The sequence below is a fragment of the Haemophilus paracuniculus genome (assembly GCF_002015115.1).
GTDB classification, from domain to species: domain Bacteria; phylum Pseudomonadota; class Gammaproteobacteria; order Enterobacterales; family Pasteurellaceae; genus Haemophilus_E; species Haemophilus_E paracuniculus.
Window position 1 is genome coordinate 56,208 of the sequence record NZ_MUYA01000003.1, and the last position, 85,355, is coordinate 141,562.

Sequence of the window (85,355 nt, forward strand, 5' to 3'; positions counted from 1 at the left end):
TGAGCTTTGTGCCGAGCGTAGAAGATGTGATCGAACAAGCTCAAGCACAAGCGGCCAGTTCCGAGCAAAATTCTGCACCGCAAGCGAACGCCGAGGGGCAATTTGAAGCGACTTTCACCATTCAAAACGAACACGGCTTACACGCTCGTCCAAGTGCGGTGCTGGTCAATGAAGTGAAAAAATATAACGCCACCATTGTGGTGCAAAATCTCGACCGCAACAGCGAATTAGTCAGTGCGAAAAGTTTGATGAAAATCGTGGCGTTAGGCGTGACCAAAGGCACTCGCTTGCGTTTTGTGGCGACAGGCGATGAAGCGGAAAAAGCCCTCGCAGGCATCGGCGAAGCGATCGCCGCAGGCTTAGGCGAAGCGGCTGGTTCGCACGATTAAGGGGGCAAAATGAGTTTACGCATTGCAACTGTAACCCTTAACCCTGCGTTGGATTTGGTCGGGCGTTTGGCTCGGATTGAAATTGGCGAAGTGAACACGGTGGAAACCCTCGGGCTTTACCCCGCGGGCAAAGGGATCAACGTGGCGAAAGTGCTTGCCGATCTCGGCACGAAATTGACCGTTACGGGCTTTTTGGGCGAAGAAAATCAGGGGGATTTTGTCCGTTCGTTCGAGCAAAACGGCTTGACCGACCAATTCCAACGAATTGAGGGCAAAACCCGCATCAACGTGAAAATTACCGAAACCGAAGCGGACGTAACCGATCTCAACTTCTTAGGCTTTGAAATCGCCCCCCAAGCGTGGGCGGATTTCGTGGCACAATCGGCACAATGGCACAATCAATTTGACCTTGTGGCGGTATGCGGATCATTGCCGAGAGGGGTATCGCCACAACAGTTCGCCGACTGGCTACAATCCTTGCACAATCAAGGCTTGAAAGTGGTGTTAGACAGCAGTAATCAAGCCCTCACTTACGGCTTAAAAGCTCAGCCGTGGTTGGTAAAACCGAATCGCCGCGAGCTAGAAGTATGGGCAAACCGACCGCTTGCTACCCTCGATGAAGTGATCGCCGCCGCCCAAGAATTACGTTCGCAAGGGATCGAAAACGTGATCATCTCAATGGGCGAACAAGGCTCAATTTGGCTCAACAGCGAAGGCGTTACCCAAGCCCAACCGCCCCGTTGCGAAAACGTGGTTAGCACCGTAGGGGCAGGCGACTCAATGGTGGCAGGCTTAATCTACGGCTTATCCCAAGGCTGGGACAAAACCCAAACCCTCGCTTTCGCCAGTGCCACCTCCGCCCTCGCCGTATCCCAAAGCAATGTCGGCATTAGTGATCGACAGGTGTTAGAGGATATTGAGGCAAGAGTGAAAATTACGGCACTTTAATTTGCCCTCTCCCTCCGAAAATCCTACGGATTTTCTCCTCCCTCTCCCACGAGTGGGAGAGGGGTTTAAATTTAGGGCAAGACAAAAAACTCTCTCCCACTTGTGGGAGAGAGACAGCGATAAATACGTTCAGTATTTATCGCAGAGAGAGGGAACAAGCGGTGTGATTTCCGCAGATTTTTGCAATGTACACCCCTCTTTGAAAAAGAGGGGCAGGGGGAGATTTTAGCGATCTTAAATCTCGTACGAGCGTGATTTGAGCTGACAAATCTCCCCTAACCCCTCTTTACTAAAGAGGGGAACTGAACTAGCAAGGGGTAGGATTTTTGAAAATTTCCCCATTTCAAAAAATAATTTTATCAACTCAAACAGGAACTCAATATGAACATTTCCTTTGTATTTCCTTCTCAACTCGGAAAGGCGAAATCTTTCTTAGTGAATGAAGTGCTATCCGCTGCGGCGAAACAGCAGGGGCATAGAGTGGTGTCTGTCGAGCAGGCAGATTTTGTGGTGCTTTTTGATGAGCAAGTGCCAGCCAATGTGGTGGGTAAGAAAGGGGCGACCCTTTCCCTCGAACAGGCGTTCGCTCAGCCTGAAAATGCGATTGAACAAGCGGTGCGTTCTTCGCAAATTTTTGCACAGGCAACCACCCCAGCGGTGGCGGCTGGCGGTGTGAAAAATATCGTGGCGGTTACCGCTTGTCCGACTGGGGTGGCTCACACCTTTATGTCGGCAGAGGCGATTGAAAATTACGCCAAAGCCCAAGGCTGGAACGTGAAAGTCGAGACCCGCGGTCAAGTGGGGGCGGGCAATCCGATTTCGGCGGAAGAAATTGCGGTGGCGGATTTAGTGTTCGTGGCGGCGGATATTGATGTCGATTTAGACAAATTCAAAGGCAAGCCGATGTATCGCACCTCAACGGGTTTGGCGTTGAAGAAAACCGCCCAAGAATTTGAAAAAGCCTTTGCGGAAGCGAAAATCTATCAAGGCGGGGCGACCACCGCCCAAGCGGAAAGTGCGACCACCGAGAAAAAAGGTGTGTACAAACATTTGATGACAGGCGTATCCCATATGTTACCACTCGTGGTTGCAGGGGGCTTGTTGATCGCCGTTTCCTTTATGTTTGGGATTGAAGCCTTTAAAAATCCGAACATCGCAGGCGGTTTGCCAACGGCGTTAATGGACATCGGCGGTGGTGCGGCATTTAAATTGATGATTGCGGTGTTCGCAGGTTATGTGGCGTTCTCGATTGCCGACCGCCCTGGGCTTGCCGTCGGTTTAATCGGCGGTATGCTCGCCACCACCGCAGGGGCGGGGATTTTGGGCGGTATCGTGGCAGGTTTCCTCGCAGGTTATGTGGTGAAATTCCTGAACGACATCATTAAATTACCCCCAAGCCTGACCTCGTTAAAACCAATCTTGATCCTACCGCTATTAGGCTCGGCGATTGTCGGTTTGGCGATGATCTACCTGATCAACCCACCAGTGAAAGGCTTAATGGATAGCCTTGTAAACTGGCTCAACTCAATGGGGCAGACCAACGCAATTATTTTAGGCGTGATTTTAGGGGCGATGATGTGTGCCGATATGGGGGGGCCGATCAACAAAGCGGCTTATACGTTCGGCGTGGGCTTGATCGCTTCGCAACAATACACTCCAATGGCGGCGGTAATGGCGGCAGGTATGGTTCCCCCAATTGGTATGACGATTGCGACCTTACTCGCTCGCCGTAAATTCACCACCAACCAACAAGACGCAGGCAAAGCCTCGTTCGTGTTGGGCTTGTGCTTTATTTCGGAAGGGGCGTTGCCATTCGTGGCAGCTGACCCAGTGCGTGTGATCGCCAGCTCAATCATCGGCGGTGCAACCGCAGGGGCAATCTCAATGAGCCTCGGCATCACCCTACAAGCCCCACACGGTGGTTTATTCGTGATCCCATTCGTTTCACAACCGTTAATGTACCTCGCGGCAATCGCCATCGGCTCAGTGGTAACGGGCGTGATTTATGCGGTAATCAAACAAAAAGCGGAATAATCCTGCGGTAATTTCCACAAAAAACCTCTCAGAGTTGAGAGGTTTTTTATTTCTCGGGAGAATTTTAAAAATTTTGTCAAAAGACACTGCCTTGATTTTAGCCCTTATTCACTTGTTCTGCCGTTGGCTTTCTTCGCTTGCCGATATTTTTGGTGTCTTTATGGCGGATTTTCACTTTTTTCTTTTCCGCCTCTTTTTTGTCGGCTTTTTTCTGTTTAATGCGAGCCTTTTGCTTTTTGGTTACGCTGTTGTTTTCGCCGTCTTTCGGGGCTTTGGTGCGGGGTTCTAAGCCTTCGATAATACGGGCTTTTAGAGCTTCGTCCGTGTAGCGTTTGATTTTGCCGAGTAGCTTGTAATCGTGAGCTTCCACCAACGACACCGCCGAACCTTTTTTGCCCGCACGGGCGGTGCGTCCGATACGGTGCAGGTAGGTGTCGGCACTGTATGGTAGGTCAAAGTTGATCACAAAATCCACATCGTCCACATCAATCCCCCTCGCTGCCACATCGGTGGCAACTAGCACGTTCACCATGCCCTCTTTGAGGCGAGTAATCGCTTGATTGCGTTGGGTTTGTGCCATTTCGCCCTCTAAATAAGTGGAACGAATGCCCCTTTTGCGTAGGGTTTCGCTCAATTCACGCACGCTTTCACGGCGGCGGACAAACACAATCGCCCGCTCAATTTCAAATTCGCTGACTAAGCGAGCCAATAATTTGGTTTTATGTTCAAGGCTGTCGGCGTGGTAGTACCATTGTTGGATTTTCTTGCGTTCACGGCGGCTTGGTTCGGCATCGACCTGCACTGGGTCATTGAGCAAGCGGTCGGCAAAATCGGCTAATAATTCGCCCTCTAAGGTGGCGGAAAAGAGCCAAGTGTGCTTACGCCAGCGAGTTTCGGCGGCGATTTTTTCGGCGGTCTGCCCGAAGCCCATTTGCAACATTCGATCCGCTTCGTCAAAAATCAAAATTTCCACCGCACGGCAGTCAAAATTTTCCTCTTGAATATATTGCAACAAACGCCCCGGCGTGGCGACCACCAGATCTTGATTGCTGTTAAACACCTCGCCGTGATTTTGGTAGGCAACGCCCCCCGTAATGGTGGCAATGCTCAGTTTAGTAAATTGGGCGAGCTGTTCCGCCTGTTCCGCCACCTGCATTGCCAATTCACGGGTTGGGGTTAAAATCAAAATGCGTGGTGCGCCCGGTTTACGGCGAGGGTAGTCGAGCAAATGCTGAATCGCAGGCAACAAAAAGGCGGCGGTTTTACCCGTGCCAGTCGGGGCTGAACCGAGCAAATCACGCCCTTCCATTGCAACGGGAATGGTCTGTTGCTGAATGGCGGTCGGGCGTTGATAGCCCTTGTGGGCTAAGGCTTTCAGTAATTCGGGGCTTAAATCTAAATCTTCAAAGGTTGGGATTTGGCTCATTGTTGTTCTCAAATGTAGTTATGATTTGGCTAAAATAAAATCGACCGCCATTTTGGAATGTAAGGTGGCGGTGTCGAAAAAAGGCAGTTCGCAATCGGCTTGTTGAATCAGTAAGCCGATTTCGGTGCAACCTAAAATCACCCCCTCTGCCCCCTGCTGTTGCAAGCTGCGAATGGTGTCGAGGTAAAAGGCTTTCGATTGCGGGCGAAATTCGCCAACGCATAATTCTTCAAAAATAATGCGGTGGATCTCTTGTTGAACGCTTTCGGCTGGCACAAGGGGCGTAATGCCACGAGCCTGCAAACCGTTTCGGTAAAAATCGTCCGACATCGTAAACGCCGTGCCGAGCAGGGCGACTTGGTGTAAATGTTGAGCTTTAATGCTGTCGGCGGTAATGTCTAAAATATGTAAAAACGGCACGGAAATCGCTTGCTGGATTTGGTCTGCCACCTTGTGCATTGTGTTGGTAGCAAGCAAAATGCCTTCCGCCCCGATTTGTTCTAACTTACGGGCGTAATCAGCTAATAATTCGCCTGCTTTGTGCCATTCGCCCTGTTTTTGATATTGCACAATCTGTTCAAAATTGACACTCGCCAGCAGTAACGGGGCGGAAAAATTGCCGCCACATTGTTGGTTAATTTGGCGGTTAATTTCGTTGTAATAGGTGGCGGTGCTTTCGGGGGACATTCCGCCTAAAATGCCGAGGGTTTTCATTCTGTTTCCTATAAATAAAACGCCATTACCACCGCATTTTCCCGTTTGCCGTCTGGGGTGGGGTAGTAATTTTTGCGGACGGTAACCTCGTTAAAGCCGAGAGCTTGGTAAAGGCGTTGGGCGGTGTGGTTGCTTTGTCGCACTTCTAGCCACAGGGTTTGCACGGCGTTTTCCGCGAGTTGCGAAATTAACGCCGAAAGTAACCGCTTGCCAATGCCTTGCCCTTGAAAATCGGGATCGACCGCAATGTTGAATAAGGTCGCTTCGTCTAGCACCATCTGGCAAATGGCGAACGCCACGATCTTGCCGTTTTCGCTATATTTGAGGTTGAGATAACGCTCGCCTTGATTGTTGAGCAACGTGCCTTTGGTCCACGGTACAAGGTGAGCGGCTTGTTCAATTTCAAACAGGCGATCAAAATCCGCAGGCTCAATCGGGCTAATCATTCGTTTTCCTCAAAATGGTGGCAAAATGGTTGCATTTGTTGCCAAAGTTGGCGTTTTTGGCTGGATTTTGCGAGATCTTGCCAACTTTGATGATGCCAAATGGTGTGATCGGCAAATTTTTGGCGGAATCTCACCGCTTGATCTTCGCCCATAATCAGCCAAAAAATCGGTTGATGATCAAAATGTAGTCGCAACGACTGTTCCAAATCGCCATAAAAATAGTAGTTCGGTTGCAGTTGCAAGGTGCGTAAAATATCTTGAAACAGACCGCTTGTTTGGCGATTTTCCTCGCTCACCACCACCAATTTCACCTGCGGATCAAGCCGAATTTGGGCATCGCCTTTCAGCACTTGCGGTTTGGCAAGCACCCATTGCGGAATGTTCATTTCGTGTAGCAATAAATCTCGGCGGTTCATTTTTGAAATAGACAAGGGCAGTCGGACAATAGATAATAAGCCCCAAATTATCCATTATCCCTCGTAAATTCGCAATGATGAAATTAGAAAGTGAAGTTTTGGCACGCCATTTGCCCCTGTTCGCCAACAAATCGGTGCTGTTATTTGGCGATGTGCGAGACCATTTCGCCGCCGAAATCCGCCCGCTGGCAAAAAGTGTCGCGGTGTTTAGCAGTTATTTTGATGTAGCACGTTTCGATCCAACCATTGAATTTGGCATTGATTGCCACCTATCCGCCGATCTCGGAGTCTTTTATTGGACAAAAAACAAACAAGAGTGCCAATATCAACTGCTGCAATGGCTTTCAGAAGCCTCAATCGGGCAGGAATTGTTGGTGATCGGCGAAAATCGTGCAGGGGTGCGTTCAGTGGAAAAAATGCTCGAACCCTTTGGCGAGATCGGCAAAATCGACTCGGCGCGCCGTTGTGGGCTTTACCATTTCAAATTGGATCAAGTGCCAGCGTTCGATCGCCAAAAATTCTGGAAATCCTACCGCTTGCAAAGCCTCAATGTGTTCGCCCTGCCTGCGGTGTTCAGCTCGGCGGAACTGGACGGCGGCACGCAGTTGCTACTTTCCACGTTCCACAAGGAAGATCGCCTAAACGGAAAAGTGCTGGATCTCGGCTGCGGGGCGGGCGTGATCGGGGCGAGCCTCAAACAGCAATTTCCGCAGATTGAGATCACGATGTCCGACATTCACGCAATGGCGATTGAATCTAGCCGCTGCACCCTTGTGGAAAATCAACTCTCGGGCAGAGTGGTGGCGAGTGATGTGTTTTCGCACATTGACGAACGTTTTGACCTGATCGTCTCAAATCCCCCGTTCCACGACGGCATCGACACCGCCTACCGAGCGGTGCAAGAGCTGATCACCCAAGCCAAAAATCACCTCAACCGCGGCGGCGAATTACGCCTTGTCGCCAACGCTTTCCTACCTTACCCCGATCTACTCGACCAAGCCTTTGGCTCGCACAAAGTGCTGGCGAAGTCGAGTAAGTTTAAGGTTTATTCGGTAAAAGTTTGATTCAGCAAGGGGGCGGATTTTTAAAAATTTCCCCAACCAAAACACTAATAACAAAAATGCTGAATTAGCTTCCGTAGCAAATCCCTTGTCGGTTCGATAAATTGGCTATCTAAAAACTCATCGGGTTGGTGGGCTTGTTCGATTGAGCCAGGTCCTAGCACGAGGGTAGGGCAGAGTTGTTGAATAAAGGGGGCTTCGGTGCAGTAATTGACCGCTTCGCATTTTTCGCCGAGCAGTTTTTCCACCACTTGCACCACTTGGGCGGAATGTTCGCATTCGTAACCTGGGATACCCTCGTGCAAGGCTCGGATTTCGATCCGATCCCCATACTGCTCGATCAGCGGTCGCAGATGTTGATGCACCAATTCGTTCAGAGCATTGAGATCTAAATTCGGCAGCGGTCGTAGATCAAACTGCAATTCGCAACAGGCACAAATGCGGTTGATCGCATCGCCGCCGTGGATATTGCCGAAATTCATTGTGGGATAAGGTACTTGGAACAGCTCGTTGTGATATTTTTCCCGCAATAGATCCCGCATTTTCATCAGCTCGCTGGTGGCGTGGTGCATTACTTCAATCGCATTGATCCCACGGTCGGGATCGCTCGAATGCCCGCTTTTTCCCGTGATTCGCACCGCTTGTCCGATATGCCCTTTGTGGGCTCGGATTGGTTGTAGCGAAGTCGGCTCGCCGATAATCGCACAATCGGGGCGAATGTGGGTGTGTTGGGCGAAGGTTCTCGCCCCGAGCATTGTGGTTTCTTCATCGGCGGTGGCGAGAATGCGTAACGGCTTGCGTAAATTTTTCAGATCAAGCTGGCTGACCACATCCACGATAAAGGCGAAAAAGCCTTTCATATCCGCTGTGCCTAAGCCGTAGAATTTGCCGTTTTTTTCCGTGAGTTGAAACGGGTCGAATGTCCATTTGCCTTCGTCAAACGGCACGGTGTCCGTGTGCCCTGCCAATAATAAACCGCCTTTGCCCTCGCCGTATGTGGCGAGTAGGTTATATTTCTCTCGGCTTCCCTCGACTTTGATGATCTCTGTTTTAAAGCCATAATCGGCTAACCAACTGGCGAGAAGATCGATTAACGGCTTGTTGGATAAATCTTCACTCGCCACAAGGCTGCTAATGGTTGGCATTGCAATCAGTTGGCGGTAACGTTCGGTAAATTGCATTGTTCCCCCTTATAGTGGCAGCGGTTTGCGTTGGGCAATCGCAAAGCCTGCCAAAATTTCCCAAATCATAATGGTATAAATGCTGATTCGTTCTAACATCGGGCTAAATTCGCTTTGCCAAAAGAGGGTCGTGATCACGCTAACAAAGCCGATAAAGCCTGCGATTAAGCTATATTTTTTGAAGTAGGCGAGTTTTGGATTTTTCAGCTCTAAGCCCGTAATTAGCAGGGTTAAGTTGCCGAATAAAAAGGTCAAACTTGCCCCCATACTTTGCAATCCGCCTGCGGTAAATTTGCCCCCTTTTGAGGTGGCGATTAGCATACAGCCCACCGAGAAGAACAAGGCGAATAACAAGCCGAACAAGCGGTATTTTCGGTCGGAAATATGGGAAATCCCCAAGGCATAAAGGAAGAAAAACAGTAAGGATTGAAACACAAATTGCGAATTCATTACCAACCAAAGGGGCGAGAGGGTAATCTCTTTTTCCTCAATCACTGTGCCGACTGGGGTTAATAATTCTAAGGTGGAATGGCGGAAGTAGGCGGTTAATCCCGCCTCGCTAAAACTGGCGGTAATCAATTCGCCAAACAGATAATAGACCCCTAAAAAAGAGGCAAGCACCGCCAAACATTTGAGGAACAACGCACAACTTTTGCGAAAGCAAGGGTGCATTAAAAAAGGATAAACGGCAACGCCGAACGAACCGTCTTTAAAATAGGTATGCACTTTGTGCGAAATTTCCGCCGCTTTATTCAGTAGGCGAGTAATTTGTGGATGATTGACCAGATTTTTAGCCCATTGCATATTGATCTTCTTATGATGAAAAGCGAAAAAGGTAAGAGATTAAGGAGCATAATTTACCACAAAAAGCGGCGGCGTGAATAATCAAATTTTTTAGGCAACATCGCCGTTGCAAGCGGTCAGATTCCCTAAAATTTTTCTTATTTTGTTGGCTTTTAGCTTTCATCTTCGCCGATGTTCTACTAAAATATCGCCATTCTTTTCCCGATCATCAACCTTGAATGAAACTCAACATTCCAACCTACCTCACACTGTTTCGAGTGGTGCTGATTCCGCTGTTTGTGATTGCTTTTTACCTGCCCGTCAGCTACGCCCCCGAAATTACCACGTTGATTTTTTTTATTGCCTGCATTACCGACCTGTTTGACGGCTTTCTCGCCCGAAAATTAAACCAAACCACCCGCTTGGGGGCGTTTTTAGACCCCGTGGCAGACAAAGTATTAGTGGCGATTGCGTTGGTGTGTGTGGTGGAATATTACCACGTCTGGTGGATCACCATTCCCGCAGGGATTATGATTTCCCGCGAAATCATCATTTCCGCCCTGCGTGAATGGATGGCAGAACTCGGCGAACGTGCCAGCGTAGCGGTATCCATTTGGGGAAAAGTCAAAACCACCGCCCAAATGCTTGCCCTCGGAGGCTTGCTCTGGCGACAAAGTTTCGCAATGGAAGTGCTTGCCTTTATCCTACTCTATGTCGCCGCCATTTTAACCCTGTGGTCAATGTTCCAATACCTCAAAGCCTCGAAGCAGAGTTTGCTGAAACCTTAAATCTTCGTTCTAATCGGGGCATAATTGTTCAACATTTTAGTGAAAATGCTCGAACAATTTCCCCGTCATTTTGCGTTGAGCGATTTCGTTAATTTCAAGAACGATTTGTACTGTTTGAGCTTGCGAAGCAAGCGAGTTTACAAATCGTTCGTAGAAATTAGAAATCGGCGAAACAAAAGCAAAATGTTCGGGGTCGCCTTTCTTTTGGTTACTTTTCTTTGGCGAAGCAAAGAAAAGTAACAATCTTAAACAAGCGGTAAGATCTTAAATTTTTTTTATAAAACAAAATATGACCACCACCTTCGATCCCAAATCCTTCCTCGCCGATGTTCCCCACCTACCAGGTGTGTACCGAATGTACGACAGCAAAGGCACGATTATTTATGTCGGCAAGGCGAAAGATTTGAAAAAACGGCTGTCGAGTTATTTTCGTAGCCAGTTGGCGAGCCGTAAAACGGAAGCCTTGGTCGCCCATATCGCCCATATTGAAACCACTATCACTCACTCGGAAACTGAGGCGTTACTGCTCGAACATAACTACATCAAGGAAAATCAGCCGAAATATAACGTGCTGTTGCGTGATGATAAATCTTATCCCTATATTCTGCTGACCAAACATCAACACCCTCGCATTGTCAGTTTTCGTGGCTCGAAAAAGGTAGCGGGCGAGTATTTCGGTCCTTACCCCAACGCAGGGGCGGTGCGGGAAACCTTGAATTTGTTGCAAAAATTGTTCCCGATTCGCCAATGTGAGGATAGCTACTACAAAAACCGCTCTCGCCCCTGTTTGCAATATCAAATCGGGCGTTGCCTCGCCCCTTGCATTGAGGGCTATTGCACGCAGGCGGAATACGATCAGCAGGTGCAATTTGCCCGACTTTTCTTGCAGGGCAAGGATCAGCAGGTGATCGAGCATTTGATCCAAAAAATGGAAAACGCCGCCGAAAATCTGGATTTTGAGGGGGCGGCTCGCTTTCGGGATCAGATACAAGCGGTGCGATCCGTGCAAGAAAAGCAGTTTGTTTCCAACGAGCGGCTGGACGATCTCGACATCATTTCCATTGCCTATCAACACGGCATTGCTTGTGTGCATATTCTGTTTGTACGACACGGCAAGGTACTGGGCAACCGCAGCTATTTCCCGAAAGTGCCGAACAATACCGATTTAACCGAGCTTGCCGATACCTTCGTGGGGCAATTTTATTTGCAGATGAACCAACATCGCACCGTGCCGAATCAAATTGTGATCGACCAACCGTTGAGCGAAGCGGTGGCTTTGGCACAATTATTGAGTGAACAGGCAGGGCATAAAGTTACTATTCAAGACAAGGTGCGAGGCGAAAAAAGCCGTTATCTCGCCCTTGCCAAAACCAACGCGGAAGTGGCACTCGCCCTGCAACTCAAACAAGAGAGCCAAATTCAGGCACGCTATCAAGCCTTGCAAGAACTGTTGCAACTGCCTGAAATCAAGCGAATGGAATGTTTTGACATCAGCCACACAATGGGCAATCAAACGGTGGCGTCCTGCGTGGTGTTCGACCAAAACGGCATTTTGAAATCCGATTACCGCCGTTTCAACATTGAGGGCATTACGGGCGGCGATGATTATGCGGCAATGGAACAGGCGTTGCTGAAACGCTACGACAAACCGCTTCCGCCCGAAAAAATCCCCGACATCATTTTTATTGACGGTGGCAAAGGGCAGTTAAACCGAGCGTTGGCGACCTTTGAAAATTTGAAGGTGGAATGGGACAAACGCAAGCCGTTGCTGATTGGCGTGGCGAAAGGGGTGAAACGCAAGGCAGGGCTGGAAACCTTGATTATCAGCAAGTGGGATAAAGAAATTCACCTACCGCCCGACAATCTGGCGTTGCATTTGATCCAACAAATTCGAGACGAAGCCCACAACCACGCGATTACAGGACACCGCAAAAAACGCCAAAAAGCCTTTACCGAAAGCGGTTTAGAAGCGATTGCAGGCGTGGGGGCAAAACGCCGCCAAGCCCTGCTCAAATACCTCGGCGGAATGCAAGGGGTCAAATCCGCCACCCTCGAAGAAATCCAATCCGTCCCGGGTATTTCCAAAGCACTGGCGGAAGTGATTTTTGATACCTTGCAGAATGAGTAGAGAAATTTTCAAAATCCCACCCCTTGCAATGATCGCTAACCTTCCACTCGGTTAATCAAAAACTGGGTCAGTAACGGCACGGGTCTGCCCGTTGCACCTTTTGTCACACCCGATTTCCACGCTGTGCCTGCGATGTCGAGGTGTGCCCAGTGGTATTTTTTGGTGAAGTTTGACAGGAATTGCCCTGCGGTGATTGCACCGCCCAAACGTCCGCCGATGTTGGCGAGGTCGGCGAAGTTGGATTTGAGCTGTTCTTGATATTCCTCGCCGAGGGGTAATCGCCACGCTTTGTCGTCCGCTTGTTCAGCGGCGTTGAGTAGCTCGTGGGCGAGTGGGTTGTGGGTGGACATCAATCCGCTGTTGTGCGAGCCGAGGGCGATCATACAAGCCCCCGTGAGGGTGGCGATATCGATCACCAATTCTGGCTCAAAGCGTTCCACATAGGTTAAGGTGTCGCAGAGTACCAAACGCCCCTCGGCGTCGGTGTTCAACACTTCCACGGTCAAGCCCGACATTGTGGTCAGAATATCGCCAGGGCGGTAAGCGTTGCCGTCCGCCATATTTTCGCAACCAGCCAACACGCCGATTACATTGAGCGGTAAATTCATTTCGGCAATCGCTTTCATCGTGCCGTAAACAGACGCCGCACCGCCCATATCGTATTTCATTTCGTCCATACTCTCGGCAGGTTTGATCGAGATCCCGCCCGAATCGAAGGTTAGCCCCTTGCCGACCAACACAATCGGTTTGGCATTTTTGTCGGGGTGATTTTTGTATTCGATAATCGACATAAACGCCTCGTTGTGGCTGCCACGCGAGACGGCAAGATAGGCGTTCATTCCCTCTTTCGCCATTATTTTTTCATCAATAATGGTCGTTTTGATCGTGCTGTACTCTTTTGCCAAACCTTTGGCAAGTTCGGCAAGATAGGCGGGGTTGCACACATTTGGCGGGCAGTTCGCCACATTTTTGGCGAAATTCACGCCACAAGCCACCGCTTTGCCCTGCTCAACGGCTCGTTCCGCTTCGGCAAGTTCTTTGCGATTTGCCACGTTGAACACCATTTTTTTCAGCTCACGGCGAACTTCGGGCTTAATGCTTTTGAAATCGTTGTAGGCGTAAAGGCTTTCGTGGATCGCCTCAATCGCAAAACGCACGTTCCAGTAGGTTGAACGCCCTTTGACGTGCAATTCGGTCAAGAAACTGACCGCTTCCATTGAGCCAGTTTCCTGCAACACTTGCACCGATTTTTGGATAATTTGCTTATATTGACGCTCGTTCAGCTCACGCTCTTTACCACAGCCGACCAGTAAAACGCGATCCGCCAACACATTCGGCACGCTATGCAATAGCAAGGTTTGCCCTGCTTTGCCCTCTAAGTATCCCCGTCTTAACAAGCCACTCAAATAGCCCTCGCTCAGTTGGTCGAGTTGCTCGGCAGCGGCGGATAAACGGCGGCTTTCATACACGCCCACCACCACGCACGCGGTGCGTTGTTTTTCAACGCTACCATTTTTTACACTAAATTCCATAATTCCTCTCGTGATTTTTTGGGTTGAAAAGGGTATCATTACGCTTTTTGCAAGCGGTCGGATTTGACAAAATTTCCGCAAAACCCACCGCTTGCAAGCCTGCTAAAACTACCCCCTTGCACAAAAATTGCAAGTGATAAATTGTAAAAATGAGAATTTTATCGTGATTTTAAGTCGTTATCTCACCAAAGAGATCTTTAAGAGCCAAATTGCTATACTTTTCATTCTGTTAATGATCTTCTTTTTTCAACAATTAGTGCGAGTGTTGAGTTCTGCCGTGAGCGGCAAAGTGCCGACCGATTTGGTGGTTAGCCTGCTCGGGCTGGGAATGCCCGCCCTCTCGCAACTGATTTTGCCGATTTCCCTTTATTTTGCTCTGGTGCTGACCTTAGGGCGATTCTATGCGGAAAGTGAAATTACCGTAATGCGAGCCTGCGGTGTGGGGCAACGTTTATTAGTGAAAGTAGCGTTGTTTTTGTCGATCTTTACCACCGCCCTTGCGGTTTACAATGCCTTTTGGCTAACCCCGTGGGCAACCAATAAACAGAGCGAAATGCTTGCGGAAGCCAAAGCCAATCCCCGTTTTAGTGCGTTGAGTGCAGGTCAATTTATGACCGCAGGGGGCTATGTGCTGTTTATTGATAACATCACGAATAACAAAATTAACGATATTTTCGTGTTCCAGCCGACTCAACAGAAGAAAAATCGCCCGTCCGTGGTGGTTGCTGAATCGGGCGAATTGCAAGGCTTACCGAATGGTGATCAACTGCTCACCCTTGAAAATAGCACCCGCTACGAGGGCACGCCAAAAACGGCGGACTTCCGAATTTCCCGCTTCGACACCTACACCGCCTATTTGGGCTATCAAGATGCAAACTCGGACGAAAAATTAGTGCAACGTGCCGATTTCAACACCCTCTGGAAAGATAATTCCAAAGAGGCAAAAGCGGAATTTCAGTGGCGATTAGCCTTGATTTTCGCCGTGCCGTTACTCGCTTTAATCGCCGTGCCATTAAGTAGCGTAAACCCTCGTCAGGGGCGATTTGGCAAAATCGTGCCAGCGATTTTGGTCGGCTTAATTTACTTTTTATTGCAAAGTTCCCTCAAATCTTCGGGGGCTTCGGGCAAAATCGACCCAACCCTGCTAATGCCGTTGGTGTCGGTGGGCTTTTTGTTGCTCGGTATTTTGTTGAACTCTTGGGATAGCAAATGGATGTCGAAATTGCGTTATGCGTTTTCAAGTAAAAAGGCGGTAGCATAAGATGAATGTTTTAGAGCGTTATATTAGTCGCACCATTTTAGCCTCAATTATGATGACCCTGCTTTTCCTGATCGGAATGGGCGGGATCATAAAATTTATTGAGGAATTTCGTGATGTGGGCGTGGGGAAATATGACGGCTTGCACGCCGCTTACTACACCCTTTTAACCATTCCGAAAGATATTGAAACCTTTTTCCCGATTGCCGCACTGATCGGCTCACTGTTGGGCTTAGGGCAACTCGCCAGCCGTAGCGAATTGGTGGTAATGCAGGCTTCGGGTTTTTCCCGTTTTCGGATCGGGTTAGCGGTAATGAAAACCGCCATTCCGCTGGTGATTTTAACAATGGTAATGGGCGAATGGGGCGTGCCGCAAACGGAACAATTTGCTCGTAATATGCGTTCAATCGCCCAAAGCGGTGGCTCAATGCTTGCCACCAAAGGCGGCTTTTGGGCGAAAGACGGCAATCAATTCGTTTACATCAACCGTATCAATAACGAACGGAATTTGAGTAATGTGTTGATTTACCAATTTGATCAACGTGAGTTGAAATCAATGTTACAGGCCAAAAGTGCCACCTTTGATAACAACCAATGGACGTTAAAAGGCGTGGAAAAAGCGGTGATTAGCCCTGAAAAAATCGAACAACGCAAAGAAAAAGATCAGAAATGGCAAACCAGCCTTACCCCGAGCAAATTGGGGGTCGTTTCCCTCAAACCAGAATCCCTTTCGATTTCGGGCTTGGCGGATTATGTCGGCTTTTTGAAAGATACGGGGCAGGATTCCAAGCGGTTTGAAATTACCTTTTGGCGGAAACTTTTCCAACCGATCTCAATGGCGGTAATGATGTTATTGGCGATCTCGTTTATTTTCGGGCCACTACGCAGTTCCACCACGGGGGCGAAAATTGTGATCGGCATTATGGCGGGCTTTGCGTTCTATGTGGCGGACATCGTATTCGGCAACATTAGCCTAATTGTGTCGTGGCTGCCTGTGCCAGTCGGGGCATTGATTCCAAGTTTCATCTGCCTTGCGATTGTCTGGTGGCTACTCGCCAAAAAACGAGATTAAGATGATTAGCCGAGCCGAATTATTGGATTACGCCCGCCAACAATATGGCGTAGAACCCGATTATCCGTGGCAAAAATTTCCCGATTATGCGGTGTTACGCCACTCAAACAAGGGCAGAAAGTGGTTCTGCCTGATTGCCACCATTCCTGCCGAAAAACTCGGGCTTTCCCCCGATCTCGGCAGGATTGAAATCGCCAATTTCAAAGGCGAACCCGACTTAATCGGCAACCTACGCCAAGACGAAGGCATTTTCCCCGCCTACCATATGAACAAAGAGCATTGGTTTACCCTCAAACTCGACAGCCCATTCCCCGCCGAACAGGTTTACGCCCTAATGGATTGGAGCTATCGGCTGACGGCATAACAAGGGGTAGGATTTTACGAAATTTAAAAGAAAGGATGCCAGCGTGGCGTCCCTACGTAGGGTCGCGATGCTCGCGACCCCATACATTTGATGAAATAAGCACATTTTCCCATAGCCCAAACAAGGAAACCCAACCCAATGACCCAACCCCGTTTTGTACATCTTCGCACCCATAGTGATTTCTCGATGATTGACGGTTTGGCGAAAGTCAAACCTTTGGTAAAAGCCTGCGTGCAGAATAATATGGTCGCAATGGCTCTGACGGATTTCAGCAACTTTTGCGGTTTGGTGCGGTTTTACGGCGAGGCGTTGGGGTCGGGCGTGAAGCCGATTATCGGGGCGGATATTTTGGTGCGAGCCGAGCCGAACAGCGAAGATCGCTTTGAGCTGACCTTGCTCGCCAAAAATAACAAGGGCTATCACAACATTACCCTTTTACTTTCAAGGGCTTACCAGCAGGGCTATGTGGATTTGCCTGTGGTCGAAAAGGAGTGGCTGGCGGAACTGAACGAGGGGATTATCGTGCTGTCGGGCGGTCGCAATGGCGATGTCGGGCGAGCCTTACTCAAAGAAAATCAAGCCGAGGCGGAACAATGCCTTGCCTTTTATCAACAACATTTTGCCGACCATTTTTACCTTTCCCTTTGTCGCACAGGGCGACCTGACGAAGAAACTTACATCAAACAAGCGGTGGCTTTCGCTCAAAAATTTGCCTTGCCGTTGGTGGCGGTCAATGATGTGGTCTTTTTGCAGGCGGACGATTTTGACGCCCACGAAATTCGGGTGGCAATCCACGACAGTTATACCTTAGACGATCCCAAACGCCCAAAAAAATACTCGCCGCAACAATACTTCCGTAGCGAGGCAGAAATGTGCGAGCTGTTCGCTGACTTGCCGAATGCGATTGAAAACACCCTCGAAATCGCCAAGCGTTGTAATGTAACTATCCGCTTGGGCAAAAACTTCCTACCGAAATTCCCGACAGGGGATTTATCAGAGAGAGATTTCCTCGTCAAAAAATCAAAAGAGGGGCTGGAAGAACGACTCGAATTTCTGTTCCCCGATCCCGAAGAACGCCAAAGCAAGCGGTCGGTTTACGATGAGCGTTTGCAAGTTGAGTTGGACGTGATCAACCAAATGGGCTTCCCTGGCTACTTCCTAATCGTAATGGAATTTATCCAGTGGTCGAAAGATAACGATATTCCCGTCGGGCCGGGGCGTGGCTCGGGGGCGGGTTCGTTGGTGGCTTACGCCTTGAAAATTACCGATGTTGATCCCCTTAAATTTGATCTGCTCTTTGAGCGTTTCCTTAATCCTGAACGGGTGTCGATGCCCGATTTTGACGTGGATTTCTGTATGGACGGGCGAGATCGGGTGATCGAACACGTTGCCGAAACCTACGGTCGTCAGGCGGTGTCGCAGATTATTACCTTCGGTACAATGGCAGCAAAAGCGGCAATTAAGGACGTGGCTCGTGCCTTGGGACATTCTTACAGCTTTGGCGACCGCTTGTCGAAGCTCGTGCCATCAGCCCCAGGGACGACCTTAGATGATGCCTTTGAAGCCGAACCAAAATTACAAGAATTGTATGACAGCGATGAAGATGTACAAGGCGTAATTGATATGGCTCGCAAGCTGGAAGGGGTTACCCGTAATGCAGGTAAACACGCAGGGGGCGTGGTAATATCCCCGACAACAATTACCGATTTTGCCCCACTCTATTGCGACAGCGAAGGCTTGCACCCCGTTACCCACTTCGACAAAAACGACATCGAACAAGCAGGGTTAATCAAATTCGACTTCTTGGGCTTGCGGACGCTCACGATCATCAAATGGGCGTTGGAAATGATCAACGCTCGCCTCGCCAAAGAGGGCAAGGAAGCAGTGCGGATCGAGAGCATTCCGTTAGATGATCCGACCGCTTTCGCCCTGTTGCTCAAAGCTCAAACCACCGCCGTGTTCCAGCTGGAATCAACGGGGATGAAAAAGCTGATTATTGATCTACAACCTAATAACTTTGATGAAATCATTGCGTTAGTGGCATTATATCGCCCTGGTCCGAGAGATGCTGGAATGATTGATAACTTTGTTGCCCGTAAACACGGTAGAGAACCTGTTTCTTACCCTGATGTTCAATATCAGCACGAATGGTTAAAGCCGATTTTAGAAGCAACTTACGGCATTATTGTTTACCAAGAACAGGTAATGCAGATTGCCCAAGCTCTGGCGGGCTACACCCTCGGTGGGGCGGATGAATTACGCCGTGCGATGGGTAAGAAAAAGCCCGAAGAAATGGCAAAACATCGTTCAATATTTGAACAAGGGGCGGTTAAAAAAGGGGTGGATGGCGAGTTGGCGATGAAAATTTTCGACCTCGTGGAAAAATTCGCAGGCTACGGCTTTAATAAATCCCACTCAGTAGCCTATGCGTTGGTTGCTTACCAAACACTATGGCTCAAAGCCCACTACCCTGCGGAATTTATGGCGGCGGTAATGACCTCGGAACTGGACAACACCGATAAAATTGTGGGCTTTTATGATGAATGTCTCAATATGGGCTTAACCGTTGTGCCGCCTGATGTAAATACAGGTAAATACCATTTTAGCGTGAATGATAAAGGTGAGATCGTTTACGGCTTAGGGGCGATCAAAGGGGTGGGCGAAGGCCCTGTTGAGGCGTTGCTTTCCGCTCGTGCAAGGGGTGGGATTTTCAAAGATTTATTCGATCTTACCGCTCGGGTCGATATTAAGAAAATCAACCGTCGCACCTTTGAGGCGTTAATTAAGTCAGGGGCGTTCGACAAACTTGGGCCACACCGTGCCGCCCTAATGAAAAATTTGGAAGATGCCCTCAAAGCCTCGGATCAGCACAACAAAATGGAAGAATTGGGGCAAAGCGATATGTTCGGCTTGCTGACCGAAACCCCCGAAGAAGTGCAACAAGCCTACGCCAATACGCCGAAATGGACGGAACAGGTGGGGTTAGAGGGCGAAAAAGAGACCCTCGGGCTTTATTTGAGTGGACACCCCGTTGGGCGTTATCTCAAAGAGTTAAACCATTACGCTTCAACCCGATTGAGTGAATTAGAACCTTTACCGAAAGGGAAAACGATCACGGTGGCTGGACAGGTGATGTCTTATCGAGTGGTTCCCACTAAACAAGGTACTAATCTCGGCATTGCCACCATTGATGATCGCTCGGGTGAGAAGGAAATCACCCTCTTTTCCGAAGCATTGGAAAAATATGGCGGTCTAATACAGACCGATGACATTATTATCGTTACAGTCTCGGTATGGGAAGATAAGTTTAGAGGTGGCTTAAAAATAGCTGCGAAAGAGCTAATGACCCTCGACCAAGCTCGTAGCCAATATGCGAAAAGTTTGGCGTTAGCGATCAGCCAAGATCAACTCACGCCAACCTTTATCAAGCAACTCAAAGAGATCATCGCCCCCCACAAAGACGGCACGATCCCACTGCATTTCTACTACCAAAGCCCCGCAGGACGAGCCTTGCTCAAAGGCGGTATCGAGTGGCGGATTACCCCAAATGACGCAATGATCGACCAGCTCAAAAATATGCTCGGGGAAAATTCGGTGGAATTGGAATTTGAGTAAAAAAATCCCTTGACCCTGTTTTACCTACATAATAGTAGGATTTTGTTGAGATATGACCGCTATTAAAAAATTGATGAGTAATGAGAGATTTTCAGTAGTTATGCCTCGCATAAAATGGGTGAATAGGTTTTCCTGAGAATGTTTTGAGGGTATTTTTCTTATCAAGTAAAGTGAGGGTAGTATATTACGATTCTCCGTATTATATTTATCCCTCCCCCTTTCCTTTATTTACAGAACTTTTACTTTTCACCCTTTACCGATTTTGGAAAATCGGTAAAATGAACGACCGTTCATTAAGCTGAGGAACATTATGATGAATAGGGCAAATGAGCCGAAAAATCCCGTGGCTTTGCGGATTTTAACGGCTGCCGAGGTGTTAATGGCAAAGGACGGTGTGCAAAATCTTTCCACCCATAAAATCGCCAAGGCGGCAGGAATGTCGGTGGGGACGATTTATTTGCACTTTAAAGATAAAGAGGATTTGCTCGATCAGTTGGTCTATTTTCTGTTTGATCGCTTTCATCAGCATATCGTGCAATTTGATGATCCTGCGTTGCCGTTGTTTGAGCGATACCGTAAATTGTGGTGGGGCTATTGGCAATTTTTGCAGGAAAATCCTGATATGGTGATGAGTATACATCAGTATGAATCTTTGCCTCGTTTTCACGAGATGTTGAAATGCTGTTTTAACGAGAAAAATTTGGTGTTTAATCAACTTTTTCAGCAAGCAACGGAACAGAAACTGATTGCGGATTTACCAAATGCGGTGCTTTTTTCGCTCACGATTAAAGTGGCGTTGAATTTGGCTTATTTGCAGATTATTGAGCAAATGCACTATGCCGATGCTATTTTAGAAGAAACCATTCTTCGCACTTGGAAAGCTATTTCAATTTAACTTTATAGGAGAAACTATGACAACCGAAACCGAAGTAAAAAAACCTTCGTTTTGCAAGCGGTTTGCTTTGTGGTTGATATTATTGTTGGTCGCTGCCGTGTTTGCGGCGGTGGTTGGCTTTAATATGTTTATCGCCCAGAAGAAAGCCGAGGCGGCATTAAATATGCCTGAAAATGTGAGTTTGGTAACGGTAATGCAAGTCGGTTCAAGTGAATGGACACCCGTTATCGAAGCCGTGGGAACGGTTCGCCCAAATCAAGGGGCGATGTTAAGTTCGCAAATGACTGGCACGGTCAGCCGTGTGTTGGTGCAATCGGGCGATTATGTGAAAAAAGGTCAGTTGCTGGTTGAGTTGGATAGTGCGGTAGAGCGTGCTAACCTCGGCGTTTATGAAGCCCAACTGCCTGCGGCGTTAGCCAATTTGAACCGCTATAAAAATCTTGTGGGTTCAAACAGTGCCTCAAAAGCGGAATTGGATGCGGCGCAATCCACATATAGCCAATTAGTGGCAAACATTGATGCGGTGAAAGCGAGTATCAATCGCCGTCAAATTTATTCGCCTTTTGAGGGTGTGGCGGGGATTGTGAAAGTGAACGTGGGCGAATTTATCAACGTTGGCACGGAAATCGTGCGTGTGGAAGATGCCAGCCGTATGAAAGTGAGTTTCACTTTGCCACAAACGGACATTGAGCGTGTGCGTATCGGTCAAAAAGTAACAGTTACTGCCGATGCCATTTCAGGCGAAACCTTTGAAGCTCGCATTTCGGCGATTGATCCTGCGGTGAATAAAACCAATGGTTTGGTTTCATTAGAAGCCAGCGTAGCAGGGCGTAGCAAGCTCAAATCAGGTATGTTTACCCGTTTACGCATTGCGTTGCCAACGGAAACCAGCCAAGTGGTTGTGCCACAAATTGCGGTTACTTACTCAATGTATGGCGAAACGGCTTATGTGTTGCAACCGCTTTCCGATGAAGATCAAGCGAAGCTAAAAGAGCAAGGCAAAGATGTGGCGAAAATGTACCGTGTGAAACAAGTGGAAGTGAAAACCGCTGATCGCCAAGGCATTTACGCTCAATTAGTGTCAGGTGTGAATGTGGGCGACACTATCGTTACCAGCGGTTTCCAACGTTTGCGTAACAATGCGTTAGTGCAAGTGGTGGATAAAGAACCTGCGGGAATGACCCAACCCGCCAAAGAAACCCGCTTATAATTGAGGTGATTGATGTTTACCGATATTTTTATTAAGCGACCCGTTTTAGCGATTAGTATTAGTATCGTGATTGTGATTTTGGGCTTGCAGGCAATGTTTAAGTTGCAAGTGCGTGAATACCCGAAAATGACCAACACGATCATTACGGTTTCGACCACCTATGCGGGGGCGGATGCTCAAACGATGCAGGCGTTCGTTACCTCAAAGTTGGAAGAATCGATCGCCCAAGCGAATAACATTGACTACATTAAATCGGATAGTGCGCCGAGTTCAAGCACGATCACGGTGAAAATGAAGCTCAATACTGACCCTGGGATTGCGGTGGCGGATGTTACCTCAAAAGTAAATGCGGTGCGTTCGGCATTGCCTTCGGGGATTGATGATCCGTCAATCAGTGCCTCAACAGGTTCAATGGAAGCGATTGTATTTATCCGCTTCGCCTCAAAAGAACTTTCCGCCCCACAAATCACCGACTACATTGAGCGTGTGATCAAACCACAGCTCTTTACCGTGCCAGGTGTATCGAAAGTGAATAACTTCGGTGGTGCGGAATTTGGTTTACGCATTTGGCTCGATCCCGACAAAATGGCGGGCTTAGGTTTATCTGCCCCAGAGGTTAATTCAGCCCTTGCGGCAAATAACGTGCAAACCGCCGCAGGTAATGCGAACGGCTATTACACCGCTTACCGTAACAAAGTGGAAACCTCAACCAACAGCGTTAAAGCGTTGGAAGATTTGGTGATCAAAACCACCTCAGACGGTCAGCAAATCAAACTCAGAGATATTGCCAAAGTTGAACTCGACAAAGCGAGCGATAACTACCGTGGGATCGTAAACGGTGCGGACGCAGTGGTGCTGGCGATTGAAGCGGCGAGTACTGCCAACTCACTCGATGTGGCGGCGAATATCTACCCGAAATTTGAAGAAATTAAGCAGAATCTACCCGCTTCCATTGAAGCCGAGATTATGTATGACAAAACCATTGCGATTAACAGCTCGATTAAAGAGGTGGTAAAAACCATTGCGGAAGCGGTGGTAATCGTATTGGTGGTGATCATTATGTTCCTCGGCTCATTCCGTGCAATGGTGATTCCAATTATCACGATCCCAATTTCTTTGATCGGCGTGTTAATGGTGTTGCAAGGTTTCGGCTTTACGATCAACCTCTTGACTCTACTCGGCTTGATTCTTGCGATCGGCTTGGTGGTGGACGATGCGATCGTGGTGCTTGAAAACGTGGATCGCCATATCAAAGAGGGCGAAACCCCATTCCGTGCGGCGATTATCGGGACGCGTGAAATTGCCGTGCCAGTTATCGCAATGACCATTACCCTTATGGCAGTTTACTCGCCAATGGCATTGATGACAGGGATCACAGGCTCACTATTTAAAGAGTTCTCGCTCACCCTTGCAGGGGCGGTGTTTATTTCAGGGATTGCGGCATTAACGCTCTCGCCGATGATGTCGAGCAAAATCTTGAAGAAAACCGACAAACCATCTTGGTTAGAAAGACGCGTAGAATCCACCCTACACTGGATCACCGAACTTTACGCCAAACTGTTAGGCGTGGTAATGGCAAGCCGTGTGGCGGTGTTATTATTCGCTATCGCTGTTTTTGCGACTTTACCGATGTTATTTAACGCCCTTTCAAGCGAAACCGCCCCAACGGAAGACCGTGGGATCGTAATGGGAATGGCAACCACCCCAGCCAACACCAACCTTGACTATGTGCAAGAGGTGCTAACCCCTGTGGCGAAAGAGATCAACAAATTGCCTGAGGTAAAAGCGACCCAAATTATGCCTGGGATTCCATCGGCAAACGGTGCCTTTATGCTTGTGCCGTTAGTGGATTGGAACGAGCGTAGCCGTTCCCAAAAAGAGATGATGGCGGAAGTGAACAAAATCGGTGCAGGCGTTACCGAAGCCTCAATTATGGGCTTTGCTTTCCCAGAAATTTCCACAGGGGAAAGTGGCTTGCCATTTTCATTCGTGATTACCACGGCGAACGATTACACCCAGCTCGCCCAGGTGGCAAGTGAGTTCTTAGTGGAAGCCCAAAAATCGGGGCAATTCTTCTTTAACCAGCTTGACCTCAAATTTGACACCGCCTCAATGACGATCAAAATCGACCGTGATAAATTGGGGGCTTACGGCGTAACCGCCCAGCAAATTAGTGCCACCCTTGGTAGTTATTTATCGGGTGCGACCCTTGCCCGTGTTGATATTGATAGCCGTGCTTATCAAATTGTGTCGCAGGTGGAACGCAAAAATCGCCTGAATCCACAAGATCTCACCAAGTATTTTGTGAAAGCGAGCGATGGTTCGTCCGTGCCACTTAGCACTTTCATCACAATGGAACTGAAAGCCCAGCCAAAATCGTTACCGAAGCTCAACCAGCTTAATGCGGCAACGATTTCAGGGGTGCTTGCAGGTTCAATGGGCGATGCGGTGAAATGGGCGGAAGCCAAAGCCGCCGAGATTTTGCCAACGGGTTATTATTACGACTTTATGAGCGAATCTCGCCAATACAAACAAGAGGGCAACGCCTTAGCGATGACGTTCTTGCTTGCGGTGATTATGATTTACCTCGTATTAGCGATTCAGTTTGAATCGTGGCGTGATCCGCTGGTTATTTTGGTTTCCGTACCGCTTGCAATCAGTGGGGCGTTATTGGTGCTGAATATTCTCAGCCTACCGATGATCGCCAAAGATGGCTCAACCCTCAACATCTACTCACAGGTGGGTTTAATCACCCTCGTGGGCTTGATTACCAAACACGGTATCTTGATGTGTGAGGTGGCGAAAGAAGAGCAGTTGCACCACGGCAGATCCCGCTTTGACGCGATCTTCTACGCAGCGAAAATCCGCTTGCGTCCGATCCTAATGACGACCGCTGCGATGATCGCAGGTTTGATCCCGCTACTTTACGCAACGGGTGCGGGTGCAGTAATGCGTTTCAGTATTGGTATCGTGATCGTGGCAGGCTTGGCAATCGGCACAATCTTCACCTTGTTCGTATTGCCAGTGATCTACACCTTCCTCGCCAGCGAACACAAACCGCTACCAGAGTTTGATGAAAACCAACCAAAAGCCGTTGATCATCAAACCCCAACCGAAAGCAACCAGCACGCTTAACCTAAAAAATCCCCACTGCTATGTGGGGATTTTTATTTACAAGGGGTGAGATTACGAAAATTTTCTAATCTCACCCCTTGCTAATCAATCCTATTTTCGAGTCCGATTCCACAAATCCGCATACTTCACAAAGGTAGAATGGCTGGAAAGTACGGCTAATAGAAAACCCTGTTTGCCGTCCAAAAAGCCTGCTTTGAGTAGATACATTTTGACGAAACAGCCGAGGGCGTGGCTGATGCCGTCAAACAGGCTGGCGGTTTTGCCGGCGTTCTGTTTTTGGATCGCCCACGCTTTGGCGTAGTTGGCGGATTTTACCAAATAGTGATGAATATCTTTGTAGGTAAAATGCAACAAGTCGCCCTGTAATTTTTCGACTTTTGCCGTTTTCGGGAAGTGGACTTTTTCGTGCACCAATTCATCGCCATATTGAGCTAATTCGGTCGGGTAGAGGCGAACCACATAGTCGGGATACCAACCCGAATGGCGGATTTGTCGCCCAAAGACTTCGCTTAATCGCCCGATTTGGTAAACGCTATTTTTTTCTGATTTTCCCACCGCTTGTTTGATCGATTGAGCCAGTTCTGGCGTTACTCGTTCGTCTGCGTCAAGCCATAGCACATAATCGCTGGTAACATATTGTTGAGCCAGTTGGCGTTGTTTGCCGAAACCTTGCCAGTCGAGATTTTCATAAAATTTTGCCCCGAAACTGAGGGCGATTTGTTTGGTGTTGTCGGTGCTGCCGCTGTCTAAAATCACAATTTCATCGACCAAATCTTTGACCGAATTTAAACATTCCGCTAAATCTTGGGCTTCATTTTTGACAATCATCGCAAGGCTGAGGGTTGGCATAACATTTCCTTTTAAAATTTGGGTTAGGCTCGCTATTTTACTTTAAAAAAGGGCGGGTTTGTGTTATTTTCTCGCCCGATTTATTTTCTTATTTTTATTGACAAGGTAATTTTATTTCAATGAGTTTAACAACAAAACAAAGACAATTTTTAAAAGGTTTGGCACATCATTTAAGCCCAGTAGTAATGCTAGGTGGCAACGGTTTAACCGAAGGGGTGTTGGCGGAAATTGATAACGCCCTCGACCACCACGAGTTGATTAAAGTGAAAATCGCAGGGGCGGATCGTGAAACGAAACAGCTGATTATTGATGCGATTGTGCGTGAAACCAATGCCGAGCAGGTGCAAACCATCGGGCATATTTTGGTGCTTTATCGTCAAAGCGATGAGAAAAAAATCGCTTTACCAAGAGCCACAAAATCAATTTAATTTGATACGTCCCCCTTTTGGGGATTCTTTTTAACCGTGAATTTTATGGGGTTTTAACGTGATTACACGACTCTCTTTTTATACTTTTTTGATGTTACTGGTGCCGATTGGGGCGTGGTTAGTCGGCTGGCAATGGACGGGCGATGAAAATATCATTGTGCCGTCAGTGGATTATCCGCTCTATTTCTTAACGGAAACGGGTTCTGTGCCTTACGCATTGATTACCTGCGTGCTGTTGATGTTATGGTTAATGTGGCTGGCTCGCAAACGTTATTCGTGGTTGTTGGTCGGGGCGATTTGTGCAGGGTCGGTGCTTGGCACGCAAGTGATTAAGCAAGTGGCAAAAACAGGTTTTGCCGAACCTCGCCCGTTCGTTACCCAAATGATGGGCGAGCAATCCGAGCAGTTTTATGAGTTGCCGCGTAGTGAGCGTGCCGTGTTGGTCAAAGAGTATTACAAAGATAGCCCTTATCCGCTGTTCGCCCAACATCGTGCCGATCAAACAGGCTATTCGTTCCCGTCTGGACACGCAATGTTCTCGGTTTCTTGGTTGCTTGTTTTCGGCGGATTATTGCTCGGATTGCGTGGACAAGCGGTGGTTTTCGCCCAAATTTTTGTGGTAATTTGGTCGGCGTTGATGATGATTAGCCGTTTACGCTTGGGAATGCACTATCCAGTCGATCTCTTTACTAGCACCTTAATCACCTTAGTTTTCCATATTGTGTTATTTGTCTGGATCGTGCCTTATTTAGAAACGTGGAAATTCTTCCAAAAACGAGGTAACTAAAATGGCGTTATTATATGGTTTGGATATTGGCGGAACGAAAATCGAACTCGCCGCCTTTAATGAAAATTTGGAAAAATTATATAGCGAACGTGTTCCCACCCCGCAAACCAGCTATGAAGATTGGCTGTTTACTATTGAAAAATTGGTGCGTGATGCGGATCAGAAATTCGGCGAACAAGGCTCGGTGGGCTTAGGTTTACCAGGGTTTGTAAACCGTGAAACGGGGCTTGCTGAAATTACCAACATTCGCGTAGCGGATAATAAGCCGATTTTAAAAGATTTGACCGAACGCCTAGGGCGTGAAGTGCGTGCCGAAAACGATGCGAACTGTTTTGCGTTATCGGAAGCGTGGGACGAAAATAACCGCCAATTCAAAACGGTGTTAGGCTTGATTATCGGCACGGGCTTTGGGGGCGGTTTAGTGTTTGACGGCAAAATCCATTCGGGCAAAATCGGAATGGCGGGCGAAGTGGGGCATTTACAGCTCAATTATCACGCTTTGAAATTGCTCGGCTGGGATAACGCCCCGATTTATGAATGTGGTTGCGGTAATCGTGCTTGCTTGGATACTTACATTTCTGGGCGAGGCTTTGAAATGCTTTATCGTGATTTGGTGGGCGAGGCGTTATCGGCGAAGCAGATCATTGAACAATTCTACGCAAATGAGCCGAAAACGGTGGCATTTGTCGAGAAATATATCGAATTGATGGCGATCAGCATCGGCAATTTAATCACAGTGTTAGATCCCGATATGATCGTGTTTGGCGGTGGTTTGTCGAATTTCGATCATATTTATGAGGCATTACCGAAAGCGTTACCACCGCATTTAATGCGAACCGCCAAAGTGCCTGTGTTCAAAAAAGCCTTTTATGGCGATTCTGGCGGCACGCGTGGTGCAGCCGCTCTATTTTTGAAATAAATTTAAATGGACAATCTTGTATTGTCCATTTTGCTATAAAGGACGAAAAAATGCTAAAAATTACCCCCATTCCCGCTCGTTCGGATAATTATATTTGGCTGATTGAGCAAGGCTCGCAAGCAATGGTAGTTGATCCTTCCCTTGCTGAACCCGTTTTGAACGCATTAGCCGAAAAATCGCTGGATCTTACTGCGATCCTTTTAACCCACAACCACGCTGATCATACGGACGGCGTGGCGGAAATTGTGGCGAACTATCCGAATTTGCTGATCTACGGTTCAAGCGAGGTGGCGGAATTTGCCAATCATATTGTGCAAAAAGGCACTACATTTGCGTGGTTAGATCACCAAATTGAGGTGTTAAAAACCGCAGGGCATACCGCTGAACATATCAGTTATTTGGTTGATGAGCGTTATCTGTTTTGTGGCGATGCGTTGTTTTCCGCAGGCTGCGGTAGGGTTTTTACGGGGGATTATCAAGCTCAATTTGATGCCTTACAGCAATTCAATGCCCTTACTGATGAGGTGGTGGCTTTCCCCGCTCACGAATATACCCTCTCAAATTTGAAATTTGCCCAAGCCGTTTTGCCCGACAATCGGCAGGTTGCCGAGCATTTACAGCAGGTTGAGCAGTTACGCTCGCAAAATTTACCGACTTTGCCAACCACGATTGGCTTAGAAAAGCAGATCAACCCGTTTTTACAAGCGGTCAGTTTGGACGAATTTATTGCTCTACGTCAGCATAAAGATCGCTTTTGATGAAAACAGCCTAAACTTTGCTAAATGATGCGGGTCTGAATGGGGTGTTATTCCTCTTTTCCGCTTATTCCACAAAAGCGGAAGCTATGGTATAGTTACGCCTATTTTTCATCACGATAAACCAAATTAGAGCGAGTATTTTAGTGAACTTTGATCCAACCCAAATGCCCCAGCACGTTGCCATTATTATGGACGGTAACGGACGTTGGGCGAAACAGCAGGGAAAATTGCGTGTGTTTGGACACCAAAATGGGGTCAAAGCCGTGCGTGCTGCCGTCAGTTTTGCAGCCAAACACGGCATTAAAGTGCTAACTTTATATGCGTTCAGTAGCGAGAATTGGCGGCGTCCAGAGCAGGAAGTGTCGGCATTGATGTCGCTTTTTATGCGAGCCTTAGATTCAGAGGTGAAAAAACTGCATAAAAATAACATTCGCTTGCAAATTTTGGGGGATAAATCCCGTTTTAGTGAAAGTTTGCAGCAGCGAATTGCACAATCAGAGGCTTTAACCGCTCAAAATACGGGGTTGATTTTAAATATTGCGGCGAATTACGGCGGCGATTGGGATATTCTACAAGCCACCAAACAGATCGCCGAAAAGGTTCAGCAAGGTCAGTTAAGTCTCGATCAAATCAGCCTTGATTGCTTTCAACGCCATTTATCCACGGGGGATCAGCCCCAAGTGGATCTGCTAATCCGCACCAGTGGCGAACAACGCATTAGCAATTTTTTACTTTGGCAAATCGCTTATGCCGAGCTTTTTTTCAGCCCCGTGTTGTGGCCTGATTTTAATGACGAAGTTTTTGGTGAAGCGATTGTGGCTTATCAGCAACGTGATCGCCGTTTTGGTGGTTGCTAATCTAATAACAAAAATAGGACGGAAAAATGCTTAAACAACGAGTTCTTTCTGCAATCGTAATGGTTTTGGTAGCGTTATTGGCACTCTTTTGGTTGCCACCGTTGCCGTTCACCCTCGTATTGGGGGCGATTATCGTACTGGCGATGTGGGAATGGGCTCAATTTGTTGGCTTTAAACGACCGCTTGCACGGGCGATTGTGGCTTTTGTTACGGTCTGTTTGCTGATTTTCCCGATTATGGTCAATACGGATTACATTCAAGCGGGGCGTTTTTTGACTAGCGAAACCATACCATTGCTGTTTGTCGGCTGTATTTGGTGGCTGGTGGCGTTAGCCTTGGTGGTAACTTATCCGAACAGTGCGAATAAATGGGCGGGTTCGGTTAGTGCGAAATTTATTTTTGGTTTTTGCACCCTTGTTCCGTTTTTCATTGCGACTCTTGCCTTGCGTTTTCATCAATACGCGTTAAATCCTTATCAAGGCACTTATTTATTGCTCTACGTCTTTTTATTGGTGTGGGGGGCGGACTCGGGGGCTTATTTCTTTGGGCGAGCCTTTGGCAAACGCAAACTTGCCCCGAAAGTCTCACCAGGCAAATCGTGGGAAGGGGCTATCGGCGGTTTGCTCACTTCTGGCGTAATTGCGGTACTCTTTTTAACCCTCGCACCTGCCAATGTGTTTGGGCGAGAAATGGCAACCACGCCGTTTATCCTTGTTTCAATGGCAACGGTGGCGATTTCCGTGTTGGGCGATTTAGCCGAAAGTATGTTTAAACGCCAAGCGGGAATTAAAGATAGCAGTAACCTGATTCCAGGACACGGTGGCGTGCTTGATCGTATCGACAGCCTCACCGCTGCCGTGCCATTTTTTGCGACTTTCTTTTTCTTCGTATTGTAAAAGTATTATAAAAAATGACCTCAATTATCGCCTTTTTCATTCTGATCTGCGTCCTCGTTTTCGTGCACGAATACGGGCATTTCTGGGCGGCGCGTAAATGTGGCGTGAAAGTCATTCGTTTTTCCATCGGTTTCGGCAAAGTGCTGTTTCGCCGCACCGATAAACACGGCACAGAATTTGCTTTTTCGCTGATTCCGCTCGGTGGCTATGTGCAGATGTGGAATGGCGAGACGGATATTTCTGCCCCTGCCGACCAAGCCCTTAATCGCAAATCGGTGTTGCAGCGTATTTTTATCGTATTAGCAGGGCCAGTGGCGAATTTTCTATTTGCGATTGTGGCGTATTGGGCGATTTTTGTCGCTGGCGTGCCAACAGTTAAACCAGTGATCGGGCAGGTGTTGCCAAATTCCATTTCAGCCCAAGCAAAACTCGTGCCAGAGTTACAAATTCAGCGAGTGGCAGGGCAGAGCGTGCGAGATTGGGAAGAAGTTTCCCTTGCATTGGTGGCGAATGTTGGCAGTAAAGCGGTGGAAGTGGAAGGATCGTTGATCGATGAAGATCGCCCACAACGCTTTCAATTAGATCTTTCCCAATGGGACATTGACGGCACCAAAGAAAGTCCGCTGACCAGTTTAGGTATCCGCCCGCAAGCGGGTAGAATTGAGCCAAAAATTGCGAAAGTGGTGGAAAATTCCCCTGCTCAAAAAGCAGGGATCAACGAGGGGGATCTGATTTTAGCGATCAACGATCAACCTTTCGATTGGCAATATCTACTGGAAGCGGTGAAAGAGGGCAAATCTCTCTCTTTAACGGTGCAACAACAAAATGGACAGCAAACCCTTTCGCTTACCCCTGAAAAATCAGAAAAAACGGGGCGTTATTTGATTGGGCTTTCGCCAACTTACCAACCCCTTGCAGACAAATACCGAACCGAAATCAAATACGGTGCGTTTGAAGCGATTGGCAAGAGCGTTGAAAAAGTTGGGGCGTTAATTAAAACCATTTTGCAGTTTGTGGGGAATTTACTCACGGGCGATTTGTCTTTAAAGAATATGGGCGGCCCGATCTCAATGGCGAAAGGGGCAGGGGCGACCGCTGAAATTGGCGTGATCTATTATCTTAGCTTTATGGCGTTGATTAGTGTCAATCTTGGCGTGATGAACCTATTCCCGATTTTGCCGTTAGATGGTGGGCGTTTATTATTGTTGATCGGCGAAGGCATTTGGCGTAAACCCTTGCCAGAAAAAGTGGAAATGCGTTTCCAACAACTGGGGATTGCGTTTGTGCTAGGTTTAATGGTGTTTGCCTTTATCAACGATATTATCCATTTTTAAATCCGCTGATTGGCTGTGCAAGCGGTTAGTTTGGCGTTAATTTTTGTAAATCATAGGATCTTTTCAATGAAAAAATTGTTACTTTCCTCTCTTTTGTTGGCAAATGGTGTGGCAATGGCTGCACCTTTTGTGGTGAAAGATATTCGTGTTGATGGTGTGCAACCAGCAACGGGTGCGGGCATTATTTCGAGCTTGCCGATTAAAGTCGGTCAAAAAGCGACCGATAGTGATGTGGCAAGAGTGGTGCAACAGCTTTATTTCCAAAATCGTTTTAACGATGTGCGTGCGACCCGTGAGGGCAACACCCTTGTGATTAAAGTGGTTGAGTTTCCTGTTATCAATAGTGTCAAAATCGAAGGTAACAAAGCGATTCCAAACGATGCCTTAGAGCAAAATTTGCAAGCGAATTTGATCAGCAAAGGCGAAATCTATAACGCCGAGCGTCTTGATGCGTTCCAAAAAGGGTTGGAAGATCACTACCGCTCAATGGGTCGTTATAACGCCAAAGTCAATAAAGAAGTTACCAAAGCGGAAAATGGTCAAATCAACGTGCAATTAAACGTTGAGGAAGGCGATGTTGCTTACGTTAAAACCATCAATTTTGAAGGTAACAATGCGTTCAGCTCAAAAGAATTAACCAAACAGCTTGATATTCAGCCTGATGTTTCTTGGTGGAATATTTTCCAAAGCAGTAAATTTGAGCAACAGCCGTATAACAAAGATTTAGACAATATCCGTGATTTCTATATGAATCGTGGTTATGCGAAATTTGCGTTGGAAGATACCAAAGTCGATTTCAGCGAAGACAAAAAAGACGTGGCTTTAACCTATAAAATCAACGAAGGCGAGCAATACAATATCAGCGAAGTGCGTATTGTGGGTAACACCGCCAAGTTTGATAAAGAGTTAAATGCGTTATTAAAAGACATTAAACCAGGTCAATTATTCCGCAAAGATGAATTACTCAAAGTGGAAGAAGGCATTAAGCAAGTGCTGGGCGACAACGGCTACGGTGCGGCGAAAGTCGATTTAATGCCAACCTTTGATGAAGCCAACAAAACCGTGCGTTTAAACTTTGTGGTGGACGCAGGGCAACGCATTTATGTGCGTAAAATCCGTTTTGAGGGCAACAGCGTAACCGCCGACTCAACCCTACGCCGTGAAATGCGTCAGCAGGAAGGGGCTTGGTTATCAACAGGGGCTGCCTCATTGGGTAAAGCGCGTTTAGAGCGTACAGGCTTCTACGAAAGCGTTGATATGTCAATGCCGAACGTGCCAAACGTAAACGACCAAGTTGATCTCGTGTACAAAATCAGAGAGCGTAACACGGGGAGTATTAACTTCGGTATCGGTTATGGTACAGAAAGCGGTTTCAGCTACCAAGCAGGGATCAAACAAGACAACTTCTTAGGTATGGGTTCAACCATTAGCCTAAGCGGAACTCGCAACGACTACGGTACGAGCGTAAACTTAGGCTACACCGAACCGTATTTCACCAAAGACGGGGTAAGTTTGGGCGGAAACGTATTCTATGAAGATTACGATAACTCAAACAGCGATTCACTTTCTCGTTATCAACGCCGTACCTACGGGGCGAACGGCACACTCGGTTTCCCTGTTGATGAAAACAACTCATACTATCTCGGTTTAGGCGTGGTGCGTGATAGCTTAAAAGGCGTACAACGTGAATTTACCCGTGAGAAATATGTGAACTCAATGAAGTTCAAAAATGCGATCATTGACGGTCAAGAGTATTACGGCAAAATGAAGTCCACCGACTTTGAATTTTCATTCGGTTGGAACTACGACACCTTAAACCGTGGTTACTTCCCAACTGAGGGAACGGCGGCAAGCCTCGGCGGTAAAATTACCGTACCAGGTTCGGATAACAAATACTACCGTTTAAGTGCCGATTTCAGAAAATATATCCCACTTAACCGTGAACACAAATGGGTGATCTTAACCAAAGCAGGGCTTTCTTACACCAACGGTTTCGGCGGTAAAGAAGTGCCGTTCTATCAACTGTTTACCGCAGGTGGAATCGGTTCACTGCGTGGTTTTAGCTATGGTGCAATCGGGCCGAAAGCGGTTTACTACAACAAAGATTCAAAAACATTTAGCAACGCAAGCTACGATGTTATCGGTGGTAACGCAATGGCAACCGCCAGCCTTGAATTGATTACCCCAACCCCATTTGTGAGCGAAAAATACCAAAACAACGTCAGAACCTCGTTGTTTGTGGACGCCGCAAGTGTATGGAACACCAAATGGAAACAAAGCACAGTGGTTGGCTACAACGGCAACAATCAGCCTGTAACAATGGCGAACTTAGGTCTTGAAAACTTCAAAGACTACAAAAAAGTGCGTGCCTCAGCAGGTGTGGCGTTCCAATGGCAATCGCCAATCGGGCCTTTGGCGTTCTCTTATGCGAAGCCACTTCGCAAATATAAAGGCGATGACATTGAGCAATTCCAATTCAGCATTGGTAGCTCGTTCTAACATTTAACCCTTGCAAGCGGTCGGATTTGAAAAATTTTCCACAATCCCACCGCTTGCAATCTGATTTACAGAGGATTTTCAGATGAAAAAATTATTTAAAGTAGCCGCATTAACCACCGCTTTCGCCCTCGCTGGCTTTGCTAATGCGAACGACAAAATCGGCTTCGTTGATGCCCCTTATTTAATGCAAAACCACCCGCTTGCGATTGATGCGGCAGCGAAATTTGAAAAATTTGCCAAAGCGAACGATCAATTCACTGGCGAAGAAAAAAAATTGGCGGAAGAAGATAAAAAACTCGCCCAAGAAAGCCAAGGTTTAGCCGCAGAGCGTAACAAATTAGAAGCGGATGCGAAAAAATTAAAAGCAGAGCAAGATGCCGTTGAAGCCTCATTGAAGAAAAAAGTGGCAGCGTTAGAGAAAGATGCACCACGTTTACGTTCAAAAGAGATCCAAGCTCGCCAAAATGCGATCAACGCAGAAGCTCAGGCTTTCCAAAAGAAAGTAGCCGCATTGCAAAGTCGTGAAGCGGAATTTGCGAAAAAAGGTCAAGCATTCCAGAAAAAAGGGGAAGTTTTCCAGAAAAAAGTTCAAGAATTCCAAGCGAAAATTAACAAAGCACAAAAAGATGCGGGCGGTTATGATCCAGTTGCGGTGAACAAACAAGTGGTGGACGAAATCAATGCAGCGATTAAAGAAGTTGCCGAGGCAAAAGGCTACACCCTTGTGTTCCCACCAAGTGTGGCACTTTATGCCAAAGATGAATCGGCGGACATTACCGAAACTGTCTTAAAATCTTTACAAGACAAATTTAAAGCGGGTGCTTCTGCACCAAAAGCAGAGCAAAAAGCCCCTGAAAAAGCAGAAGAAAAACCTGCTGACAATGCAGAAAAATCTGACGCACCAAAAGCCGAAGACGTTAAACCAGAAGAAGCGAAAAAATAATGGCGAATTTCCGTTTAATGGATTTAGCGGGGCAGATCGGCGGTACTCTTAGGGGTAACGCCGATTTGGCTATTTCTAGTATCGCTGCCTTAGAAAAAGCAAAATCCGATCAAATTACTTTTATTTCCAATCCGAAATATCGCTCGCAACTTGCCATAAGCGAAGCGGGGGCGATTATTGTCAGCGAATCGGATATCGAATTTTGTAACGCACAGCAAAACCTGATCGTGGTGCAAAATCCTTATCTTGCCTACGCTCTGTTGGCTCAATATATGGATTCCACCCCAAAACCTGCCGAGCAAATTGCCCCCTCTGCGGTGGTTTCCCCTGAGGCGAAATTAGGCAACAACGTTTCGATTGGGGCGAATGCCGTGATCGAAAGTGGGGTAGAGTTGGGCGATGATGTGGTCATCGGTGCAGGTTGCTTTGTCGGCAAAAATAGCAAGATTGGGGCGAGAACCAAACTTTGGGCGAACGTGTCCGTTTATCATAATGTGCAAATCGGCACGGATTGTTTAATTCAATCTTCGGCAGTGATCGGCAGCGATGGTTTCGGTTACGCCAACGACAAAGGACAATGGATCAAAATCCCACAAACAGGCGGTGTGATTATCGGCAACCGCGTTGAAATTGGGGCTTGCACCTGTATTGACCGAGGGGCGTTAGATCCAACGGTGATCGAAGATAATGTGATTATTGATAACCTCTGCCAAATTGCCCACAACGTTCACATCGGCTTCGGCACGGCGGTGGCGGGCGGCGTGATTATGGCGGGTAGCCTTAAAGTGGGGCGTTTCTGCCAAATCGGTGGGGCAAGTGTTATCAATGGACATATGGAAATCTGCGATGGGGCGATCATCACAGGAATGGGAATGGTGATGCGACCAATCACCGAAAAAGGCATCTATTCTTCGGGGATTCCATTACAACCAAACAAAGAGTGGCGTAAAACCGCCGCCCTCACAATGAACATTGATAAAATCAACGAGCGTCTCAAAGCCGTTGAAAAACGTTTAAGCGAATGATTTTAGGAGTTTGAAATGACGATTGAAGTGCAAGAAAATCGAGAGCCAAGAATTATTGAAGTTACCGAAATTATGCAAATGTTGCCCCACCGCTATCCGTTTTTATTAGTGGATCGTGTGGTGGATTTTGAAGAAGGCAAATGGTTGCGTGCGGTGAAAAATATCAGCGTAAACGAGCCTTGTTTCACGGGGCATTTCCCTGCCGCCCCAATCTTCCCAGGGGTGCTAATTTTAGAAGCAATGGCACAAGCCACGGGGGTGTTGGCGATCAAAAGCTACGGCAAACTTAACGAGGGCGAACTTTACTATTTTGCCTCAATCGACAATGCCCGTTTTAAACGCCCTGTCGTACCAGGGGATCAACTTGTACTTGAAGTCGAATTTATTAAAGAACGCCGTGGGATCACCCTTTTCACGGGCAAAGCCTATGTGGACGGCAAAATTGTCTGCGAAGCAGACTTAATGTGTGCTCGCAAATAAAAGAGACAACAAAAGGAGAAATGCGATGAGATTGATTGACTCTACCGCAAAAATCAGCCCGCTTGCTGTGGTTGAAGAAGGGGCGGAAATCGGTGCTGGTGTGGAAATTGGGGCGTTTTCCGTGATTGGAAAACACGTCAAAATTGGGGCGAAAACCAAAATCTATTCCCACGTTGTGATCAATGGGCATACGGAAATCGGCGAGCAAAACGAGATTTTTCAATTTGCGAGTATCGGCGAAGTGAATCAAGATCTCAAATATGCAGGCGAGCCGACCAAAACCATTATCGGCAACCGCAACCGTATCCGTGAAAGCGTTACCATTCATCGTGGCACGGTGCAGGGCGGCGGCATTACCCGTGTCGGTGATGATAACCTGTTTATGATCAACAGCCACATCGCCCACGACTGCCAAATCGGCAACCGTTGCATTATCGCCAATAACGGCACGCTGGCAGGACACGTTACCCTTGATGATTTTGTGATTGTGGGCGGAATGTCCGCCATTCATCAATTTGTTGTGATTGGCTCGCACGTGATGCTGGGCGGTGGCTCAATGGTCAGCCAAGATGTGCCGCCTTATGTAATGGCACAAGGCAACCACGCTCGCCCGTTTGGAATGAATATCGAGGGGCTAAAACGCCGTGGCTTTGATAAATCCACAATGCACGCTATTCGCAAAGTGTACAAATTGATTTACAGCAGCGACAAAACCCTCGAAGAAGTGATGCCAGAAATCCGAGAAATGGCGGAAACTGAACCAGCGGTGGGGTTATTCCTCTCATTCTTTGAGCGTTCAACCCGAGGCATTATTCGTTAAGCTATACAAGCGGTCGGATTTCCAAAATTTCCCGAAATCTGACCGCTTGTTTTTTATTTTATAAGGAAAGACAAATGAAAAAGTTGATGACCTTTGCCATTCTCTGCTTTTCTGCGGTGGCGGTGGCGAGAAATCCGTTTTTATCCCCTGAATTTCAAAACTTGTTAGAGCAAGCCGAGGCGGACAACGCCGAAATGCAGTTTGAAGTGGGCAAACGCTACTATATGGGCGAGGGTGTGCCAAGCGACAAGCCACAAGGGATCAGTTGGTTAGAAAAATCGGCGGCCGCAGGTTACATTCCCGCTCAACGGGCGTTGGGGATTTTGTTCCTTGACGGGGACGGCACGAGCGTGCCAGCCAATGCAACCAAAGGCTTAGAGTGGCTGACCAAAGCGGCAGAGAAAAACGACCTCAATGCAATGACCTTGCTCATCGCCCTTTACAAAGAGGGCAAACTCGTGCCACAAGATTACGCCAAAGCGATCAGTTGGGCGGAAAAAGGGGCGGTGCTGGGCGACCGTGATGCTCAATATTATCTCGGCACGTTCTACCATTTCGGCTTAGGCAAAGAGAAAGATATTAGCCTCGCCGCCAAACTTTACACCCAAGCGGCAAACCAAGGGCATTTGGAAGCTTTGAACAACATCGGGGCGATGTATTTTGGTGGGATCGGCGTGGATAAAAACCAAGTGCTAGGCTACACTTACTGGCTATTAGCGAAAAGCCTCGGCAGCCCCCACGCGGAACGCAATTTACAAGCCAAAGCGGGCGAGCTTTCTGATCAAGAGAAAGCCAAAGCGGAAAATGCCGTCCGCCGTTTGGTGGCTCAAATGAATGGCGAGCCAGAGCCGCAAGCTCAACCGCAACGGAGATCCAAAAAATCGAAAAAGAAATAATGATAAAAAAGGACGCTGAATTGCGTCCTTTCTTTTTCCTCTAAAATTTAGGCGAATCGCACCGCTTGCGTTGCCAGCTCGCGGGCGAGTTTGTCGATATGCAACACATCATCAATTTGGCAGATTGCAATAGGGGCGATATTTTCCACCACCGAGCGATTGATCTGTTCAATCTCCGTAAAGCGAATTTGCCCGTTGAGGAACGCCTCGACCGCCACCTCATTCGCTGCATTCATTGCGGTGGTGGCATATTGCCCCTCGGCGAAAGCGTCAATCGCTAACTTCAAATTCGGGTAGCGTGCGAAATCAGGCTCAATAAAAGTCAATTCTTTGAGCTGGAAAAAATCCAGTGGGGCAACGCCCGCGTTAATTCGAGCTGGGTACGCCATTGTATGAGCAATCGGGGTTCGCATATCGGGATTCCCCATTTGGGCGATCACCGAACCGTCAATATAACGCACCATTGAATGAATGATCGATTGAGGGTGGATAATAATTTCCATTTCGTCCGCCGAGGCGTTGAACAGCCAGCGAGCCTCAATATATTCCAAGCCCTTGTTCATCATTGTGGCGGAATCCACCGAAATTTTTCGCCCCATTGACCAGTTCGGGTGAGCCACCGCCTGCTCAGGCGTGATCGAGCCAAATTCCGCCAAAGGTTTGGTGCGGAACGGGCCACCCGACCCCATTAGCACGATTTTTTGGATCCCTAAATCCGCAAGGGGGCAGAAACCGACCTGCTGTTGAGCCTCTGGCGGTAGCGATTGGAAAATCGCATTATGTTCGCTGTCCACGGGCAACAATTTCGCCCCCGATTTTTTCGCTTCATCAATAAAAATCTGACCGCAAGTTACCAGCGACTCTTTATTCGCCAAAAGCACCCGCTTGCCAGCCTGCACCGCCGCAAGGGTCGGCAACAAGCCTGCCGCCCCGACAATAGCCGCCATTACCATATCCACTTCGGGGTGAGCAGCAAGATCGCAAATCGCCTTTTGCCCTGCCACCACTTCGGTAGCGATTTGCCGTTGTTTCAGCTGCTCGGCGAGTTGTTGAGCCGCAGGTGCATCATCAAGAGCGGCAAATTGTGGACGGAATTTTTCGCACTGTTCCACCATCTTCGCCACATTTTTACCCCCTACCAGAGCGAAAACTTGATATTGTTCGGGATTTTGTTCCACCACCGAAAGGGTACTGACCCCGATTGAGCCAGTTGAGCCGAGAATTGTGAGTTTTTTCATCTTTTATTCCTGTGAATTTTTAGAAATCCTACCCCTTGCTATTCTTCTCTTAACGCCTGAGAGAAACTTTGCAACCCTTGCGAATTGCTGGATTTTGCCATTGCTTGCAGGGCTTGGGTGGGGGCGTGTAGTAGGCTGTTGGTGAGTTTGTAGCTCAACTCTTGTAGCACTTTTTCGCTCTCTTGCCCTTGCTGAATGGCTTGGATTGCCTTGGTGAGTAAATCAAGGCGAGTCTGTTCCGCTTGTTGGCGGTAGCGTTTGATCAGGTCGCTGGATTGCAACTGTTTTAGCCATTCAAAAAAGGCTTTGCACTCTTGCTCGACAATCTGTTTCGCTTGTTCCGCCGCTTGTTGGCGTTGTTCAAGATTGCGTTGAATGATGTTTTGCAAATCATCAACGCTGTATGCATAAACGCTGTCTAATTCGCCCACTTTTTCATCAATATCACGCGGCACGGCAATATCAATCAGTAGCATTGGGTCAAAGTGGCGTTGCTTTTGAGCCTCTTTCACCATTGCTTGACTAATCAACAGATCAGGGCTGCCCGTTGAGCTAATTACCACGTCCGCTTGGTTCAAGCCTACCTGCAACGCACTCAGCGACAGAATTTGCATCGGCGTGTTTAGCCGTTCGGCAAGATCTTCCGCCCGTTGAGCGGTGCGGTTGGCGATCATAATGTTCTTCGCCCCGTGCTGTACCAAATAGCGAGCCACCAGCTCAATGGTTTCGCCTGCCCCTACGAGCAAAAAGCGTAATTTGCCGAAATTGTCAAAAATTTGGCGAGCCAATCCGCACGCAGCGTAAGCCACAGACACCGCACTATTGCCGATTTCCGTTTCAGAACGCACCCGTTTTGCGGTGGCAAAGGTGCGTTGGAACAGGCGAGAAAGTTTGGTCGAAATCGAAAGATTTTGCGATTGATAGAATTCTTCTGCGTCTTGGTAGGCTTGTTTTACCTGCCCCAAAATTTGCGGTTCGCCCAAAATCAACGAATCCAATCCGCACGCCACCTGCATTAAATGGCGAGCTGCCTCAAAATTCTGTTTGAAATAGAGGCATTGGCGAAGTTCCGTTTGGTCGAGCTGATGAATTTCGGCAAACCATTGAAAACAGCGTTCCCGCCACGCTAAATTTTCGGGGTGATCCTCTTGGGGGGGAATTTGCGACTGATGAAAATAGAGTTCGGTGCGGTTGCAAGTGGACAAAATCACCACGCTTTCAGCCAGTTGCTGCTGTTGAATTTGCGAAAAGGCTAATTGACGCTTGTTTTCCACAAACGCCACTTTTTCCCGCAAACCGACTGACGCCGTTTTATGATTGATGCCTAACGCTAAAATTGTCATCTTGCCCACACAAAAAGAAAACAGTGAAAAATCACTGTTAAAAAAGGGTTACATTTTAATGAAATCAAGGAATAGGTGCAAATAAATTGGCAAAATATGTTTATTTGGCATTATTCCCCGATTTCAGCATCGCCATCAAATTCGCCACGTTGTTGGAAACTTTTTCTTGTTTTTGGGTTTCAGTAAGTTGCGGTTTGTCGCGTTCCCATTGTAGATCGTCTTGGGGTAATTCGAGCAAAAAGCGGCTGGGTTCGGGTTTGATGATTTCGCCGTATTGTCGCCGTTCTTTGCAGAGCGAGAACGTGAGGGTTTGTTGGGCGCGGGTAATGCCCACATAGGCGAGACGGCGTTCTTCTTCCACGTTGTCTTCGTCAAGGCTGGTTTGGTGGGGCAAAATCCCTTCTTCCATTCCGATCAAAAAAACGTGGGGAAATTCCAGCCCTTTTGAGGCGTGTAGGGTCATCAGTTGTACCTGATCGCTCTCGTCATCGTCTTCGCCCCGTTCGAGCATATCTCGCAAAGTGAGGCGATTAACCACTTGCACCAAACTCATCGGGGCTTCAATTTCATCGCCCTCTAACATTCCTTCCACCCACTCAAATAGGGTTTGCACGTTGCGGCTCTGCATTTCCGCCGCTTTCGGGGTGGTGGCGGTTTCGTAGAGATACGCCTCATATTGGATCTTCGCCAACATTGCTTGAATTGCATCTTTTGGCTCGGATCGCACCGCTTGATCGCTCAATTCCACAATCCAACGCCCGAAATCTTGCAGGGCTTGATAAGGTTTGGGCGTGAGGCGTTGAATCAGCTCAAAATCAAAAATCGCTTCAAACAGGCTAACCTGCTTTTCATTCGCCAACTGCCCTAATTTTTCGAGAGTCGCCGCCCCGATTTCTCGTTTGGGGGTATTGACGATCCGCAAAAATGCCGCGTCATCATCTTGATTCACCAGCAACCGTAAATAAGACATCATATCCTTGATTTCCGCCCGTGAGAAAAAGGACGTGCCGCCCGAAATTTTGTAGGGAATACGGTTTTGCATTAGCAATTTTTCCAGCAGGCGAGATTGGTGGTTGCTGCGGTATAAAATCGCATAATCTTTATATTTGGTTTTGTGGGAAAAACGGTGGGCAATCAGCTCGCCGACAATCCGTTCCGCCTCGTGTTCTTCGTTTTTCGCTTCAATCACATTCAACTTTTCGCCCTCGCCCAGTTGCGAGAACAGCCGTTTTTGGAAGATGTGATCGTTGTTGTCGATCAGAATGTTGGCACAATGCAAAATCCGCTGGCTAGAACGGTAGTTTTGTTCCAATTTAATCACGTTCAAATGGGGAAAATCGGTGCGTAGCCGCTGCATATTTTCGGGCTTCGCCCCCCGCCACGAGTAGATCGACTGATCATCATCGCCCACCACGGTAAAATTCGCCGCCGATCCCACGATCAACTTAATCAACTCGTATTGGCTAGTGTTGGTGTCTTGATATTCATCGACCAACAAATAACGAATTTTCGCCTGCCAACGAGCCAAAGCTTCCCCATTTTGGCGGAACAGCAACACGGGCAACATAATCAAATCGTCAAAATCCAACGCATTGTAGGCTTTGAGCTGATTTTGATATTGCAAATAAAAGTGGGAAAACACCCGCTCGCGATCATCTCGCACACGGCTCACCACCATTTCAGGCGAGAGCAGATCGTTCTTCCAGCGAGAAATGGTGGAAATCAAAGCTTTGAGCAGATCTTTATCTTCCGTTACATTTTCAGGCAATAGGTGTTTGAGCAGGGCAAGCTGATCGTGTTCGTCAAACAGCGTCATTCCCGCCTTGTAGCCGAGGGTTTTATGCTCTCGTTTCAAAATTTCAAAGCCGAGAGTGTGAAAGGTGGAAATGGTTAGCCCCTTGCTATTTTCCTTGCCAATCGAATGGGCGACCCGCTCTCGCATTTCGCGAGCGGCTTTGTTGGTAAAAGTAACGGCGGCGATCTGCTTCGGCGAGTAGCCACAATGGGCAATCAAATGGGCGATTTTGTTGATAATCACCCGAGTTTTGCCCGATCCAGCCCCTGCTAAAACAAGGCACGCCCCCTCGGCATATTCCACCGCTTGTTGTTGTTGTGGGTTGAGTTTCATTCTTTGATTTTTCGCTAAAATTGACGGATTGCAAGCGGTAGGATTTTAAGGATTTTTTGGGAATTGTCGATACGCAATCGTGGATTTGTTACGCTATTGTTAGCCGTTGGTTATTGGCGTTATAAGAAAATTTTTCCAATTTATTGCATAAAAAATAAACGTTGATCTAGATCATTTCGACTGCATTTCAAGGGCGAAAATGAAGTCAATTTGGGTAATAATTTCATCAGATAAATTATTTCAAATTAAGAGGAAGTCCTTATGGCAAACAATCCAAAAAATGCACAACCCTATGATGCACAAGCCGAAGTGAATCAACTGGTTGAGAACGGTTTAAAAGCGTTGGAAAAATTCCGCGAGCTAAACCAAGAGCAGGTCGATTACATTGTGGCGAAAGCCTCAGTCGCCGCCCTTGATAAACACGGTGTATTAGCGTTACACGCCGTGGAAGAAACGGGGCGTGGTGTGTTTGAAGACAAAGCCACCAAAAACCTGTTTGCGTGCGAATATGTGGTAAACAATATGCGTCATCTCAAAACTGCTGGTGTGATTAGCGAAGATGATGTAACAGGCATTACCGAAATTGCCGATCCCGTTGGCGTGATTTGTGGCATTACCCCAACCACCAACCCAACTTCAACCACCATTTTCAAAGCGTTAATCGCCCTCAAAACCCGCAACCCGATTGTGTTTGCGTTCCACCCGTCTGCTCAACAATGTTCTGCCCACGCGGCGCAAATCGTGTATGAAGCAGCGGTCGCCGCAGGCGCGCCAGAACATTGTGTACAATGGATTCAAACTCCGTCAATGGAAGGCACATCGGCGTTAATGAAACATTCAGGCATCGCCACCATTCTTGCTACGGGCGGTAACGCAATGGTTGAGGCGGCTTACTCTTGCGGTAAACCCGCCCTTGGCGTAGGGGCAGGAAACGTGCCAGCCTATGTGGAAAAAACTGCCAACGTGAAACAAGCGGTTTACGATATTGTAATGTCGAAATCTTTCGATAACGGGATGATTTGTGCCTCTGAACAGGCGGCGATTGTGGATAAAGAAATCTACGCCGAGTTTGTGAAAGAGATGCAATCTTACGGCGTTTATCTCGTTAATAAAAAAGAGAAAGCCTTGCTCGAAAAATATATTTTCGGGGTGGATAAAGCCGACAAAGCAAGCTGTTCTGGGGCAAAACTCAATTCAGCGGTGGTGGGTAAACCTGCGGCGTGGATTGCCGAACAAGCGGGCTTTTCTGTGCCAGCCAAAACCAACATTTTATTAGCCGAATGTAGCGAAGTGGGCGAAGCCGAACCTCTTACCCGAGAAAAACTCTCGCCAGTGCTTGCCTTGCTTAAATCAGATTCAACCGAAAATGGTCTCGCCCTTGCCGAAGCAATGGTCAATTTCCACGGCTTAGGACATTCCGCGGCGATTCACACCCAAAATAAAGATCTCGCCAAAGAATTTGGCGAACGTGTCAAAGCCATTCGTGTGATTTGGAACTCTCCGTCAACCTTTGGTGGTATCGGCGATGTGTATAATTCTTTCTTACCGTCCTTGACCTTAGGTTGTGGCTCTTACGGTAAAAACTCAGTCGGCAACAACGTGAGTGCCGTGAATTTAATCAACATCAAACGTGTGGGCAGACGGAGAAATAATATGCAATGGTTTAAAGTGCCATCAAAAATCTACTTTGAGCGTGATTCGATTCAATATCTAAAATCAATGCACGATGTGCATAAAGTGATGATTGTAACCGACCGCTCAATGGTGGATCTCGGCTTTGTGGATCGCATTACCGACCAACTTCGCCAACGCCGTAACAAAGTGATGATTCAACTCTTTACCGATGTTGAGCCAAACCCAAGTTTACAAACGGTGGAAAGAGGCACAGAGCTAATGCGTAGCTTCCAGCCTGATACCATTATCGCCCTCGGCGGTGGCTCGCCAATGGACGCGGCGAAAATTATGTGGTTATTCTATGAACAGCCAGAAGTGGATTTCCGTGATTTGGTGCAGAAATTTATGGACATTCGCAAACGTGCGTTCAAATTCCCACAATTAGGTCGCAAAGCGAAATTTGTCGGTATTCCAACCACTTCGGGTACGGGTTCAGAAGTCACGCCATTTGCCGTAATTACAGACGGCGATATTAAGTACCCGCTTGCGGACTACTCACTTACCCCAACGGTGGCGATTGTTGATCCCGCCCTTGTTATGAGCGTGCCAGCTCACGTTGCGGCGGATACGGGCTTAGACGTTTTAACCCACGCCACTGAGGCTTACACCTCAATCTTGGCAAACGACTACACGGACGGTTTAGCCCTACAAGCGATCAAATTAGTGTTTGAAAACCTTGAAAAATCAGTGAAAGAGTTCGATGAAGTGGCTCGCGAAAAAATGCACAACGCCTCAACAATGGCGGGAATGGCATTCGCCAATGCATTCTTAGGCATCTGCCACTCAATGGCTCACAAAATCGGCGGCAAATTCCACACCGTACACGGTCGCACCAATGCGATTTTGCTACCGCACGTCATTCGCTATAACGGCACTCGCCCAACCAAAGTGGCAACGTGGCCGAAATACAATCACTATGTGGCGGATGTTCGCTTCCAAGATATCGCCCGTACCTTAGGCTTACCTGCCTCAACCCCAGCGGAAGCGGTGGAATCTTACGCGAAAGCAGTACACGATCTCGCCGTGCGTTGTGGGGTGAAAATGTCCCTGCGTGATCAAGGTGTCGATGAACAAGCCTTCCTCGCTGCCCGCCGCGAACTCGCCCTACACGCCTTTGAAGACCAATGCACCCCTGCCAACCCACGCTTGGCAATGGTGGAAGATATGGAAGAGATTATGACAAAAGCCTATTATGGGAAATAATTTCTTTTAAAATCAAAGGGATAAAAATTTAACCAAGTGTAAAATATCTATTTTGTGCCTATATAGCAACGTGCTGTATAGGCATTTTTATATTGAATATAAAAAACCGCCATTTTAGGCGGTTTATATTAAAATTCATCTGTACTAATTATCATACTCTGATGAAATTTCTGCTTGTAATTTATCCAGTTGCTTGATAAATTCTTTACATTGTTTAGATTGTTTTGCTTTACATTCTACATAAAGTTTTTCACAAGCTCTACCCGCCTTAGTTGCACTAGCATCTTGCCCCATTGCTTCTATGCAGTAATTTGCTGTTTTCTTACTTGGTTTAAGAGGTTGTTTTGCTTCACTTGCAAAAGTAGTAGAAGTAAACAACGTTAATAAAGTAACGAATGGAATTAAAGTTTTCATTTTTAAATCCTCAATAATACAGTAAATAATAATTAGAATCCTCTTAATAATTCATAGTCAAAATTAGTATTAATAGGCTTGTTCTTATTACATTCAACATCAGCCAATTGTTTACCATTTTTTAATACAAGAACACCTGATGACTATCCATCAGAATCCCCCCTAATAGCACTAGATGTATAAATAACATAAGAATACTTTCCATTTACCATTTCTAATGATGTATTTGTATATCCAGTACCAATAGAATGCTGACTTTGCTCACGCCCTATAATTTGTGAAATAGGGTTTTTAAAAGTAAGTTCTTTGGTATTTGAACCTACTTTACCAAAAGAATAAATATAATCATTGCCTGATTTCAAAACTGAAATCATCTTATTATTTTTAGTAATACAAGAAAAAACAGTGTCTGCTGCACTCGCAATTGACGGCATCACTAAAAAAGATGCTAAAATAAGTTGTTTAATTTTCATAAAATCATACTCCTAAATTTATTTTGCAGGGGGGATATGTGTTATATCTGTCAAGATATAACACACCCCAGTATACTGGGGTGCCTTGCACAACGATAAGGTGGTTAAAAATTAAACCCACTAGCAAAACGTCCTAAATAACAATTCCTAGCATTTTTGTGTTCTTCCTTGCTTGTGTTTTTACTCAACTATCTCAAAATAATCCTTAAATTACTTTCTAAGGATAAGTTATCTTTTCTTAAACCACCCGCTTGTTTATTTAATCAGCGAGTAATGCCAATCGTAAAACAATACTTTCGCCGTTTTGTAATGGGCGGTCGATACTTCCCGTTTCAAGGCAAATCATCTGTTGGTAGTCATTAGGGGTCATATCGCTCATTGCTTTATGCCACGGATTCCATAACACCAAATTACTCGCCCCTTGCTGTTCAAGCATAATTTGGCGTTTTAAACTGTCATCCACAATGCGGTTTTGCTTGTGTGAGGGTGGGATCGAATAGACACAATCAATATGCTGATCAATTTTTCGTGATGAAGGATAATTTTCTTGCTGTTGCGTAACACAGTTCAAACCCTGCTGAGGTAAATGGGTTACTTCCACTTGATGAATATCGCCCACTCTAAAATAGCTATGTAGCACCGCTTGTGCCAGCTTTTCGCCATAATGGGTGAAAGTTAATTCACAATCTTGCGTAAAATTGATTTCTAATTGGGCTTGTCGTTGATTTTGCTGATTAAGATAATGAAATTGCAACCAGACACTATTTTCGTTCACTTTATAATCATTTAATGCCCATAAATCAAGGCGTGCGGTGCCGTGAGCGGGTTGCTGAATACCGCCAAACCAAGGATAGCAAAGGGGAATACCACCACGAATTGCGGTGCCTCGTTGAAAAGAGGCGATGTTGCTCAGCCATAATATATCGTGCTTGGCTTTTTGGGGCTTCCAACTTAATAATTGTGCCCCCTGCAAAGCAATTTTTGCCTCGCCCACGGAATGTTTAATGACTAATACAGGAATGTCATTATAGTGAAATAAATTCAGCTCTGGGGTGAGAGATTTAATATGAGTAATTTTTAGCATAGTGGTTAATAAAAAGATTGCCCTGTTCGGATTTGTTGGCTCATTTTTTTCATATCGTTAGAAGTATGTTGATAAAAATAACGATAAGAAGCACACAAATAATTATGTTTAAACGATTCATTTGGCAATTTAACAATACGATGTTTGGGGCAACCGCCATAGCATAATGTTTTAAATTCACATTGTAGGCAAGTTTGCGTTAATTGGTTAAATTTTGCATTACCAAATTTTTTTTGTGAGGAAGAAAGTACTAATTCTGTTAAAGATTGCTGATTTAAATTACCTAGCTGATAATCGGGATAAACAAAATGATCGCAACTATACACATCACCATTGGCTTCCACCACCAGCGATTTTCCGCAAGTAGGCTGATGCACACAACTGCTAGACGGATACCCTAGCCATTGCCCTAATAAATTATCAAATTCCAAGACAAAAATACGCCCAATATCTTGCTTTTTCCACTCATTAAAAACATCAATTAAAAATCGCCCGTATCCTTCGGGTGGTACGGAAAATGGTTGCATTTCCGTCTCGCTCTTCTGTTCAACAATAGGAATAAACTGCATAAAAGTAGAACCCAGCTCTTTCAATGCAAGGTAAGTTTGTTTGCCTTTTTGCCAATTTTGATCATTGATGACCGTCAGTGTATTGAAATCCACCTGATACTGCTTTAACAGTTCAAGGGATTTTAGCACCCGTTCAAAGGTGGGTTGCCCTTGTTGGGTAATTCGATAACGATTATGCACGGCGCTTAGCCCGTCAATGGATAGCCCAATCAAAAATTGGTGCTGTTTAAAAAATTCGACCCACTGCCGATTTAATGCGATCCCATTGGTTTGAAAAGCATTGGTGATAGTTTTGCCATTAGCAAAAATTTGTTGAAAACGTACCGCTTGTTTAAAAAAATCTAAGCCTAATAAGGTCGGTTCGCCCCCTTGCCACGCAAATTCCACCCGATTTTCTGAATGTGATTCAATATAATTTTTGATATAATTTTTTAAGGTGTCCAACGACATAAAAGGCGTTTGTTTGCCAAAATGTTGTTCTTTTTCCAAATAAAAACAGTACTCACACTGAATATTACAATGAAAACTACTTGCTTTTGCCATTAAATGAAAAGAAGTTTTAGCGTTGGAAAATGACATTTTTATTCCTTAAAAAACAATATCACTCTTTTTTTCTTTGTCGTGGTAAAACATCATTAAATAAATGATTCTGTTTTAATTTTTTACTCATCCGAATGGCGGTTTCTGTTTCACAACCTGCATATTCGGCAATTTCTCGATAAGTCCAATTATAATGGGGGAAGTTGGTGGTTAAAAAATGTAAACTATCCGCAATACGATCGAGGGTATTTAAATACGCACTTTTCGCCAATCGTTCTTCCGCATCTTTTAATTCGTTTGCCAATGTTTGCATTAGCATTTTATTAAACACCACATTTTGATCCCAAAATTTATCAAGATTATCGGGGCGAATTTGAATAATATCTGCCTCAATTAACACTTTTGCACAACAGTGATATTGTGAATCACCCAGTCCAAATAATGTACGAAAACCAAAATAATCCCCCTGTTTATCAACGCGAGCTAAACACTCTTTACCATTGTCGAGGGTATGAAAAAGCCCGACTAATCCTTGCTTAATAAAGTAGAAACCTTGTGCGGTTTGCCCTTGTTGATAAACCACCATCCCCTTTGACATTCGGTGTAGATTGGTTAATTTGCAAGCATTAAGAGATTCTGGATAAATCTGATTTTCATTCATCATCGCGTATCCTTTTGCAGTGAGACATTTTGGTGCTAAATCATATCGGTAAATCAAAAGCGATCAATTTTGTTACAATTTGATCGCTTTTTTAACCATCATAGCCGATATTGTTAGCAGATTTCAATCACACTTGCAATGAGAGTCGCGTCAATAAATGCCATCGAAATTTAACTAGATCTCGTTGATAATTCGATATACCCAATTTTCAAGGGGATCGTTAAGGCGTTGCATTTCGGCTCGCATTTCTTCTAACATCTCTTTTTTGATCGCACGATAATTGTCGTCATAAAATAAATTATGCATTTCTGCGGGATCTTGACGAATATCGTAAAGTTCGCATACATCCGTGGCATTAAACACTAATTTATAATCTTTCCGCCGCCACATTCGTTGCTCAAAATAGACAAAATGCCCAGCTAATTGCCCCAAAACCCCTTTACGTTGATTAGCTTGATTTTGGCGAGTGATCGGCAAAATCGTTTCGCCTTGGAAAGCCTCGGGGATTTTTTGCTCTGCAACATCGTAAACCGTTGAGGTGAGATCGTGTAAATAAACCAGATTATCATCTTCCTGATTCACCCGATTCGACTGAGGATCTTTAATAATCAACGGAATATTGTAGGTGGATTCAAACATAAATTCACCTTTCTCAATCATTCGATGTGCGCCCATTGCATCGCCGTGATCTGCGGTGGCGACAAGGAAAGTATTTTCGTACAAATTATTTTCTTCTAAGAAAGCAAATAATTCGCCGATCGCATCGTCGATCATCGTGATGTATCCCCAGAATTTAGAAATCACCTCACGCCAACGATCTTCACTGGCTTCCCACATTCCCCACATTTTAGAAATTGTGCGGAAATGCCCTGGTTTGCCTTCAAGCGGTGTGAAAAAACTTTCATCTAGCACGATCTGATTCGGATCATACATTGAATAATAAGGCTCTGGCACTACGCAAGGTGTGTGCGGCCCCCAAAAGTTGATCCACGCAAAAAATGGTTTGCCCTCATTCAGCGATTCTTGGATATAACGTTTCGCTTCATCAATAATGAAGTATTCAATCGTTTCTTCCCTCGTCCCCGAAAGCAAGCCACATAGCTCTTGCGTACGCAAATGGGGATTATCGCCAAAATAGGCTTTACTCACCGTGGGGGCTTCATAGCCTTTTTCGAGCAACCATTCTCGATAGCGATTGGAATGGGTTGGGGGTTGATTAAACACCAAATTTTTGTACACACCACTTCCAGGGTAGCCATAACCATCAAAATTATGCCCTTTAATCTCATAATCTTCGGGAACGGATTTCGTGCCAACGTGCCATTTGCCGACAACATAGGTGTTATATCCCTCTAAACGGGCAATATTTGGCGATGTTTGGCTAATTTCACCAATCCCGCCTTTTTCCCCATTTTTGATAATGCCGTGGCTAGACGGCATTAACCCAGTAAAAAGCGAGGTTCTGGCAGGGCCACAGACGGAAGCAGGCGTAAAAGCGTTGTTAAATCGAATCCCATCTTTGGCGAGTCGATCTAAGTTGGGCGTTTTAACGAGTTTATGCCCATAAGTTCCCAACATATCTTTTCGCACCTGATCTAACAGAATATAAATAATGTTATTCATAGCCTAACCTTTTTTTGGACGACCAAACAAAATAATCGTTGCCACTTGTAACACTGCATAAATACCTAAAATTAAGGTCGCATTTCCCTCTGGGGAAGCCAATCCAAGCGGTGATAAAACAGCGTAAAGTGTGATTAACCCTAAAACGAGTGAAATTACCGTTACTTTCGCATATTCCCAATGGCTTAAATCAACGTCAGAATGATTCACGGTTGATTCTTGATATGGGGTGGCACGTTTTAAGAATTGCCCTAATACGAGCATTAACACTACATCAAAGACGAATAGCGATGCCATCACATAAACGAAATTCCATTTCACTTGGAAAACCCAAACAATACAGAAGTAAAGGATAACGTGTACTAATAATGCAATGCGAGCTGCCAAGCCTGATACGGTTTTATTAAATAATCCCACCGCAAATAACGCCACAATCGGAATATTCACAAAGCCAGCAAAACGTTTTGTCAGCAAGAAAATCCCTTCTGTGCCATACATCAATAAAGGGGCAATAATAATGGTTACTACTGCCATTATTGCCGACACTTTTTTGGCTAATAAAATCAATTCTGAATCAGAACGTTGTTTTTTACTGATAGATGGCAATAAATCTTTACAGAAAATAGTTGCCGCAGAATTTAAAAATGAATTGAACGTACTTAACACTGCCCCAAATAAGGCGGCAACAAAGAAACCTTGTAATGCGGTTGGTAGCACTTTATTCACTAATTGTGGATAAGTACCATCCATTTTTTGCCCTTCGCCTAAAATATGGAAACTGAGCAAGCCAGGTAAATTCAGAATAATTGGCAATAACAGCAAGAAAAGTGCCGCAATTAAAATACCTTTTTGACCCGCTTTTAAATCTCTTGCCCCCAATGCACGTTGCACAATGGCTTGGTTGGTGGTCCAGTAGAAGAAGTTTACAATTAAAATTCCCGTAAACATCGCAGGCCAAGGCACAGCATCAGTTGCACTACCAATGGCATTGAATTTTTCAACGTGGGTGGTAGTAATGATTTTCAATCCCGCAGAAATACTGCCATATCCCAAATAGCTCAATGCAAAAATCGGCACTAGCAAAGCCCCGATGACCAAAATAATCGCATTCCAAGTGTCCGAAACCGCAACCGCTTTCAGCCCACCAAAGATCGCATAAATTGCCCCCACAATTCCAATCGCAACCACCGTATAAACAATCGCCTGTCCATAACTTAGCCCAAAAATCGTTTCTAAATTAAAGACTTTGTTAAAAGCGATCGCCCCTGTATAAAGTGCGGTTGGGATCACAATAAACAGATAGAACACTAAGAAAAGCGTGGACATAATTAAGCGTGTTTGACGGTCAAAACGATTTTCAAAGAATTCTGGGATCGTGGTGTATCCATTACGAATGTATTTCGGTAACAAATAAAGTGCCAAGAAGCAGAGGGGGATCACCGATTGAACAGTCCAAGCAATAATTGAGAAATTCCCCGTGTAAGAGTTGGCATTCACCCCAATAAGTTGCTCAGTGGAAAGAGAAGTCAAGACCATTGAACAGCCGATCACGACCGCACTTAACCCTCGTCCCGCCAAAAAATAGCCCTTAGATGTGGTTAAATCATCATTGCGGGTTTTATACCACGAAATCCCCGCAACAAGCCCCGTTACAATTAGAAAGCTGATTATAGTGAGAAACATACTACCCTCCTTATGTTTATTCAACTAAATCATTAAGTACCTCACAGTACGGGGCGAGCATAAAACATATACAACCGAAAATTTATGATCTTTGTCATAAGTAAAGATTTTTTATTATCGTCAATAATGTCATCAAAAGCCATCTCAAACCCTAGAACTTATTTCCACCCCATCTAGCAATTCCCCCCAAACTTCATTATAATTACGAACGATTTTCAACAACATTTTTACTTTTATTGAGGAAACTATGGAACAGTTATTCCAATTTTTGCAACAGTACATCGACTACATCATTCTCGGATTGCTCGCTTTAATGAGCGTGGTTTTAGTTTGGAAAATCGTAGAACGCGTGATGTTCTTCAAACAGCTCAACGTAAGCAATTATCAAACGGTGGAAGAGCTGGAAATCGACACCACTCGCAACCTCACCACCATTTCCACCATCGGTGCGAACGCCCCTTACGTTGGCTTGCTCGGCACGGTTATCGGCATTCTTTTAACCTTTTATCAACTCGGTCAATCGGGGGGCGACATTGATGCTGCGTCCATTATGGTGCATTTATCTCTTGCCTTGAAAGCTACGGCGGCAGGGATTTTAGTCGCCATTCCAGCGATGATGTTTTACAGCGGTTTTAATCGTAAAGTCGAAGAAAGTAAACTCAAATGGCAAGCCCTCAAAGCTCGTAAAACGGCGGTGTAAGCGGTCGGATTTCACAAAATTTTACGAGGCAAAAAATGAAAAAGTTTGACGAAATTAACATCATTCCGTTCATCGACATTATGTTGGTGTTGTTGGCGATTGTGCTGGTTACCGCCTCTTTTATTTCGCAGGGCAAAATTCAGGTAAACATTCCGCAAGCCACCACCACCCAAGCGATGAAAGCGGACGATCTCGCCAAATTGCTCACCATTAACGAGCAAAATGAATATTTTTTAAACGATAAACCGATTGAGAAAACCCAACTCGCCACGGAAATCGCCAGCTGGGACAAATCGCAAAAAGTTACCCTCAAAGTGGATAGTTCCGTGAAGTTTGAGAAATTTGTGGAATTGACCGATCTACTCGCCACCAATGAGATCAAAAACGTGGCAATCGTTACCAAAAAAGCCGCCAAATAGGATCGCCAATGAATAAGAAAAACTCTCGCACAGGGCTGGCAACCTCGCTATTACTGCACGGGGCGGTTTTTTCGGGGATTTGGTGGGTGATTAATCAACCACAGGAAAAGCCACCCGAGGAAGTCGTTACCAGTATTTCAATGGAAATGTTGGCGGCAAATTTGGAACAGCCCCAAGTGGCAGTCGCCCCCCCACAACCAGAGGAAACGCTCGCCCCCGAGCCTGAACCTGAACCCGAAAAAACGGCAGAGCCAGAACCTGTGGCTGGACCCGTTGTGATGCCAAAACCGCTTGAAAAACCAATAGAAAAACCGAAACTCAAAGAGAAACCAAAAGAGCCACCAAAGGAAAAGCCAAAGGATAAACCGAAAGAGAAGCCAAAAGATCCACCGTTGGGAAAACCGAAAGAAAAAGTGAAAGCGGAAAAGCCAGCCAAACCGATTAAGGCACTCGAAACGGGGACTGTGGCAAAAGAGGGCATTGTCGCCAAAGCCATTCCAAACGCAACGCAAGGGATCAAAGCCCAAGCAGGCGTGCCGAATGCCAAAGCAGGTGGCACATCACCAACGGGCAGTGCGACAGGCAATCCGACTGCAAAGGCAAATTCCGCAGGTAACCAAACGGCAAACAATGCCAATGCAGCATCGTCTGGCGACAATTACGCAGCCTATGTTCAAGGCTTGCAACGGCTACTGGCTCGCAAGGCGAAATCTAATTACCCGCCTCGTGAAAAAATGATGCGGAAACAAGGGATTGTAACGATCAGCTTTACCGTTTCACCGTCAGGACAGCTCACCAATGCCACGGTAATATCCTCATCTGGTGTGGCAGGGCTTGATGCTGCGGCAGTTAAAATCGCCAACAGCACAATGTACGAACCGCCAATAAACGGAAAAAATCAATTTACCGTGCCAGTAAAATTTGAAATTGAGTAGCTTGCAAGCGGTGAGGTTTTCAAAAGTTTTATATTTTTAAAACTTTTGTCTATATAGGAGTGTTAAGGGGAAAGGTATCCATTTCCCCTTAATTTTTTTGGTTATTTGACCTCTCGGATCATAATTTCAGACGGAATTACGCTGCCTTGCCAGTAGAGTTCTGCGGCGACTTGGGCGGCGAGTTTGGCGTAGGCTTGGCTGATTTCGTGTTCAGGGGCAACGGCAACCGTTGGGGTGCCTGCGTCTAAGTCTTGGCGTAGGCGGATGTGTAACGGCAGTTGCCCTAGCACTTCAACGCCATATTTCTTCGCCACTTTTTCTGCCCCGCCCGTGCCGAAAATGGTTTCGTGGTGTCCGCAGTTTTCGCAGATATGCACGCTCATATTTTCGATAATGCCGAGAACAGGCACGGATACTTTTTTGAACATTGAGATGCCTTTGACCGCATCAAGCAAAGCAATATCTTGTGGGGTGGTAACCACCAACGCCCCCGTAACAGGGATTTGCTGCGAAAGGGTCAGTTGAATATCGCCCGTGCCTGGGGGCATATCGATCACAAGATAATCCAACTCATACCACCAAGTTTCGTTGAGCAACTGGCTTAATGCACTGCTCGCCATCGGGCCTCGCCAAATGGTGGCGTTGTCGGCATCCATTAGGTAACCAATCGAATTGGATTGCAAGCCGTAAACTTCAATCGGGGTGATGTGTTGATTGTCTGGCGAGGTTGGGCGTTGGTCGGTCGCCCCTAACATATGGGGAATGGACGGGCCGTAAATATCTGCATCTAAAATTCCCACTTTCGTCCCTTGGGCTTTGAGGGCGAGGGCAAGATTTACCGCAGTGGTCGATTTCCCTACCCCCCCTTTGCCAGAGGTTACCGCAATGATATTTTTCACGCCGTTTACCGCAGGGTGGTTGTTGGCACGTTTGAGGGTGGCGATTTGGTAATTTATCACCCATTTCACACCGCTTGCATTGGTGATCTGTTTCAATTTTTCGCTGGTTTCTGCCTGCAAAGCCTCAAAACCGCTGTTCCACGCAAAGGGCATTGTCAATTCAAGGCGTAAAATCCCCGCCCCTAATTCCGCTTTTTTGAGGGCATTTAACTCAATCAAATCTTTTTTGAGGGTAGGGTGCGAAAAGTTTTGCAATACTGCACGAATCTCGGCAAGTTGCTGTTCAGTCAGTTGGTTCATTGATAATTCCTATTTCGGTTGGTTGTTCAGGTTTTTGGCGAGAAAGATCTCGACTATAAATAATTTCGCTCTGGTTACTGCTTTCAATGCCCGTCAGGCTTGGATCGACCATCACCTGCCGTTGTAGTTGGAATAACGGTAATACGACAACATCATTTTGCAACTGTTGCACGATCTGTTGGATCAATTTTACTCGATCTTCATCGGTCAGGGCTTTTGACGTCAGTCGTTCCAGTTTTTCATCCAGCTCACTATTGTGATAGCCGTTAAAATTGTTCGGATCTTTGGAATGAAACGGCATCAAAAATTGGGCGGGATCGGGGTAATCCGCACAAAAAGTGGAATGAATAAGCTGAAATTTGAATCTTTTCCGTTGAATTTCAAGGGCTTGCGGATCTTGCATTTGGGGAATAATGCGAAACAGATCCGACTGCATTAGCGAGCGAACCAGTTGATCCGCCACGGCGTTATGTAGCGGTTGCTCGTTATAGCTCAAATTGAGGCGTAACGGATCATCGGGGGTAACGCCCGCTTGGGTTAAAAGCTGTTCCACCAGCATTGACGGCGATTTGTTGTTACTTTCAATCGCAAAGGTGTCGGGCAACACGTTGAAATTGAGTTTGCCAAAACGAGCGTGAAAGGTGGTGGACATCACGGCGGTTTTAATCGCTTGGCGAACGGCTTTTTGGTTTAGTAGCGGATCTTTAAAGTTAAATTCGTAGCTGTAACGGCATAAACGAGGCAAATTGACGATATTTTGCTTCTGTTTTGGCTCGGGGTTTTCCAGCAAATCTAGATCGTTCGGGTTTTTATTATTGTGCGGATCGAGCAGATGATAATTGACCTGCTGAAAAGCCGTTTCTGCTTGGCGGGCTTTTAAGGTTAGCTGGTGCGGATTGCGTTGCACAATTTTGTAATCGCCATTGCTGATAAATTCGCCCTCGGGGTTTGGGGTTTTGCCCTCAAAGGTGGGAAGCAGGGCAGAATGGGCGAGCATTTTGGCAAGCTGAAAATTCGGGCGTTCTAAATCAATAATCAAGGTGTGGGCGTTGAATGCCGATACGCCGAGATTTTCCAACGGCATTTTGCCACGTTGGATTTTTTCCGCATTAAGCAAGCCCATTTGGATCAGATAAGCCGCGAGGGGCGAGCGATTTTTCGGATCGATTAAACGTTGCCAACTCGCCACAAAATCTTGGGCGGTAACGGGTTGCCCGTTCGACCATTCAGCAAGTTCGTTCAGCATAAAAATCCACGTTTTGCCGTCATCGGTAAACCATTCGCTCGCAATACCAGGTACGATTTCGCCCGTAACGTTAAATCGCATTAAGCCGATAAAAAGATCGCGGATCGGGGCGGTGTCGGCGGCAGTGGTGGCGAACAGCGGATCAAGCTCAAACGCCGTGCCGTAAAGCCCGCGATTGAGGATTTTCGGCGAACGGCTTTCTGTTTCGGTGGTTGGCTCGATTTGCTGTTCAATTTGTGGTTCAACTTGTGGGGTTACGATAGTTTCGCTAGTTTGTGGATCAAGGGATTTTTCGCAACCCGTAAGGCTCAACATCAGCAGACAGCAAGCGGTGAGATTTGCCAAAATTTTCGCAAATCTTACCGCTTGCATTGTTAAACGTGAGCCGAGTTTTATCATTTTAATTCAGTGAAGTTAAGCCTGGGAAAAGGTTGCTCAATCCCGCCACGATAATTTCAATCCCCAACGCCATTAGGATCAAGCCCATAATACGGGTAACCACGTTCGAGCCAGTTTTACCCAATTTTTTCACGAGGGGGGCGGAAAAGCGGAACAGAATGTAACAGATCATCGCAAACACAATAATGGCAACGCTGAACCCGATGTAATCCACCCAGTTGTTGTAACGTGTTCCCCACACAATGGTTGAGCCGATTGCCCCCGGCCCTGCCATAATCGGCATCGCCAACGGCACCACGCCGATGTTTTCGTAATCTTTCACATCTTCGTTTTTTTCTTCTTTATTTTGTTTATGTTCGCCGAGTTTTCCGCTGATCATCGTCATCGCAATGCTCACAATCAAAAAGCCACCCGCGACACGGAACGAGTTCAACGAAATGCTAAATGCGTCAAGGATAAATTTTCCAAAATAGAGGCTGACTAATAAAATAACCCCAATGGATAGCGAAGTGATCAGGCTGGTGTGGTTGCGTTCTGTTTCGTATTGATGAGCTGTCATACTGAAAAAAATAGGCAAACCGCCAAAGGGATTGACGATAGCAAACAGCCCGATAAAAAATTGCAAATAAATGGCGAAGTTGATCACAATATCCACGTTGAAAACTCATCAAAAATAGCCGACAAAAGGGCGTTTATTATAGCGAGGAACGGCTAAGAACGGAAATGTTTGCCGAAAAAAAGCCCCTCAAAAGAGGGGCGAATAAACTTACTAATGGAGTCATACTTATGAAAAGTATGGGGGGATTATAATCCCCTCGGCTTGGGTTGCAACTTTTTTGTAACAAAAATGCAAACCAATGTTCAAATTTGTGAACGAGATCACGCTTTGTGCGGATTACGGGTGTTAGCATCCACCAAATTTCGCATCAACAAGGCGAAATCTAATTCCACATCCGCTGGCACATCAAGGAACACAAAATGCCCGTCCCCCAATGCGGCTTCCACCGCTTCATTTTTGCGGTTGAGCATTTTTTCGATTTTGAACACGATATTCCCTTTCGGGGTCATCATTTCCACTTCATCGCCGAGTAGGAATTTATTTTTCACGGCGACTTCCGCCATTCCTTGCTCGTTGCGTTTGCCTGTAAATTCGCCGACAAACTGTTGGCGTTCCGAAATCGAATAGCCGTAGTCGTAATTTTGATATTCATCGTGGGTGTGGCGACGTAGGAAACCTTCGGTGTAGCCACGGTGGGCAAGGCTTTCGAGGGTGTCCATTAGGCTTTCGTCAAACGGCTTGCCCGCAGCGGCATCGTCAATCGCCTTGCGGTAAACCTGTGCCGTTCTCGCACAATAGTAGAAGGATTTGGTACGCCCCTCGATTTTGAGCGAATGTACCCCAATTTGAGCCAACCGCTCAACGTGTTGCACCGCACGCAAATCTTTCGAGTTCATAATGTAAGTGCCGTGTTCGTCCTCGAAAGCGGTCATTTGGTCGTCTGGTTTTTGCGATTCGGTCAGCAAGAACACTTTTTCAGTGGTGCTGCCCTCGCCAAGGGTTGGGGCGACATTTTTGATCTCAATCTGTTGGCTCGGATCGACTTTCGAGACGATATTACCGACTTCGTCCGTTTTGCCCTCTTGCACCTGATATTCCCAACGGCAAGCATTAGTGCAAGTGCCTTGGTTTGGATCTCGCTTATTGATATAGCCCGACAGCAAACAACGCCCCGAATACGCCATACACAACGCCCCGTGCACGAAAATCTCGATTTCCATTTCGGGCACTTGCTCGCGGATTTCGGCGATTTCCTCAATCGACAATTCACGGGAAAGGATCACTCGGGTCAAGCCCATTTGTTTCCAAAACTTCACGGTCGCCCAGTTCACCGCATTCGCCTGCACTGAAAGATGAATATCCATTTCAGGGAAATGCTCACGCACCAACATAATCAACCCTGGGTCAGACATAATCAACGCATCGGGCTTCATCGCCACCACAGGTTCGAGATCTTTGATAAAGGTTTTGAGCTTGGAATTGTGCGGGGCGATATTGACCACCACATAGAATTTCTTACCGAGGGCGTGGGCTTCGTCAATCCCGATTTTGAGGTTGGCGTGGTTAAATTCGTTGTTGCGAACACGCAAACTATAACGAGGCTGACCCGCATAAACTGCGTCCGCCCCATAGGCGAAAGCGTATCGCATATTTTTCAACGAGCCAGCTGGCGATAAAAGTTCTGGTTTATTTTGTAGCATATAGTTCTCTTTCTGATAACAAGTCAGGACTTTCCGCACGGGAAAGCGTAAAAGGGCGGTATTTTCAAGCAATTAGCGATTTTTGGCAAGGATTTGATCCGCAAGCGGTAGGATTTCTTGAAATTTTGCCAATAAAAAACCGTGCCAAGCACGGTTTTAAGATAATCCTTTATTTTTGTTCCGATTTTTTGGAATCTGGGGCAACTTCCACTTTGCTGACCATATAGCCAAAAGTCCAAATAATGATATTTAGAATAATCAATCCAATCGTGAGTTCCATTTTAATCCCCCTTTTTGGTGGTTAGCCGAATAACTCGGCTCACAATTAAACAACCATAAGCACATAACGTCAATAGGCTAATGTTAAATAATTTTTGTGCAATCGGATCTTTGCTATAAATCATAACAGGTATGGCTAAAATAGCAACCTTTGCGACATCAAGGCACAATTTGCCCCAATCTTCGAGGGTTTCTTTTTCTATCGGGGAACGAAACAGATTCAGCATTTTGATGACCTTTGTGGTTGAACATTTGAGGAAAATATAGGCGTTTTTGTTTTTTGAGCAAGGGGCAATGTTTAATTTTTCGATCACGATCGACAAATTTGTGGGATAATTAGCCGTTTTATTTTATGAGCGGTAAAATTTGCCAAAATCTTACCCCTTGTTTTTCTCTATCCAATTAAGGAATTTTTTATGAAATTAAAACATCTTTTTTCCGTGGGATTACTTGCCGTTTCAGCGGTAGCGGTGGCAAATGGCGTAATGATGGAAATGTTCCAAATGAAACGTCAGCTCAATGAATTAACCCAAGCGGAATCCGTTGAGGCGTTCCGTGCTTCGGCGAAAAATTTTATTGAAGTGTCGGAAAAAGCCCAAGCCACAATGCCTGCCAGCTTAGACGGCGATCAAAGTCGTTTTGTAGGCTATCAAAAAGGAATGCAGGAAGTGATTGATGTGGTGAAACAGGCGGATAGCCTTGCTGAGCAGGGCAAGCTCGATGAAGCCAAAGCCTTAACCGAGAAACTTAACGATCTGCGTAAGCAATATCATAAAGAATATAAATAAACGCAAGCGGTGAGATTTCGTGAAATTTTTGAGAATCTCACCGCTTGTTTTTTAAGGAAGAAAATGACCGAATCTACTTCATTAACTCGCATTTTAGTCGCCACCGCTGCGGTAGTGGTGATCCTCGCAGGGGTCAAAGCGGCGGCGGCAATTATCGTGCCGTTTTTGCTCTCGCTGTTTATTGCGATTATCTGCTCGCCGCTGATTAAGCAAATGACCAAACGGAAAATACCGCTAGGTGTTGCGATTGGGGTGCTATTTGTGCTGATCGTGCTGGTATTTACCTTTTTGGCGGGCTTGATTGGTAGCACCATTCAAGAGTTCACCGCCTCAATTCCGCAATATAAAGTGCTACTCGCCGAGCGAATCAGCACGCTGCAAGCCTTGATCGAGCGTTGGAATTTGCCGTTTAACATTTCTCGTGAAACGGTGCTGGCGAATTTTGATCCGAGCGTGCTGATGAATTTCGTCAGCCGTGTGCTATCTAGCTTTTCGGGCGTGGTGTCGAACGTGTTTATTTTGCTGTTGGTGGTGGTGTTTATGTTGTTGGAATCCCCCGTGGCGAAATACAAACTCGCCCTTGCCCTCAGCCCCGATGATGATCTTTCCAACGAAGAATTTTACATTGAGCGAGTGCTGGAAGGCGTGATCGGCTACCTCGGTGTCAAAACCTTGATGAGCCTACTCACGGCGGTTTTGGTATGGGGCTTGCTCACTGTTTTTGATGTGCAGTATGCGGTATTGTGGGCAACTTTGAGCTTTTTACTCAACTACATTCCGAATATCGGTTCGATCATCGCCGCCGTGCCGATCATCGTGCAAGCCTTGTTGCTCAATGGTTTTTCGATCGGGCTTGCGGTTACGGTGGGGGTGATCGCCATCAATATGGTGATTGGCAACGTGTTAGAACCTAGAATGATGGGCAAAAAATTGGGGCTTTCCACCCTCGTGGTGTTTCTTTCCCTCTTATTTTGGGGCTGGTTGCTCGGCACGGTGGGAATGTTGCTTTCCGTGCCACTCACAATGGCGATCAAAATCGCCCTTGAATCTAGCCACAGCACCCGCCGTTATGCGGCGTTGTTGAGCGATGCGGTGGAAATTAAACATTAAGAAAAATGCCACGCAATTTGCGTGGCATTTTAGTTGGGATTAACCGTTCAGCAATTTATTCATTCGCTTGATAAACGCCGTTGGGTTTTCGAGTGAGCCGCGTTCGGCGAGTAGGGATTGTTCAAACAGCAATTCAAGCCATTCGTTAAATTCCGCTTCGTCCGTGATGTCGGCAACCCGTTTGATCATTGGGTGATCAGGGTTGAGTTCAAAGGTGTATTTCACCTCTGGGGCGGATTGTCCCATTGCAGCGAAGAGTTTCGCCATTTGGGTAGTCATTTCATCGCTGTCGGTGGACACAATCGCAGGGGTGTCGGTCAAGCGGTGGGTTAGCACCACTTTTTTAACCCGCTCGCCGAAGTAGCCGTTCGCTCGTTCGAGGAATGAGCCAAATTCCGCTTGCTGGGCTTTTTCCGTTTCTTCCGCAGGTTTGTCGGCGAGGTCGCCTAAATCCAAATCAGATTTGGTAATACTTTGTAGCGGTTTGCCGTCAAATTCAGTGAGGTGTCCGACTAACCATTCATCAATGCGATCGGAAAGTAACAACACTTCGATCCCTTTCTTGGCGAAAATTTCAAGATGTGGGCTGTTTTTCGCCGCTTGGTAGCTGTCGGCGGTGAGGTAGTAAATCGCTTTTTGCCCCTCTTTCATTCTCGCAATATAATCGGCGAAACTAACCGCTTGTTCGCTGCTTTCGCTCTGGGTTGAAGCAAAACGTAACAAGCCCGCCACCTGATTTTTGTTGGCAAAATCTTCGCCCACGCCCTCTTTCAGCACTAAGCCAAATTTACGCCAAAACGTTTGATATTTTTCGCTGTCGTCTTTGGCGAGTTTTTCCAACATTTGCAACGCACGTTTAGTGAGTGCTGAACGCAACGAAGCGGTTACGCGATTTTCCTGCAAAATCTCACGGGAAACGTTGAGCGGCAAGTCGTTGGTGTCGAGCAAACCACGCATAAAACGCAGGTAGTTCGGCATAAAGACTTCCGCATCGTCCATAATAAACACACGTTGCACATAGAGCTTCAAGCCGTGTTTTTGCTCACGTTGGAACAGATCCCACGGGGCTTTGCTCGGCACATAAAGCAAGCTGGTGTATTCCTGTTTGCCTTCCACTTTGTTGTGCGACCAAATCAGCGGATCGGCAAAATCGTGGCTCAAATGTTTGTAAAATTCTTGATATTCTTGCTCGGAAATTTCATTTTTAGCACGCGTCCAAAGGGCTTGGGCTTTGTTGATTTTTTCCCATTTCGTACCGCTTTCTTTGCCCTCGTCATCATATTCTTTGGTTAAAATTTCCACCGGTAACGCAATATGATCCGAGTATTTGCCGATAATTTCACGCAAACGCCACTCGCTCAAAAAGGCTTTTTCATCTTCACGCAGGTGCAAAATCACGTCTGTGCCACGCCCCGTTTTTTCGATGTCGGCAACGGTGTAATCGCCCTCGCCAGCGGATTCCCACTGCACCCCTTGGCTCTCGCCAGCGGCACGGCTTTTTACCACCACTTTATCCGCCACGATAAACGCCGAATAAAAGCCTACCCCGAATTGCCCGATCAACTGGCTATCTTTGGCTTGATCCGCCCCGAGGGCGTTCAAAAATTCCTTCGTACCCGATTTAGCAATCGTGCCTAAATGATCGATGATCTGCTCACGGTTCATTCCGATACCGTTATCGCTGATCGTAATTGTGCCAAGGGTTTCGTCCACGCTGACACGCACCCGCAACTCGCCGTCCCCCTCGTAAAGTTCAGGGTTGGAAAGAGCCTTAAAGCGAAGTTTGTCGGCAGCGTCTGAGGCGTTGGAAATCAGCTCACGCAGGAAAATTTCTTTGTTGGAATAAAGGGAATGGATCATCAACTGTAACAGTTGTTTGACTTCCGACTGAAAGCCACGAGTTTCTTGGTTTTGAGTCATTGTTGTTCCTTATTATTTGCAAAAAACACACCCAAAATGGGGGATTTTTTAAGGATTTCAAGGGCAAAAGTTGCTACAATGCGATTTTTTATTTTATCGGTGCAATTATGGAACTTCGTTATTATTTTATTTTTGCAGGGCAAATTTTAGTCTTGCAACTTTTTCTATGGTGCTTAAACAAAACTATTGCGTGGCTATTTAATTTAACACCAAGTAGTTATAAAAAAATCTCTCTCTTTACCTTTATAACAGGTAATATATTCGTCATTTTAAGTCTGCTAAGAATTAGCCCCTTTGACTTTAAATTTATCGGAAGAATGTTATCAATTTTACTGTTTGTCTTTTTTAGCAGTTTTCTTACCGCTTGTCTTTTAAAAATAGGGCGACATCATTCCACCTTAAATCGCCTATTAAAAATCGCCTATCCCTTTATTTTTAGCGGATTTATTGGGCTTGCCATTTATAATGCTTATACGCCGAGGGTAGTTTCTTATTCGGTACAAATTGATAAACCCCTTACCAAACCTTTAAAAATCGGCATTGCCAGCGATCTACATTTAGGTAAATTAGTCGGCAAACAGCAGATTGATAAATTGGTTAATTTATTTAATCAGCAGCAAGTCGATCTGATTTTATTGGCGGGCGATATTATGGACGACACCACCCAAGGTTATTTGGCAGATAATTTACAACCAAATTTATCAAAATTAAAAGCACCTCTCGGGGTTTATGTTGCTTTGGGAAATCACGATTATTTTGTCGAGCCTGAAAAAATCCGCCAAGAATTAGAAAAAGCAGGTTTAACCGTATTAGAAGATGAAACGGTTAATATCAACGATCAATTTTATATTATTGGACGAAAAGATGAACTGGTTAAAAATAGACAAACAAGCGGTCAGTTATTGGCAAATTTAGACCAAACCAAACCGATTTTTTTAGTCGAGCATCGTCCCTCACAAATTGAGCAAAACAGCCAACTGCCGATTGATTTAGCTGCAATGGGGCATACCCACAAAGGGCAAATTTTCCCTGCCAATTTCATCACCAAACTGGTGCATTTTATGGATTACGGCAGCCAAAAAGTCGGCAATGGAAACTACATCGTAACCTCAGGCTTCGGCTTCTGGGGAGTACCGTTCCGCTTAGGCTCGCAGTCAGAAGTAGTGGTGGTTGAAGTAACGGGCAAGCAGTAACTTTTTAAGTGTCTTACCGCTTGCCATTTTATTTTAGTGGATTTCCGCCAAAACCTGCGTCAATAATTTCCAATAAATTTCCACCGCGGGGATATGCACTTTTTCGTCTGGGGAATGGGCGTTGCGGATTGTCGGGCCGATTGAGACGAGATCCATTTCTGGGTAGGCTTTTTTGATTAAGCCACATTCTAGCCCGGCGTGGATTACTTTGATTTTTGCCTCGTAGCCTAAAATTTGGTCGTAAATTTGCTTGGTGAGGGCGGTGATGTTTGAGGTTGGTTCGGGTTGCCAACCTGGGTAGTCGCCCGAAAATTCGACTGTCGCCCCAGCGAGTTGGGCGAGGGATCGCAATTTGGCTCGCACGTCCGCTTTGCCCCCCTCGATCAGCGAGCGAGAGAGGATCGTGCCGATCAAGCGGTCGTTTTCAATCGCTAAAATGCCGATGCTTAACGAGGTTTCCACCACATTTTTCACCACATCACTTTGGCGGATCACGCCGTTTGGTAAGGCGTTGAATAGGGCAATCGCCTGTTGGGTGGATTGGGCGGTAAGCACTTGATTTGGCTTGTCCGTTGGTTCGATTAACAGGGTGAAATTCGGCTCGGCGAATTGTAATTCTTGCTTGATTTGTTCGCCCAGTTGCGCAATACAAGCGGTGAGATTTGGCTGATTTTCTGCGGATACCGCTAAAATCGCCACCGCTTCTCTTGGGATCGCATTACGCACCGATCCGCCTTTGAACTCAGCAAGTTGGAACGAGGCAGGCAAATCGGCGAGCAGGCGAGCTAGCACCTTGATCGCATTGGCTCTATTGGTGTGAATGTCGCAGCCAGAATGTCCGCCCTGCAAGCCTTTGAGGGTAATTTTGAGGGCGTTGGCAAGGGCGTTAGATTCTCGCTCAATCGGCAATTCAAGGCTGACATTTTCGCCCCCTGCACAGCCGATGTAGATTTCGCCGTTGTCTTCGGTGTCGGTGTTGATCATTATTTTCGATTGCAACCAGTTGGCTCGCAAGCCAATCGCACCGCTCATTCCCACTTCTTCGTCCATTGTCAGCAACACTTCCAACGGTGGGTGGGTGAGGTTGTCGCTATCCAACACCGCCAAGCACGAAGCCAGCCCGATGCCGTTATCCGCCCCCAGCGTTGTGCCTTTGGCTTTGACCCACTCGCCATCAATGTAGGGCTGGATTGGGTCTTGCTCAAAATTGTGCGGGGTGTCGGCGTTGGCTTGGGGAACCATATCCAAATGGGCTTGCAACGCAATCGGGGTGGCGTTTTCCATTCCTGCGGTGGCAGGTTTGCGGATCAAAATGTTGCCGACTTCATCTCGCTCAACAAAAAACGCCTTGGCTTTCGCCCAGTCGATGATGAATTGTGCCAATTTTTCTTCGTGATAAGAGGGGTGCGGAATCGCACAAATTTTGTCGAACCATTGCCATAACAGGCTTGGGGAAAGGCTTGAAATCTCAGACATCGTTGATCTCCGTTCGTTGATTGGGGGAAACAAGCGGTGGTTTTATGTAAAATTTTGCAAAATCTGACCGCTTGCAAGGTAAAGAATGGGCGAAATGATAGCACGAAAGCGGTTTTTGGGTTATCATTCGGCAATTTTTTTATCTAGCAACTTTGACCTGAGGGATCTCAAATGAGTGAAAAATATACCAACGAAAAATATATCGTAACCTGGGATATGTTCCATATGCACGCACGCAAATTGGCGGAACGCTTATTGCCAGCGACACAATGGAAAGGCATTATCGCCGTGAGCCGTGGCGGTTTGTTCCCAGCGGCGGTGTTGGCACGTGAATTGAACATTCGCCACGTGGAAACCGTCTGTATCGCCAGCTACGATCACGATAGCCAAGGCGAATTAAAAGTGTTGCACGCAGCAGCTGGGGACGGCGAGGGCTTTATCGTGGTGGACGATTTGGTCGATACGGGCAACACCGCGAAAGAAATTCGCAGAATGTATCCAAAAGCGAAATTCGTAACGGTTTTCGCCAAACCGCAAGGTGCGCCGTTGGTGGATGATTATGTGATCGATATTCCACAAGAAACGTGGATCGAACAGCCGTGGGATTTGGGAATCGTGTTTGTGCCACCTCTCGCGCGTAAATAAGATGAGTTTAGGTAATCTTTACATCATTTCCGCCCCGAGTGGGGCGGGTAAATCTTCGCTGATCAATGCGTTGTTGGCGGATTTGCCCCGTTCCGAAGTGCAACTCTCGATTTCGCACACTACTCGTTCGCCACGTCCAGCCGAGCAAGAGGGCGTGCATTATTACTTCACCAATCACGATGAATTTAAGTCATTGATTGAACAAGGGCATTTTTTGGAATGGGCGGAAGTGTTCGGCAATTATTACGGCACTTCATTACCGATGATCGAAAAAAGCCTTGCGGCGGGAATCGATGTGTTCCTCGATATTGACTGGCAAGGGGCGAGACAAATTCGCGAAAAAGTGGCAAATGTGAAAACCATTTTTATTTTGCCACCGTCCAAAGCGGAATTGGAAAAGCGTCTGATCGGGCGTGGGCAAGATTCCGCCGAAACTATCGCCAAACGAATGGCGGAAGCGGTGTCAGAAATGAGCCACTACAACGAGTTTGATTATGTGATCGTCAATGATGATTTCCAAACCGCATTGGGCGAATTAAAGAGTATTTTAATCGCCGAGCGGTTGAAACAAAGCTCACAAAGCGTGCGGCATCAAGACTTAATCGCACAACTTTTAGCCTAATGAATGATCGTTCATTTTGAACTAGCAAGGGAAAGCATATTTGAGTAGAATATGCTTTCTTTTTATTTATCCACCCCATTCCAACAGGAAAGCGAAATGAAATTAACTAAATTAGCCCTTTCAATTTCGTTCAGTTTGGTGCTGTCAGCCTGTACCACCACCCTTGAACCGAAAATGAGCCAAGACGGCTCAATCGAACAAGCCCAAGAAACCTACCAACAATACGATGAAATCACCAAACAATACCGTATTAACGAGCAATGGTGGCAAGGCTACCGTGATAGCCAGCTCAACCGTTTGATCGATACTGCAATGGCGAACAATATCAACCTCGCCAAAAGTGCGATTGCGGTAAACAAAGCCCTCTACAACGCTAACCTCGTGGGGGCAAACCTTGTGCCAACATTTAGCGGTTCAGGTTCAAGTTCCATTTCAAAAGGCTTAGGCTCAACCTCAAACCTCGTTTCCACGGGCGTATCCAACATAGCCAACCAAGCAGCTTTCAATTTAAGCTACACCCTTGATTTATGGAAACGCCTTGCGGATTCAGCAAGTGCCGCCGAGTGGGAACACAAAGCGACAATGGAAGATTTGAAAGCGACCCGATTGTCGATCATCAATTCCGTGGTTACCACCTACTACCAACTTGCCTACTATCGTGATGCGATCCGCATTACCGAGCAAAGCATCAAAAATTACGAGCAAATCAATCGAATTCTCGTGAACAAACTCAACGCAGGGGCGATTGACCGCTTGGCGGTGGATCAATCCCAACAAGCGATTATCGCTGAACGCAATAACCTCGTGAATTTGCGTACCAACCAAAAAAATGCGGAAAGAACCCTACGTAACCTGTTGAATTTAAAGCCAAACGACCCGCTTGGTTTGCGTTATCCGAGTATTCTTAGCGTGAAATTGCAGGGCGTTGATGTAAACGTGCCAGTTTCCGCGATTGCGAATCGCCCAGATGTGGTTGCCGCATTGCAACGCCTGCAAAGTGGCTTCAAAAGCCTGACCGCAATGGAAAAAAGCTGGTATCCAACTATCACCCTCGGGGCGGGCTTATCAAGCAGTGCCAGAAAAGTGCACGACACGCTGGATAACCCAGTCGGCAACGGTTTAATTTCGGTGAATTTACCGTTCTTAGATTGGAATCGTGTGCAAAATAACGTGAAATTGTCGGAAAACGACTACCTTGCCACTCGCCTCAACTACGAGCAAGTGATTACCAGTGCGTTAAACGAAATCGACAATTACTACTACGCTTATCAACAATCTAAACGCAACCTCGCCAACTTGCAGAAAAAATATGATTACGATAAACGCATCAGCAATTACTACAAAAACCGCTACCAACAAGGCGTTGCCGAGTTCCGTGAGTGGCTAAATGCAATCAACACCGAACGCAATTCTGAACTCGCGATCATCAACGCCAAATACACCATTTTGTCGAACGAAAATGCCGTGTATCAAGCAATGGCAGGGAAATATCGCCGTTAATTGAGGGCAAGGGGGGGTAATTTCGTAGGATCGCACCGCTTGTTGCCTGCTCCCCTTGTCAGCGGGAAGATCTTGCAATTCCTTATATTTCAAATTCTTGCACGAATAAAATTCCCCCGTCATTTTGCGTTGAGCGGTTTCGTGAATTTCAAGGTCAATTTGTATTGTTTGAGCCAGCTTGCTGGCGAGTTTACAAATTGACCGCAGAAATTAGAAACAAGCGAAACATCAGCAAAATGCTCGGGGGCGTGTTTCTTTGGTTACTTTCTTTGCACGAGCAAAGAAAGTAACAATCTCAAACAAGCGGTTAGATTTTGTAAAAATCCCTACCGATACTCAAAAATCACCCTCGGGGTGAGTTTAGTAATCAACTCATAACTAATCGCCCCAATCGCAGTGGCGACTTCTTCGATCAGCAGTTCTTCGCCCCAGAGGATCACTTCATCGCCCACTTTGTCTTGGCTGTCTGCACCGAGATCGACGGTCATCATATCCATTGACACTCGCCCGACAATCGGCACTTTGCGACCATTAATAAACACGGGCGTGCCAGCAGGGGCGTTGCGGGGGTAGCCGTCGCCGTAGCCGATTGCCACCACGCCGAGCTTGGTGTCATGGGGGCTAACCCACGCACCGCCGTAGCCCACGGGTTCGCCCGCTTTATGTTCTCTCACTGCGATCAGCGAAGAGGCGAGGGTCATCACGGGTTTGAAGCCCAAATCGGTGATCGGGGTGCTGTGGGGGGAAATGCCGTGCATAATAATGCCAGGGCGAATCCAGTCGTAGTGAGCTTGTTTCCAATACAAAATACCGCTTGAAGCGGCTAAACTGCGTAATTCGTGGTAAGGGGCGGTGGCTTGCTCAAAGGTGGCGATCTGTTTTTCGGTGTAGCCACAATCGAGTTCGTCCGCACGGCTGAAATGGCTCACGAAATTGACGCTTTTCACCAGCGAACAGGCTTTCAAACGTTGATAAAACAGCTCAACTTGCTCGGGGTGAATCCCCAAGCGGTGCATTCCCGTGTCGATTTTTAGCCACACATTGACGGGGAAATAGATACGCGTTTTGCGTTTCCAAAAACTTTTTTGCTGTTCCGCCTCTTGCTCTCGGGCGACCGTTTCTAACAATTCCAACTGCTCAATGCAATGCACCACCGTATCAAAACGGCGAGAGAGGGTTTTGAGCAATTCGCCACGGTCGAAAAAGCCCTCGACCAGCACAATCCGCCCAGCGTAGCCACTTTCTTGAATTTCCAACCCCTCTTTGAGACGAGCCACGCCGAAGCCATCGACCAAATCTTCAATCGTTTTCGCCGCAGGCAATAAGCCCTGCCCGTAGGCGTTGGCTTTAACCATTGCCAACACGTTACATTGGGGGGCGAAAGATTTAATCAGTTGAATGTTATGGCGAAGTGCGTTGCTGTTGATGATTGCTGTTGCTGGTTTCATTTCGGTTATCTGTTTCAAAAAATAGGCGAATTATACGCTTGAATGGCGGAAATGAAAAAGGGATAATTTCGCCCATTGTCGATTTGCAAAAGGTGTTGCAATGCTTGAATTACTTCACGAACTTAAAACGGAAAAATTAATTTCAGAATTGGATTATCAATTCGCCAAAATGATTGATAAAAAACAGCAACCTTACGATTATGCCGAAACGCCACGAAATTTGGCGGTGTTACTGAGTGCGTTGGTGTCGTTCAATGTGATGAAAGGCAACACGGCGGTGCGTTTGCACGGGGCGGCGGAAATGAACCTCTTTGATTTGAAAGGCAAAAAAGCCAGCCAAGAGCGGGATTTTCTCAGCGAGATTTGGCAAAAAATCGGCAAAATCTCACCCCTTGAATGGCAGTCTGCATTGCAAAATCATATTGCGTTCAGTCAAGATCCGAGCCAGATCGCCCCAATGCTATTCCAAAATGGTTTGCTCTATTTTTATCGCTACTGGAAAGCGGAAAATCGGGTGGCGAATTATCTGCAACAAGCGGTCAGATCCTCGCCAATTTCCAGCGATATTGAGCAAGATCGAGCCATTTTGGCTCAACTTTTTCCGCACAAAAATCCCCAAATCGACTGGCAAAAAATCGCCGTTGCCACCGCCTTAACCAAAAATTTCTGCCTGATTTCAGGCGGGCCTGGCACGGGCAAAACCTACACAGTGGCACGTTTGTTAGCCGCGTTGCAACTGAAACTCCTCAAACAAGATTTGCCCCTGCTCAAAATCGCCCTCGCCGCCCCGACGGGCAAGGCGGCTTCTCGTTTGAAAGAGTCGATTTCATCGAGCGTGCAAGGGCTGGATTTACCGCAATCCCTCAAAGATCAAATGATCACCGAAGCCTCAACCATTCACCGCTTGTTGGGGATTCGTCCGTTGCAGGATCTGCCGAAATATCATCAAAAAAATCCGTTGCATATTGATCTGTTGGTGGTGGACGAAGCCTCGATGATCGACCTCACCCTAATGGAAAAATTGATGAATGCCCTCAAACCCACCACCAAATTGGTGCTGTTGGGCGACAAAGATCAGCTCGCTTCGGTGGAAGTTGGCTCAATGATGGGGGATTTGGGATCATTCCTTGCCCAAGGATACAGCCCCGCCCATTGCGACTATTTGCGAGCCGTAACGGGCGAGGCAATTGAGCCGAAACAGGCGAATGTGCTGCCGATTTGCGATTCCCTCTGCCACTTGGTTTACAGCCGCCGTTTTGGCGAACATTCGGGCATCGGCAAGCTTGCCCGAGCGGTGAATGCTCAACAAGCGGTCGGATCGTGGCAAATTTTAAATGAATCTTTGGCGGATCTCGCCCTTATTGCTTACCCTGAACAAACTCAATTTGCCGATGAACGAAAATGGCAACAGCATTGTGTGGCAATGGTGGTGGATAAGGCGGTTGAGCTTTATCGCCGCTACCTTGATTTGGTTAAAAAACGGGTAAAATCCCCCGAAAAAGTGGACGTCAAAGCGATTTTTGAGGCGTTTCAACAGGTGCGTTTGCTCTCGGCATTGCGAGTGGGGGAATTAGGGGTAGAGCGATTAAACCAAACCATCGCCGAAACCTTGAAAAAAGAGGGGTTGATCTTCTTTCAGCAACCCCGTGAAAACTATTTCGGCAAACCGATTTTGATTACCGAAAACAGCCCGCAACTGGATATTTTCAGCGGCGATATTGGTATTATCCTGCCCGATGAACAAGGCGAAAGCCGTGTTTATTTCAATCAAGGGGAAACCACCTTCCGCTCAATTTCTCTCAACCGCCTGCCAGAATATGAAGTGGCGTATGTGATGACGGTGCATAAATCGCAAGGCTCGGAATTTGACCACACCTTGCTCATTTTACCCCTCAAAGCCAACCCGATTCTAACCAAAGAACTGATCTACACTGCGATCACCCGTGCCAAAAACCAATTTACCCTATTTGGCAACGAAAAAATCTGGAAACAGGGCGTGAGAACGGAAATTGAACGCCAGAGTGGGTTAAGAGAGCAGTTGGGGGTTAGGGAATAATCATTGCAAGCGGTGGGATTTCTCAAAATTTGATAAATCCTACCGCTTGCAATCGTTAGGCCTTCCGCCAAGTCGTGCCGTTTGCACCGTCTTCGAGGACGATGCCCATTTCGGTGAGTTTGTTGCGGGCTTGGTCGGCGGTTGCCCAGTCTTTGTTAGCTCGGGCTTCGTTGCGTTGTTTGATTAACGCTTCGATTTCGGCGACTTCATCGCTGTCCGCTTCGCCTTGTAAGAAGGCTTCGGGCTGTTGATAGAGCAAGCCGAGGACGCCTGCTAACTCTTTCAAACGCACGGCTAAACCGTTGGCTTGGCTTGGGTTTTCCGCTTTTAATTTGTTGATTTCCCGGGCAATTTCAAATAATACCGCAAGAGCGGCAGGGGTGTTAAAATCGTCATTCATTGCGGTTTTGAATGCGTCCACATAGTGTTCGCCACCAATGGCTTCGCCTGAGAGGTCGCAGCCACGTAGGGCGGTGTAGAGGCGTTCGAGTGCCGAGCGAGCCAGATCAAGGTTCTCAATGCTGTAATCGAGCAAGCTACGGTAATGGGCGGTGAGGAAGAAGTAACGCAAACTTTCCGCATCGTAAAGCCCTAACATATGGCGGATCGAGAAGAAATTGCCGAGGGATTTCGACATTTTCTCTTTATCAATCGTCAACATTCCCGTGTGTAACCAATAATTGACATAATCACCACCGTTGGCACAGCAAGATTGAGCGATTTCATTTTCGTGGTGGGGGAACATCAAATCCGAGCCACCGCCGTGAATATCAAAATGTTCGCCCAATTCTTTGCTGTTCATTGCGGAACATTCGATGTGCCACCCAGGGCGGCCTTTGCCCCACGGTGAATCCCAGCTCGGTTCGTTCGCTTTCGACATCTTCCAAAGCACGAAATCCATTGGATTTTGTTTGACGCTTTTAATTTCAACCCTTGCCCCCGCTTGTAGCTGTTCGAGATTTTGGCGAGATAACGCCCCATATTTGGCGAAACTTTCCACCTTAAACATCACATCGCCATCTTCGGCAACGTAGGCGTGGCCTTTGGCGAGCAGGCTTTCCACCATTTTGATGATTTCAGGAATGTGCTGGGTGGCACGGGGTTCGACATCAGGGCGAAGAATGTTGAGATCGTCAAAATCCTTGTGCATTTCGGCGATCATTCGATCCACCAGTTGATCGCAAGTTTCGTTATTTTCTAAGGCACGTTTGATGATTTTGTCGTCCACATCGGTAATGTTACGCACATAACGCAAATTGTAGCCAAGATAACGCAAATAGCGTGCGATCACATCAAAAGAGACAAAGGTGCGACCGTGTCCAAAATGGCATAAATCGTAAACGGTTACGCCACATACATACATTCCCACTTGATCGGGGTTAATCGGTTTAAATTCTTCTTTTTCTCGTTTGAGGGTGTTATAAATTTTGAGCATTTTGACCTCTAAATATATTGCTTAACGCTAAAATAGTGGAAGTATAGCGAAGAAAGCGGTGGGATCGTGAAAAATTTTTGCAAAATTTGTTTTGAATAAATTTTTTTTATGAAAAAAATTAGTTCTATTTATTTTGAGCGTTTGACAAATGGCGGCTGTTGCTCTATATTCAAATTCCGTCAATTTTTTACACAACAGTAACAATTTAGGAGAACGAATGGAACCCATCGTACTTAATGGCTACCATACGCTTATTGCAGCAACACTCGTGTTACTACTCGGGCGTTTTTTTGTAAGCAAAATTAAATTTTTACAAGATTTTAATATCCCAGAAGCCGTTGCCGGTGGTTTATTTGCCGCAGCGATTATCTTCTGCTTATACAAATTTGGTGGCATCACGTTCAAATTTGAATCTTCCCTACAAAGTGCCTTTATGTTGGCATTCTTCTCATCCATCGGGCTTTCCGCCGACTTCTCTCGCTTAAAACAAGGCGGTTTACCACTCGTGATTTTCCTTGTGGTGGTAAGCGGTATGATTATCGTGCAAAACGTGATCGGCGTGAGCTTGGCGACTGTATTGGGCTTAGATCCATTACTTGGCTTGATTACTGGCTCAATAACCCTCACGGGCGGACACGGCACAGGTGCAGCTTGGGGTAAAATTTTTACCGAAAAATATGGCGTAGCCGGTGCAGTAGAAATGGCAATGGCGGCGGCAACGTTTGGTTTGGTTGCAGGTGGTTTAATCGGTGGTCCAGTGGCTCGCCGTTTAGTCAATAATATGAAATTGACCCCGAAAAAACACGTTGCGAAGAAAGATGTGGAAGAAAAATACAGTGGCGACACCTTTGAAGATAAAGGCAACGTTCGCTTTATTACCGCCACCTCAACCATTGAAACAATGGCATTATTCGCGGCGTGTTTAGCGTTTTCTTCGGTGATGAAAGATCTTTTCCCAAATAGTGGTTTACCACAATTCGTGTGGGCGTTAGGTTTCGGCGTGGTATTGCGTAACGTTTTAACCCTCGTGTTTAAATTCGATATGTTCGACCGTGCGATTGATGTATTCGGCAACGCCTCACTAAGCCTGTTCTTAGCGATTGCGTTAATGAGCATTAAACTTTGGGAACTCTCAGGTTTGGCAGGTTCAATGTTGATTATCTTAATCGTACAAACTATCGCAATGGTGCTTTATGGCTATTTCGTTACTTTCCGCGTTATGGGAAGCAACTATGATGCTGCCGTGCTTACCGCAGGACACTGTGGTTTCGGTATGGGTGCAACCCCAACCGCCGTAGCAAATATGCAATCGGTAACTGAAACCTTCGGCCCTTCACACAAAGCGTTCTTAATCGTACCGCTTGTTGGTGCATTCTTCATCGACTTCATCAACTTCGGTGTGATTACTTCCATTGTGAATTTCTTGCGTTAATTGAAGTAAAACATAAAAGATAAAAAAAGCGAGCATTTGGCTCGCTTTTTAATGTTTTTTTAATCTAAAAAAACAAGGGACACATTTGTGTCCCTTTTTGATCGATGTTTAATTAGAAAATGTTAATCGCGAAAGCTACGATCATTCCGAGTGAAAGTAGCACGGCTAACATTGAATAACCAAAAGTACCCATTTTTTGTTCCTCTTTTGTCGTTAAAAAACAGGGCTATTTTAAGCGGATTTTTGCAAAATGCAAATTAGCCTTTGGATTTTCTGGCTAAACCGAGGGCGAAAATGAGCAAGCTCAGTCCGTAAATCAGTAGGTTGCCCGTTTGGCTGAATAGGGTTTGCCCTTTGGCTTGGTTGATTTGAGTGTTTAGCACGGTGGCTTCAAATTGTGGGATTTGAGCCAGCACTTTGCCGAATGGATCAACCACCGCTGTTACCCCTGTATTGGTTGAGCGAATCAGCGGTTTGCCGAGTTCTAAGGCACGCATTCGTGCCATTTGGAAATGTTGCCACGGCCCGATTGAAGTGCCAAACCACGCATCGTTAGAAATGGTCAGCAGATAATCGGCATTTGAGGCTTTTTGGTTTTGTTGCACTTGGTCGCCGAAGATGATTTCGTAGCAAATCGCCATTGTGAAACGTTGCTGTTTGGCGATCAGCGGTTTTTGGATAAATTCCCCCGCCGTGAGATTCACGGGCAGCACAAACACTTCCCGCAAGAAATCAAGCAGGTTGCCGAACGGCACATATTCGCCGAATGGTACGAGGTGGGCTTTGTTGTAGCGAGGGGTGGTTTCCATTACATAGGGCTGTTGCGGATTGCCTAGCACCACCGCACTATTGAACAATCCTTGCGAGCTTTGGTGTAGCGTGCCGATAATCACTTCACTGCCACGATTCGCCCCCGCTTGTTGAATTTGTTGTAACAGCGGTTGGATACGAGATTCCACATCGGGAATGGCGGATTCGGGCAAAATAATCAGATCGCTTTTGCCGATCAGCGGTTTAATCAGATCCACATAGGTTTGCACCGTGCTGTTAAAAAACGCAGGATCCCATTTCATTTTTTGTTCGATATTGCCCTGCACAAGGCTCACCGTAAGCGGTGCGTTCGTGCCGTTTTTATCCCATTCGATAAATTGAACAAAGCGAGAGCCAAAACCAGTAGCGATCACAATCACAAAGGTCGCCAGAGCGGTTCGCCACTGGGTTGAGTGTTGGGCGGATTGGGTAAAAATTCGCAATAAGTAACCGCTTGCAACCACCACAAAAAAGGTTACGCCTTCCACCCCAAAAATCGGGGCGATGTTGGCGAAAGGGCTGTCGATTTGGCTGTATCCAAATTGTAGCCACGGAAAGCCGGTAAACACCCAGCCACGCAGGTATTCAGTAAAGGTAAACAGGCTTGCCAGCACGAATGGATTTTTCAAGCCGAAGCGGTGGGAAATAAAGGTAAATAACAAGTTGTAAAGGGATAAATAGCACGCCAAGCCGAAAACGGCGAGGTAGCTGACGAGTAGCGGCACATCGCCGAATTGAATCATACTGACGTGAATCCAGCTAATCCCAAAACAGAAATAGGCGATTGACCACGCAAAAGTCCCCCACATTGCCGTTTTGCGGGTGGGGCGAGTAGCGACCCAAATCAACCCTGCCACTGAAAGATAGGAAAATGCCCAAAGATCAAAGGGCGAGTAAGCGAGAACGCCCAATCCCCCCGTGATTAACCCCACAATGCAAGGGGTAAGATTTTGAAAAATTTTGCTCTGTTTCATTTTTTCTCACAAAAAAATCTCTCACCGCAGTGAGAGGATTTGATTATTCATTTTCTTTTTCGGCTTTCTCTGCTTTTTCAGCTTGGCGTTTTTCCATTCGTTCAAGTTGCTCGTCTGAAACGGTGGCTCGCAGTTGGATTAAACGGCGACTGTCGGCAGAAGTTACTTTAAAATCAATGCCTTGCAACTCAATTTGTTCCCCTCGTTGCGGTAAATGCCCGAACGCTTGCATCACTAAACCACCGATAGTATCCACTTCTTCATCGTCAAATTCGGTGGCAAAAACCTCGTTGAATTTTTCAATGTCGGTCAAGGCAAGTACCGCATAAGTATGGCGAGAAAGTTGGCGGATTGGCTCAACTTCTTGCTCGTCAAATTCGTCCTCAATGTCGCCGACAATCTGTTCCAAAATATCTTCAATGGTTACTAAGCCTGAAATTGCCCCAAATTCGTCCACCACCAACGCCATATGAAAACGCTCGGAACGGAACTCTTTTAACATTCGATCCACCCGCTTGCTCTCTGGCACAATCACCGCAGGGCGAAGAATGGCTTTCATCTCAAAGGGTTCAGAATCGGAACGCAGATATTTGAGCAGATCTTTGGCGAGCAGAATGCCTTGAATGCTGTCTTTGCCGTCATTGAGCAGGACGGGAAAGCGTGAGTGAGCGGATTCAATAATGGTGTCCACGCAGGATTCAAGGGGCTGATCGATATTGAGCGAAATAATTTGTGGACGCGGGATCATAATATCTCGCACTCGCAATTCGGCGATCTCGATCACGCCCTCGATCATCTCTTTGGTATCGCTGTCGATCAGCTCGTTTTCGGCGGAATCGCGGATCACTTCCACCAAATCTTCACGGTTTTTCGGTTCAGATTGAAATAAACCACCAAATAACGATTGCATCAGCGATTTTTTTTCTGTTAGGTTTTGTTGTTCGTCTGCCATTGTATTCTCTTGTTTTATCGGTTTTGGGCGGGAAAATTAGCATAAATTCGCCCGTTTGATAATAAATTTTTATTCCTATTTTGTTGAAATTGGCATAGCATAGACAGCGTTTTTGACAATTTACTCACTTTCAAGGGGATATTTTATGAAATTAGCAAAAATCGCAATGGGTTTAACCGCATTGGTAGCAACCTCTTTCAGTGTGGCTGGGGGATTGAAAGCCTCGTCAAGTGTCGATATTTTGGCGTTTGACGGGGTAGAAGTGAAGAAAAATGCCACGTTGCAAATCAACGATAACAAACCGCATCAAGTGGTGGTGAGCGTTTCTCAACTGATTGATAACAGTTATTTTTCGACTGATCCGATTGTGCTGACCTTTAACGGCAGTAACGAAGATACTTTAATTTTCGTGCCTGATTTCAACAGCAAATTTGAGGCGGAAAAATATCGCAGCAAACCGACTTTCCAAATCAAAACCGCTTCTGGCAAAGTGCTTGAACATAAGCAAGATTACCTCAAAGGCGAGGGTTTTGCCCCGAATAGCCGTATTGAAGATAATTTGGCGAAATATAATGCCAGCAAAGCCATTGCTGCCGTGCCTCCCTTTACCAACGCAACTTGGGAAAAAAATGATCGCATTGTGGTGCAAACTAGTAACGTAACGGAAGAGCAGTTGCAGCTACTATTCAAAAAAGCCGACAAAGCCACCCAAAAACGTTTCTTAGAGTGGGCGAAAAAGCAGTAATTTTCCCATTATAGAAATAAACCCAATCGAATGATTGGGCTTATTTTTTGTTACAAGGGGTGGGATTTTTTTAAATTTATAAAAGAATGGGACGCCAGCGTGGCGTCCCTACGTAGGGTCGCGATGTTCGCGACCCAAATTGATCTGCCCCCGCCTGCGGGGGAAGTACCGCCGTTAGATAGGGCTACAAGCGGTTACTTCGTACCGAAAATCTTATCCCCTGCATCGCCTAAGCCAGGCACGATGTAGCCTTGTTCATTGAGATGGCTGTCGATTGAGGCGGTGTAGAGTTCGATATCTGGGTGGGCTTTTTGTAGGGCTTCGATCCCCTCTGGGGCTGCAACGAGAACAAGAACTTTGATTTGCTCGCAACCCGATTGTTTTAACAAATCAAGGGTGGCGATCATTGAGCCACCCGTTGCTAACATTGGATCGACCACAATCGCTAAACGCTCGCTGATGTCGTTGGCAAGTTTTTTGAAATATGGCACGGGCTGTAATGTTTCTTCATCACGGTAGATCCCCACCACGCTGATTCTCGCACTCGGAATGTGTTCTAGCACACCGTCCATCATTCCTAAACCTGCACGCAAAATCGGCACAACGGTTACTTTTTTTCCTTTGATACGGTCAATGCCAACTTTGCCGCACCAGCCGTCAATTTCAACGATTTCCGTTTCCAGATCTTTGGTCGCCTCATAGGTCAAAAGGCTTCCGACTTCGGTGGCAAGTTCACGGAAATCTTTGGTGCTAATGTCGGCGGCACGCATTAAGCCGAGTTTGTGTTTAACAAGCGGGTGTTTTACTTCAACAATTTTCATACCTTTCTCCTATGAGTGAATAAATTGGCTAATTTTAAGCGAGATAGCAAAAAATACCTAGCGTTAAATCAAAGATTCGGCGATTAGCGGAAAAAAATGGTTTGCCATTTTGATTAAAAATGACGATTGAAAATTGATTTTTAATTGTCTTTTTTGATTGATTTGATAGTTTTACAACAGATCGCCAATCCATAATAATGCCGCCGTTATGATTTTTTACCACCCAACATAAAGGAAATTGTTATGTCTTCTAAATGTCCATTTCATCACACTTCTTTAACGATGAATAACGGTGCGCCTGTGGTTGATAACCAAAACAGTTTAACCGCAGGTCCGCGTGGTCCTTTATTAGCCCAAGATCTTTGGCTTAATGAAAAATTGGCAAACTTCGTGCGTGAAGTGATTCCAGAACGCCGTATGCACGCCAAAGGTTCAGGTGCGTTCGGTAAATTTACCGTTACCCACGACATCACCAAATACACCAAAGCGGCAATTTTTAGCCAAATCGGTAAGGAAACCGAATTATTCGCACGTTTTACCACCGTAGCAGGCGAGCGTGGTGCAGCGGATGCCGAGCGTGATATTCGTGGTTTCGCGGTGAAATTCTACACCGAGCAAGGTAACTGGGACTTAGTGGGTAACAACACCCCGGTATTCTTCTTGCGTGATCCGCGTAAATTCCCAGATTTGAATAAAGCGGTAAAACGTGATCCTCGCACCAATATGCGTTCGGCAACAAACAACTGGGATTTCTGGACGTTATTACCAGAAGCATTCCACCAAGTAACGATTGTAATGTCTGATCGTGGTATCCCAGCCAGCTACCGCCATATGCACGGTTTCGGCTCGCACACTTATAGTATGATCAATGCGAACAACGAGCGTTTCTGGGTAAAATTCCATTTCCGCACTCAACAAGGGATCAAAAACCTCACAAATGAAGAAGCGGCGGCGATCATTGCTAACGACCGTGAATCACACCAACGTGATTTATATGAATCAATCGAAAAAGGCGACTTCCCGAAATGGACACTTTTCATCCAAGTAATGCCAGAAGAAGACGCAGAAAAAGTGAATTTCCACCCGTTCGACTTAACCAAAGTGTGGTCGAAAAAAGATTACCCATTGATTGAAGTGGGCGTAATGGAATTAAACCGCAACCCAGAAAACTTCTTTGCCGATGTGGAACAATCTGCGTTCGCCCCAAGCAACTTAGTGCCAGGGATCAGCGTTTCGCCAGACCGTATGTTACAAGCTCGCTTGTTCAACTACGCCGATGCACAACGCTATCGTTTAGGCGTGAACCACCACCAAATCCCTGTGAATGCACCTCGTTGCCCAGTTCACAGCAATGCCCGTGATGGTCAAGGTCGTGTGGACGGCAACTACGGCTCAACCTTACACTATGAGCCAAACAGCTTCGGTCAATGGCAAGAGCAAGCTCAATTCGCTGAGCCACCACTCAAAATCAACGGCGATGCCGCCCATTGGGATTACCGCCAAGATGATGCAGACTATTTCAGCCAACCGCGTGCCTTGTTCAACTTAATGAGCGATGCGGAAAAACAAGCGTTGTTCAACAACACTGCGGCAGGAATGGGCGATGCGTTAGATTTCATCAAATATCGCCATATCCGTAACTGCTACTTCTGCGACCCTGCTTACGGCGAAGGCGTGGCAAAAGCATTAGGAATGACCGTCGCTGACGCAATGGCAGCCTACGCAACTGATCCAGCAATGGGACAACCCGGTTTATTAAAACCGAATTTCTAATTCCCTTAGCGTAAATAAATTAAGCCCCTATATGGATGTAGGGGCTTTTTTTATTTTAGATGAAAGGAAAATGATTTTATCGGAAATACAAAAAAACGCTTATTACAAGCGGTGAGTTTAGGGAAAAAATCTAATGGAATGATTTGGTGCCTAGGGTCGGACTCGAACCGACACGGTTATTCACCGGCGGATTTTGAATCCGCTGCGTCTACCAATTTCGCCACCCAGGCACGAGGGCAAGTAATTTTTGAAATGTAATTTGGTTTGTGTTCCGTGCTGTGGAAAACGGGTGTATTCTAGCGAGTTCAAACGCTAAGAGCAAGGATAAAATTCACAAAAAAATTTGATTGTTGAATTTTTCTGCGTTTTGCTTGCAAGGTTATTCACAATCTCTGTGGATAACTCTGTATAAAACTTTTGAAAAAGGGATTTATCCCCTTGATTTTATTGATTTTTATTTTGCCAAAATCGCATTGATGAAAGAAGCACCAATTTTTGTGGGTGGTATAAAAATTCATCGGGGCGATTTTGCTCAAAATAAACCATTCTATAATTTGGCAAAAAATGCTATATTTCATCCGTTTTTGACTTTGAACCAAAAGAGAGACTATGGCGGATTATAAAGAAATTACCATCGCCCTCGCAGGGGTGTGCCAAGCGGCGACTTTGGTGCAACATTTTGCCCAAAAAGGCTCGGCGGACAGTGCCGTGTTCGAGCAATCCCTCAAAAGTTTATTGGTAACGCAACCTGAAAATACCCTCAATGTGTATGGCGATCAGCTCGCCCATTTGAAGACGGGGCTGGAAACAGCACTCGCCCAATTTGGCGGCGGCAAAGACGGCAAACTCGACACCGAAGTCGGGCGTTATTGGATCAGCTTACTCGCATTAAGCCGTTTGCTCGACCAAAATCCCCAAGCGAAAACCGAACTCGCCCAACGTCTCACCCAAATTGAACGCCAACTTCCCCTCTACGACAATCAGATCCTCAACGAACAAATTATCAGCAATTTCGCCAGCATTTACAGCGACATCATCAGCCCCCTCGGCAACCGAATTCAAGTGTTCGGCAAGCAAGATCTACTCGCTCGCCCCGATATTCAGGCACGCATTCGTGCCGCGTTATTGGCGGGCATTCGGGCGGGGATCTTGTGGCACCAAGTGGGTGGCACACGCTGGCAGTTATTGCTTTCACGCCGTAAAATTTTTAACACCACAAAATCTTTCTATCAATCTATCTTTGGAGAATCTCAATGGAATTAACCGCTCTCACGGCTCTTTCGCCGATTGACGGACGCTATCAAGACAAAGCCACCGCCCTTCGCCCGATTTTTAGTGAATTTGGCTTGTTGAAATTTCGGGTAACAGTGGAAGTGCGTTGGTTACAAAAACTCGCCAGCCACCCACAAATCGGCGAAGTGCCACAGCTTTCCGCCGAGGCGACCGCCTATTTAGATCAAATCGTGGCGAATTTTTCCCTTGCGGACGCCGAGCGAATCAAAACCATTGAACGCACCACCAACCACGATGTGAAAGCGGTGGAATACTTCCTCAAAGAAAAATGCGAAAGCGTTGCCGAATTGGCGAAAATCAGCGAATTTATTCACTTCGCTTGCACCTCGGAAGACATCAACAACCTTTCCCACGCCCTAATGCTCAAAACCGCCCGTGAGGAAGTGTTATTACCACAATGGCAGACCTTGATTGATGCGATTGCAGCCTTGGCGAAAGCCTACCAAAACGTGCCATTGCTCTCTCGCACCCACGGTCAGCCAGCCAGCCCGACCACCCTCGGCAAAGAAATGGCGAACGTGGCGTATCGCCTCAAACGCCAATCTCAACAACTGCAACAGCTTGAAATTCTTGGCAAAATTAACGGTGCGGTGGGAAATTATAACGCTCATCTATCCGCTTACCCTGAGATTGATTGGCACTCATTCAGCCAAGAATTTGTAACCTCACTCGGCGTGAATTGGAATCCGTTCACTACCCAAATTGAACCCCACGATTACATCGCCGAATTTTTTGATTGCGTGGCACGTTTTAATACGATTGTGATCGACTTCGACCGTGATCTCTGGGGCTACATCGCCCTCAACCATTTCAAACAACGCACTGTCGCTGGCGAAATCGGTTCAAGCACAATGCCACACAAAGTGAACCCGATTGATTTTGAAAACTCAGAGGGCAACCTCGGCTTGGCAAATGCAATTATCGGGCATTTAGGGGCGAAACTGCCGATTTCTCGCTGGCAGCGTGATTTAACCGATTCAACAGTATTGCGGAATCTTGGCGTGGGCTTGGGCTATGCGTTAATCGCTTACGCCTCAACCCTCAAAGGGATCAGCAAATTAGAAGTAAACGAAGCCCACTTGCGTGAAGAATTGGATCAAAACTGGGAAGTGTTAGCCGAACCGATCCAAACCGTAATGAGACGCTACGGCATTGAAAAACCATACGAAAAACTGAAAGAACTCACGCGAGGCAAACGGGTGGACGGCGAGGGAATGAAAGCCTTTATCGACACCCTCGAAATTCCTGCTCACGAAAAAGACCGCCTCAAACAGCTTACCCCAGCGAGCTATATTGGTTATGCGGTGGAGTTGGTGGATAAGTTGTAAGTGTGGGACAAGCGGTGGGATTTTCGAAAATTTTCGTAAAATAATCATCGAAGAAAAAATATCCCCCGTCATTTTGCGT

The 85,355-nt window shown here is 46.5% G+C and carries 74 protein-coding genes and 1 tRNA gene (1 of these 75 only partly in view); 43 read left to right on the forward strand and 32 right to left on the reverse strand.

Going from position 1 to position 85,355, the window contains the following annotated elements; translation table 11 throughout:
• From fruB to B0187_RS01955, 3 genes are all read left to right on the forward strand, one after another.
• A protein-coding gene (gene fruB, locus B0187_RS01945; RefSeq protein WP_078236187.1) for a fused PTS fructose transporter subunit IIA/HPr protein crosses the window boundary here: on the forward strand, positions 1 to 389 show its 3' end. Its footprint begins 1,135 nt before the window's first position; the window shows 389 of its 1,524 coding nt (coding positions 1,136-1,524); its start codon lies off the left edge, out of view; its stop codon occupies positions 387 to 389.
• Positions 390 to 398: 9 nt separating this feature from the next.
• Positions 399 to 1,337, forward strand: a complete 939-nt coding sequence (gene fruK, locus B0187_RS01950; protein WP_078236188.1) for a 1-phosphofructokinase — start codon at positions 399 to 401, stop codon at positions 1,335 to 1,337.
• A gap of 381 nt (positions 1,338 to 1,718) precedes the next feature.
• Positions 1,719 to 3,371, forward strand: coding sequence for a fructose-specific PTS transporter subunit EIIC (locus tag B0187_RS01955; protein WP_078236189.1), 1,653 nt, complete (start codon positions 1,719 to 1,721; stop codon positions 3,369 to 3,371).
• 97 nt (positions 3,372 to 3,468) lie between these two features.
• Here B0187_RS01955 and srmB read toward each other — a convergent pair whose 3' ends face one another.
• The 4 genes from srmB to B0187_RS01975 are packed head-to-tail and all read right to left on the reverse strand — an operon-like array spanning position 3,469 to position 6,373.
• Entirely contained in the window at positions 3,469 to 4,797 is a 1,329-nt protein-coding gene (gene srmB / locus B0187_RS01960; protein WP_078236190.1) for an ATP-dependent RNA helicase SrmB, read from the reverse strand.
• Between the two features lie 18 nt (positions 4,798 to 4,815).
• Positions 4,816 to 5,511: an aspartate/glutamate racemase family protein gene (locus tag B0187_RS01965; RefSeq protein ID WP_078236191.1), complete on the reverse strand. Its 696-nt coding sequence runs from the start codon at positions 5,509 to 5,511 to the stop codon at positions 4,816 to 4,818.
• Positions 5,512 to 5,519: 8 nt separating this feature from the next.
• Positions 5,520 to 5,957, reverse strand: a complete 438-nt coding sequence (gene rimI, locus B0187_RS01970; RefSeq protein ID WP_078236192.1) for a ribosomal protein S18-alanine N-acetyltransferase — start codon at positions 5,955 to 5,957, stop codon at positions 5,520 to 5,522.
• Positions 5,954 to 6,373 carry a DNA polymerase III subunit psi gene (locus tag B0187_RS01975; protein ID WP_078236281.1) on the reverse strand — a complete coding sequence of 140 codons (420 nt, stop codon included), beginning with the start codon at positions 6,371 to 6,373 and terminating at the stop codon, positions 5,954 to 5,956. Before B0187_RS01975 ends, rimI begins: the two co-directional genes overlap by 4 nt.
• 74 nt (positions 6,374 to 6,447) lie before the next feature.
• Between B0187_RS01975 and rsmC the strand changes: the two genes are divergently transcribed.
• Positions 6,448 to 7,437 (forward strand): 16S rRNA (guanine(1207)-N(2))-methyltransferase RsmC, encoded by a 990-nt coding sequence (gene rsmC / locus B0187_RS01980; RefSeq protein ID WP_078236193.1) that lies wholly within the window; start codon positions 6,448 to 6,450, stop codon positions 7,435 to 7,437.
• 44 nt (positions 7,438 to 7,481) lie between these two features.
• On the opposite strand, the gene argE is transcribed toward rsmC, so the two are convergent.
• Positions 7,482 to 8,615: an acetylornithine deacetylase gene (gene argE, locus B0187_RS01985; protein WP_078236194.1), complete on the reverse strand. Its 1,134-nt coding sequence runs from the start codon at positions 8,613 to 8,615 to the stop codon at positions 7,482 to 7,484.
• Between the two features lie 9 nt (positions 8,616 to 8,624).
• Positions 8,625 to 9,419 (reverse strand): hypothetical protein, encoded by a 795-nt coding sequence (locus B0187_RS01990; protein WP_078236195.1) that lies wholly within the window; start codon positions 9,417 to 9,419, stop codon positions 8,625 to 8,627.
• A gap of 218 nt (positions 9,420 to 9,637) precedes the next feature.
• On the opposite strand from B0187_RS01990, the gene pgsA reads away from it, so the two are divergent.
• On the forward strand, positions 9,638 to 10,186 hold the full coding sequence (gene pgsA / locus B0187_RS01995; RefSeq protein ID WP_078236196.1) for a CDP-diacylglycerol--glycerol-3-phosphate 3-phosphatidyltransferase: 549 nt from the start codon (positions 9,638 to 9,640) through the stop codon (positions 10,184 to 10,186).
• A 36-nt stretch (positions 10,187 to 10,222) separates the two neighbouring features.
• Here the strand turns inward: pgsA and B0187_RS10225 are convergent, their stop codons facing one another.
• Positions 10,223 to 10,429 carry a hypothetical protein gene (locus tag B0187_RS10225; RefSeq protein WP_158078214.1) on the reverse strand — a complete coding sequence of 69 codons (207 nt, stop codon included), beginning with the start codon at positions 10,427 to 10,429 and terminating at the stop codon, positions 10,223 to 10,225.
• 46 nt (positions 10,430 to 10,475) lie between these two features.
• Here B0187_RS10225 and uvrC point away from each other — a divergent pair, with 46 nt between their 5' ends.
• Positions 10,476 to 12,314 (forward strand): excinuclease ABC subunit UvrC, encoded by a 1,839-nt coding sequence (uvrC, locus tag B0187_RS02000; RefSeq protein ID WP_078236197.1) that lies wholly within the window; start codon positions 10,476 to 10,478, stop codon positions 12,312 to 12,314.
• A 35-nt stretch (positions 12,315 to 12,349) separates the two neighbouring features.
• Here the strand turns inward: uvrC and pepA are convergent, their stop codons facing one another.
• The gene (gene pepA, locus B0187_RS02005; RefSeq protein WP_078236198.1) at positions 12,350 to 13,846 is read right to left on the reverse strand and encodes a leucyl aminopeptidase; all 1,497 of its coding nucleotides are present in this window, start codon (positions 13,844 to 13,846) and stop codon (positions 12,350 to 12,352) included.
• Between the two features lie 163 nt (positions 13,847 to 14,009).
• Here pepA and lptF point away from each other — a divergent pair, with 163 nt between their 5' ends.
• From lptF to B0187_RS02040, 7 genes are all read left to right on the forward strand, one after another.
• Complete coding sequence (gene lptF / locus B0187_RS02010; RefSeq protein ID WP_078236199.1) at positions 14,010 to 15,107, forward strand: LPS export ABC transporter permease LptF; 1,098 nt, start codon at positions 14,010 to 14,012, stop codon at positions 15,105 to 15,107.
• A gap of 1 nt (position 15,108) precedes the next feature.
• The gene (gene lptG, locus B0187_RS02015; protein ID WP_078236200.1) at positions 15,109 to 16,176 is read left to right on the forward strand and encodes an LPS export ABC transporter permease LptG; all 1,068 of its coding nucleotides are present in this window, start codon (positions 15,109 to 15,111) and stop codon (positions 16,174 to 16,176) included.
• A 1-nt stretch (position 16,177) separates the two neighbouring features.
• Positions 16,178 to 16,540 carry an MmcQ/YjbR family DNA-binding protein gene (locus tag B0187_RS02020; RefSeq protein WP_078236201.1) on the forward strand — a complete coding sequence of 121 codons (363 nt, stop codon included), beginning with the start codon at positions 16,178 to 16,180 and terminating at the stop codon, positions 16,538 to 16,540.
• A 138-nt stretch (positions 16,541 to 16,678) separates the two neighbouring features.
• A complete protein-coding gene (gene dnaE, locus B0187_RS02025; protein ID WP_078236202.1) occupies positions 16,679 to 20,155 on the forward strand; it encodes a DNA polymerase III subunit alpha in 3,477 nt (1,158 codons plus the stop codon).
• A 310-nt stretch (positions 20,156 to 20,465) separates the two neighbouring features.
• Positions 20,466 to 21,050 (forward strand): TetR/AcrR family transcriptional regulator, encoded by a 585-nt coding sequence (locus B0187_RS02030; protein WP_245796994.1) that lies wholly within the window; start codon positions 20,466 to 20,468, stop codon positions 21,048 to 21,050.
• 16 nt (positions 21,051 to 21,066) lie between these two features.
• Entirely contained in the window at positions 21,067 to 22,260 is a 1,194-nt protein-coding gene (locus tag B0187_RS02035; RefSeq protein ID WP_078236204.1) for an efflux RND transporter periplasmic adaptor subunit, read from the forward strand.
• A gap of 9 nt (positions 22,261 to 22,269) precedes the next feature.
• Positions 22,270 to 25,395, forward strand: coding sequence for an efflux RND transporter permease subunit (locus tag B0187_RS02040; protein ID WP_078236205.1), 3,126 nt, complete (start codon positions 22,270 to 22,272; stop codon positions 25,393 to 25,395).
• Positions 25,396 to 25,485: 90 nt separating this feature from the next.
• On the opposite strand, the gene B0187_RS02045 is transcribed toward B0187_RS02040, so the two are convergent.
• Positions 25,486 to 26,244, reverse strand: coding sequence for a glycosyltransferase family 2 protein (locus B0187_RS02045; protein ID WP_078236206.1), 759 nt, complete (start codon positions 26,242 to 26,244; stop codon positions 25,486 to 25,488).
• A gap of 119 nt (positions 26,245 to 26,363) precedes the next feature.
• Here B0187_RS02045 and yhbY point away from each other — a divergent pair, with 119 nt between their 5' ends.
• The 13 genes from yhbY (at position 26,364) to B0187_RS02110 (ending at position 38,886) form a co-directional block, all read left to right on the forward strand.
• Complete coding sequence (gene yhbY, locus B0187_RS02050) at positions 26,364 to 26,672, forward strand: ribosome assembly RNA-binding protein YhbY (protein WP_078236207.1); 309 nt, start codon at positions 26,364 to 26,366, stop codon at positions 26,670 to 26,672.
• 91 nt (positions 26,673 to 26,763) lie between these two features.
• Positions 26,764 to 27,459, forward strand: coding sequence for a phosphatase PAP2 family protein (locus B0187_RS02055; RefSeq protein WP_211272699.1), 696 nt, complete (start codon positions 26,764 to 26,766; stop codon positions 27,457 to 27,459).
• A 1-nt stretch (position 27,460) separates the two neighbouring features.
• Positions 27,461 to 28,378, forward strand: a complete 918-nt coding sequence (gene nagK, locus B0187_RS02060) for an N-acetylglucosamine kinase (RefSeq protein WP_078236209.1) — start codon at positions 27,461 to 27,463, stop codon at positions 28,376 to 28,378.
• Positions 28,379 to 28,428: 50 nt separating this feature from the next.
• The gene (gene gloB, locus B0187_RS02065; RefSeq protein ID WP_078236210.1) at positions 28,429 to 29,136 is read left to right on the forward strand and encodes a hydroxyacylglutathione hydrolase; all 708 of its coding nucleotides are present in this window, start codon (positions 28,429 to 28,431) and stop codon (positions 29,134 to 29,136) included.
• 143 nt (positions 29,137 to 29,279) lie between these two features.
• The gene (uppS, locus tag B0187_RS02070; RefSeq protein WP_078236211.1) at positions 29,280 to 29,993 is read left to right on the forward strand and encodes a polyprenyl diphosphate synthase; all 714 of its coding nucleotides are present in this window, start codon (positions 29,280 to 29,282) and stop codon (positions 29,991 to 29,993) included.
• Between the two features lie 26 nt (positions 29,994 to 30,019).
• Complete coding sequence (locus B0187_RS02075) at positions 30,020 to 30,889, forward strand: phosphatidate cytidylyltransferase (protein WP_078236212.1); 870 nt, start codon at positions 30,020 to 30,022, stop codon at positions 30,887 to 30,889.
• 14 nt (positions 30,890 to 30,903) lie between these two features.
• Positions 30,904 to 32,223: an RIP metalloprotease RseP gene (rseP, locus tag B0187_RS02080; protein WP_078236213.1), complete on the forward strand. Its 1,320-nt coding sequence runs from the start codon at positions 30,904 to 30,906 to the stop codon at positions 32,221 to 32,223.
• A gap of 66 nt (positions 32,224 to 32,289) precedes the next feature.
• Positions 32,290 to 34,722 carry an outer membrane protein assembly factor BamA gene (gene bamA, locus B0187_RS02085; RefSeq protein WP_078236214.1) on the forward strand — a complete coding sequence of 811 codons (2,433 nt, stop codon included), beginning with the start codon at positions 32,290 to 32,292 and terminating at the stop codon, positions 34,720 to 34,722.
• 82 nt (positions 34,723 to 34,804) lie between these two features.
• Entirely contained in the window at positions 34,805 to 35,665 is an 861-nt protein-coding gene (locus tag B0187_RS02090; protein WP_078236215.1) for an OmpH/Skp family outer membrane protein, read from the forward strand.
• Entirely contained in the window at positions 35,665 to 36,690 is a 1,026-nt protein-coding gene (gene lpxD, locus B0187_RS02095; protein WP_078236216.1) for a UDP-3-O-(3-hydroxymyristoyl)glucosamine N-acyltransferase, read from the forward strand. Before B0187_RS02090 ends, lpxD begins: the two co-directional genes overlap by 1 nt.
• Before the next feature lie 15 nt (positions 36,691 to 36,705).
• A complete protein-coding gene (fabZ, locus tag B0187_RS02100) occupies positions 36,706 to 37,170 on the forward strand; it encodes a 3-hydroxyacyl-ACP dehydratase FabZ (RefSeq protein WP_078236217.1) in 465 nt (154 codons plus the stop codon).
• Positions 37,171 to 37,195: 25 nt separating this feature from the next.
• Positions 37,196 to 37,990: an acyl-ACP--UDP-N-acetylglucosamine O-acyltransferase gene (gene lpxA / locus B0187_RS02105; protein ID WP_078236218.1), complete on the forward strand. Its 795-nt coding sequence runs from the start codon at positions 37,196 to 37,198 to the stop codon at positions 37,988 to 37,990.
• A gap of 74 nt (positions 37,991 to 38,064) precedes the next feature.
• Positions 38,065 to 38,886, forward strand: coding sequence for a tetratricopeptide repeat protein (locus B0187_RS02110; RefSeq protein ID WP_078236219.1), 822 nt, complete (start codon positions 38,065 to 38,067; stop codon positions 38,884 to 38,886).
• 47 nt (positions 38,887 to 38,933) lie between these two features.
• Here B0187_RS02110 and ispC read toward each other — a convergent pair whose 3' ends face one another.
• The 3 genes from ispC to rep form a co-directional block, all read right to left on the reverse strand.
• Positions 38,934 to 40,124: a 1-deoxy-D-xylulose-5-phosphate reductoisomerase gene (gene ispC / locus B0187_RS02115; RefSeq protein ID WP_078236220.1), complete on the reverse strand. Its 1,191-nt coding sequence runs from the start codon at positions 40,122 to 40,124 to the stop codon at positions 38,934 to 38,936.
• Between the two features lie 38 nt (positions 40,125 to 40,162).
• Positions 40,163 to 41,467 (reverse strand): glutamyl-tRNA reductase, encoded by a 1,305-nt coding sequence (gene hemA / locus B0187_RS02120; protein ID WP_078236221.1) that lies wholly within the window; start codon positions 41,465 to 41,467, stop codon positions 40,163 to 40,165.
• A gap of 100 nt (positions 41,468 to 41,567) precedes the next feature.
• A complete protein-coding gene (gene rep / locus B0187_RS02125; protein WP_078236222.1) occupies positions 41,568 to 43,595 on the reverse strand; it encodes a DNA helicase Rep in 2,028 nt (675 codons plus the stop codon).
• 261 nt (positions 43,596 to 43,856) lie between these two features.
• Here rep and adhE point away from each other — a divergent pair, with 261 nt between their 5' ends.
• Positions 43,857 to 46,472 (forward strand): bifunctional acetaldehyde-CoA/alcohol dehydrogenase, encoded by a 2,616-nt coding sequence (gene adhE, locus B0187_RS02130; protein ID WP_078236223.1) that lies wholly within the window; start codon positions 43,857 to 43,859, stop codon positions 46,470 to 46,472.
• Between the two features lie 144 nt (positions 46,473 to 46,616).
• Here adhE and B0187_RS02135 read toward each other — a convergent pair whose 3' ends face one another.
• The 7 genes from B0187_RS02135 to B0187_RS02165 form a co-directional block, all read right to left on the reverse strand.
• Positions 46,617 to 46,886 carry a hypothetical protein gene (locus B0187_RS02135; protein WP_078236224.1) on the reverse strand — a complete coding sequence of 90 codons (270 nt, stop codon included), beginning with the start codon at positions 46,884 to 46,886 and terminating at the stop codon, positions 46,617 to 46,619.
• Between the two features lie 143 nt (positions 46,887 to 47,029).
• Positions 47,030 to 47,359, reverse strand: coding sequence for a hypothetical protein (locus B0187_RS02140; protein ID WP_078236225.1), 330 nt, complete (start codon positions 47,357 to 47,359; stop codon positions 47,030 to 47,032).
• A 259-nt stretch (positions 47,360 to 47,618) separates the two neighbouring features.
• The gene (locus B0187_RS02145) at positions 47,619 to 48,443 is read right to left on the reverse strand and encodes a D-hexose-6-phosphate mutarotase (protein ID WP_078236226.1); all 825 of its coding nucleotides are present in this window, start codon (positions 48,441 to 48,443) and stop codon (positions 47,619 to 47,621) included.
• Positions 48,444 to 48,448: 5 nt separating this feature from the next.
• Positions 48,449 to 49,591 (reverse strand): anaerobic sulfatase maturase, encoded by a 1,143-nt coding sequence (locus B0187_RS02150; protein ID WP_078236227.1) that lies wholly within the window; start codon positions 49,589 to 49,591, stop codon positions 48,449 to 48,451.
• Positions 49,592 to 49,613: 22 nt separating this feature from the next.
• Positions 49,614 to 50,213, reverse strand: a complete 600-nt coding sequence (locus B0187_RS02155; protein ID WP_078236282.1) for a Crp/Fnr family transcriptional regulator — start codon at positions 50,211 to 50,213, stop codon at positions 49,614 to 49,616.
• 174 nt (positions 50,214 to 50,387) lie between these two features.
• Complete coding sequence (locus tag B0187_RS02160) at positions 50,388 to 51,836, reverse strand: sulfatase family protein (RefSeq protein WP_078236228.1); 1,449 nt, start codon at positions 51,834 to 51,836, stop codon at positions 50,388 to 50,390.
• Between the two features lie 3 nt (positions 51,837 to 51,839).
• On the reverse strand, positions 51,840 to 53,519 hold the full coding sequence (locus B0187_RS02165) for a solute:sodium symporter family transporter (RefSeq protein ID WP_078236229.1): 1,680 nt from the start codon (positions 53,517 to 53,519) through the stop codon (positions 51,840 to 51,842).
• Positions 53,520 to 53,766: 247 nt separating this feature from the next.
• Here B0187_RS02165 and exbB point away from each other — a divergent pair, with 247 nt between their 5' ends.
• From exbB to B0187_RS02180, 3 genes are read left to right on the forward strand one after another with little or no spacing between them, the layout of a single operon-like run.
• Positions 53,767 to 54,219: a TonB-system energizer ExbB gene (gene exbB, locus B0187_RS02170; RefSeq protein WP_078236230.1), complete on the forward strand. Its 453-nt coding sequence runs from the start codon at positions 53,767 to 53,769 to the stop codon at positions 54,217 to 54,219.
• A 35-nt stretch (positions 54,220 to 54,254) separates the two neighbouring features.
• Positions 54,255 to 54,638, forward strand: coding sequence for a TonB system transport protein ExbD (gene exbD, locus B0187_RS02175; RefSeq protein WP_078236231.1), 384 nt, complete (start codon positions 54,255 to 54,257; stop codon positions 54,636 to 54,638).
• Between the two features lie 8 nt (positions 54,639 to 54,646).
• Complete coding sequence (locus B0187_RS02180; RefSeq protein ID WP_078236232.1) at positions 54,647 to 55,573, forward strand: energy transducer TonB; 927 nt, start codon at positions 54,647 to 54,649, stop codon at positions 55,571 to 55,573.
• A 101-nt stretch (positions 55,574 to 55,674) separates the two neighbouring features.
• On the opposite strand, the gene apbC is transcribed toward B0187_RS02180, so the two are convergent.
• From apbC to B0187_RS02205, 5 genes are all read right to left on the reverse strand, one after another.
• The gene (gene apbC / locus B0187_RS02185; protein WP_078236233.1) at positions 55,675 to 56,772 is read right to left on the reverse strand and encodes an iron-sulfur cluster carrier protein ApbC; all 1,098 of its coding nucleotides are present in this window, start codon (positions 56,770 to 56,772) and stop codon (positions 55,675 to 55,677) included.
• Positions 56,756 to 58,417 carry a peptide ABC transporter substrate-binding protein gene (locus B0187_RS02190; RefSeq protein ID WP_078236234.1) on the reverse strand — a complete coding sequence of 554 codons (1,662 nt, stop codon included), beginning with the start codon at positions 58,415 to 58,417 and terminating at the stop codon, positions 56,756 to 56,758. Before B0187_RS02190 ends, apbC begins: the two co-directional genes overlap by 17 nt.
• Position 58,418: 1 nt before the next feature.
• Complete coding sequence (locus B0187_RS02195; protein ID WP_078236235.1) at positions 58,419 to 59,072, reverse strand: YchE family NAAT transporter; 654 nt, start codon at positions 59,070 to 59,072, stop codon at positions 58,419 to 58,421.
• Positions 59,073 to 59,296: 224 nt separating this feature from the next.
• Positions 59,297 to 60,676 (reverse strand): prephenate-dependent tRNA uridine(34) hydroxylase TrhP, encoded by a 1,380-nt coding sequence (gene trhP, locus B0187_RS02200; RefSeq protein ID WP_078236236.1) that lies wholly within the window; start codon positions 60,674 to 60,676, stop codon positions 59,297 to 59,299.
• Positions 60,677 to 60,957: 281 nt separating this feature from the next.
• Positions 60,958 to 61,182 carry a hypothetical protein gene (locus B0187_RS02205; protein WP_078236283.1) on the reverse strand — a complete coding sequence of 75 codons (225 nt, stop codon included), beginning with the start codon at positions 61,180 to 61,182 and terminating at the stop codon, positions 60,958 to 60,960.
• Positions 61,183 to 61,371: 189 nt separating this feature from the next.
• Here B0187_RS02205 and B0187_RS02210 point away from each other — a divergent pair, with 189 nt between their 5' ends.
• Together B0187_RS02210 and B0187_RS02215 are read left to right on the forward strand one after the other, a co-directional pair.
• Positions 61,372 to 61,743, forward strand: a complete 372-nt coding sequence (locus tag B0187_RS02210; RefSeq protein ID WP_078236237.1) for a cytochrome b562 — start codon at positions 61,372 to 61,374, stop codon at positions 61,741 to 61,743.
• Between the two features lie 63 nt (positions 61,744 to 61,806).
• Complete coding sequence (locus tag B0187_RS02215; RefSeq protein ID WP_078236238.1) at positions 61,807 to 62,853, forward strand: AI-2E family transporter; 1,047 nt, start codon at positions 61,807 to 61,809, stop codon at positions 62,851 to 62,853.
• A 39-nt stretch (positions 62,854 to 62,892) separates the two neighbouring features.
• Here the strand turns inward: B0187_RS02215 and htpG are convergent, their stop codons facing one another.
• Positions 62,893 to 64,773 (reverse strand): molecular chaperone HtpG, encoded by a 1,881-nt coding sequence (gene htpG / locus B0187_RS02220; protein WP_078236239.1) that lies wholly within the window; start codon positions 64,771 to 64,773, stop codon positions 62,893 to 62,895.
• Between the two features lie 107 nt (positions 64,774 to 64,880).
• On the opposite strand from htpG, the gene B0187_RS02225 reads away from it, so the two are divergent.
• Positions 64,881 to 65,966: a metallophosphoesterase gene (locus B0187_RS02225; RefSeq protein ID WP_078236284.1), complete on the forward strand. Its 1,086-nt coding sequence runs from the start codon at positions 64,881 to 64,883 to the stop codon at positions 65,964 to 65,966.
• A gap of 33 nt (positions 65,967 to 65,999) precedes the next feature.
• On the opposite strand, the gene B0187_RS02230 is transcribed toward B0187_RS02225, so the two are convergent.
• Positions 66,000 to 67,442 carry an aminoacyl-histidine dipeptidase gene (locus tag B0187_RS02230; protein WP_078236240.1) on the reverse strand — a complete coding sequence of 481 codons (1,443 nt, stop codon included), beginning with the start codon at positions 67,440 to 67,442 and terminating at the stop codon, positions 66,000 to 66,002.
• A gap of 171 nt (positions 67,443 to 67,613) precedes the next feature.
• On the opposite strand from B0187_RS02230, the gene gpt reads away from it, so the two are divergent.
• The 3 genes from gpt (at position 67,614) to tdeA (ending at position 70,209) form a co-directional block, all read left to right on the forward strand.
• Positions 67,614 to 68,087 (forward strand): xanthine phosphoribosyltransferase, encoded by a 474-nt coding sequence (gene gpt / locus B0187_RS02235; protein WP_078236241.1) that lies wholly within the window; start codon positions 67,614 to 67,616, stop codon positions 68,085 to 68,087.
• A 1-nt stretch (position 68,088) separates the two neighbouring features.
• Positions 68,089 to 68,709, forward strand: a complete 621-nt coding sequence (gmk, locus tag B0187_RS02240) for a guanylate kinase (protein WP_078236242.1) — start codon at positions 68,089 to 68,091, stop codon at positions 68,707 to 68,709.
• Positions 68,710 to 68,805: 96 nt separating this feature from the next.
• Entirely contained in the window at positions 68,806 to 70,209 is a 1,404-nt protein-coding gene (gene tdeA, locus B0187_RS02245; RefSeq protein WP_078236285.1) for a toxin/drug exporter TdeA, read from the forward strand.
• Positions 70,210 to 70,535: 326 nt separating this feature from the next.
• Here tdeA and alr read toward each other — a convergent pair whose 3' ends face one another.
• Positions 70,536 to 71,657, reverse strand: coding sequence for an alanine racemase (gene alr, locus B0187_RS02250; protein ID WP_078236243.1), 1,122 nt, complete (start codon positions 71,655 to 71,657; stop codon positions 70,536 to 70,538).
• A 100-nt stretch (positions 71,658 to 71,757) separates the two neighbouring features.
• Here alr and recD point away from each other — a divergent pair, with 100 nt between their 5' ends.
• Positions 71,758 to 73,713 carry an exodeoxyribonuclease V subunit alpha gene (gene recD / locus B0187_RS02255; RefSeq protein WP_078236244.1) on the forward strand — a complete coding sequence of 652 codons (1,956 nt, stop codon included), beginning with the start codon at positions 71,758 to 71,760 and terminating at the stop codon, positions 73,711 to 73,713.
• Between the two features lie 55 nt (positions 73,714 to 73,768).
• Here recD and cysS read toward each other — a convergent pair whose 3' ends face one another.
• Positions 73,769 to 75,148 carry a cysteine--tRNA ligase gene (gene cysS, locus B0187_RS02260; protein ID WP_078236245.1) on the reverse strand — a complete coding sequence of 460 codons (1,380 nt, stop codon included), beginning with the start codon at positions 75,146 to 75,148 and terminating at the stop codon, positions 73,769 to 73,771.
• A 217-nt stretch (positions 75,149 to 75,365) separates the two neighbouring features.
• Between cysS and gltS the strand changes: the two genes are divergently transcribed.
• Positions 75,366 to 76,580, forward strand: coding sequence for a sodium/glutamate symporter (gltS, locus tag B0187_RS02265; RefSeq protein ID WP_078236246.1), 1,215 nt, complete (start codon positions 75,366 to 75,368; stop codon positions 76,578 to 76,580).
• Positions 76,581 to 76,837: 257 nt separating this feature from the next.
• On the opposite strand, the gene lnt is transcribed toward gltS, so the two are convergent.
• Together lnt and corC are read right to left on the reverse strand one after the other, a co-directional pair.
• Positions 76,838 to 78,364, reverse strand: coding sequence for an apolipoprotein N-acyltransferase (gene lnt, locus B0187_RS02270; RefSeq protein ID WP_078236247.1), 1,527 nt, complete (start codon positions 78,362 to 78,364; stop codon positions 76,838 to 76,840).
• A 43-nt stretch (positions 78,365 to 78,407) separates the two neighbouring features.
• A complete protein-coding gene (gene corC, locus B0187_RS02275; RefSeq protein ID WP_078236248.1) occupies positions 78,408 to 79,316 on the reverse strand; it encodes a CNNM family magnesium/cobalt transport protein CorC in 909 nt (302 codons plus the stop codon).
• A 145-nt stretch (positions 79,317 to 79,461) separates the two neighbouring features.
• Here corC and B0187_RS02280 point away from each other — a divergent pair, with 145 nt between their 5' ends.
• A complete protein-coding gene (locus B0187_RS02280; protein WP_078236249.1) occupies positions 79,462 to 80,061 on the forward strand; it encodes a DUF2057 family protein in 600 nt (199 codons plus the stop codon).
• Between the two features lie 194 nt (positions 80,062 to 80,255).
• Here B0187_RS02280 and upp read toward each other — a convergent pair whose 3' ends face one another.
• Positions 80,256 to 80,882: a uracil phosphoribosyltransferase gene (gene upp, locus B0187_RS02285; RefSeq protein WP_078236250.1), complete on the reverse strand. Its 627-nt coding sequence runs from the start codon at positions 80,880 to 80,882 to the stop codon at positions 80,256 to 80,258.
• Between the two features lie 243 nt (positions 80,883 to 81,125).
• Here upp and B0187_RS02290 point away from each other — a divergent pair, with 243 nt between their 5' ends.
• Complete coding sequence (locus B0187_RS02290) at positions 81,126 to 82,655, forward strand: catalase (protein ID WP_211272697.1); 1,530 nt, start codon at positions 81,126 to 81,128, stop codon at positions 82,653 to 82,655.
• Between the two features lie 144 nt (positions 82,656 to 82,799).
• Here the strand turns inward: B0187_RS02290 and B0187_RS02295 are convergent.
• A tRNA-Leu gene (locus B0187_RS02295) sits at positions 82,800 to 82,885 on the reverse strand.
• Between the two features lie 141 nt (positions 82,886 to 83,026).
• On the opposite strand from B0187_RS02295, the gene B0187_RS02300 reads away from it, so the two are divergent.
• The 3 genes from B0187_RS02300 to purB are packed head-to-tail and all read left to right on the forward strand — an operon-like array spanning position 83,027 to position 85,276.
• On the forward strand, positions 83,027 to 83,278 hold the full coding sequence (locus tag B0187_RS02300) for a hypothetical protein (RefSeq protein ID WP_158078215.1): 252 nt from the start codon (positions 83,027 to 83,029) through the stop codon (positions 83,276 to 83,278).
• Positions 83,265 to 83,918 (forward strand): high frequency lysogenization protein HflD, encoded by a 654-nt coding sequence (hflD, locus tag B0187_RS02305; RefSeq protein ID WP_078236252.1) that lies wholly within the window; start codon positions 83,265 to 83,267, stop codon positions 83,916 to 83,918. Before B0187_RS02300 ends, hflD begins: the two co-directional genes overlap by 14 nt.
• The gene (gene purB / locus B0187_RS02310; RefSeq protein WP_078236253.1) at positions 83,909 to 85,276 is read left to right on the forward strand and encodes an adenylosuccinate lyase; all 1,368 of its coding nucleotides are present in this window, start codon (positions 83,909 to 83,911) and stop codon (positions 85,274 to 85,276) included. The genes hflD and purB overlap by 10 nt, the downstream gene beginning before the upstream one ends.
• The last annotated feature ends 79 nt before the right edge of the window (positions 85,277 to 85,355 follow it).

Excerpts from the sequence above, each read along its gene's own strand:
- B0187_RS02180 (WP_078236232.1), top strand. The coding sequence starts at position 54,647 with ATGAATAAGAAAAACTCTCGCACAGGGCTGGCAACCTCGCTATTACTG.
- B0187_RS02280 (WP_078236249.1), top strand. The coding sequence starts at position 79,462 with ATGAAATTAGCAAAAATCGCAATGGGTTTAACCGCATTGGTAGCAACC.
- pgsA (WP_078236196.1), top strand. The coding sequence starts at position 9,638 with ATGAAACTCAACATTCCAACCTACCTCACACTGTTTCGAGTGGTGCTG.
- alr (WP_078236243.1), bottom strand. The coding sequence starts at position 71,657 with ATGAAACCAGCAACAGCAATCATCAACAGCAACGCACTTCGCCATAAC.
- purB (WP_078236253.1), top strand. The coding sequence starts at position 83,909 with ATGGAATTAACCGCTCTCACGGCTCTTTCGCCGATTGACGGACGCTAT.
- B0187_RS02035 (WP_078236204.1), top strand. The coding sequence starts at position 21,067 with ATGACAACCGAAACCGAAGTAAAAAAACCTTCGTTTTGCAAGCGGTTT.
- B0187_RS01975 (WP_078236281.1), bottom strand. The coding sequence starts at position 6,373 with ATGAACCGCCGAGATTTATTGCTACACGAAATGAACATTCCGCAATGG.
- B0187_RS02075 (WP_078236212.1), top strand. The coding sequence starts at position 30,020 with ATGCTTAAACAACGAGTTCTTTCTGCAATCGTAATGGTTTTGGTAGCG.
- B0187_RS02205 (WP_078236283.1), bottom strand. The coding sequence starts at position 61,182 with ATGCTGAATCTGTTTCGTTCCCCGATAGAAAAAGAAACCCTCGAAGAT.
- trhP (WP_078236236.1), bottom strand. The coding sequence starts at position 60,676 with ATGCTACAAAATAAACCAGAACTTTTATCGCCAGCTGGCTCGTTGAAA.
- rseP (WP_078236213.1), top strand. The coding sequence starts at position 30,904 with ATGACCTCAATTATCGCCTTTTTCATTCTGATCTGCGTCCTCGTTTTC.
- B0187_RS02135 (WP_078236224.1), bottom strand. The coding sequence starts at position 46,886 with ATGAAAACTTTAATTCCATTCGTTACTTTATTAACGTTGTTTACTTCT.
- B0187_RS02165 (WP_078236229.1), bottom strand. The coding sequence starts at position 53,519 with ATGTTTCTCACTATAATCAGCTTTCTAATTGTAACGGGGCTTGTTGCG.
- argE (WP_078236194.1), bottom strand. The coding sequence starts at position 8,615 with ATGCAATTTACCGAACGTTACCGCCAACTGATTGCAATGCCAACCATT.
- tdeA (WP_078236285.1), top strand. The coding sequence starts at position 68,806 with ATGAAATTAACTAAATTAGCCCTTTCAATTTCGTTCAGTTTGGTGCTG.
- B0187_RS02210 (WP_078236237.1), top strand. The coding sequence starts at position 61,372 with ATGAAATTAAAACATCTTTTTTCCGTGGGATTACTTGCCGTTTCAGCG.
- B0187_RS02225 (WP_078236284.1), top strand. The coding sequence starts at position 64,881 with ATGGAACTTCGTTATTATTTTATTTTTGCAGGGCAAATTTTAGTCTTG.
- gloB (WP_078236210.1), top strand. The coding sequence starts at position 28,429 with ATGCTAAAAATTACCCCCATTCCCGCTCGTTCGGATAATTATATTTGG.
- B0187_RS01955 (WP_078236189.1), top strand. The coding sequence starts at position 1,719 with ATGAACATTTCCTTTGTATTTCCTTCTCAACTCGGAAAGGCGAAATCT.
- ispC (WP_078236220.1), bottom strand. The coding sequence starts at position 40,124 with ATGAAAAAACTCACAATTCTCGGCTCAACTGGCTCAATCGGGGTCAGT.
- B0187_RS01965 (WP_078236191.1), bottom strand. The coding sequence starts at position 5,511 with ATGAAAACCCTCGGCATTTTAGGCGGAATGTCCCCCGAAAGCACCGCC.
- yhbY (WP_078236207.1), top strand. The coding sequence starts at position 26,364 with ATGAGTTTAACAACAAAACAAAGACAATTTTTAAAAGGTTTGGCACAT.
- fruK (WP_078236188.1), top strand. The coding sequence starts at position 399 with ATGAGTTTACGCATTGCAACTGTAACCCTTAACCCTGCGTTGGATTTG.
- lnt (WP_078236247.1), bottom strand. The coding sequence starts at position 78,364 with ATGAAACAGAGCAAAATTTTTCAAAATCTTACCCCTTGCATTGTGGGG.
- B0187_RS02150 (WP_078236227.1), bottom strand. The coding sequence starts at position 49,591 with ATGTCATTTTCCAACGCTAAAACTTCTTTTCATTTAATGGCAAAAGCA.
- rimI (WP_078236192.1), bottom strand. The coding sequence starts at position 5,957 with ATGATTAGCCCGATTGAGCCTGCGGATTTTGATCGCCTGTTTGAAATT.
- gltS (WP_078236246.1), top strand. The coding sequence starts at position 75,366 with ATGGAACCCATCGTACTTAATGGCTACCATACGCTTATTGCAGCAACA.
- B0187_RS02140 (WP_078236225.1), bottom strand. The coding sequence starts at position 47,359 with ATGAAAATTAAACAACTTATTTTAGCATCTTTTTTAGTGATGCCGTCA.
- apbC (WP_078236233.1), bottom strand. The coding sequence starts at position 56,772 with ATGAACCAACTGACTGAACAGCAACTTGCCGAGATTCGTGCAGTATTG.
- B0187_RS02230 (WP_078236240.1), bottom strand. The coding sequence starts at position 67,442 with ATGTCTGAGATTTCAAGCCTTTCCCCAAGCCTGTTATGGCAATGGTTC.
- lpxA (WP_078236218.1), top strand. The coding sequence starts at position 37,196 with ATGAGATTGATTGACTCTACCGCAAAAATCAGCCCGCTTGCTGTGGTT.
- B0187_RS02020 (WP_078236201.1), top strand. The coding sequence starts at position 16,178 with ATGATTAGCCGAGCCGAATTATTGGATTACGCCCGCCAACAATATGGC.
- lpxD (WP_078236216.1), top strand. The coding sequence starts at position 35,665 with ATGGCGAATTTCCGTTTAATGGATTTAGCGGGGCAGATCGGCGGTACT.
- uvrC (WP_078236197.1), top strand. The coding sequence starts at position 10,476 with ATGACCACCACCTTCGATCCCAAATCCTTCCTCGCCGATGTTCCCCAC.
- B0187_RS02160 (WP_078236228.1), bottom strand. The coding sequence starts at position 51,836 with ATGAATAACATTATTTATATTCTGTTAGATCAGGTGCGAAAAGATATG.
- B0187_RS02090 (WP_078236215.1), top strand. The coding sequence starts at position 34,805 with ATGAAAAAATTATTTAAAGTAGCCGCATTAACCACCGCTTTCGCCCTC.
- nagK (WP_078236209.1), top strand. The coding sequence starts at position 27,461 with ATGGCGTTATTATATGGTTTGGATATTGGCGGAACGAAAATCGAACTC.
- rep (WP_078236222.1), bottom strand. The coding sequence starts at position 43,595 with ATGAAACTCAACCCACAACAACAACAAGCGGTGGAATATGCCGAGGGG.
- recD (WP_078236244.1), top strand. The coding sequence starts at position 71,758 with ATGCTTGAATTACTTCACGAACTTAAAACGGAAAAATTAATTTCAGAA.
- upp (WP_078236250.1), bottom strand. The coding sequence starts at position 80,882 with ATGAAAATTGTTGAAGTAAAACACCCGCTTGTTAAACACAAACTCGGC.
- B0187_RS02055 (WP_211272699.1), top strand. The coding sequence starts at position 26,764 with ATGTTACTGGTGCCGATTGGGGCGTGGTTAGTCGGCTGGCAATGGACG.
- exbB (WP_078236230.1), top strand. The coding sequence starts at position 53,767 with ATGGAACAGTTATTCCAATTTTTGCAACAGTACATCGACTACATCATT.
- pepA (WP_078236198.1), bottom strand. The coding sequence starts at position 13,846 with ATGGAATTTAGTGTAAAAAATGGTAGCGTTGAAAAACAACGCACCGCG.
- B0187_RS02110 (WP_078236219.1), top strand. The coding sequence starts at position 38,065 with ATGAAAAAGTTGATGACCTTTGCCATTCTCTGCTTTTCTGCGGTGGCG.
- bamA (WP_078236214.1), top strand. The coding sequence starts at position 32,290 with ATGAAAAAATTGTTACTTTCCTCTCTTTTGTTGGCAAATGGTGTGGCA.
- srmB (WP_078236190.1), bottom strand. The coding sequence starts at position 4,797 with ATGAGCCAAATCCCAACCTTTGAAGATTTAGATTTAAGCCCCGAATTA.
- B0187_RS02030 (WP_245796994.1), top strand. The coding sequence starts at position 20,466 with ATGATGAATAGGGCAAATGAGCCGAAAAATCCCGTGGCTTTGCGGATT.
- dnaE (WP_078236202.1), top strand. The coding sequence starts at position 16,679 with ATGACCCAACCCCGTTTTGTACATCTTCGCACCCATAGTGATTTCTCG.
- rsmC (WP_078236193.1), top strand. The coding sequence starts at position 6,448 with ATGATGAAATTAGAAAGTGAAGTTTTGGCACGCCATTTGCCCCTGTTC.
- lptG (WP_078236200.1), top strand. The coding sequence starts at position 15,109 with ATGAATGTTTTAGAGCGTTATATTAGTCGCACCATTTTAGCCTCAATT.
- gmk (WP_078236242.1), top strand. The coding sequence starts at position 68,089 with ATGAGTTTAGGTAATCTTTACATCATTTCCGCCCCGAGTGGGGCGGGT.
- exbD (WP_078236231.1), top strand. The coding sequence starts at position 54,255 with ATGAAAAAGTTTGACGAAATTAACATCATTCCGTTCATCGACATTATG.
- adhE (WP_078236223.1), top strand. The coding sequence starts at position 43,857 with ATGGCAAACAATCCAAAAAATGCACAACCCTATGATGCACAAGCCGAA.
- corC (WP_078236248.1), bottom strand. The coding sequence starts at position 79,316 with ATGGCAGACGAACAACAAAACCTAACAGAAAAAAAATCGCTGATGCAA.
- hemA (WP_078236221.1), bottom strand. The coding sequence starts at position 41,467 with ATGACAATTTTAGCGTTAGGCATCAATCATAAAACGGCGTCAGTCGGT.
- B0187_RS01990 (WP_078236195.1), bottom strand. The coding sequence starts at position 9,419 with ATGCAATGGGCTAAAAATCTGGTCAATCATCCACAAATTACTCGCCTA.
- gpt (WP_078236241.1), top strand. The coding sequence starts at position 67,614 with ATGAGTGAAAAATATACCAACGAAAAATATATCGTAACCTGGGATATG.
- B0187_RS02290 (WP_211272697.1), top strand. The coding sequence starts at position 81,126 with ATGTCTTCTAAATGTCCATTTCATCACACTTCTTTAACGATGAATAAC.
- B0187_RS02045 (WP_078236206.1), bottom strand. The coding sequence starts at position 26,244 with ATGCCAACCCTCAGCCTTGCGATGATTGTCAAAAATGAAGCCCAAGAT.
- B0187_RS02155 (WP_078236282.1), bottom strand. The coding sequence starts at position 50,213 with ATGAATGAAAATCAGATTTATCCAGAATCTCTTAATGCTTGCAAATTA.
- hflD (WP_078236252.1), top strand. The coding sequence starts at position 83,265 with ATGGCGGATTATAAAGAAATTACCATCGCCCTCGCAGGGGTGTGCCAA.
- cysS (WP_078236245.1), bottom strand. The coding sequence starts at position 75,148 with ATGCTCAAAATTTATAACACCCTCAAACGAGAAAAAGAAGAATTTAAA.
- htpG (WP_078236239.1), bottom strand. The coding sequence starts at position 64,773 with ATGACTCAAAACCAAGAAACTCGTGGCTTTCAGTCGGAAGTCAAACAA.
- fabZ (WP_078236217.1), top strand. The coding sequence starts at position 36,706 with ATGACGATTGAAGTGCAAGAAAATCGAGAGCCAAGAATTATTGAAGTT.
- B0187_RS02190 (WP_078236234.1), bottom strand. The coding sequence starts at position 58,417 with ATGATAAAACTCGGCTCACGTTTAACAATGCAAGCGGTAAGATTTGCG.
- B0187_RS02215 (WP_078236238.1), top strand. The coding sequence starts at position 61,807 with ATGACCGAATCTACTTCATTAACTCGCATTTTAGTCGCCACCGCTGCG.
- B0187_RS02145 (WP_078236226.1), bottom strand. The coding sequence starts at position 48,443 with ATGCTAAAAATTACTCATATTAAATCTCTCACCCCAGAGCTGAATTTA.